This window comes from Glaciecola sp. HTCC2999 (genome assembly GCF_000155775.1).
Classification (GTDB): domain Bacteria; phylum Pseudomonadota; class Gammaproteobacteria; order Enterobacterales; family Alteromonadaceae; genus Opacimonas.
This window is the reverse complement of the sequence record NZ_DS989814.1, coordinates 97,936-190,359: the sequence shown is the minus strand read 5'-3', so window position 1 is coordinate 190,359 and position 92,424 is coordinate 97,936. Positions and strand designations below refer to the sequence as shown.

Below are 92,424 nucleotides of genomic sequence, written 5' to 3'. Positions count from 1 at the left end.
ATGGTGCGACGAATCGATAGTCACACGATCATCTTTTTTCGCTTTACGCTTGCCTTCTTTCCAATCAGCATGTTGTTTTTGTAACGTGACCATCATTTCTTTTAGGTCTTTGTCTTTAATTTCAACAACAGGTGTTTCAACTGATAATTGATCTAACTCTTTTAGTTCAACTTCTGGATATACTTCGAAAACGGCAGTGAATTCTAGATCTTCACCAGCAACATCTTTCGTTAAATCGAATGATGGCATGCCAGCAGGTGTAATTTTTTCTTGGATAATGGCTTCATAGAAATGACGCTGCATTAAATCACCGGCTACTTCTTGACGAACGGATGCGCCAAAACGTTTTTGTAATACTTTCACTGGCACTTTACCAGGACGGAAACCGTTGATACGTTGTGTTTTTGCTAATTGTTGTAAACGTGCTTTAACTGCATCATCTACAGAAGCTGCAGGAACGGCTACCGTAACACGGCGCTCTAAACCTTGAGTCGTTTCGACTGAAACTTGCATTATTCTACCTCAACTGTGCGCATCATGCGCGGTTAAATCGAGCTGTTCTGTATATAAATATTTATATACCAGAGCCCAGACCCATTATAAAAGACGGCGTATTATACAGTTATGTAAAGATTTAGTACAGAGGTAATATTAGATGAATTTAAGATGGTCGGTGAGATAGGATTCGAACCTACGACCCCTTGGACCCAAACCAAGTGCGCTACCAAGCTGCGCCACTCACCGATCTTAAAGTTTTATTAGATAGGACTCTAATAAATGGTGCGGAAGGAGAGACTTGAACTCTCACGCCGTGAAGCACTGGAACCTAAATCCAGCGTGTCTACCAATTCCACCACTCCCGCATTGCCCGAGAGAAAAGTTTCTCTGGTTAACTTGACCAACAGCGAAATGGGGTGGACGATGGGGTTCGAACCCACGACCGCCGGAATCACAATCCGGAGCTCTACCAACTGAGCTACGCCCACCATTGTTATTCGCCGTTGAAAGCGGTGCGCATATTAAGTTGATAGGCATCAAGTGTCAAGATTTAATTATCAAAATTCTAGATAAAATTAAGAATTAATCGTCATGTATTTATCTATTCGCTATGCGCTGTAATCCATGGGCATTAATTTGATAGTGGTGTTCGGCATTTTTTATTGTTTCTTGACGATGAGCAATCTGGATTTGTGTCATACCTAAGTGTTTAATTTGACTGATAATCGCTTGTTCAGTTTCTTTATCCAAAGCACTTTTCGCTTCATCTAAATATAGAATATGAGGGCGCTGATAAAGTGCTCGAGCGAGTAAGATACGTTGAATTTGTCCACCAGATAATTGCGCCCCGAGTTCGCCTATAAGAGTATTTATTCCCATAGGTAATCGATTAACCATGTCAAGTAATTGGCATTGTTCTAATATCCTCAGTAACTCTTTATGCTTAGGTTCTTCATCAAACAAGGTGATATTTTCTTCAATGGTCCCTGCTAGCAATAAATCATCTTGCATCACTGTAGCGATTTGGCTTCGATAAGCCACTAGACCAAGTTGAGTAATATCGACACCGTTGTATCTAACACATCCACTTGTTGGTGCAATTAGACCTAACATTATCTTTAACAAGGTGGTCTTCCCACCACCAGAAGGGCCTGAAATCACGACTTTTTCACCGGCATTAATAGTCAGGTTAATCTGATTCAATATAAGATCCTCAGAGCCTGGATAATGAAATGAGACGTTATCCAACACCAACTCGCCTGAGGTATCTGCTCTCGAGTCATTATTATCTTTAGCAAGGAAAGTCTGATTTAATCGGTGATAAGGCAAAGCCCTTTGGGCCGTTAAATTAGGTTGAATCGGCGTATCAATAATGTCACCTAATCGTTCTAAATGCATTCGCAGCATTTTAAAGGCAATACCTTGCTCGACTAAATTAGCGATACGTTGGGTAAACATTGTTTTGTAGGCAATAAAAGCAATCATCATCCCGATAGAAAGGCTTTGATCCATCACCATGATTGTTGCCACCATAATAACCATGATGTTTTCAAAACCAAAAATGAGTTTGTTGATTGTTTCAAATCCGATATTCCAACGGCTTAATTCAATACCTGCATTGACGGCATTCACATAATCATTTGCCCATAACTGTTTTCGTCTAGCGGTTTGATTAAACAAGGTGATCGTTTGGTGTGCACGTAAACTTTCAAAAAAAAGCGTATCCGCTTTGGCATTGTATTCAAGTTGACATAAAGTGGCTTGACGAAGTGGTTGAAAAAACACCCATCGCAGGATCCCATATAACAACATAAAACCAACAACAATCAACGTTAACGTCCAACCATAAAGTAACATTACACCAACAACACTGAGCACCATGATCCCGTCCACTATTGTTTCGGTAATACCAGCACTGATGCGCTCATTAATAGCATTAACAGAGCCAAATCGAGACGCAATATCACCTAAATGCCTATTTACAAAGTACTCATGTGGCAGTTTTAACAAATGACTCATCACATTATCACTCAAGCTCACGGCTAAAAATGATGTAAATCGCGTAATAATCCAGCTTCTAAGGACATTGACCATTGTGGTAAATATCAATACCCCACTAAAACCAAATGCCAATGTGAACAGCATACTTTTATCAAAAGTCAGTAACACTTCATCCATGATCCATTGTAGGTAATACGGTGTTGATAATGACAACAATTGCAGGGTGATACTTAGCATACCTATTTGCCATAAAGCAGAACTAAAGCCATTAGACCCAGCCCACAAATCCCTTAAGTGAATATCTGTATCCGTTTTATTCGGGGTAAATGATAGCGTTGGCTCGATGCTTAACGCGACCCCTGTGAAATGCTTAGAAAGTTGAGCTAATGAGAACACCTTTGAACCGGAGGCGGGATCATGAATATGAAATGTCTGTTTTTTAATTTTTGTTAAGACGACGAAATGCTGAAGATCCCAGTGTAAAATACAAGGTAGTGTTAGTGATTCTAACTCATCAATTTCGCATTGAAATGCACGCGCAGTTAGCTCATTCAACTCAGCCAATTGGCTCAGCTGAAGCAAATTCATACCCTGCAAACTATAGTTATTTTGCACACATTGTTGACGTATTTTCGACATACTTAGCATATTGCCATAATGACCACTAATCATAGCGATGCATGCAGGACCACATTCTGATGTTTGTTGCTGTAGGATCAGTGGTGTCGATGATGGCCAATTAAATGACAGTTGACTGAACATACTTTACCCCCTATCAGCGAAAGTACGATTCAATTTAAGCCACATTTTTTGCCATAACGGGTACTGCTCAATGACAATCAATGCGGTGAATTCCATACCGCTCGTTAAGATAATTTCTTGAGCACTTTTGTTAGTCTGCCACACTTCAGGGATCGCTACTTGAGCATGTATTCCATTCGGCTGTGTTTGGAATGATGGTTTATCAATACTTGTTATGGTGCTTTGCAATTGCCCGTAAATTCTATGAGGGTAGGACTTCATTTGTAAGTGAACTAACTGATGTATATTGATATCAGCCGTTGCAACACTCGGGATCACTAGGCGCCCCACTAACTCTCCGTGTTCGGGCACTATTACTGCTAACTTTTGTTGATTAAATATGGTCGCGCCTTCGTTCAACACAAGTTGTGTGATAACGCCGTCTTTAGGTGCCGTAATCATAGTTGAAGTTTGAAATTTTAAGGCTTGAAGTTTTGTACTGTTTTCAACTAAATGCCCTTCTATATTAGCGAGTTTTTCGTCCCTTTTACTCACTAAATCGACTAATTGTTGTTTGAATAGTGCTAGTTGAGAGCCTCGCTCTATGAGCGATTGCTCAATCTGTAATATTCGGCTTTTAATCCCTCTGAATTCTACTTGGTGCTGTTCCACCTGGTGATGACTAACAATGCCTTTATTCAATAACAATATCATGCGCTGACCTTGCGCCTGTTGAGCGAGATGATCAGCATTCAGTAACACCAGCTGCTCGTTTAAGTTATTAATCACACGTCGAGTATTGTCGGCTGATTGTTTAAGGTATTTTTTCTCTGCAATAAAAGTCACATCAATATTTTTTTGTTTGTTTAACAAATGTGTTTGAATCGTATTGTATTGAGTCTGTTGTAACTGAATATCTGCGGGAGTAAAACCTGACGTAGGCTGCATATTGACAGTAAATAATGCCTGTCCTTTCACTACTGTTTGATTAGAAGTGACATGAATATCAGTTATTATACCTTGGTATGGACTCACTATCGAAAACTCACCTTGCGTATAGTGTGTAACACCTTGTATTGCTTTTGTCTGTTCATATTGACGCGTTAATACCCATGTCGTTAACAGTACAAACACCCCACAAGATAACCATACTAAGCAAGTTAAATGACGACTTGGTGGAATCAAATGGTTACCAATCACGACACGTTTGCGTGCATCGACTGCTGCCTGTCTAAATAATCCCATAATGATACGCCTCAAATTAAACTGAATTACGATGAGGTATATCTGTATATTAGGTATTTAGCGAGTAAACCTAGTCGATAGGCAAGGTTAAACAGTTCTTCATCCTGCCGAAAAAGCATATAATTAATCGAAATTCGTTCACTAAATTAAATCTAGGTCTGAAAATAAATGGCGAGGACGGCAGGATTACCTCGGGCTTCCTGCCCTCGTCCCTTTGGGATGTGCTACACACAGTTCAACATGCTCCAGGCATGTTGTCGACCTGCTTCGCAGATTCTTCATCCTGCCGAAAAAGCATATAATTAATCGAAATTCGTTCACTGAATTAAATCTAGGTGTGAAAATAAATGGCGAGGACGGCAGGATTACCTCGGGCTTCCTGCCCTCGTCCCTTTGGGATGTGCTACACACAGTTCAACATGCTCCAGGCATGTTGTCGACCTGCTTCGCAGATTCTTCATCCTGCCGAAAAAGCATATAATTAATCGAAATTCGTTCACTGAATTAAATCTAGGTGTGAAAATAAATGGCGAGGACGGCAGGATTCGAACCTGCGACCGTCTGCTTAGAAGGCAGATGCTCTATCCAGCTGAGCTACGCCCTCGCAATGGGCATATAATGGATATGCTGGGAAATAATGGTCGGTGAGATAGGATTCGAACCTACGACCCCTTGGACCCAAACCAAGTGCGCTACCAAGCTGCGCCACTCACCGACTAAGGTGGCGCATATTACCGATTTGACTGTTTGAGGTCAATTTATTTTTTGGCAATTTTTCTCACATGTGAAACAATGTACCATATTCATCTTTTATTCAATCAAGGTTTTTCATGCAAGCTCACCTCATTGATGGCAAGGTCATCGCAAAGAATGTTCGTCAAGATGTCGCTGAATACGTCACTGGCGCAGTCGCCGCTAAAAAACGCGCACCAGGATTAGCGGTAGTATTAGTTGGCTGCGATCCTGCTTCTCAAGTTTATGTGAATAACAAACGTAAAGCGTGTGATGAAGTGGGTTTTGTATCAAAAAGCTACGATTTACCTGCTACAACTGAACAAGATGAACTTTTATCACTCATCGATACCTTAAACGCTGATGAGACTATTGACGGGATTTTAGTTCAGTTACCCTTACCTGCTGGGTTAAATGCTGAATTGATTTTAGAGCGTATTGATCCACACAAAGATGTCGATGGATTCCATCCATATAATATTGGGCGTCTTGCTCAGCGTATTCCTGCTATCCGTCCATGTACGCCAAAAGGTATCATGACGATGATTGAGTCGACCAAACGCAATATTAAAGGACTTGATGCAGTGATAGTTGGCGCATCTAACATTGTCGGCCGACCGATGGGACTCGAATTATTACTTGCTGGGTGCACTGTCACTACCTGTCACAAATTTACTCAAGATTTGAAAAGCCATGTTCAGCGTGCTGACTTACTCGTCGTCGCGGTGGGTAAGGCAAACTTTATCCCTGGTGAATGGATTAAGAAAAATGCGATTGTAATTGATGTTGGCATTAACCGTTTAGAAGATGGCTCGTTAGTTGGTGATGTTGAATTTGATAAGGCCGCTGAAAATGCAGGTTGGATTACGCCAGTGCCTGGCGGTGTAGGGCCAATGACAGTGGCGAGTTTAATCGAGAACACTTTGGAAGCTTACGTCAAGGCTCATTCTTAAGTGGCAGATCCTCAGGTAAAGTTGCAAATTATCGAGTCAATCAAACATTGGCTCGAAGCGATTGTGATTGGACAGCAATTTTGTCCTTTCGCGCAAAAGCCCTTCATCCAAGAAACCATTGCTTATCATGTCAATGACTCTAAAGACTGGGCACAGATTCAAAAGGACTTTACCGCACAACTACATCACCTTAATGACAATCAAGATATCGAAACCACATTATTTATTTTAGATTGGCAAGCGCTTGATTTTTATGATTATCTCGATGGCTTGATGTTATTGCAACAGACCTTAGAGAATGAAGGATTTGAAGGTGTATTTCAAATTGCGAGCTTTCATCCTGACTATCAATTTGAAGGAGAAAAAGCCTCCTCTCCCAGTCATTTTACGAATCGTGCACCCTTGCCTATTTACCATATTTTACGTGAAGACAGTCTGACACAAATTCTAGATAATATGCCTAATGCGCATACTATACCTGAAGATAATATTGCCCGTACACACGAACTGGGCACTCAGTACTTCACCGATATACTCAAACAGGCACACGCTAAGTTACCTCGGTAACTTCTTCCTATGAGTAATCAATCAGCTGCCAACCAATTATCCATTGAATGTCATCCCATTGGTGAGATGATAACTCCTTTTACACAAAAGTTTGGGATCCCCAGACAGTCATCAGGTTTAACAGCTATTCCAGGTTATATTAAGATGTTTCCTCCGTATGATGATATTAATGGTTTTAGGGGAATTGATGACTTCTCACACTTGTGGATTATGTTTCAATTTAATCAGAGTATTGGCACGACACACACCTATTCTCCACTCGTTCGTCCTCCACGTTTAGGTGGAAATGAAAAAATCGGTGTATTTGCGTCACGCAGTAGCTTTCGACCGAATAACATAGGTCTATCCAAAGTCAAATATTCACACATTGAGCGGGTTGATGGCGAAACTCGCTTACATATTTTAGGTGTAGATTGCTTAAGTGGCACTCCGATCTTAGATATCAAGCCTTATGTAACTTATGCTGATAATGAGCCTGATGCACAAAGTGGGTTTGCAGATAACGCACCCGTTCCCACATTAATAGTCATATTCGCTGAAGATGTGTTAACTCAGTTAGACACCTGTAACCTGCCTGAGACGCACACCAAGTCCTCATTATTGGCACTCATTGAACAAGTCATCGCCTTTGATCCTCGCCCTGCTTATCATCAAAAACCTGATTACCAAGCACAAAATCCAAATAAAACCTATCACATCCGGCTCTTTTACCTAGATATTGAGTTCATTATCGAAAATAATAAACAAGCTCATATTATCAACATTCAGGCATAAAAACCGGAAGCATAGGGCTTTAGTCCTGATGATCTTGTGCTAGAATACGCCCACAAATTTTGAGGAAATCATTGCCATGCGCACAAGCCAATATTTATTATCTACGCAAAAAGAAACCCCAGCAGACGCAGAAGTCGTCTCACATCAATTGATGTTACGCTCTGGAATGGTCAGAAAAGTCGCATCAGGCTTGTATAATTATTTACCAACAGGCTTACGCGTACTAAATAAGGTAGCGAACATTGTGCGCGAGGAGATGAATAAAGCAGGTGCAATTGAAATCCAAATGCCTGTAGTACAACCGGCTGATCTTTGGGAAGAATCAGGACGCTGGGAAGAATATGGTCCTGAATTATTGCGTATAAAAGACCGTCATCAACGTGACTTTGTGCTCGGCCCAACACACGAAGAAGTGGTTACAGCACTAGTTCGTAATGAAGTATCTAGCTATAAACAGCTCCCATTGAATTTATACCAGATTCAAACTAAATTTCGTGATGAAGTGCGTCCTCGTTTTGGGATCATGCGTGGTCGTGAATTTTTGATGAAAGATGCTTATTCATTTCATTTGAGCCAAGATTGCTTACAAACCACGTACGATAAAATGTTCCAAGCATACTGTAATGTGTTTGAACGTATTGGCTTAGAGTATCGTCCGGTCATTGCTGATAATGGCTCAATTGGTGGCAGTGGTTCACATGAATTTCATGTATTAGCAGATTCAGGTGAAGATGATATTGCCTTTTCAAATGGCTCTGATTACGCTGCAAATGTAGAAATGGCAGAGGCACTTGCTCCAGAGTCTCAAGGAAATGGCTCACAAGACTTAACCAAAGTCGCTACTCCAAACGCCAAAACAATTTCTGAAGTCAGTGCATTATTAGGCTTACCCGAAGACACTTCTGTCAAAACGTTGATCGTTTTAGGCACGCCAGCAGAGGATGGTTCTCAAGGTTTAGTCGCATTAGTATTACGAGGTGACCACGACCTCAATGAATTGAAAGCTGAAAAACATCCTCTGATCGCAAGTCCTTTTGCCATGGCCGATGAAGAGGCAATTAAAGCGGCTATTGGTTGTGGTGTTGGTTCAATTGGTCCTGTAGGTCTTGAATTACCAATTATTGTTGATCGCAGTGCTGCAGCATTAGCTGATTTTGTCTGTGGCGCAAATACTGATGATGTGCACTATACCGGCGCTAACTGGTCGCGTGATGTACCTGAATACGAAGTATTCGATTTACGTAATATCCAAGCTGGCGACCCTTCACCATGTGGCCAAGGCACTATTGAAATTAAACGTGGGATTGAAGTTGGTCATATTTTCCAATTGGGCAACAAGTATTCTCAAGCCATGAACTGTGGTGTCTTAACTGAAACGGGTAAGCATGAAACATTGACCATGGGTTGTTATGGTATCGGAGTGTCTCGTATTATGGCAGCTGCAATTGAGCAAAATCATGATAAATACGGGATCAAGTGGCCTGATGCGATTGCACCATTTACTATCGCGATCATTCCGATGAATATGCACAAATCCCACCGCATCAAAGAAGTAGCTGAAAAGCTCTATGAAGAGTGTCTTGCACTGGGTGTAGAAGTCCTGTTTGATGACCGTAAAGAACGTCCAGGTGTGATGTTTAATGATATGGAATTGATTGGTGTGCCACATAGCATTGTTATCGGTGAACGTAACCTAGATAACCAAGAAGTGGAATATAAAAACCGTCGAACGGGTGAAAAGAAAATGCTTAATATCGCCGATTTAAGTGAGTTTATTGGTAATTTATAAACTACACTTGTGCAGTATTCAACACATTACATTGATTAATCAAGGATGGTCACATGTTAATAAGTACGAATGTTAATACTGCACCCTTACTACCTCGAATAAGTGTAGGGAGTGTGATATTTGTTGCATTGACATTTTGTTCGATGTTGCACGCATCTGACAGCGAAACCAAAGAAGAAAAAGCCCCTAGCACGCTTTCCCTCGAAGCGCGTATACTGAAAGCTCAGCAAACACTTGATGAGCTCAATCAAGCGCTAAAAGAGAATCAACAAAGAAAAGAATCAAAATCTATTCTTGATAAACGGATCATCGCAGATCAACAAATCAATGCCAATCCGTATAGTCTTGCTCAGCATCACGTGAATTATTTGCTCCCCTTTTCCTATGCATCTAATCCAAATCCAATTGCTCAACCTGATTTAAATACAGAGAATGTGGATAATATAGAAGCTGTATTTCAAATTAGTACCAAGATCCCTATTTATGTTGACACCGATGATGCTTTACAAACGTTATCGGGTTTATATTTTGGGTTTACCGCACGCTCTTTTTGGCAAGTATTTAATGACAAGGTATCGAAACCTTTTCGTGAAACAAACTATGAACCTGAAATATTCTATCGTTGGCAAGCCGACTTAAGCTTTTTTGATACGCGATTTAACGCGCTACAAATGGGGTTAAATCATCAATCCAATGGAGAAAGTGGATTACGCTCACGTAGCTGGAACAGAGTGATATTCAGTGCTTTATTCAGTGATGTAAATTCTGCTTATTACATTCGTACTTGGTGGCGTATACCAGAAGATGAAAAGTTAACCATTAATGATCCCACCGGCGATGATAACCCGGATATCAATGACTATATTGGCCGTGTAGAATTAGGTTATGCCTTTCAAATCGGAGAAATAGAAGTCTTTACCCGCTTACGCAACAATCTAAAAAGCACGGATAACCGAGGAAGTGTCCAGTTCAATATGACCTATCCACTGAGCCAACGTTATGATGTGTTATTACAGTATTTTAATGGCTACGGTGATTCACTCATTGATTATAATAATCACCAATCTCGAGTGAGTTTAGGTGTGCAGTTACGATTTTTGTAGGCAACACCACATAAATTATCGGCATAAAAAAACGCTATTATCGAAATTCAATAATAGCGTTTTTACTTATTTAATCACTATTCCCACTCAATCGTTGCAGGTGGTTTACCTGATATATCGTATACCACTCGGCTAATACCATCGATTTCGTTGATAATTCGATTTGATACTTTACCTAAGAAATCATACGGTAAATGCGCCCAGTGTGCCGTCATGAAATCAATCGTTTCAACAGCACGAAGCGACACCACCCAATCGTATTTACGCGCATCACCCATGACGCCTACAGAGCGTACTGGTAAGAATACCGTAAAGGCCTGAGAGACTTTATGATACAAATCGGCTGCATGTAATTCTTCGATAAAGATCGCATCTGCTCGGCGCAATAAATCACAATATTCTTTTTTGATTTCACCTAAAACACGTACTCCTAAACCTGGTCCAGGGAAAGGGTGACGGTATAGCATGTCATACGGTAAACCTAGCTCAAGACCGATCTTGCGCACTTCATCTTTAAATAGCTCACGTAATGGCTCAACTAGGCCCATTTCCATGTCTTCTGGCAAGCCACCAACATTATGGTGAGATTTAATCACGTGTGCTTTACCCGTTGCTGAACCTGCCGATTCAATTACATCAGGATAAATAGTGCCTTGGGCAAGCCATTTTGCATTTTCTAATTTACGAGATTCTTCATCAAACACATTTACAAATTCATGTCCGATGATTTTACGCTTCGCTTCAGGATCAGACTCATCTGCTAACGCGGCTAGGAAGCGATCTTCTGCGTCTACTTTAATAATATTTAAACCAAAGTGATCACCAAACATGTCCATGACTTGTTGGCCTTCGTTTAAACGTAACAAACCATTATCTACAAACACACACGTCAATTTTGGACCAATGGCGCGGTGAATCAACATTGCTACAACAGATGAATCAACACCACCTGACAATCCAAGAATGACCTCATCATCACCGACTTTTTCTTTGATACGGGCAATGGCATCTTCGATAATCGCATCCGGTGTCCATAGCTTCTCTAAGCCACAAATATTCAATGCAAAATGAGATAATAAACGCTCACCTTGACGAGTGTGGGTTACTTCTGGATGGAACTGCACCCCATAAAAACGTTTTTCTTCATTCGCCATTGCTGCAAACGGACAACTCTCGGTTTGTGCCACTTTCACAAAACCAGGCGGGATTGCAGAGACTTTATCACCATGGCTCATCCACACATCGAGCAAGGCATTGCCTGAATCACTAATATGATCTTCGATGTTAGCAAGTAATGGGTTAGCTTCAACGACTTCAACCTGAGCATAACCAAATTCACGTAAATCAGAACCTTGAACCGCACCGCCTAATTGCTGTGCCATGGTTTGCATACCATAACAGATACCTAATACCGGCACACCAGCATTAAATACATATTGTGGTGCTCGCGGAGAACCGGCTTCAGTCACCGACTCAGGACCTCCAGATAAGATAATACCATCAGGACAGAAATCACGGATTTGTTGTTCTGTGACATCCCAAGCCCATAGTTCACAATAGACACCGATTTCACGGATACGACGAGCAATTAACTGCGTGTATTGTGAACCAAAATCTAAAATTAGGATTTTTTGAGAATGAATGTTTGCTGTCATGGCATGGTCTCTTTGTAAAAACACAACAGGCTAGCGTTATAGGCTAGCCTGATAAATTAAGAATAAAACGTAGTTTAGCCTAAACGGTAGTTTGGCGCTTCCTTCGTGATGCTAACATCATGGACATGGGATTCGCCCATACCAGCGGCTGTCACCTTCACAAATTGTGGTTTAGTGTTGAGCTCATTGATGGTCTCACAGCCTGTAAGTCCCATCGCAGAACGTAAACCGCCCATTTGTTGGTGAATGATGTTATTGATAGGTCCTTTGTACGCCACACGTCCTTCAATACCTTCTGGAACGAGTTTTTCTGCGTTTTTGCTATCTTGGAAATAACGATCCGATGAACCGTTACTTTGATCCATGGCACCTAATGATCCCATACCACGATAAGACTTATAGTAGCGACCTTGATATAATTCGACTTCACCAGGTGCTTCTTCAGTACCGGCTAGCATAGAACCTACCATGACGCAGCTTGCGCCTGCTACTAATGCTTTAACAATATCACCAGAGAAGCGAATGCCACCATCAGCAATGACTGGAATATCAGTCCCCGCTAAAGCATCTACAGCATCAGAAATAGCGGTAATTTGCGGCACACCACAACCCGTCACAATCCGAGTAGTACAAATAGAACCAGGGCCTATACCTACTTTTACGGCATCAACACCTGCATCAGCAAGTGCTTTAGCACCCGCACCAGTAGCGACATTACCAGCAATAAGTTGGACATCAGGATAATCAGCACGGACTTTAGCGACACGATCAATGACACCTTGAGAGTGACCATGCGACGTATCGATTAGCAATACATCAACACCTGCGTCGATTAAACCAGCGATACGTTCATCTGTACCAGGACCGACACTGACTGCAGCACCGACGCGTAGGCGACCTAACTCATCTTTACATGCGTTAGGCTTATTTTCCGCTTTTTGGAAATCTTTAACCGTGATCAAACCATGTAATTTAAAGTCATTATCGACAACTAGAATTTTTTCAATGCGATGTTCATGCATTAATTCTAGCACCACCTCAGAAGACTCACCTGATTTAACCGTCACTAGACGATCTTTAGGTGTCATGACCGTTTCAATAGAGGCATTAAGATGCGTTTCAAAACGTAAATCACGCCCAGTGACGATGCCAATAAGATTATTTTCTTCATCGGTCACAGGGAAACCCGAATAGCCTAGGCGCTGGCTTAACTCGTTTACTTGACCTATAGTGGCATTAGAACGAACAGTTACCGGGTCAGAAACGACACCGGATTCGTACTTTTTCACTTGGCGTACGTGTTCTGCTTGCTGCTCTGGAGACATGTTTTTATGAATAAAACCAATGCCGCCTTCTTGAGCGAGCGCGATGGCTAAACGTGCTTCTGATACCGTATCCATAGCGGCAGAAATAAGTGGAATGTTCAAATTCACTTTGCGCGTTAGACGCGTATTTAGCTTTGCAGTATGAGGGAGCACTTGTGAGTGTCCAGGAACGATGAGAACATCGTCAAATGTGAGTGCTTCTTGAGCAATTCTTAGCATGCAAATAACCTTCTGTATCAGGGTGTTAACTGCGGTATAATTATAATGATCTTTAGGTTTAAGGTAAACATATTTTACGTAAAAGGGCTTTTTCTTTCATGTACACATCTACTTCCACACAACGTAACATCCTAAGTGTTGCAAAATTGAACAAAATGGTCGGCTCTTTGCTCAAAACTCACGTTGGCCAAGTGTGGATCAGCGCGGAAATATCTAATTTTGTCGCCGCAGCTTCAGGCCATTGGTATTTCACTCTCAAAGATCGCGATGCCCAAGTGAAAGCCGCTATGTTCAAAGGCGCAAATGGCCGGATCGCACAACGCCCTAAAGAAGGTGATAGCGTTCTGGTTAGAGCGAATGTTGGTTTATATGAACCGCGAGGGGATTATCAAATCATTGTTGAACACTTAGAGTTTGATGGTGCCGGATTACTCAAACAACAATACGAACAGCTTAAAAATGCACTCCAAGCTGAAGGCTTATTTGCGACTCAAACAAAACAAGCTATCCCTCAAGATATTAAGACCGTTGGGATTATTACTTCTGCCACCGGCGCCGCCTTACATGACATTACGACAGTATTGAAACGTCGTAATCCAATGATCAATGTCATTGTATATCCCACTCAGGTTCAAGGTGCTGCAGCTGCTGCTCAAATCGTCAATGCTATTTTTATTGCCAATCGTCGTCGTGAAGTGGATGTACTCATAGTGGGTCGCGGTGGTGGTTCGCTCGAGGATTTATGGTGTTTTAATGAAGAAACGGTCGCTCGTGCAATATTTGGATCACATTTACCTATCGTTAGTGCTGTAGGTCACGAAGTGGATGTGACGATCGCTGATTTTGTCGCCGATTTGCGCGCTGCAACACCATCACAGGCTGCAGAGCTGGTCTCTTCTGATTTAGGCGATGTAATTTATACCATCGAACAATGGCGTCAGCGACTGACTCAAGCAATCTCAACGAAACTTAATGAATGTGATTACCAACAGCAATTACTCGGCAGTCGTTTACAACAAAACCACCCGCAACAACGACTTCAGCAGCAGGCCCAAGCAATAGATCACTTCACTATGCAATTGCAACATAACATGCAACGTCGTTTACAGGTGGCTCAACAACGTCAACAACACTTAGAAAATCGTCTACAGCACCTGTCACCTATTCATCTAGTCTCACAATCTCAACAGCACACACACACCCTTACTGAGCGTTTACGCCAAGCCATGGCGAATAGATTGACTCACCAACAACAGCGTTTTGCTAAAGTGACAGGGATTTTACATTCGGTCAGTCCACTGGCTACACTGTCTCGAGGTTATAGTATTAGTTTTGTGGATAATCACGTTGTGAATACGACAAGCACTATTAAAGAAGGTGATACGCTCACCACCCGCTTAACGGATGGTGAAGTGACGAGTAAAGTAGAACGTATTAGCGCCGTTAAATAACGGCGGCTAATTCAGCGCCTTGACGAATAGCTCGCTTCGCATCAAGTTCTGCAGCTACATCAGCTCCACCAATGACATGCACAGTTAACCCCGCATCCAGCAGCGCACCTTCTAATTCGCGTAATGGCTCTTGACCAGCACAGACGATCACATGATCAACCTCTAATACTTTATATTCATCCCCGACCATAATATGTAAACCATCATCATCAATTTTTTCATAGCTTACACCATTCATCATGTTGACTTTGTGATGTACCAGTGACGTTCGATGGATCCAACCTGTCGTTTTTCCTAAGCCCTTTCCGACTTTAGTCGTTTTACGTTGGAGTAAATATACCTCTCGTTCGACTGCTACTGGTGCTTTTTCTACTATAGCCCCAGCGGTGGCAAACGTTTTATCAATGCCCCAATGACTTAACCATTTATCGATATCCGTTGTTAGACTTTCTTGTTCCACTAAGTATTCGGAGACATCAAAACCAATACCACCAGCACCTATGACGGCAACTTTTTGTCCGACAGGCTCATGGTCACGTAAAACCTGTAAATAGCTTTTCACTTTGGGGTGGTCGGCTCCTGGTATGTTCAAAACACGCGGCTTAATTCCTGTTGCCATGATCACTTCGCTAAATTCTTGACCAGCCAATGATGCCGCAGTGACTTGCGTGTTAAGATGTAAATGCACGCCCGTGAGTTCGATTTGTTTTGCATAATAGCGTAACGTTTCGTAAAACTCTTCTTTACCAGGTACTTGTTTAGCGTAATTAAATTGACCTCCAATTTCACTTGCCTGGTCAAATAAATGCACCTCATGACCTCGCCCTGCCGCATATGTCGCAAACGCCAACCCTGCAGGTCCAGCACCCACAACAGCCAACTTTTTAGCCTTGCCAACTGTTTTGAAAATAAGTTCAGTTTCATAACATGCTTGCGGATTGACTAAACAACTCGCGCGCTTTTGTTCAAATGCATGATCTAAACAAGCTTGATTACAGGCGATACAGGTATTGATTTGATCTGATGCATTGCGCATCGCTTTCGCTACAAAATCAGGATCAGCTAAGAAAGGTCGCGCCATAGAGACCATATCTGCATGACCTTGCGCTAATACCGATTCAGCTACTTCTGGCGTATTGATTCGATTGGTGGTGATCAATGGTACATTTACATGTTCTTTCATACGCTGAGTAATCCACGTAAACGCCGCACGTGGTACTGATGTTGCAATCGTGGGCACACGGGCCTCATGCCAGCCTATTCCAGTGTTAATTAACGTCGCCCCTGCCGCTTCAATGGCTTTAGCTAAATATACAACTTCTTCCCAAGGGGCACCGCCTTCAACTAAATCCAACATCGATAATCGATAAATAATAATGAAATCAGAGCCTACCGCTAATCGGGTCTGTTTCACTGTTTCGACAGCCAGACGCGCTCGATTCTCTAGTGAGCCACCAAATTCATCATCTCGAAAATTTGTACGTTCACAAAAGAATTGGTTAATTAAATATCCTTCAGAGCCCATGATTTCAACACCATCATAACCTGCGCTTTGGGCATATTGGGCACATTTAGCATAATCATTAATCGTGTTATAGACCTTACGAGTTGATAACGCTTTAGGCTTAAATGGTGTAATAGGAGACTTCACGGCAGACGCTGATACTGCAAGTGGATGATAGCCGTAGCGACCAGAGTGTAAAATTTGCATACAAATCTTACCCCCTTCAGCATGGACTGCATCGGTGATGACACGATGTTTTTTTGCATGCCTAGAACTGCTCATACGCCCAGCAAAGGGTGCAACCCAACCAGCAATATTTGGACTGATGCCGCCGGTGACAATCAGACCTACCCCTCCTCGAGCGCGCGCGGCATAAAATGCCGCCAACTTATCAAAACCACCTTTCTCTTCTTCAAGCCCAACATGCATTGAGCCCATAAGGACACGGTTTTTAAGTGTGGTAAAACCTAAATCTAATTCGGCTAACATATGTGGGTAGGGAGATATTTGTGCTGTAGGTGTATTCATGAAAAATCCATTCAGTTTTTAATAGAGTGTAGATAAACACCATCACTATGCGAAGTTTATTTCGTCAATAATCGCTTAACATTTGTATGAATACTTAAATATATAAATTTAAAAACAAGCTCAGTCTTTTATATTTTACTTAATATGATTTATATACTAAATTAGAATTGTACTATCAAATATTTAAAGGAATCATTTTGAAACTAACAATAAAATCATTATATTACATTGCATTACCCGCTTTCTTAATTTTAACTGGCTGCTCTGCAACAACTACTTCTAAGGTTATTGATACACCGAAGGTTAATAGTTATAACACAGTATATTCGGGCAATAAAAGTAAATTAGCTGTCGGAAAATTTGTTAATCGCTCGAGCTTTCAAAATGGCATTTTCTCATCTGGTAACGATCGTTTAGGCAATCAAGCTAAAACCTCTTTAATGAGCCACTTACAACAAACAAATCGTTTTACTGTGCTTGATAGAGACAATTTAGAAATTCTCCAATCCGAAGCTAACTTTTCAGGTTCAAAACAAAAATTTTCTGGAGCTCGATTTGTCATTACCGGGGATGTTACTGAGTTTGGACGCAAAAATATTGGCGACAAACAACTATTTGGTTTATTGGGCAAAGGTAAATCACAAATTGCCTATGCAAAAGTGACTATAAATGTCGTTGATGTGACTAACTCCGAATTAGTATTTTCTTCACAAGGTGCAGGTGAATATAGCTTATCCGAACGTGAAGTAGTCGGTTTTGGTAGTACGGCTGGTTATGATTCTACATTAAACGGTAAAGTACTTGATCTAGCATTACGCGAGGCAGTTAATAATTTAGTCAACGGCATTGAAAGTGGCGCTTGGAAACTTTAAGGAATATTTATGAAAATATTAGTTAGTCTATTAACGACCATCTTTATACTGTCAGGTTGTGGTGCTACTCAGAATCCTCCCTTATATTATTATGGCGCTTATCCATCATCTGTATATCAATTTCTAAAGGCCGATGAACTTAGCACTGCAGAACAGATTGAACAAATGAAACTTGTCATCGCTACCACTCAAGAAAATGGTCAAGCAGTCGCTCCTGGCGTTCATGCGCACTTAGCAATGTTATATTTTGAAAATGGTAATCCACTTGATGGAGAAGTCCATTTTACCAAAGAGAAAACATTATTCCCTGAGTCTGCTAATTTTATAGACTTCTTATTAAGCCAACATAAAGGATAATTATGAAATATTTCAATAATGTATTTATCAGTGTACTTTGCTTAATCCTGGTAGGTTGTGGTAGTACACCAGTCCTTTATGATTATACTGAATTCAGAAAATCTGATCCTTCTTCTATTTTGGTATTACCTCCTATAAATAACACAACGGAAGTAGTAGCTACTTACGGTGTCATGTCGCGTGTCATTGCTCCTATTTCTGAGGCAGGTTACTACCCATTACCAGTTGCTTTAGTTGAACAAACATTTAGGAACAATGGGTTAACGGTTCCTGAGGATATTCACGCATTACCAAAAGAGAAACTACAAGAGATATTTGGTGCTGATACCGCGCTCTATCTTAATATCCAAGAATACGGTACAAGTTATGTGATAATTTCTAGTGATACCGTAGTGACAATCTCAGCTCAGCTTATCGACCTTTCTACAGGGAATTTACTATGGGAAAAAACGGCTACAGCATCTAGTGCAGAAACGAGAAGTAACAGTAATAGTGGTGGTTTAATTGGCATGTTGGTAGTGGCAGCGATGAATCAAATTATTGAAACCGTGTCAGACCAAGGGTTCAAAATTGCAGGTATTACTGCGAGTCGATTGTTGTCTAAAAATAGTGTTAATGGACTACTACCGGGACCAAGATCTAGAGAGTATAAGCAACCAATTGTCGAAGGTCAGTAGTAAATATAAAGCATATAGCCTAACTAATATTAACATTAGTCAGGCTTTATGATTTGTTCAGATACTATTTTTTCTGATGAAATGACATCAAACGTTTGCGTTTGCGTTGCTGAGATATCGTCAACGAGTTCTTTTTACCTTCAAACGGATTAGCGCCTTCACGGAATTCAATCCTTATTGGTGTCCCCATCACTTTCAATGACTTACGATAATAATTCATTAAGTAACGCTTATAAGAATCAGGCAAATCATCCACTTGATTACCATGGATCACCACAACAGGCGGGTTATACCCACCGGCATGGGCATATTTCATTTTCACTCGACGCGAACGTACCAGTGGTGGATTATGGTCTTCTTGAGCCATCTCCATAATACGTGTCAGCATTGAAGTATTAATACGACGTGTCGCTGATTCATAAGCCTCTTGTACCGACTCAAATAAATGTCCAACGCCAGTGCCGTGTAATGCAGAAATAAAATGTAATCGAGCAAAATCGACAAAACCAAGACGGCGATCGAGTTCGCGTTTTATCTCATCTTTCACATGGGCTTGTAAACCATCCCATTTATTCACCGCTAGGACTAATGAACGACCAGCATTCAAAATAAAACCTAATAAGCTTAAATCTTGATCTGAAATCCCTTCTCGTGCATCAATGACTAATAGAACGACATTCGCCTCTTCAATGGCTTGCAAGGTTTTTACAATCGAAAACTTTTCAACTGCTTCATTAATTTTGCGGCGCTTACGTACGCCTGCAGTATCAATTAATATATATTCACGCTCATCCCGCTCCATTGGAATGAATATGCTATCACGGGTTGTACCGGGTTGGTCATAAACCACGACTCGTTCTTCACCTAAGATACGGTTAGTCAGAGTCGATTTACCAACATTAGGTTTACCAACGACGGCCAATTTAATAGGAAGATTCTGCAATCGTTCAAGTTGTTTTTCAGCATCCTCATCATCATCGTTGCGCTCTGGCTCAACGGCAATCATATCAGGGAAGTTTTCTGCTAAAGGAGATAAGGTCAAATCTAATAACTGCGCTACGCCACGGCCATGCGCGGCAGCAATTTGTTGGACGTTACCCATACCCAACGCATAAAAGTCTGCACTTTCACTATCACCATCAATGCCATCGACTTTATTTGCCACGACATAGACTGTTTTTTCTTGCTTACGAAGGTACTCAGCAATACCTTGGTCAGCTGCAGTCAGACCTGCTCGGGCATCAACCAAGAACAGAACGACATCAGCCTCATCAATCGCCAATAAGGATTGTTCGGCCATTGCTGCGTCAATGCCTGCTTCATCACCGGTGATCCCACCAGTATCAATGACAATGAATTGACGGTCTTCAACCTTAGCTTGACCATATTTACGATCACGAGTTAATCCAGGAAAATCTGCAACAAGTGCATCTCGGGTATTGGTTAAACGATTAAAAAGTGTCGATTTACCGACATTGGGACGGCCGACTAAAGCCAGAACGGGAAGCATGAGATTACCTTAAAATGTTACTTGCGTCAGATTACTCTGAACCTAACGCAAATAAAGTACCTTTTGCATTTTGCATATACAAAATATTATTTGCAACGACGCCTGGCGCAAAAAAGCGTTCATCCTTGTCGTTACCTAATGTTTTTCTTGAAACTAATGAACCATCGATGGGGTCAACTAAATGTACCACACCAAAGTTATCGCCAAAGGCTATGTATTTACCAAACATTACGCCAGAGGTTAAGTCTCGTCCTTTGAATGTTGATTGCGACCACATTTCCACACCGTTGCGCACATCTAACGCAAAAATATTGCCATTAATATCAGATACAACAAGACGATTTCCAGCCACGGTTAAATTACGATAACTAGCATACTCACGTTTCCACACCACTCTACCTGAACGCAATTCAACAGCTGTCAAAGCACCATTAAAAGAGACAATGTAAACATTAGCACCAACAATTAATGGTTGTGAATCCACATCAATAATACGCTCTAGCTCAGTCGCACCGGAAGGTGTTGTTACCGTCGCCTCCCATGCAACCAATCCAGAATCAGAGATATTAACTTGGAGTTTTCCCGCCGCAGTGCCGACCAAGACACCACCATTAGCGACTAGCGGTGATGATGTACCACGAAGCGATAATGGCGGCACATCAGATTCGTGCATCCAAACTTCTTCACCCGTTTCTATGCTGTAAGCAAATAGGCGTCCAGCCGTTGTGTTAACCACGACTAAACCATCACCTACTGATGGAGCTGCGATAATTTCTCCTGCTACGGTAATATCTTTTTCTATTGCACCAGAAGTTTGATTCAATCCAAGTAAGCGACCATCCTCAGTGCCTATCCAGATATGCTCTGCGCTGACAGTGATCCCGCCAGCTAATTTAGCCGAAACACCCGAAGAGAAAAAACTGCCTGCTTCATTAATGCGAGTTTGCCATAATTTTTCACCTGCACTGTCAAAAGCGACGACTAGCCCTTGGCGGTCGGCGGCAAACACATTGCCATTGGCCACTTGAGGTTGAAGACGAGAGAAATAATCACCCACGCCGTTTCCCACATCGTGTTGCCATTGCACTTGCATATCCACAACATTTTCAATAGGCGTTAAATTACGGATCTCAAGTACTTCTTCATCTTCAAACCAATCTATCACGGGTTGAGTAACACTCGCACATCCACCCAGTAAAGTGATTGACAATAATCCAGCTAATAACGATACGCGTGAGGTCAACTTCATAAATTAGTTTCCAGTTGCATCAGCGGCAGCATCAATCATCGCGCCGATATTATCTAAACGAATTTGTACCGAACGATCATCATTTGCAGCTAATGAAGCAGTATAAGCCGATTGAGCTTGGGCAAAGTCACCTTGAGCTACTAATATATCACCGCGCAACGCTTCTTTATCGGCAATAAATGCCTCATTAGTCACATTATTGAGACTGGTTAACGCTGCCGTATAATCTACAGTAGCAAATTGAACTCTGGCTAAGCGTAAGTTAGCTACGTTTAACAAAACAGCATCATTGGTTAATGTGGTTATATTTTGTAACTGACTAATAGCCGCTGGAAAATCTGCTTTTTCAACCGCTGCTTGTGCTGCGATGAAACCGGCAAGTGGGGCATAACCCGTCTCACCTTGCGCAGTGATAAAAGCAGTTGCTTCATCTAACGCAGCATCTTCTGATAATGAAGTGACCAATGTTTGATACTCTGTCGATGCTGTTTCCTTGGTCATTATTTGGGTATCAGTATAATAACGCCATCCCCATAACGCTCCAAGACCAAGCACTGCGCCAATAATAATTGCGCTGCCGTTGTCTTTCCAAAACTTTTTAATCGCTTCTACTTGTTGTTCTTCTGTTGCGAACTGTTCCATGGATTTTCCTACTTCAATACTCGTATCAATGGATACTTGATTTATGGGTTAAAAAAAGCATTAAGCGTTGAGCTTAATTGCGCTAATGCGACAGTCGTTTGGTCAGCATCACCGCCTAAATATTTGATTGTAACTTGCTGATCGGAAGCTTCAGTACCACCAATCAATAATGCAACTCGAGCTTGCGCACTATCGGCACGTTTTAGCTGTTTCTTCATATTGCCACCACCACAGTGCATTTGCACTCTTAAATCAGTAGTGTCTCGCAACATCTCTGCTGTGGTTTGCGCATATAATACCGCATCTTCACCTAAAGCGGTAACATAGACATCGACAGCAGCAGGGACATCATCGGTCAACCCTAACTCAGTCAACATCAACACTAAGCGCTCTAAACCTAACGCGAATCCGACTGCTGGGGCTGCTTTGCCCCCTAACTGCTCGACTAGACCGTCATATCGACCGCCAGCACAAATAGTCCCTTGGGCACCTAAGGTATCAGTGACCCATTCAAATACAGTCGCATTATAATAATCTAAACCGCGTACCAATTTAGGATTAACACGGTATGAGATACCTAATTGTGCTAATCGTTCACACAATTGTGAAAAATGCGCAGCACTTGCTTCATCTAGATGGTCTTGGAGCTTTGGCGCATCACTTAAGATCGCTTGCACTTCTGGATTTTTAGAATCTAATACCCGTAATGGATTAGTGTACATTCGACGTTGAGAGTCTTCATCTAGCTGTGCTTTATGCGCTTCTAAAAACTCAACTAACAACGTTTTATACTCCGCTCTTGCAGCATTTGAGCCTAAAGAATTAATCTCTAGGGTCACCTTATCTGCAATCCCTAATTTACGCCATAAACGTGCACTTAGGCTAATGACTTCGGCATCAATATCAGGGCCAGCTAAACCATAGGTTTCCACGCCAAATTGATGGAATTGACGGTATCGCCCTTTTTGCGGACGCTCATGACGGAACATCGGTCCCATATACCATAGGCGTTGTTGCTGGTTATAAATTAAGCCATGTTGGTTACCTGCACGCACCGCACTAGCCGTTCCTTCAGGGCGAAGGGTAAGCGAATCCCCATTGCGATCATCGAAGGTATACATCTCTTTTTCAACGATATCAGTCACTTCACCAATAGAGCGTTTAAATAACTCTGTGCTCTCGACAATCGGCATTCTAATTTCTTGATAACCATACTGAGCAACTGTAGAACGGAGTATGTTCTCAACGTACTGCCAAATACCAGATTGCTCTGGTAGACAATCATTCATGCCGCGTATTGCTTGGATCGTTTTTGCCACGTAAAAATGCTCGCTCGGTTATAATTAAAAATGAGATAAAATAAAGCCCCATATTATAGGGGCTTTATTCGCTTAGGTATAGTCTAGATAATCTTATGAATCGACTTCTTGTACTTTTATGCGTTGTTTTGGATCTAGTTGCGCTGCTTTAGCGCGAATTTTCTTTTCTAATTGGTCAACTAAATCATCATTTGCAAGACGCTCACGTTGACGCTCACCATCTAGATAAAAGCCGCTCATATTACGCGCGCCTGTTAAACCAATATCTGATACTTCGGCTTCACCCGGACCGTTGACGACACAGCCAATAATAGATACATCCATTGGTGTTAAAATATCTTCAACTCGCTGCTCTAGCGCATTCACTGTGCCAATCACATCAAATTCTTGACGAGAACAACTCGGACAAGCAATAAAATTAATCCCACGAGAACGAATTCGCAACGATTTTAAAATGTCAAAACCTACTTTAATTTCTTCAACGGGATCCGCTGCCAACGACACGCGTAATGTGTCACCAATCCCTTCAGCCAATAACATCCCCAAACCAACCGCACTTTTGACAGAACCTGAACGCATTCCGCCAGCTTCAGTGATGCCTAGATGCAATGGTTGGATGATTTGTTTGGCTAATTCACGATATGCCCCAACGGCTAAAAAAACATCAGATGCTTTAACCGAGATTTTGAATTGATCAAAGTTTAATTTGTCGAGAATATCAACATGACGCATAGCTGACTCTACCAGTGCGGCAGGCGTCGGCTCCCCATATTTTTCCTGAAGGTCTTTTTCTAATGAACCGCCATTCACCCCAATCCTAATTGGAATATTTTTATCTTTGGCACAATCCACCACTGAACGGACACGATCCATATTGCCAATATTACCAGGATTAATACGTAAGCAATCCACCCCATATTCGGCTACTTTTAAGGCAATACGATAATCGAAATGAATATCTGCGACTAAAGGGACAGACACTTGTTGTTTAATTAATTTAAACGCTTCAGCCGCTTCCATCGTCGGCACAGATACTCGAACAATATCGCCACCTACTGCTACGATACGATTAATTTGATCAACAGTTGCGGCGACATCGGTCGTCGGTGTATTGGTCATCGATTGCACCGCGATTGGCGCACCATCCCCAATAGGGACATTACCAACATTGATCCGTAGAGACTTACGACGAGTGATGGGGGATTCTGCAAACATAATCGTTATTCCTGTAACGGTAACACAAAACGACCGGTACGGTCTGATGGTAAAAATGAGATATCCACTGGCTCACCAGCATAGTTAACTTTTACAGAGGCAGGAGCGCCAAGAATGACTGAAAAAGGAGGCTGCCCACTCACTGGCATAACGCGTCCTTGTTTTTTCACGCCATAAGCAATGTCATTGCCGGTTGCGTCGGTAATTTTTATCCAACAATCATTACTAAAAGTAAACATTAATTCGACAATCTCCACATCATTTGATGCTGACATATCATCATCAAATAAACGTAATTCAGATTCCACGTCAGGAGCATCATTTTCAAGTAAGTCGAGTACTTGTGCAATATTCCCTTGGACCTTGTCTGGGACAAAATCAGGGATCGTTTCTTGTTCAACCTGATTTAAATCATTAGATTCTAGAGAATTATTCTGTTCAGTTAACATTGCAACCGATGGTTCTTCGAGTGAGGATGTCTCCGTCGGAAGTGTCTCCGTCAGAAGTGACTCGGTCAGAATTGACTCCTCTGGAAGGTTGCCAGCTAAATCACCATTAGAAGAGATGGAATCAACAGAGTCTAGAGAATTTGTTGTTTGCTTCTCATTTAAATTAGACGGTATTGTACTGGTATTTTGAAGCTGCTCAGTTGTCGATGCGACAGGAAGGTCGGCCTCACTGCTATTCAACGCAGGAACAGAACTAGGTGATGCAAAGAAGTTTTCAGAATTTTGTTGGCTCCACCAAATGACAATCAAAATCAGTACAACTGCAATTAAACTATAAGTGACCAACATCCAACGAGAATCGTTATTTTCTTTGGCAACTTTACGGGAAAAGCTTTGCATTTTTTTAGGAGCTATTAGTGTTTCACTCGCGTGAAAATCATTAAATAATGTAATGATATGTACTTCATCTAAGCCTAATAATTTCGCATATGAGCGTGTATACCCTTTAATGAACGTTAACGAAATACTGGGAAGTAATTCATCTTTTTCTAACGCTTCAATGATATTCACTTTTAAGCACAATCGTTTTGCAACGTCATCAGTAGATAACTGTTTAGCTCGACGAGCTTCAGCCAGTAATAAGCCAGGTGAATCTAATGGTGTTTCCATTTGGCTGGATTCTGTCATGAGGATTGATATTTCCTTTCAATAATAACGACGCTATAAAGTTGAGTTAATTGTAACCAACAATGAGTTTTATACCAATGGATAAAGTATCTGTTTGTTTAATATTATTCCATGACATGATATCAGACACAGATACATTATAAACACGTGATAAACGATAGAGTGTTTCACCTTTCGCTAAGGTATGAATACTGGGAGTAGCATTTGTTTCTTGATGATTCAAACTTGCATTATCAAGATCATCTGGAACTATGCTAGAAACCGCTGATGACCTCTGTTTTACCATGTGCTTAACGAATGCTGCTAGTTGTTGTTTGGCTAAAATAGTATTGGGATGTTCAGGATATCCAGACGCCAAAGTATCAAGGATTTGTTGGGCTTTTCGTTGATCACCTTGTGATAGCTCTATTTCAAAACTTAAAAACATGGAATCGGGGTTAGGCCCTAAGATACGCTCATAAGTAGTAATCGTCGCCAGGGCCTTTTCATGCTGATTTTTCGATGCATATAATTCCGCCAATAAATATAAACTTGTTTGACGAGTAGGTTCAAAGTTTAACGCTCTATTTAAGTAATCAATCGCAGCCGTAATATCACCTTGAGACTGACTACAAATCGCTAAATTTTCATAGCTTTGAGAAGTCGATAAATAACTTGGGTTATTAATCGCTAAATTGAAATACGCTTGCGCCTCAGAGTAACGTGTTTGTGTACACAAAAAGGCACCGTATGAGTTCGCTATCTCTGCATTGTTAGGGTCTAAATTTATCGCCACTAGGTAGCTTTCATCAGCCAGTTTATTTTCATCTACTTTTTGATAGTAATAGGCCAGACCATAATGGGCCTCTGCATATCGAGGAGCAAAATCCAACGCTTTATCAATGTTAAATTTTGCTTGTTGGAAATTGTTGGACCGTAAATAGGTCAAACCTAATGTTAAGCGATTTTTCGCAGCAGCTAAAGGATCAGGTACCGTGTTGGAGTTTCCTGTTTGAATGCTCATACAACCACATAAGATGCTCATTAGCACAATAACGTTGACAGCTTTCCACATACTTTGTTCTACCTTAAACAAAATGCCTTCAATGGCTTATTCTTTTTCTACTTTAACTGAAATTGGTTGACCTTTTAACTGTTTTTTAAGCATACGTTTTGTGCGGTCAACAACATCACCGACTAACTGTCCGCACGCTGCATCAATATCATCACCACGAGTTTTACGGACCATAACGGTATATCCTGCCGCCATCAATACTTTAGAAAAACGGTCAATACGAGAGTTACTCGAACATGTATAGGGTGATCCTGGGTATGGATTAAATGGAATTAAATTAATCTTACACGGGGTGCCTGATAGCACTTTTGCTAACTCATGGGCTTGATCCGTACTGTCATTAATGTGCGATAGCATGACATATTCGACTGTGACCTTACCTTGATTCGCTTTGGATTTGTCTAAATATCGACGAACACCGGCTAAAAAAGTTTCAATATTGTACTTTTTATTCACCGGTACGATTTCATCACGCAATGTGTCATTCGGTGCGTGCAGTGATATAGCAAGTGCCACATCAATTTGGTCACCTAGCATATCTAATGCTGGCACTACACCCGATGTTGATAAAGTGACTCGGCGTTTAGATAAACCAAAGCCATAATCATCCATCATTAATTCCATCGCGGGTACGACATTTTTAAGATTCAATAACGGCTCGCCCATTCCCATCATGACTACGTTGGTAATGGGTCGTTTTGCTGTATCTTTTGATAAGCCGATTGTCGTTGCGACACGCCAGACTTGACCAATAATTTCACTTACCGATAAGTTACGGTTGAAACCTTGCTGTGCAGTAGAACAAAATGTGCACTCTAAGGCACAACCGACTTGCGATGAAACACATAAAGTGGCTCGGTCTGTCTCAGGGATCCATACCGCTTCAACTTCTTGGCCACCGTTTAAAGTTAACGCAAATTTGATCGTGCCATCCGTCGCATTTTGTTGGTAAGCAATCTCAGGTGCGACAATTTCTGCATGAGTGTTCAGTTTAGCTTTAAGCTGTTTGTTAATATTCGACATTTCATCAACAGAGCTTACGCCATGGTGATAAATCCATTGCATAATTTGGTCCGCACGAAACGGCTTCTCTCCAATTGATGATAAAAATTCACGCATACCAGAGCGAGTCAAATCCAACAAGTTGGTTTTCTTGGTAGGTGCTTGCGAAGCATTATTATCGGGAGTAACGGTAACCGTAGTCATATGGTTGGCCTAATTAAGTAAACAATAAAATAGTCACAATGTAACAAACGAAAAAGGGAGCATTAAGCTCCCTTTACAACAATTTTTGAGCGCTTAGCGAGTGCGTGGGCAAACTTCTTCGTCAGAGAAGAAATATGCAATTTCGCGAGCTGCAGACTCAGGTGCATCTGAACCGTGAACGGCATTTTCGTCAATTGACTCAGCGTAGTCAGCACGGAGTGTGCCTGCTGCCGCTTCTGCTGGGTTAGTTGCACCCATAATCTCACGGTTCTTAACCACTGCATTTTCACCTTCAAGTACTTGAACCATGACAGGACCAGAAGTCATGAAAGAGACTAATGCACCAAAGAAAGGACGCTCTTTATGCTCTGCATAAAAACCTTCCGCTTGCTCTTTGCTCAAATGTACCATTTTAGAAGCAACAATACGAAGACCTGCTGATTCAAAACGGTTGTAGATAGCGCCGATTACGTTTTTAGCAACTGCGTCAGGTTTAATAATAGAAAAAGTTCTTTCCAATGCCATGATGGGCTCCAATTAAATAGTTTGTGTCGTTTGACTCTAAATTTTGCGTGATTATATGCAAAACTACATAAAAACACTAATGATTTATTATTTTTACGCTAGTGATCTTCACTAGCATGATTGAGTGTGTACTTCGGAATTTCCACAACCAGATCTTGATCATTGACGAATGCCTGACAGCCTAAACGAGATTCAGGCTCTAGACCCCACGCTTTATCTAATAAATCATCTTCTAACTCATCACTTTCCGCAAGTGAATCAAATCCTTCACGTACAATAATATGACAAGTCGTGCACGCACATGATTTTTCACAGGCATGTTCTATACCGATACCGTTTTTTAACGCTACATCTAATACAGAATCACCCTTGTTCGCTTCTAGTACTGCACCATCTGGACATAATTCTTCATGAGGTAAAAATATTATCTGAGTCATAAGGTCTTCTCTGCCTATTTAAATATCATTAACCGACTGACCGGCTAATGCTTGTTGAATTGATTGATCCATACGGCGAGCCGCAAAATCCTGAGATGCTTGATCGACTTTTGCTATCGCATCTTTTATCGCTTGAGTATCATCACCTTTAGCAATGTTTGCAAGTGCCAACATTGTGTTTTCTAAGTGAGTTAACTCATCAGTGCTGAGTAATTGTTTCGCATCCGGTGTTAAAGCCGCAATCAGTGCCTCAAGTACACGATCAGCTTCCACTTGTTGCTCTCTCAACATGCGCGCTTGCATATCCTCTTTGGCGTGACTCATAGAAGCACTTAACATTTCTGTGATTTGATTTTCGGCTAAACCAAACGATGGTTTCACTTGGATTTCTGCTTGTACTCCAGTAGATTTTTCCATTGCTGTAACGTTCAGCAACCCATCTGCATCGACTTGGAAAGTCACTCGGATGTGAGCAGCTCCGGCGGTCATTGGCGGAATACCGGTTAAGTTGAAACGAGCTAAAGAGCGACAATCATCGACTAATTCGCGTTCACCTTGCAATACGTGGATCATCATGGCCGTTTGACCATCTTTAAATGTCGTAAACTCTTGGGCTTTTGCTACTGGGATCGTCGTATTACGTGGGATCACTTTTTCCACTAATCCACCCATGGTTTCTAACCCTAGCGATAAAGGCAATACGTCTAATAACAACATATCTGAATCAGGTTTATTACCCGCTAAGATATCTGCTTGCGTTGCTGCACCAATCGCGACGACTTGGTCAGGATCAATTGAAGTCAGAGGAGTGCGGCCAAAAAATTCACCGACTTGTTCGCGTACTAAAGGCACTCGAGTAGAGCCGCCTACCATCACCACTTCAACGATATCATCTTTTTCAACGTCAGCATCTTTTAAGCTGCGACGACACGCTTTAATAGTTTGTTTAACTAACCCAGAAACACATGCTTCAAATATATCTTTAGACAGGGATGCATCGAATATTTGACCGTCTAAATCAAATGTTTGTGTGATATTTGCAGTATCTGACAATGCTTGTTTAGTTGCTTTCGCTAATGTAATTAGCCTGCGGTAAGCTAACGTTTTTTGGTCATCATTTAATGACCATTGAGTGATCCAGTAATTGGCAATAGCATGGTCAAAATCATCGCCTCCTAAAGCCGCATCTCCCCCCGTTGCTAGCACTTCAAATATGCCTTTATGCAAACGTAGTATTGAGATATCAAAGGTACCACCGCCTAAGTCATAGACCGCAATCACACCCTCTTGCCCGGTATCTAAGCCGTAAGCAATCGCCGCCGCTGTAGGTTCGTTTAATAAACGTAACACGTTCAATCCAGCGAGTTGAGCGGCATCTTTGGTACCTTGACGTTGAGCATCATCAAAATAAGCGGGTACAGTCACCACGGCACCGGTTAACTGATCACCTAAAGAAGCTTCAGCTCTGTTTTTAAGGGTGCGCAGTATATCAGCAGAAACACCAATAGGGTTACGAGCTTGGCCACCGGCCATGATCGCGACTTGTTGATTTTCTTGAGGAGCAAATTGGTAAGGAAGATGTTGCCATTTCGCGGTCACATCACAAAGGGCTTGTCCCATGAAACGTTTAACCGAAACAATGGTGTTACTAGGATCCTTGTCGGCAAGCGCTTGCGCAGTGTAGCCAACAGTAACCTTATCTTGATCATAATGTACAACAGAAGGCAATAAAGCTCGACCTTGTTCATCGGGTAATGTTTGTGCCTGGCCACTGCGGACAGAAGCCACTAATGAATTAGTGGTGCCTAAATCAATACCAATGGCCAATCTTCGTTGATGAGGTGCTGCAGCTTGTCCAGGCTCTGCAATTTGTAATAATGCCATTGCTTACTCTTCTAATAATTCTAGGTGATGTTCCACTTGAGATTGGAACTTATAAATAAAGGTGAGTTTTCTAATTTCGTGTGCAATTTCTTCGTTCTGTTTTGATGTCTCAGGAGCGTCAAATAATGCTTCTAATTGGCCTATTTTTTGTTTTATCTCGAGGGATAATTCATCTGAAAATTTTAACAGCGCATCTTCATTATCACGAGCATCTTCCAGCGCTTCACGTAACTCCATCTGTTGCATTAGAAAAGCAGTATCTTGCATCGTCTGTTGCTCACCATTAATTTCCATTCCACGCAATGCTAGCATATGCTGAGCTCTAGATAAGGGATGTTTTAAGGTCGTGTAAGCGTCATTGATTTGGGCATTTTTTTGTAGCGCGATACGCTTTTCTTGATCGGAACCAGACGCAAATTTATCTGGATGGGTGAGTTGTTGTAACGCTTGATAAGCACGACTAAGTTGCGCTTTATCTAGGTTAAGTGATACAGGTAAATTAAACAACTGAAAATAGTTCATCGCTTTGCCCATTCACTTCAATAAAAAAGATAAAAATGTATAAAATTAAACGTTAAAACTTTCACCGCAACCACATTCACCATTGGCGTTTGGATTGACGAACTGAAACCCTTCGTTGAGACCTTCTTTGGCAAAATCAAGTTGAGTGCCGTCTAGATAAACTAAGCTTTTGCCATCAATAATGATTTTCACGCCATTATCTTCAAAAACAGTGTCATCTTCATTCAGCTCATCAACAAACTCCAAGACATATGCTAATCCGGAACACCCTGTAGTTTTCACACCTAAGCGCAGACCAATTCCCGAGCCTCGATTGACTAAAAAGTCACGAGCACGTTTAGCGGCGGCATCTGATACTGAAATTCCCACAAGGTCTCCTTAATTATTTTACTAGCGGTTATGCGTTTTTGGCTTTGTAATCAGCAACAGCTGCTTTGATTGCATCTTCTGCCAAAATTGAACAATGTATTTTCACTGGCGGTAATGCTAATTCTTCAGCAATATCCGTATTTTTGATTGTCGTTGCTTCGTCTAATGTTTTGCCTTTGACCCATTCGGTGACAAGTGAACTAGACGCAATTGCTGAACCACAGCCATAGGTCTTAAACTTAGCATCTTCAATCACACCGTTTTCACCTACTTTTAATTGTAGCTTCATCACGTCACCACATGCAGGTGCGCCAACCATACCCGTTGCAATATTTTTGTCGTCTTTATCAAACCCACCTACATTACGAGGGTTTTCATAGTGATCAATTACTTTTTCGCTGTAAGCCATTGTTGTTACCTCTATATTTGTGGCGGGGTATTGTACCTAACGCACACATTGTTTCAATAATACTTAGTGGTGAACCCATTCAACACTAGCTAAATCAACACCATCTTTGTACATATCCCAAAGCGGCGACATCTCTCGCAGTTTACCGATGGCATTGTTTATAACACCGATAACATAATCGATTTCGGCTTCTGTGGTAAAGCGTCCGAAACTAAAGCGAATAGAGCTATGCGCTAATTCGTCATTTAGCCCTAAAGCACGCAATACGTAACTTGGCTCAAGAGATGCCGAAGTACATGCAGAACCTGAGGACACTGCCATATCTTTTAATGCCATAATGAGTGACTCACCCTCTACGTATGCAAATGATACATTTAAGTTATGCACAACACGCTGGTCTAAGTCGCCATTAAGGTATACGGCTTCCATATCTTTAATACCATTCCATAAACGATCACGTAACAACCGAATACGTTCATTCTCAGATGCCATTTCTTGTTTGGCTAGCGCGAAGGCTTCGCCCATACCAACGATTTGGTGCGTCGCTAGAGTACCAGAACGCATGCCTCGCTCATGACCACCGCCATGAATTTGTGCTTCAATGCGCACACGCGGTTTACGACGAACATATAATGCGCCAATTCCCTTTGGACCATAAGTTTTATGGCCAGAAAAAGACATCAAGTCGACTTTTAATTTTTGTAAGTCAATTTCGATTTTGCCTGTAGATTGAGCCGCATCGACATGAAATAAAATTTTACGAGCACGACACATTTCACCAATGGCTTCGATATCTTGGATAACACCGATCTCATTATTTACATGCATGATTGACACTAACACAGTATCTTCTCGCATCGCCGCTTCAAGCTTACCTAAGTCAACTAAACCACTTGGTTCTGGTTGTAGATAAGTTAATTCATAGCCTTCACGCTCTAACTGGCGGCAAGTATCTAATACAGCTTTATGTTCGGTTTTTAAAGTGATGACATGCTTACCACGCTTATGATAAAAATTCGCAGCACCTTTGATAGCCAAGTTGTTTGACTCAGTAGCACCAGAGGTAAACACGATCTCTCGAGGATCAGCATTGACTAAATCGGCAATTTGATTACGGGCAATATCAACAGCCTCTTCTGCTACCCAACCAAAACGGTGAGAGCGTGACGCCGGATTACCGAAGTTACCTTCCATCTCAAGGCACTCTGTCATTTTTTTGGCTACACGCGGGTCGACAGGTGTAGTAGATGAATAGTCTAAATAAATTGGTAAGTGCAAATCGCTCATTCGTGCGCTCCGGTTACATTTGAAAACTAACGTTAATTTTATCAATGGCAGCATCTATTTGCTGTCCATCCTGACGAGATGAAATGGCTTTTATATCTTGTTTAGCCATCAATTCACCCAGCGTAATATTGTCTAAAAATTTACTAATACGGTCTGATAAGTCTTGCCACAGGTTATGCGTTAAGCATTTTTCACCACCTTGACAATCAGCCTTACCATTACATTTTGTGGCATCAATCGATTCATTCACTGCTGCAATAACTTCGCCTACCGCAATCTCATTAGCAGGTTTCCCTAAGCGATAACCGCCACCAGGACCACGAATACTTTCAACCAGGTGTTGTTTACGTAACTTTGAGAATAATTGTTCAAGATACGATAACGAAATTTCTTGGCGCATCGAAATATCATAAAGGGATACTGGACCTTGCTGAGAATGCAAAGCCACATCGAGCATAGCAGTGACTGCGTATCGACCTTTAGATGTTAATTTCATAATCCTGACTCATTTCTTTTGTTGCTGGGTATTTTACTTACCCGACTAAATTAGTCAAGTATTTAACCGACTAATTTAGTCAAGTATTGTAAACGATACGTAAACAACTTCATTGTTTAATTGCTAGAATCGTCATCGTCGCCTGATACGTTTTTTTGTGGGTCAAGACCCGTCGCTGCAAACTCTTCCATATCCATTTTAGGCAATGAGTCCGTGCACACGTCGCCTCCCATTGATTGGATTACATTACACATTTCTTGGATTTTATTATCCATCAAGTGCACATGCTCTAGTAACATGCCCATTGCATTGGCGACTGGATCGGGGTTATCAACCGCAACAGCATAGGCATCAAAACCATATTTTTTAGCAATTTTTGCACGTTTGCCATTTTGGGTGTCTAGAGACTCAGCTGTTGATAGGATAATGCGACCGGGAATACCCACGACAGTAGCATTTTCAGGAACGTCTTTAACTACGACTGAATTACTGCCCACTTTAGCACCTTTTCCCATGGTAATAGGTCCAAGCACTTTTGCTCCAGCACCGACAACAACACCATCATCTAGAGTGGGATGACGTTTACCCGCCTTCCAACTGGTTCCACCTAATGTGACCCCATGATATAAGGTCACATCATTACCTATGATAGCTGTTTCACCAATGACGACGCCCATACCATGGTCAATAAATACCCGGCGACCTAACTTGGCGCCAGGATGAATTTCAATGCCAGTAAGAAAGCGTGTTACTGTCGATAAGGAACGTGCTAACCATTTTAAGCCCCAATGCCAAAGTCGATGACTTATACGATGCACCCAAATGGCATGCAATCCTGGATAGTTGGTTAACACTTCTAATGTCGTTCGAGCTGCTGGGTCGCGGTGAAAAACGCTCTTTATATCTTCTTGTAAATATTTAAACATGAGTACCCTTTAACGATATACGCTATTGTTTATTCTTTTTATCTATCGCTGATAATATACCGCGTAGGATATTCAGTTCTTGAGATTCAGGTCTGGCACGATTCACAAGACGTCGTAACTTTGTCATCACTACCCCTGGATGGTTTTTAACAATAAATCCGGTTTCCGTTAGCGTGTTTTCTAAATGCACATAAAACCTTTCCAAATCTTCACTTAACGGATAATCAGACTCCATGTCTGGATAACTGTCTAAATTTAAATAGCCCATGCGAATTTCATAACAAAGTGTTTGTACTGCCGCGGCTAAATTCAATGAACTATATTCTGGATTAGCTGGAATACAAACGTGAAAATGACATAATTGTAATTCTTCGTTAGATAAGCCATTGTTTTCACGACCAAATACCAATGCTACGGGGCCTTTTTGCCCTTCTTGGACCATTTTTACACCACATTCTCGAGGTGTTAACATTGGCCAAGGTAAAGTGCGTGAACGCGCTGATGTCCCCACAATCAATGAACAATCTTTCACTGCTTCTGATAAGTCAGACACGATCGTAGCATTCGCTAATACATCTCCAGCTCCGGCAGCGAGTGCACTTGACTTGCCATCAGGTGCAGACACAGGATCAACCAAATATAGATCACTTAATCCCATAGTTTTCATTGCCCGAGCTGTAGAGCCTATATTGCCCGTGTGGGATGTATTTACTAATACGATGCGGATATTGTCTAACATAATTGATAATGCCTGATAAATTTTTGCATATTATACGCATTGCATCGGTGATTTAACAGAAGCGATATGCCGCAAATTTTTCTTCTTTTAATATACGTTAGGATATACAGAATAGATTTGCTATACTATCACCCTGAATTTTCAGGTGATGGTGTTTAAATCGAATTAAATTCGACATCACTTGCGAAAAATGTTCTTTGACAATTTAAGTAGTGAGACTTTGATATGCATCCTATGCTAAATATTGCCATTCGTGCTGCCCGCAGTGCTGGTTCTGTAATTACACGCGGTTTTGAAAACCGTGACGACCTTGTGGTGACTGCGAAACGCGACCATGATTATGTGACAAAAATAGACAAGGATGCTGAACAAGCTATTATCGAAAAAATCAAGCAATCCTACCCTGAACATACGTTCATTGGTGAAGAAGGCGGTGTTGTACAAGGCGATGATACATTTAAGTGGGTAATCGATCCGCTTGATGGCACTACTAATTTTATCAAAGGCATCCCTCATTTCTGTGTATCCATTGCGCTAATGTATAAAGGTCGCCTTGACCAAGCTGTTATTTTTGATCCTATCCGTGGTGATTTATTTACTGCATCTCGTGGTGCAGGTGCTCAACTGAATGGTTACCGTATTCGTGTTGGCAAACAAAAAGACCTAAATAATGGTGTTTTTGCCACCGCATTCCCATTTAAAGATAAAACTCAATTAACTGAATTTATGCCGAAATTTACACGTATATTTGCCCAATCTGGTGATGTGCGTCGTACTGGCTCTGCAGCCTTAGATTTAGCCTATGTTGCTTCTGGTAAATTAGATGGTTATTTTGAAAGTGGTTTAAAACCATGGGATATGGCTGCAGGTGAACTGATTGTTCGAGAAGCAGGAGGTCTAGTCACTGATTTTGCTGGTGGTAATGATCCGATGCAAAAAGGGGAAATCGTTGCCGGTAACCCAAGAGTCGTCCAACAAATTGTTAAACAATTAAAATAACACTCATGATCCAGATATAGGCTGATTAACGGGTATATACTCACAGCTCATAAACATAAAAACCTAGGTGGAATTAACACCTAGGTTTTTTTATGGGTATCAATATAAGATTGATGATTTAAACTACCGGAAAACTTAAATCATCGGATCTAAATCTTCACCTTCTTTCTCAATCACTTCAGGAATTAAGTCTTCTTTACTTATACCTAGTAGTAACGCCACTGAGCTAGATATATAAATAGAAGAGTATGTTCCGATCACGACACCAAACAATAATGCAGTAGAGAAACCATGAATTAACGCTCCGCCCACAAAGAATAGTGCAAGCAATACCAATATTGTCGTCACAGAGGTAATGATAGTTCGATTCAATGTCTGGGTAAGTGAAATATTAATGATTTCTTCAGATTCAGCTTTACGGATTTTACGAAAGTTTTCACGGATACGGTCCGATACAACAATCGTATCATTCAACGAATAACCAATAACGGCTAGTACTGCCGCTAAAATAGTTAAATCAAATTCTAACTGTAAAAATGAAAATAAACCAAGCGTGATTATCACATCATGGGCGAGAGCTGATACTGATCCTAAAGCAAAACGCCATTCAAAACGCATTGCTACATAAATCAAAATACAAATAAGGGCGGTCAGCATCGCTAAACCGCCCTGCTCCGTCAATTCTTCACCCACATTAGGACCGACAAACTCAATACGGCGCATGTCTACATTTTTCCCCGTCGCACGCAACGCAAGCATCACTTGGTCACCCACTTCGGCTGACTTCACACCTTCGCGCGGTGCAAGACGGATCAACACATCTTGGCTCGAGCCAAAGTTTTGTACAATTGCATCACCAAATGAAGCGGCATCCAATTCACGTCGTATTTCATCTAAGTTAGCCGCATCAGGATAACCTACTTCAATTAGGGTTCCACCGGTAAAGTCCAAGCCCCAATTCAACTGATTCACAGCTAAAGAACCCAACGAGGCAATAATCAGAATCGTTGAAAACACTAGCGCAGGGACCCGCAAACGCATGAATTTTACGGTACTATTAATTTTTAATAAACGCATATTCAAATCTCCTTAAATCGATAACGATTCAAGGCGACGACCGCCCCAAATTAAGTTAACTAACACGCGCGTTAATACAATCGCGGTAAACATTGAGGTGGCGATACCTATCATCAACGTAATCGAAAACCCTTTGATTGGACCGGTACCTACTGCAAACAAAATTAGACCCGCAAGAAACGTAGTGATGTTCGCATCTAAGATGGTTGAAAAAGCGCTATCGTAACCATGATGAATGGCTTGTTGAGGTGAGCGTCCATCGCGGAGCTCTTCACGGATCCGCTCAAATATTAGCACATTCGCGTCCACTGCCATACCTACAGTCAGGACTATCCCTGCCATACCAGGCAAGGTTAACGTCGCACCGGGGATCATCGACATCACACCCACTATCATAACCAAATTGGCAATCAATGCGATATTCGCCACCATACCAAAGGCTTTGTAATAGATAAGCATGAAGATAAGCACTAAGATCAAACCACCTTGTATTGCTTTCATCCCTAATTCAATATTTTCCGCACCCAAGCTAGGCCCTACCGTACGTTCTTCAACAATAGTAATCGGCGCAATTAACGCGCCGGCTCTAAGTAGTAATGCTAAATCACGCGCTTCTTTAGGCGAATCTAATCCAGTGATCCTGAAGTTACTACCAAGACGAGCTTGAATCGTTGCAATTGAAATAACTTCTTCTTTTTTCTCAAAAATGAGTTTGTCATTACTATCACGTTCACCTGTGGCTTTATATTCAATAAACACAGTCGCCATCGGGTTACCGATATTATCTTTCGTGCCTTGTGACATCTTAGTGCCACCTTTGGAATCAAGCGAAATATTGACTTGAGGGATCCCATACTCATCGGCACCACTGTTAGCATCGATAATATGATTACCTGTAAGCATGACACGCTTTTTCAATAATTGAGGGATACCACTACGATCATTAACTAAGATAGAGGATGGTGGAATACGACCATTTACGGCGTCACGGACGTCGTTATCTTGATCAACCATTCTAAATTCAAGCGTCGCAGTCGCATTTAATATTTCTTTGGCTTTTGCAGTATCTTGAATACCTGGTAATTGCACAACGATGCGTTCCGCACCTTGCTTTTGAACCAAAGGTTCGGCCACACCTAACTGATTAACACGATTGCGGATAATGGTAATATTTTGTTTCACCGCATAATCGCGAATTTGCACTAAGCGATTTTCAGAAAACGTGGCACGGATAATCAGACCATCACGCTCGGTAAACACTAAATCAGGATTACGGTTACGCAAGAAAAAACGAGCAGAATCAAGGGTGTCTTGGTCACGGAATTGGATATTCACCGCGTCACCCACTTGTTTAACTGAGCGATAACGAATATTTTCTTCTCGTAAGGCGGTTCTGAAATCGCCGACCATATCTTCAGTCGCTTTACCGATCGCAGAATTCATATCCACTTCCATTAGAAAGTGTACACCACCGCGTAAATCCAATCCTAACTTCATTGGACTACCACCTAATGCAGCAAGCCATTGAGGCGTGTCAGGCGCAAGATTCATGGCCACAAAGTATTCATCACCGAGTTGTTTTTCTAACACTTCACGTGCTACTAACTGGGTATCTGAATCATTCACACGGACCAAAATTTTATCATCTGCAAATTCAATACGTTTTGTCTCAATCTCATTATTAGTCAATAATGATTGAATACTCGGTATCATATTTTCTGTGACTTGGGCGTTTCGACCTGCGGAAATTTGGATCGCATGATCTTCGCCATAAATATTAGGAAGTGCATATAACGCCGAGGCGCCAATCACTAACAATACTAAGAAATATTTCCAAATCGGAGTTTGATTTAACACAACTCATTCCTACTTTGAATACAAAAAAATGGCCCGCCTAGCGAGCCATATTGGGTAGTTATACCGCTTTCATTGTGCCTTTTGGCAACACTGCTGTGACAGATGCTTTCTGTACGATAATATCGTTGGTTTCATTTAACGCAATTTCAATAAAATCTTTTTCGTCTGTTACTTTCGTAATTTTACCTACTAAACCACCTTGCGTCAGTACTTCGTCACCTTTTGATAAAGAAGCAACAAGATTTTTATGCTCTTTAACACGTTTCGCTTGCGGGCGATAAAGTAAGAAATAAAATATTAAACCGAAAACGGCTAACATAATTAGCATCTCGATGCCGCCACCTTGGGCGCTGCCACCGGCTGTTTGGGCGTGTGCTGTTGAAATAAATAAGCTCATAAGTTTTCCTTAATGGTAAGTTAATTTTAATTTTCTACCGCTTCTAATGGCGGTACTGACATATCTTTTTGGGTATAAAATTCGGTGACAAATTCATCAAGTGTCCCCGCTTCAATGGCATCTCTTAAGCCCTGCATTACACGCTGGTAATAGCGTAAGTTATGAATGGTATTAAGCCGCGCACCGAGGATCTCATTACACTTGTCTAAATGATGTAGATATGACCGAGAATAATTTTTACAAGTGTAACAGTCACATTTTTCGTCTAAGGGACCTGTATCCGTTTTATGCTTGGCATTACGAATTTTAACCACACCCTCGGTGGTGAACAAGTGACCATTACGCGCATTTCGAGTTGGCATCACACAATCAAACATATCAATACCACGACGTACCGCTTCAACAATATCTTCAGGCTTGCCCACCCCCATTAAATAGCGAGGTTTATTTTCTGGGCATTTATGTGCGGTATTATCTAAAATGCGGATCATATCTTCTTTAGGCTCACCAACCGATAGACCGCCAATGGCATACCCATCAAAGCCGATTTTCTCTAGCGCTGCTAGTGAAATATCACGTAAAGCAGGGTACATGCCCCCTTGGACAATGCCAAATAGTGCTGATTCGCTATCACCGTGTTCGTCTTTACTGCGCTGAGCCCAACGTAATGATAACTCCATTGAAATACGCGCTTCTTGTTCTGTCGCTGGATATGGGGTGCATTCATCGAAAATCATGACAATATCAGAGCCCAATTCACGCTGAACTTCAATTGATTTTTCAGGCGTAAGTAAGATTTTTTCGCCGTTAATGGGAGAACGGAACGTGACACCATTTTCATTGATTTTACGCATCGCACCGAGGCTGAATACTTGGAAGCCACCAGAGTCAGTTAAAATTGGTTTATCCCAATGCATAAAATCATGTAAATCACCATGCTGCTGAATAATGCCTGTACCAGGACGCAGCATGAGGTGAAAGGTATTACCTAAACAAATATGAGCACCAGTATCGGTTAATTCTTCAGGTGTCATGCCTTTGACAGTTCCGTAAGTTCCCACTGGCATAAACGCCGGAGTCTCTACGATACCGCGAGGAAATATGAGTTGGCCACGACGGGCTTTGCCCTGAGTAGCAAGGAGTTTAAATTCCACGTAAATACCATCTACTTATCAATAATGGCGCGCATTATAGCAAACTAAAAACGGTTGCACACCCTATGATTTTTCGATGAACATTGAGTCACCATAGCTAAAAAATCGGTATTCGTGAGCGATGGCTTCAGCATATGCCTGCATGACATTTTCTTTACCCGCAAGCGCACTGATTAACATCATCAATGTCGACTCTGGTAAATGAAAATTGGTGAACATGGCGTCTACCACCTTAAATTCAAACCCTGGATAGATGAAGATTTCGGTGTCTTCATAAAATGGCACTATCAATTCATTCGTGGCGTCAGCTTTTTTCGCCGCCGATTCTAATGAACGCATAGAGGTGGTGCCAACAGCAATGACCCGTTTACCTGCTGCTTTTGTCGCTTTTATCGCCGCTACCACCGCATCTGGCACTTCCGCGTATTCAGCATGCATCACATGCTCTTCTACATTATCAACTTTGACTGGTTGAAACGTCCCCGCTCCCACATGCAAGGTCACAAACTCAATTTGCACGCCTTTGTCTTTGATTTGTGCCAAAATTTCATCATCAAAATGTAAGCCAGCAGTCGGTGCTGCGACCGCGCCAGGCTTTTCATTATACACCGTTTGATAACGCTCTTTATCACCGTCTTCATCAGGACGGTCAATATAAGGTGGCAATGGCATATGACCATGTGCCTCAAGTAAATCCAATACACTTTCATTACCGCTAAACTCAAGCTCAAATAATGCCCCATGACGACCTAACATTGTCGCTTCAATCACCTCTTCCAATATGAGTTGAGCACCCGGTTTAGGTGATTTACTTGATTTAACATGCGCTAACACTCGATGATCATCAAGCATTCTTTCAACCAATACTTCTATTTTCCCTCCGGTGGATTTTTGACCAAGTAACCGAGCAGGAATGACACGGGTATTATTGAATATCAACAAATCACCAGCTTCAACAAACTGCAGCATATTCTTAAATTGATGATGAGCGATGGCTCCAGTCTTACCATCTAAATGCAATAAACGGGATGCTGAGCGTTGTTGTGTTGGATATTTCGCAATCAAATGCTCAGGTAAAGTGAAGCCAAAATCAGAAGTTTTCATAAATATGGTATGTGTAAATAGCGTTGATGTGAACATTGTACATAATTGCTAAATAGCGTGACAAATTTTACACACTATTTTGTTTCAAAATATTAAATCCCTTGATTTTCTATCTCTATTATCCCTTAATAATCACAATAATACTCTATAGGATCCTGAATGTTGACTTGGCAAAAGCTGAAAAAAAAGCTACTTCATTATTTTTCAGACACCCATTGGTACACAATAGTCGTTCTGTTATTTCTCTATGGAATATCGTCATGGGGCTTACTACTTGCTACAGGGGAAACTGCCCTGACCCATCCAATCGACTTTGTTTATTGGTTGATTGTCACCGGATCGACTGTCGGATATGGCGATTATTCACCATCGACATTTGCTGGTAAATTAGTGGTCGCACTGTATATCATACCTGTAGGGCTGAGTATTTTTGCCCTCATTGTAGGTCGTATTGCGACGTGGATATCATTTAAATGGCACAAAAATAATAAAGGGTTAAATAATCACATGACTGAACAACACATATTGATTATGGGCTGGAATGGTGAGCGTACCTTGCAGTTACTTAATCTTTTAATCAAAGAAAACGACCAAAATTCGGTCAAGTCCGAAATCATGTTGTGTGTCAGAAAAGACATTACCAACCCACTTCCAGGACAAATTGAATTTGTTAAAGTCAGCTCATTTAATCGTGACGAAGATATGGATCGGGCAAATGTCGCTGAGGCTAAGACGATTTTGATTGATAACCCGGATGACGACATTACGATGACGAGTGCGTTGTATTGTGCCAAGCGTAATCCAGATGCACACATAGTGGCGTATTTTAACGATGAAAGTTTAGTGGGGTTACTCAAAGACCATTGTCCAAATGTGGAATGCACCCCTAGTGTAGCAGTAGAATTACTGGTGAAATCGGCATTTGATCCAGGTTCTAGCTTATTGCACCATGATTTACTCAGCGTTGATGCCGGCCAGGAACAATACTCTGTTTTAGTACCTGACACGGCCTCGACCATGTCGGTTGAGCATTTATTCTTAGGATTAAAAAGACACCATAATGCCATATTCGTTGGTTTTGCAACGGATCATGATGATCATAATATTCATGTGAATCCGGATTTTAATGAACAAGTGAACCCGGGTGATCGTATTTTTTATATCGCAGCACGACGAATCAATGAATTTAATTGGTCATCATTTCAATAAGGAACCTTAATAATGGACACACTTGTCACTTCTTTATCAGGCCTAGGCGGTTTTATTTTATATTTTGCAGCAGCCATCGCATTACTCTTTGTTTTTAAAGTCATTTATAGCAAAGTCACGCCCCATGATGAGTGGGTTCTGATTAAGGAAAAGCAATCGACTGCAGCGGCCATTGCCTTTGGTGGCGCACTGATAGGCTTTGCATTGGCATTATCTGGTGCTGCAGCAAACGCAGTCTCATTTACTGACTTTATTATTTGGGCCGTTGTTGCTTTACTCGCACAGTGTTTGGCGTTTTTACTATTACGCTTCACTTTTATGCCTAAAATTGCTGAACGTATCGAACAAAATGAAGTGTCGGCTGGCATCATGCTGGCAGCCTTATCTATTGCAGTGGGTTTACTCAACGCAGCTTGTATGACCTATTAAGTAGAGGGAGTCCATGATGAATGAATCAAAACGTACTGCTTCAATTGCCTTACCTCAAATGCGCAAGTGGTTCGCCGTAAAACCGCTCGCTGTCGGTATCAGTGCTATTTTTCTAAGTGGCTGTGGTGAAGAACCCGAGCTTGCTTCGATTTACACCAGTATTGATGAATGTGCCAGTGATAATCCAAATTACATGGAAGAATGCACCAGTGCTTATAAAGAGGCAAAAGATGAAGCACTGCGCACGGGGCCTAAGTTTTTGAGCGAAGGCGACTGTGAATTTGAGTTTGGTCAGGATAATTGTGAATACGTGTCAAACCAAGGCAGTAGTTTCTTTATGCCTTTCATGGCCGGTTATTTGATGAGTGAAGTCATTGATGAAGTCGGTGATGCGCTGGGTAAAAAGAAGAAAAAACGCCGCTACTATATGCAACCCATGTTCACTTCATACTCGCGCCGGTCATCTTTACGTGGTCGTTGGTTTAATGCTAGTGGTAAAGACTTTGGTAGTTTGGGACGTCGTGATGTAAAAGTCTATCAATCTGATTTTAAAAAGAAACCCACGGTCAACCGCACCGTGAAACGCGGTGGCTTTGGTAAAAGTGTAGCACGCTCTTCCAGCTCCAGAAGTTTCGGTGGATAGGTTATGTTAAGGCGAGATATTGCTCCCCGTCAGCATTGGCAAGCACTCGCCCAAGAGTACGGCTTTAATTTTCATACCATTAACGGCGAGCCTTATTGGGATGAAAGTGCATATTATCAGTTCACGCTTGAACAAGTGGAACGTGACATAGAAGATCCTACCCAAGAGCTTCACGAGATGTGCTTACATGTCGTCGATGAAGTCGTGCAATCACCAGCGTTATTGACTGATTTTTGTATCCCTGAAGCCTTTCATGAAGCGGTTCATGACGCCTGGTTACAACGCCACCCCTCATTATATTCACGCCTTGATTTAGTGTATGACGGAAAAGGACCCGCTAAGTTACTTGAAAATAATGCAGATACGCCGACAAGCCTTTATGAATCTGGTTTTTGGCAATGGCTTTGGTTAGAACAGTGTGTAGATGGTGGCACATTACCGCAATCTGCCGACCAATTTAATTCACTCCAAGAAAAACTCATTATGCGTTTTCGTGATATCGCAAATATCCATCAGCAAAAAGTCATGCACTTTAGTTGTGCTCAAGATTCTGCTGAAGATAGAGGCACTGTTCAATATTTACAAGACTGCGCAGCACAAGCTGGACTAGAGACACCATTTATTTTCATTGATGATATAGGTGTCACTGAGACCCATCGATTTCTCGATCTGGATGATTTACCCATTCACAGTGCATTCAAACTCTACCCTTGGGAATTTATGTTGAGCGAAGAGTTTGGTGAAATTGCTGCCTACTCATCGACTAAATGGGTTGAGCCTTTATGGAAAAGTGTGCTGTCGAATAAAGCGCTGATGCCATTATTATGGTCTCGTTTCACCGGACATCCTAACTTGTTGCCCAGTTTTTTGCACAAAGATTTAGACAAGGTAGATAAATCTGGGAAATGGGTCAAAAAGCCTATTTTTTCAAGAGAAGGAGCTAACATCATGATTATTGATAATAATGAGGTGGTAGCCCAAACCGGTGGTCAATATGGCGATGAAGGCGTTATATTTCAGCAATTTCATGCGTTACCAAAATTTGGCGATAACTATACATTAATAGGCTCTTGGCTCGTCAATGATATGCCAGCAGGTATGTCCATCCGTGAAGATAACAGCCTGATCACCCAAGACAGTTCTCGGTTTGTTCCCCATATTATTTTAGGGTAAACTCCTCGCCATTATCCAACAGGAAATTAATCTCGTGCCCAATTCAACTCCTCATACCAAACCACAACAACAGAATATGCTAGCGAATCTTGCATTTAACATCATCATTCCCGTTGTGATCATGACCTATGCGAGTAAACCAGAGTATTTAGGCCCATTATGGAGTATAGCGGTAGCATTAGCTTTTCCTGTTGGCTATGGTTTGTATGAGTTGCTACAAACCAAAAAAGTCAATTTTTTCTCTGTCCTAGGAATTGTGAGTGTTTTATTAACTGGTGGGATTAGCTTATTAAAATTACCTGCAGAATATATCGCTATAAAAGAAGCAGCTATCCCAGCGCTAATCGGTATCGCTGTATTAGTGACCCGCTATATGAAAAAGCCATTGATCAAAGTATTAGTACTTAATGAAGCCATAATTAATTGGCCAAAACTAAACGAACGTTTAGTCAGCATCAACAAAGTAGCTGAATTTGAAAAGAAAATTGATATCAGTAACTATATTGTCGCCGCGTCGTTCTTTCTTTCTGCGACACTGAACTATGCATTAGCTAAATGGATTTTAGTATCGGAGCCCGGCACAACAGCTTACACCGAAGAGCTGGGCCGCATGACCGCACTGAGTTATCCTGTTATTGTCATCCCCAGCATGATCATGCTCATCACTGCAATCATGTATATTTTTATGCAAATGAAAAAATTGACCGGTGAAGAAATTGATACTTTCTTGAATCAATAACTAATCCAACAATTCAAATATAGACTTCGCGATATCCGTATTATCTTGATGGCCTGCAAATTTACTCGCACCAGGTCCTATGGCAAATACTTGTACGTCGACAGCGGTGTGACCCCATGTCGTCCATCCCGTATTCGTTTTACGGTCAATGAATGCTTTAATGACAGCCTCTAGTGGTCGATTTTCAGCACTCATATCCATTGCAAATACAGCTTGGATTTCTTCCTCGGTCAGGTCAAATTGTAACGCTGACTGGATGTAAGCAAGACGTTGTTGTGGTGTTAAAGCGGATGCTTTGATAAATTCAATCATGCTCGGCACTGACTGAACAATATTATGGAGTATTTCTGGCTCCCAACGATAATCACCATTCGCCCCTAAAGTCAGCCCTCCAGTACTATGATCAGCCGTCATCACCACTAAAGTGTCAGGGTGCTTTTGTTGATATTCACTTAACCATTCGAGCATCACATGTAAATCATGCATCTCTGCCATCGCAGAATTGATATCACGGCCATGCCCTGCCCAATCAACTTGACTGGCTTCTAGTAATAAGAAATATCCTTGTTCATTTTCCAGAAGACGTACTGCTGTCTGTGCCATATCTTTTAAACGCGTAGGATTGGTATCATCCAGTGCCCAAGGTAAACCTGAAGGGGCAAATAAGCCCAATGCTCCGCCTTTTGTATTTAAACGAGGAAGTTGTCCATAATCATCTATGTACTGATAGCCTTGTGCAACAAACTCAGCAGTTAAATCACGGTCTTCACGGATAAAATAATCAGTCCCGCCGCCTAGCATCACATCAACTTTGATACTGCCATGTAAGCGATCATCGAAAAAGCTATCAGCAATTTCATTGTAGTTGCGACGACTTTCATTATGCGCGACATAAGCGGCCGGTGTGGCGTGAACAATTTGTGAAGTCACCGCGAGACCTGTTTTCATTCCTTTTGATTTGGCGCGATGCAAGACAGTGTTCACCGGTTGTTTATTCGCGTCTAGACCAATCGCTCCATTATAACTCTTTATACCAGAAGATAAGGCTGTCGCACTAGCGGCAGAATCAGTAACTAAGCCCGAGACTTCCGCAGGATAAGTAGATGCGTTTCCAATATGCCATTGATCGAAAATGGTATTATCGAGCTGTGTTGTCGCAGGATCATCGGCGTAATAGCGATATGCCGTAGTATAAGCTGGCCCCATACCATCGGACACAATCATAATAATATTTTTCGGACGTTCACTTGTCACTATTACATCGTCTTTGTTAACGACGATATCAGGCGTCACAATGACACATGCAGACAATAACAGTGAGCTCATACTAAGGGATAACATAGGCAAAAATTTCATCAGCATACATCCTGAAAAAAAGAAAAATAATAGATTCTATTGTAACGGCTAAATCAAAGGGTTCAAATCTTTAAATAAGAAGCTTTTATGACATGGCTCTCTAGTCACATTGTTAAACACACGTTAACGACACAAATAACTATGAATGAAAACCATCCTCAGCATTCATAGCATGAATTAATTAATTGAAAAAATACAACTTTGGGATGAACGACCATAGCCTTATATACAATGTAAATCCCAAGTGAAACCCCAACATAAAAGCGTTTAATAGCCTAAATTCGTTAAATACTAAACATATCAACAGTTCATTCATGAGAGAAATAAAGGTAATCGTAATTATTTATTTTATTTATTATTCTTTGCGTCCTAATATGAATTTGTCTGCAGTGAACGTTGACATTGTCATCATTCACGCCACCCTACACACAACATAAAGGATAAAGACTATGTCTCAATATCAACAAGACCAAGCGGCATTCGCTGCGTTAATTAAAGAACAAGGTAGTGCTTGGAACGCGATCAGCCCAGAGTATGCAGCTCGCATGAAGGCGCAGAATCGTTTTAAAACAGGTTTAGACATTGCTAAATATACTGCAGGTATTATGCGTAAAGACATGGCTGATTATGATGCCGATTCAGCACAATACACACAGTCTTTAGGTTGCTGGCATGGATTTGTTGGCCAACAAAAAATGCTTGCAGTGAAAAAGCATCAAGGTACTACTGACAAGTCTTATTTATACCTTTCAGGTTGGATGGTAGCAGCACTTCGCTCTGAGTTTGGTCCACTTCCTGACCAATCAATGCATGAAAAAACTTCAGTGCCGGCACTTATCGAAGAGCTATATACATTCCTTCGCCAGGCAGATTCACGTGAACTAGGTAACTTATTTAACGAGTTAGATAAAGCAAAAGCTAACGGCGGTGATGTTGCTGCAGTACAAGCAAAAATTGATAATTTTGAAACTCATGTTGTACCTATTATTGCTGATATCGATGCGGGATTTGGTAACGAAGAAGCGACGTACTTATTAGCTAAGAAAATGATTGAAGCCGGTGCATGTTGTATTCAAATTGAAAACCAAGTATCAGACGCTAAGCAATGCGGTCACCAAGACGGTAAAGTAACTGTACCGCATGAAGATTTCTTAGCAAAAATAAATGCTGTTCGTTATGCATTTCTTGAATTAGGTGTTGATGATGGTGTGATCGTAGCACGCACCGATTCACTAGGTGCTGGTCTGACACAAAAAATCCCAGTATCAAATACCGAAGGTGATTTGGCTGAACAATACAATGCATTCTTAGAAGTTTCACCCGTAGAAGATTTAAATGCACTTGCGAATGGCGATACTGTCATGAAACTTAATAACGAAATTGTTAAACCTGTACGTTTACCTAATGGTTTATATAAGTTTAAAGACAATACAGGTTTTGATCGTGTTGTATTAGATTGTGTTACTTCTTTACAAAACGGTGCTGATCTATTGTGGATTGAGACAGAAAAGCCTCACGTAGGTCAAATCGCAGAAATGGTTAACGCAATTCGCGAAACAGTGCCTAATGCCAAACTGGTATATAACAACTCTCCATCATTTAACTGGACATTAAACTTCCGTCAACAAATCTTTGATTTATGGACAGAAGCAGGTAAAGACGTATCTGCATATGACCGAGCAAACTTGATGTCTGTAGAATATGACGATACAGAGCTAGCAGCGGAAGCTGATGAGAAAGTTAGAACTTTCCAAGCAGATGCAGCACGTGAAGCAGGTATTTTCCATCACTTAATTACATTACCGACATACCACACAGCGGCGTTATCAACAGATAACTTAGCGAAAGGGTACTTCGGTGACCAAGGTATGCTTGCTTATGTGAAAGGCGTTCAACGTCAAGAATTACGTCAAGGTTTAGCGTGTGTTAAACACCAAGCTATGGCGGGTTCTGATTTAGGTGATACTCATAAAGAATACTTCTCTGGCGACCAAGCATTAAAAGCATCTGGTGAAGATAATACAATGAATCAATTCGACTAATATCAAACGCATCAATTCATCTCAAAACCCAGCTTCGGCTGGGTTTTTTATTGGTCGATGATGTCACACATGAGACACAAATAGTTAAGATAAAATAATATAAAACCACATTCATTAGACTAATATCGTAATGAATTATAATCAAATAAATTTATAATGGTGTTTCTACGACGTATAGGCGACTTAACCATGAATATTGCAAAAATTGACTTAAACTTATTGGTATACCTCGATGTGTTGTTACGCGAGGGCAGTGTAACTAAAGCCGCTAACCAACTAAGTATTACCCAACCTGCAATGAGTAATGGACTAAAACGTTTGCGTGATTTATTTAAGGATCCATTATTAGTCAGAACCAGTGATGGCATGACCCCAACTAAACGTGCGCTAGAATTACAGCCAACGATTCGCGATGTATTGAGTAAGTTAGAGTCATCCATTCAACCTGAGACTGAATTTAATCCAGAAACATCTACGCGCACTTTCAGAATTATGGCTTCTGATTATGCCGAATCAACGTTACTGTTAGAACTGATTGAAGAGCTTAGCTATAAGGCTCCGAATATTACTTTGGACTTAATTACGCCATCAGACGTTACATTTCACGATGTCGAACAAGGTAAAGTCGACATGGCAATCAACCGCTTTGATGAGTTACCCCTCTCCTTCCATCAAAAAGTCATCTGGTATGATCAATTTGCCTGTGTCCTTAACAAAAACAATCCGCGCTGTGAGAATTTCAACCTAGACAATTACCTATCAGGCCAGCATATATGGGTCAGTAAAACAGGATTTGGTATTGGTGTAGGTATTGACCCGAATGAAGTTCAAAAGCTAGGCTGGGTTGATGCAGAACTAACAAAAATTGGTAAGCAACGCCAAATTAGAGTATTTACTCGACATTATCATGCTGCATTGCAGCTAGCAAAAACCCAAAATTTAATTGCAACGTTACCCAGTCGCGCAGCCAAAATTTTTAAAGATGATCCTGATATTGTGGTGCTCCCACCCCCTTTTGATATACCGCCCATCGCCCTAAAAATGGCATGGAGTGCATTATTACAACATGATGCAGGGCATATTTGGTTACGCCGATTAATTGCTGATGTTTCAGAGCGGATGAATGGATCTTAATGCCAATAAAACGGCAAATATCATTCACCTCATGAATGGCTAGAATAGTTAGTATAATCTAAACATTATCAAATTTTCTCAATATACTAACCTTAGTTTAACTCATTGATAGGATATTGAAGATGCCATATTTAACGCAGAGTCGATTACATATTGACACCACACTGGCTCAATTTATTAACACATCCGTTTTACCAAACACAGGGATTGACGCTGATGCATTTTGGCATGGATTTGAGGCCATACTGGCCGATTTCACCCCTAGAAACATTGCGTTATTAGATACTCGTGACAAACTTCAAGCTAAAATTGATGCGTATCATCAAGACCACAAAACGGATTCCTTTGCCGAATATAAAGCGTTTCTTCAAACTATCGGTTATCTTGTTCCCGAACCAGATGATTTTAGGATCACAACAGCGAATGTTGATCCTGAATTAGCGACGATGGCAGGACCACAGCTAGTCGTGCCTATCAATAATGCTCGATATGCCTTAAATGCTGCTAATGCTCGATGGGGCAGTTTATATGATGCACTCTACGGCACCGATGTATTAAGTGATGAGAATGGTGCCGAAAAAACAGCGACATATAACCCCGTTCGAGGACAAGCTGTCATCAAACAAGCTCGCATCTATCTTAACGATATTGCACCGCTAGCTACTGGCTCTCATTTAGATGCAATCGCATATACCTTATCACCTACTGGCTTGTCTATTACACTCGCTGATGGCGATACGACTGAGTTGCGAGCACCTGAACAATGCATAGGCTACCAAGGTGACATTAGCTCACCATCCGCTATTTTAATTCAGCACAACGGTTTACATATTGAATTACAAATTGATGCAAACCACCCGATTGGATCGGTTGATCCAGCTAATATTAAAGATATATTAGTAGAATCGGCACTGAGTACCATCATGGATTGTGAAGACTCAGTAGCAGCCGTAGATGCAGAAGATAAAACTCTCGTTTATCAAAATTGGTTAGGCTTGATGCAAGGGTCATTGCATTTAACAATGACTAAAAATGGTCAAACCATTACCCGTAAGATGAATGCAGACCGACAATACACAGGGATTAATGGCGATGAAATCACCCTAAAAGGGCGTAGCTTAATGTTTGTTCGTAATGTGGGTCATTTGATGACGAATGATGCGATCTTGTTTGATGAGCAGCCCATCTTTGAAGGGATCATGGATGGCGTGATCACATCACTCATTGCATTACATGATTTACAGCGTAACAGTCAATTTACGAACTCTCAAACAGGTAGCATTTATATCGTAAAACCCAAAATGCATGGACCTGATGAAGTTAAATTCAGTGATGACCTATTCAATGCGATTGAAGATTTACTTCATCTTAACCGCCATACCATTAAAATTGGGATCATGGATGAAGAACGTCGGACATCGATTAATCTCAAAGCTTGTATCGAACAGGCTCAGCATCGTGTGGTCTTTATTAATACTGGATTCTTAGATCGCACTGGAGATGAAATTCATACTTCGATGTATAAAGGCGTATTTGCTCCCAAAGCAGAATTAAAACAACGCCCATGGATCGCGGCATATGAAACAGCGAATGTCGTCACGGGTTTAAGGGCTGGTATGTCAGGCAAAGCTCAGATAGGGAAAGGCATGTGGCCCATTCCCGATCAAATGGCGAATATGATGGAAGCTAAGATTGGTCATCCTCAATCAGGTGCGAATACCGCTTGGGTTCCATCACCTACTGCTGCGACTCTACACGCCCTGCATTATCATCAAGTTGATGTGTATGGTGTACAAGCAAGCCTGGACAATAGTGAATTTGATGGCATCGATACCATTTTAGATATACCGCTATTAGAGCCTACTCGAGTCTTAAGTCCAGAGTCTATACAATGGGAACTCGATAATAATATACAAGGTATATTAGGTTATGTAGTACGTTGGGTGCATCAAGGTGTTGGCTGTTCAAAAGTTCCTGATATTAATAATGTGGGTTTGATGGAAGACCGTGCGACGTTACGCATTTCAGCTCAACATATTGCTAACTGGCTAACACATGATGTCGTCACGCTTACACAAATTGATGAAACATTGGCTCGTATGGCGAAATTAGTCGATGAGCAAAATATCGATGATAATGAATACATTCCTATGTATCCCAATTACCATGATGCGGTAGGCTTTCAAGCGGCAAGAGATTTAATCGTACTTGGTACCATACAACCTAGCGGATATACCGAACCACTTTTACACGAACGTCGCCGTGAAATGAAGGCCCGATTAAGATAATTCAGTGTAATTGTTTTATTTAAAAACTGGCATCATTAACTCATATTTGATGCCAGTTGTTGTAGTAATGAGAAAACTCGTTGCAGTCAACGACTTACTGACCTTTACCAAATAATACCACTTCAATAGTTCTAATAAGGACTAGAATATCGAGTAAAAAGCTTTGATGTTTGACATAATATAAATCATATTTTAACTTTCCTTCAGCATCTTCAATACTCGCACCGTAAGGGTAATTTAACTGTGCCCACCCAGCTAATCCTGGTTTAACATTATGACGTTTGGAGTAAAAAGGGATTGCCTGTTCTAATTGTTCAACAAACTCAGGTCTCTCTGGGCGAGGCCCGACAAAAGACATATCGCCTTTAAATACATTATACAATTGAGGCAACTCATCTAATCGGTATTTACGTATAAAACCACCTACACGTGTCACTCGTACATCGTTTTTATCCGCCCATTGAGCACCATTTTTTTCAGCATCAATACCCATACTACGAAACTTATAGATGGAAAACGGTTCACCATTTTTACCGACGCGAACTTGTTTATAAAATACTGACGCCCCTGTTTTACGACCATCATCAACATAGATAATTAATGCGGTAAGTAACATAAAAGGCCACACAAATAACAATACCAGTGTAGCTAAAAATACATTAAAGCTATAATTTCTGATTTGTCTAAGATAGCTTTGTGATTCAAATCCTTTAGAATAAATCAACCAACTCGGGTACATTAGATTGACCATGATCTGACCTGTTTCACGTTCCATAAAGTCTAATAAATCAGAGATTTGTACTCCGTGCATACGACAGTCAAATAAGACTTCAATCGGTAATGTGCCACGGCGTTGATCCGCTGCTATCACCACTTCATTAATTTCATTTTCAACCACAAATGCCTTAAGTGAATTCTCAATATCAATGTCGAGAACAGGTTCTTTTTTAATCCCATTCTCCATATCATCTCCTGCAACAGGGATAAAACCGACAACGTCAAAACTTCGACGATCTGAAGCACGACGCATTTTTTGCTCAATCGTTGACGCGCGTTCCCCGGCACCTAAAATGACAATGCGACTCTTCGCTAACCCCAATGAACCATAGCGGACCATAAAGAATCTAAATACAGAAACGCTAGTAATCGAGAGCCCTATACTCACCACAAAATAGTAAGGATGTATCAAAATCTCACGGAAAAAGATAATCGTGATGACATACATTGCAAAGAAAGCAAGACCGTTAGCCACGAAAATACGTCGGACAATACCACGAATAGACTCACGCAATTTAGGTTCATATAAACCAAGAGACAGTGAGCTCATCAAAATAAAAAAAGTAAATGTGACAATAAATGGTATATATGAAGTATCCAAATCTGGAGCAGCAGGATCTAAAAACTTAACCACATAAAATGTAATGTATAAAATATAAGAGATTAATAACGCTTCAGATATGATTAACGAACTAAATCTTCTATTTTTAAAATTCTGATGCTGGCCCATATACTTCCTAGAATAATTTGATAATTTTAGGTCAACTGATTATTGACTTCTAAAAGGTTATCGACCAAATTAAAAATTACTGAAGTTTATTGATAGCCCATTGCTTTTTTTGCGAACCATTTTTTGATGGGAGGGATAGCATGTAGTAAATTCAACGCTTTATTTCGGCCTACCACTAGCCCAGGGATAGCATTTGAGAAAACCGTCACGAGCAAACTCGTCATATTGATCACTATTTGTCGATCAGTTTCTCGTAACGCTGCAAATCGATCTTGGTGAGAGTGAGCACCTAGCATCTCAATACTCGATAATTCTTTAATCGATGCAATAAAACTGATGACATCGCGGATACCTAGGTTAAACCCTTGCCCCGCAATAGGGTGCAACGCTTGTGCAGCATTACCTAAGGTGAATACTCGTTGGGCACGACCAGAGTGACAAGTTAACTTTAATGGAAAATGTTGGCGGGTAGATACGTAGCTAAATAGCCCGGCACGATCACCAAATGCCTGTTGCAATGCATTCAGAAAACGATTGTCATCAAGTGCACAAAGTGTTGTTATATCTTGCTCAGTACCACACCAAACTAATGAATAATATTGAGTACAATGAGTATCGTGTAACGCATCGCGATGCATAGGTAGTAATGCCAATGGCCCGTTTTCAGTAAAGCGCTCAAACGCGGTTAATTCAGTCTGGTAACGTGCAGGACCTGAACGACTGACTCCAACAATAGACACTAGGGCATGTTGCTGATAATCAATCATATTTGGCACTATGCCTAATGAAGTTTTTAAATCCGTTCCCTGACCATCCGCAAAGACTATCGTTTTAGCATGGATAACCTGTCCCGTTGCTAACCTTGCAGTCACCCCTTCGTCGGATAACTCAACAACACGGCATTGAGTGTTTTCGAATAACGCGATATCGTCTGCACTTTGCTTGCTTAACTGTTGAGTAATGACCGTTTCTAAAGCACTTAGCTGAGTCACATACCCTAACGCCGATACCCCTTGTTCTTGCGCACGTAACCGTGTTTGTCCTAAATGCCCACGATCACTAATATGAATTTGTTGAATTTGTGCATGACACTCGGGTAAAGGGATCCCCATTGCAGCCAAGTGGCACTCAGTGCTATGAGCCAGTGCAATAGCCCTAACATCATCGGCATACACATTAGATTGATGAATACTACCTGATGATACTAAGGTAACGTGGAGACCTAATTTATCATGCAATAATCCTTGGCAAAGCGCTAAACCCACAACTCCCCCTCCAACAACTAGGATGTCGGTGGTATGAATATTCTCTTGTTGTGCTGTCACATTCTGCACTTAAGCACCTGTACTCATTAATTGTTCAATATCCGCTATCGTTTTTGGAACATCACTGGTTAAAACGTGATTCCCTGATTCAGTGATCACAATATCATCCTCAATTCTCACGCCGATACCGTGAAACTGTTCAGGGCAATCACTTCCTGGGGCGATATAAATTCCTGGTTCAACAGTGATTACCATTCCTGGAGATAACGGACGCGGTTCACCATGATGTGTGTATTCACCGACATCATGTACATCAAGCCCCAAATAGTGCCCCAACCCATGCATAAAGTATTGGCGATACGTTAACCGCTCAATATTATCGTGTAAATTACCCGTCAAAATACCTAAATCGAGTAACCCTTGAGTAATGATTTCCACGACAACCTGAGTCACTTCTGGTATGAGCGCATCGGGTTTAAGTAACTCAAGTGCGGCTAACTGAGCATCTAGAACAATGTTATAAACACTGGCCTGTACAGTTGTGAAGTACCCACTAACTGGAAATGTTCTTGTAATATCCGCAGCATACCCTTCTAATTCACCACCGGCATCAATTAAGACTAAATCGCCATTTTGTAACGGTTGGTTATTTTGGGTGTAATGCAAAATACAAGCGTTATCCCCTCCTCCAACGATACTCGTATAGGCGGGATGACGTGCTCCATTGCGAGCAAATACATATTGGATTTCAGCTTCTAAATGATATTCATTTAAACCCGGTTTACATATCTGCATCGCCTGACAGTGGGCTTGGGCTGAAATATCTGCCACTGATTGCATCAGCGCTATTTCGGCAGGTGATTTAATTAACCTTGCCTCGTCTAACCAACTCTGCACATCGATATGGCTCGATGGGGCTAATACGCCTTTTTTCGGGATCTGTTTCAACGCTAATATTGTTTTATCAACAGCTCGTTTAACGTGGGATTGAATAAATAAACTGTAAACTGTCGTCTTTCCTGAGAACATATCAATCAGTTGTGCTGTCAACTGGGTGTTATCAAATGCACTATCTACCGCCAAGCTGTTGATAGCAGCGTCTGCACCTAATCGTCTACCATGCCAAATTTCAGCTTGCTCGTCTTTGGGTTGCACCGAAATACCAACATGCGTTTGGCCAGCGCTGTCTTTGATTAATATTAGGGTTGCATCAGGCTCATTAAAGCCGGTTAAATACCAAAAGTAGCTGTCTTGACGAAAATTATATTCAGTATCATTACTGCGCGTTTGGGCAGATGCGGCACCGATAACACAAATACTATTGGTTGCCATTAGGCTGAGTAATTTAGCACGACGGGCTTGATGTTCAGATAACGCAATCTTTTTCATAACTCATATCCCAATAATTAATGCACGGTAGGATCAGTCTCAATCGGCATAGGCTTATGAGCAGGTTGACACTCATTAAAACAACTCATCGCAATCACTCGCACATGTTCAATTAAGATAAGCAGTTGTGCCTGGGTTTCGTCATTTTCGTCTTGATCATCGACACTTTCCATACGCGAAATTTCAGAGAAGTCTTGAATCCCCTCTTTAACTTCATCAGAGCGTTGATCTAACGAAGGCTGATGCAAACCAAATCCGAGCATAAACCCTTGCACCCATAGAATGATCCCTTGTGCCTGCTCACTTAAAGGTGCATCAGTATCGGGTAAACATAACACCAAACCAAATTCAGCATCAGTAAGTTGATTGACGGTTTGTCCGTAAAGATGTTGCAAATGAGTCACTAAAGGTAGGGCAAATGGTTGAGAGTTATTTGCTACATCCGTTAACACAGACACCCAGTCTTGATTATCTAATGTCATACCACCGCATAACATACCACAGATAATCCCATGCACCTCGGCGCCATCGATTAATACATCATGTTTAGCTAACAGTTCGGTGGTATTTATAAAGTTTGCAATGGTACTCATAAAGGCATCTCTTATCAGGCAACAAAATAGATTGAAAACGAGGTCTAGGCCTCAAATGAATGTAATAGCATATCAAATTAATTCAATAAATACTTAGCCGAACCAATTTGATTGTTCACATAATATGCTGCGCCAATATATTTCATATAATCTCATATACAAGTTCTTTCATATTCTGTATTCTAATTACAGTCTCCTGGGATGTTGGCATGTTCATACATGTCCCTGGCCGATGCTTAAAACCTAGGAAGTTGATTCCACTACTTTTGCGCAAGCTCAACCCGTATTGAGACGCCTGCGGTAGTGATGATACCTCCGCCCTGAACATTTCGGCGTTCGGGCGAATTATGACCTGCGGCATCTTGGGCGACATTATCTTCATTCTCTTATATAATTCTGCTATTCAATTAAACAAATAACTCGCGGTAAATTATCCTATGGCAGTGATTAACTTTGGTTCAATTAATATCGACCACGTATACCAAGTAGACCATTTTGTTCAACCCGGTGAAACGTTAGCGTCCAATGACTATCAAGTATTACTTGGGGGGAAAGGCGCTAATCAATCTATTGCACTAGCCAATGCCGGTGCTGAAGTCTCTCATGTTGGGTGCATCAATCATAATGATGTCCACTTTAAACAAGCCATGATCAAACATGGTATCAATGGCCGTTTTATTCGATGTACCGATACCGCATCTGGGCATGCCATCATTCAAGTTACACCCAGTGGTGAAAATGCGATATTTTTATTTGGTGGCGCTAATCAAGAAATATCCACACAAGATATACAAGCAGCTCTAGCTGATACACAGTCGGGTGACTGGGTATTACTACAAAATGAAACCTCTGGCACTGCGGATGTGCTTGCTGCAGCCAAAGCAAAGGGACTGAAAGTCGCATTTAATCCTGCGCCAATGACCAATGACATTAAATCATTAAATTTCACACATATTGATTTATTAATTGTCAATGAAGTTGAAGCAGCTGAGCTGTCTGATTGTTCTCAAATGGATGATATTGAAGCGTTTTTCCATACACATTTTGCCCATGCAGAAGTCATTATTACCTTGGGAAAACAAGGCGCGAAATTTATCCATGCTCGACACACTGATAAAGGTGACATTGTTATCCCAGCATTTGTCGTTGAGGCTACTGATACTACGGCAGCAGGCGATACATTTATCGGTTTCTTTATGGCTCATTACCAACAACACAAAATACCCCAACAAGCGTTGAAATTTGCTTGTGCAGCGTCTGCATTGGCGGTAACAAAATCTGGGGCAGCGCAATCTATACCTCATGCTGATGATGTTGAAATGTTCTTAGCACAACACAACCAAGCCAAATAACAAGGAATGCAGATGGTTAATAATAACGAAACCCGCCATAAAATTATTCTTGATACAGATCCAGGTATCGATGACGCTATGGCTATATTTTTTGCATTCCAAGCCCCACAAATTGATGTGCTTGGATTAACGACTGTCTTTGGTAATGTACCTGTGGCTATGTCTGCACAAAATGCTATCCGCCTTTGCGATATTGCTCAACAACATGATGTTCCCGTCACACAAGGTGTCGGTATGCCATGGGTAGGTCCTGAATCTTCGTATGCCCATTTTGTGCATGGTGATAATGGTTTTGGTGATATCCCGGTCAATCCACCATCACGAGAATGCGATCCACGTTCATCTGCACAATTTATTGTCGATACCGTTAAAGCCCACCCAGGTGAAGTGACCATAGTCGCTGTCGGACCTTTGGGTAATCTTGCCTTAGCATTACGTTTATGTCCGGAGTTACCTCAATTAGTCAAGCAAGTGGCCATTATGGGCGGTGCAGCTTATGTAAAAGGCAATGTCACGCCAGTAGCTGAGGCGAATATTTGGAATGATGCTCATGCAGCCCAAATTGTATTTGCTGCAGGGTGGCCACTTGTAATGTTTGGCTTAGACGTTACTTATGATATTCCGTTTGCACCGGACTTCGTCGATATTTTAGCGCAGCAACATCCGATATTAGGTGGATTTGTCAGAGACTCTTCACAATTTTATATGGACTTTTATTCTCAAGGTTTAGACCAACGAGTGTGTTATTTCCATGATGCTTTCCCGCTAGCTTATTTGATTCAGCCTGATTTATTTGAGCTGACTGAAGGTCATATGCGAATCGGTACCTCCGAATTAGATCGAGGTCAGACGATGTTCGCTGCACTAGGTGATACCATGAGTCCTTTATGGACACAAGCAAGCACTGTAAAAGTAGCGACTAAGGTTAATCATAGTGAATTAACGACGCTCTTTATCGAGACCTATGGGAAGTAATTTGTGAACACAGACCCGCTTATTATGTCTGCTCGCCAAGCATTGCGCGCCGAGTTACGTGCTAAACGGCGTGCTTTATCTGAGCAGGAACAATGCCATGCACAACAACAGTTACTCACTCAGGCGTCTGATTTCATTCACAATGCTGATATCATTGCCGCTTATTTACCCAACGATGGGGAAATATCACCACAGACATTAATTGATTACGCTTGGGCACATAATAAAACGGTGGCATTACCCGTCCTTCATCCGTTCCACCCACAAACGTTGTTATTTGTTCGCTACACATCACAAAGTAATATGACAAAGAATAAGTTCGGGATCCCTGAACCGCAACTGACTACTCAAGACATCATTCCAATACATACTATTAATAGGATATTCGTCCCGTTAGTCGGTTTTGATGACCAAGGTAACCGTATGGGGATGGGGGGTGGATTCTATGATCGCACGTTAGCACCGATTACCGAGTCTCATCAGGTAGGATATGTATCGTTCAAAATTTCGACACCGCCAACTCTAATAGGCCTTGCCCATGATGTTCAAATGCTCGATTCTATACCATGTGCACAATGGGATATACCGATGTCGCATATCCTCACCCCACAAAAATGCATCACAATGACAGATTGTTAGCTCACTCTTATACGATTTAAGCTACACTAACTGATAGTTATTTTATTAATTTTTGACCTTAAGAGATCAGACTCATGACCCAAGATGACAAAAAACGTGCAGCAGCTCAAGCGGCTCTTGCTTATGTAAAACCTGACGATATTGTTGGTGTTGGTACAGGCTCTACGGTGAATTATTTTATCGAAGCGTTAGCTGCCAAAAAAGATCTCATCGAAGGTGCCGTCTCTAGTTCTGATGCTTCCACTCAACAACTTAAAGCTCTTGGTATTGAAGTATTTGATTTAAACAGTGTGGACCAATTTGATATTTACATCGATGGGGCCGATGAAATCACTGAACACAAACACATGATCAAAGGTGGTGGTGCCGCATTAACTCGAGAGAAAATCGTATCTGCCGTTGCTAAAACCTTTGTGTGTATTATTGATGACACAAAACAAGTCGGCATGTTAGGTGATTTTCCATTACCAGTTGAAGTCATTCCTATGGCACGCAGTTATGTGGCTAGAGAATTAGTCAAACTTGGTGGTGACCCTGTCTACCGCCAGGGTGTCATCACCGATAATGGCAATGTTATTTTAGATGTCCATAATTTAACCATTCTTGATCCTCGCGCACTAGAAACAAAAATCAATCAAATTGTAGGTGTGGTCACGAATGGATTATTTGCCCATCGAGGCGCCGATATATTAATCGTCGGAGGGGAAGACGGAGTTAAAACTTTATAACAACATTATCCGTCTAAGACTAAAAAAAACTATTCAGCAAGGTCGCAATTTGATAAATTAAGCATTTAGACGTCTAGATGTCTTTTTATTTTTTTTCTACAGGTTTACATTCCATGAGCAAGGTTTCACTTCCAAAAGACAAGATTAAAATATTATTACTTGAAGGCGTTCACGAAAGTGCGTTAGAAACATTAAAAAATAATGGTTACAGTAATATAGAGTATCTCAAGACCTCATTACCCGAGGATGAGTTAGTAGAAAAAGTGAAAGATGTCCACTTTATTGGATTACGTTCACGCACGCAAATTACTGAACGTGTGGTTGAAAGCGCAAAAAAACTTGTTGCTATAGGTTGCTTTTGTATTGGCACTAACCAAGTTGATCTTACCGCCACCCAAATCCGTGGTATTCCGGTTTTTAATGCACCGTTTTCTAATACGCGTTCTGTTGCAGAATTAGTACTTGGTACTTTGATCCTATTACTACGCGGTATCCCAGCAAAAAATGCAAAAGCCCATCGCGGTGAATGGGATAAAAGCGCCAATGGCTCTTATGAAGCTCGTGGTAAAACACTCGGTATCATTGGTTATGGTCATATCGGTACTCAATTAAGTATCCTCGCTGAACATTTAGGTATGCGCGTCCAGTTCTTTGACATCGAAGATAAACTTGTTCTTGGTAATGCTACTCAAATTAAAACGATGAAACAGCTCCTTAACACCTCTGATGTGGTGAGTCTGCATGTTCCAGAAACCGCTGAGACTCAGAATATGATTGGCGCTGAAGAAATTGCTCAGATGAAAGACGGCTCCATCTTAATTAATGCGGCTCGCGGTACTGTGATTGATATCCCAGCATTAGAAACCGCCTTAGAATCAGGTAAGTTAAATGGTGCTGCAATTGACGTATTCCCAGTTGAACCTAAATCTAATCATGAAGAATTTGAATCGCCTTTACGTCGTTTTGATAATGTGATCCTGACACCTCATGTTGGTGGCAGTACTCAGGAAGCACAAGAAAATATCGGCATAGAAGTCGCAGGTAAAATGGCGAAATATTCGGATAATGGCTCCACTCTTTCGGCAGTCAACTTCCCTGAAGTGTCATTACCAGGTCATAATAAACACTCTCGTTTATTGCACATCCATAAAAATGCACCCGGTGTACTCACGCAAATCAACCAAGCGTTTGCATCACAAAACATTAATATCGCCGCACAGTACCTACAAACCAACGAAAATATTGGTTATGTAGTTATCGATGTTGAAACCGATAGAGCCGATGATGCGTTTGCACAATTGACTCAAATTGATGGCACAATTAAGACTCGTATACTACATTAAAGATTAAAGTACAGCTTAGTACTAATAAGATACCAAAAAGGCTTAGACGCGATTTGAAGTGGATATTAATATAACACTTCAATGCAACTAAGCCTTTTTTATGAATGGGATAAATGATTTAGAAAAAGGTATAGACGAGTGTCACAGCGGTCTCAGTATCTAACTTCTTACTGTCACCCTCGACATCCGTGTTATGATCCAGTTTTAAAGATACTTTCATCGATAACGCATTTTTTAATGTCGCTGAAACGGCTGTTACAGAGCGTGATTTCGTATTATCTCCACCAAATTCCGAAGATAATGATTGGGTGATTTTTGCCGAGTCAGATAGTCTTAATGAATATTGCAACGCCGCACGAACAATTATACTGTCTAAATTCTTACCATCTTGGCTTTCTGAAAAACTATAACCCGGACCTACTGAATAACTGAACTTAGATTTTTCATTGGAAAATACTTCCTGGTTCCAACCTAATGCCACAGTCGATTGATATTTAAAATCAGAGAAACGATCATCTTCATAGGAACCAAATACGAATAAACGTTGATTTTCTTGGGTTAGCTTGTAGTTAGCTTGTCCTGATAAAAAATATTTTTGAGCTGTCGTCTCAGTCACTTCATTACCAGCACGATTGACTTTATCTTGCTTGTATAAAGCATCAAACTTATATTCATTACTCCAATCTGTTAACTCTTGAGTCCCTGCTAAACCGGCACTTAACGATGTCGCTTCGGTATTACCAGTGGTAATAATTAAACCGAACTCTCCATCCATAGAGATGGATTTATCTTTTTGAGCAACACTCGGCGCGGCTGCGAATAATGCGCATAAAACAAGGGCGACTGGCACCTTAGTCATCGACATAATTTTCCTTATTGATATTAGCTTGATATAGCAAATTTAGAATTTTTATAGCGTTAAAAACAGCGTATATTCTAACGTTATTTTGCTTCAGTCTCTATTAAAATAGATCTTTTTGAGGTCCTGTTGTAGGTGTTACAGGTAAAGGCTCTTTGATTTTTAAAGTCTGTGTTTGTTGTCTTCGTAAATAAGCTTGTTTACGACGCATGCATGCATCATTGATGATCTTCTTTGTATTATCGTCAACTTTGAGCCAATTAAGTCGCTCATCACGTGAGCGATAACAGCCACGACAATAGCCTTTTGGACCAGATTGGCAAATACCAATACATGGACTAGGCACTTCAAACAATTCAATCTGACGCATATAGCACTTTAACAATTATTAATCATGTCATGATACCAAAAAAAATCCCTAAACTGTTGCCAGTAATAGGGATTGTTTATCTGTTTTACCAATGTTTACGAAAATCTTACTTTTTCTTTTTCGCTTTTGGATTCGGTAAATCAGTAATGCTGCCTTCATAAATCTCAGCAGCAAGGCCAATAGATTCATTCAGTGTTGGATGAGCATGGATTGTCAATGCAATATCTTCTGCATCTGCACCCATCTCAATCGCTAAACCAATTTCACCCAGCATTTCACCTGCATTGGTACCTACCATTGCACCACCGATAATACGGTCAGTATCTTTGTCAAAGATTAACTTAGTGAGACCATCTGTGGCATCAGAAGCGATAGCGCGACCAGAAGCTGCCCATGGGAATGATGCGGCTTCGTAATTGATACCTTGCTCTTTGGCTTCTTTCTCAGTTAAACCAACCCATGCTAACTCTGGCTCAGTATAAGCAACAGAAGGAATACACTTAGGATCGAAGTAATGTTTCTTACCTGCAACCACTTCTGCAGCGACATGACCTTCATGAACCGCTTTATGTGCAAGCATTGGTTGACCGACTAAGTCACCAATTGCGAAGATATGTGGCACGTTAGTACGCATTTGTTTATCGACATTGATAAACCCACGCTCATCAACTGTTACGCCGGCAACGTCTGCACCTACCAATTTACCATTCGGCTTACGACCAACAGCAACAAGGACTTTGTCATAACGCACTGGCTTAGCTGGCGCTTTTTTACCTTCAAAGCTGACATATAAACCGTCTTTTTTCGCTTCAACGCCTGTCACTTTAGTTTCTAGCATGACGTTAAAGGTGTCTTTGATCGTTTTGTTATACACCTTAACAATGTCTTTATCGGCAGCTGGAATTAACTGATCTAAGAACTCAACCACATCAATCTGTGAGCCTAGTGCATTATATACAGTACCCATTTCTAGACCAATAATACCACCACCTAATACAAGCATTTTGCCAGGGATATCTTTCATCTCTAACGCGCCAGTAGAGTCAATGACACGATCATCTTCAGGAATGAACGGTAAAGAAACTGGCTCAGAGCCGGCAGCAATAATCGCGTTGTCAAAAGAAATAGTTGTCGTACCTTTATCGCCAGTCACTTCAAGTGTGTTACTGCCGGTAAATTTACCTAAACCTTGCACAAATTCTACTTTGCGCATTTTTGACATACCACTTAACCCCTTGGTTAACTGGCTTACTACGCTATCTTTCCAGTCGCGTACTTTATCTAAATCAATCTTTGGTTCGCCAAATGACACACCATGGCTAGATAAATGCTTCGCTTCTTTGATAACTTTCGCTACGTGCAGTAATGCTTTTGATGGAATACAACCCACGTTAAGACATACACCACCTAAGTTAGCGCGGGCATCAACTAGTACAGTATCAATCCCTAAATCGGCAGCACGGAACGCGGCAGAGTAACCGCCAGGACCGGCTCCTAAAACAACTAGTTGCGTTTTAATTTCGCTCATTTTGACCTCAAAATCTTTAAATTTAGTTAAGGTTTATTTAACGTTAAGTATTTTACAGAATAATCTGACGTAAATCACCCAACACATTCTTAATATGTACTGCAAAGCGTGCGGCTAGCGCCCCATCAATCACACGATGGTCGTATGATAATGATAATGGCAACATTAACCTTGGTTCAAGTCTTTACCATTCCACTTTGGTTTTATCTCGGATTTAGACACACCCAAAATAGCAACATCCGGAGCATTCACTATTGGTGTAAATGCTGTACCACCAATGCCACCTAAACTAGAGATAGTAAAACAACTACCCTGCATATCAGCCGCTTTTAACTTACCATCACGTGCTTTAACGCTAATATCCATTAACTCTTTTGATAGCTCATGAACGCCTTTTTGATCGACATCGCGAACCACCGGCACAACTAACCCGTTCGGTGTATCAACTGCAATTCCGATATGGAAATATTTTTTCAATATCAAACTCTCACCATCAGCAGATAATGAAGAGTTAAATGTAGGGTAAGCTTGAAGCGCATCAGCAACTGCTTTCATCATAAATACAAGCGGGGTAATTTTGAAACCAAGCTTACGTTTTTCACACACGACATTTTGTTCTTTTCGGAACGATTCCATATCAGTGATATCGGCTTCTTCAAACTGTGTGACGTGTGGAATTGTCACCCAATTGCGATGTAAATTTGGACCAGAAATTTTCTGAATACGCGTTAACGGCTTTTCTTCAATCTCACCAAATTTACTAAAGTCTACCTTCGGAGCGGCTAGTACTTGTAAGCCCCCTTCACCCGAAGCCGTTGCAGTAGCTGCAGTAAGCTTAGGACGAGATAACTCATATTTCACATAGGATTGGACGTCTTCTTTAATAATTCGACCTTTATTTCCCGACCCATTAACTTGGGTTAAATCAACACCAAACTCACGTGCTAAACGACGTACTGACGGAGAAGCATGTACTTTACCCGTAGGTTTAATCGCTGCAGCGGATGGGTGATGTGGTACTGGTGGTGCTTTAGGTGAAGGCGCTGGCGCAGCTGGGGCTGGTGCCGCAGCAGGTGCAGGGGCAGACACAGGCGTCGCTTCGACTGGCGCATTACCGGCCACTTCCAAATGCACAACCAAGCTACCTTGGGATACTTTATCGCCCACATTAATGTGAACTGACTTAATCGTACCAGCCTGTGGCGATGGCACATCCATTGATGCTTTATCGGTTTCTAAGGTAATAAGTCCATCTTCAGCTTCAACCGTATCACCGGCAGCGACTAATACATCGATAACATCGACATTTTCATCACCACCAATATCAGGCACCGTCACTTCAATTATAGAAGCAGTTGCTGGCGCTGCAGCAGGTGCTGGTGTTTCTGTTACTGGCGCTTCTGCAGTTGGTGCTTCAGCAGAGGCTGTAGCTAATGTCACGACTAGCGAACCTTCGGATACTTTATCACCTACATTCAAGTGCATGGCAGTGATCGTACCTGCCTGTGGGCTAGGTACATCCATAGAAGCCTTATCCGTTTCTAACGTCACTAAACCATCTTCTACTTCTACGCTGTCTCCAACCGCCACTAAAATTTCAATCACATCGACATTTTCATCACCACCAATATCTGGCACAGTGACTTCTATAGTAGTGGATGCTGCAGCTGCTGGTGCTGGCGCGGTTTCAACCGCTGCAGGTGCAGGTGTGGCAGTAGGTGCAGACGATACAGTTTCCTCAACGGCTGGTGCTGCTTCAGCAGCACTTGCAGTTTTCATTTTAGCTAATAATGCCCCTTCTGAAATCTTGTCACCCACAGCAACACAAATTTCTGCGATATCACCCGCAAAAGGGGCCGGGATATCCATAGAGGCTTTGTCACTTTCAACCGTAATAATAGAATCTTCTGCATCTAATGAATCACCAACCGATACACAAATTTCAATAACTTCAACAGAATCTTCACCCAAATCAGGGACTAATACTTCTTTAATATCAGACATGTCCAGCTTCCTTATGCGTAAAGTGGGTTAATTTTATCAGCATCAATGCCAAGATCATCAATCGCTTTTGCCAATGCTTTCTTATCAAATTGACCTTGCTTGGATAATTCATATAGCGCAGCGAAAGTAATGTAGTTTGCATCCACTTCAAAGTGACGACGTAAATTTTCACGGCTGTCTGAGCGACCAAATCCGTCAGTACCTAATACACGGTATTGACCAGGGACAAATGCACGAACCTGATCGGCATAGGCTTTAATATAATCCGTCGTAGCAATTGTTGGGCCTTCATGACCTGTTTCAGATAGTATCTTAGTGATATAAGGCACTTTCTGCTCACCATCAGGGTGAAGCATATTGAAACGGTCTGCATCAATACCATCACGACCTAACTCGTTAAACGAGGTCGCAGAGAACACTAATGATTCAACGTCATATTTCTCAGCCAAAATCTTCGCTGCTTCACGTACTTGAACCAAAATAGTACCAGAACCTAAAAGATTTACTTTCGCTTTAGATTTACCCACTGTATCTAATTGATAGATACCACGGATAATGCCTTCTTCAGAACCTTCTGGCATAGCTGGTTGCACGTAGTTTTCGTTCATGACTGTCAGGTAATAGAAGACGTTTTCTTGTTCTTCTAGCATGCGACGAGTACCGTCACGCGTGATCACAGCGACTTCATAACCGTAGGTCGGGTCATATGACACACAGTTTGGAATCAAGCCAGCTTGGACGTGTGAATGACCATCCTGATGCTGAAGACCTTCACCATTAAGCGTTGTACGACCAGCAGTACCACCGATTAAGAAACCACGACATTGGCTATCACCTGCCGCCCATGCCATATCACCAACACGTTGGAAACCAAACATCGAGTAATAGATGTATACTGGTAGCATCGGTAAATCATTGGTTGAGTAAGACGTACCAGCGGCCACGAATGACGCCATTGCACCTAGCTCATTGATACCTTCTTGCAATACCTGACCTTTCTTATCTTCACGATAGAATGCGACTTGATCAGCATCTTGAGGCACATATTTTTGACCTTGGTTAGCATAAATGCCCACTTGACGGAATAAACCTTCCATACCAAAGGTACGCGCTTCATCAGGGATAATAGGAACAACATTCTTACCCATTTGCTTATCTTTCAACAACACGGTTAAGACTCGAACAAACGCCATCGTCGTTGAAATTTCCCGTTCACCAGAGCCTTTAGTTACCGCTTCAAATGCTTTTAAAGGTGGTGCTGGTAAATCATGGGTACTTTGTGCCAAACGAACTGGCATATAACCATGTAATGCTTCACGCTTGGCACGCAAATATTGCATTTCAGGGCTATCTTCTTCAAATTTGTAATATGGTAAATCACCAATCTCTTCATCCGATACCGGAATATTGAAACGATCACGGTAATGTTTAACAGATTCGATATCCATCTTCTTCACATTGTGCGCGATGTTCTTTCCTTCACCGGCTTCACCCATACCATAACCTTTAACCGTTTTAGCTAAGATGACTTGAGGGCGACCTTTTGTTTCTGTTGCTTTCTTATAAGCAGCATAAACTTTAACAGGGTCATGTCCGCCACGGTTTAAACGCCAAATGTCATCGTCAGACATATTGGAAACCATTTCTTTCAATTCTGGATATTTACCAAAGAAGTTTTCACGCGTGTATTTACCGCCGTTAGCTTTAAAGTTTTGATACTCACCATCTACGGTCTCGTTCATTAACTCGAGTAATTTACCGGTCGTATCACGCGCGATCAGAGGATCCCAATAACGTCCCCAGATAACTTTAAAGACTTCCCAACCAGCGCCACGGAATGTTCCTTCAAGCTCTTGGATAATTTTACCATTACCACGTACTGGACCATCCAGTCGCTGTAAATTACAGTTGATAACGAATGTTAAGTTATCAAGGCCTTCACGTGAAGCAAGACCAATGGCACCTAATGATTCCGGCTCATCGACTTCGCCATCACCCATAAAACACCATACACGTTGATCTGAACAATCTTTCAAACCACGGTTAGTCAAATATTTTAAGAAACGCGCTAAATAGATAGCTTGCATCGGACCTAAGCCCATAGATACTGTCGGGAACTGCCAAAAATCAGGCATTAATTTTGGATGGGGATAAGACGAAATACCTTCGCCATCAACTTCCTGACGGAAATTATCTAATTGTCCAGCAGATAAACGCCCTTCAATAAATGCACGAGAATAAATACCTGGAGAAACGTGACCTTGAACAAATAAATAATCACCACCATCTTTTTCATTTGGTGCACGGAAAAAATGGTTAAAGCCGACATCGTATAGCATTGCTGATGATGCAAATGATGAAATATGGCCACCAAGTTCTAAATCTTTTTTCGAACCACGCAGTACCATCATCATTGCATTCCAACGAATGGCATGACGGATCTTAGTTTCAAGCGTTTGATCACCAGGCATGGTTGGCTCTTGACCAGCAGGGATAGTGTTTAAATATGCTGTCGTTGCATCATAAGGTAAGTGGGCACCATTACGGCGCGCTTTTTCAATCATACTCTCTAATAAATAGTGAGCACGTTCTACCCCTTCCGCTTCTAGTACTGATTCTAAAGAATCAAGCCATTCCTGCGTTTCTGTAGGGTCGAGATCAACATGCTTTTGGTCAGTCATGCATTATTCCTTATTATTTGCTAATGCCAAGCCTTAGCTCGGGTTGGTTTCAATTCTTCGTAAAACGCGTTGAACACGTGAATCACGTTGATTTATATTCAATAATGTTTCTTCTATAAAAGCGAGATGTATATTACTTGCTCGCCTTGCTTGTTGTGGGTTCTGCTGTACTATCGCAGCTACAATACTTGCTCGTTGTAATGCTATTTCATTACATGCTTCTGGGTTTACTGCCAACATCTGCAGGTTACGCTGAATATTTTCAATTAGCATTCCCTTCATACTGCGCATCACATGTTGCAATACAATATTATGAGAAGCTTGAGCCATAATGAGATAAAACTCTCCTAACACTTGTGCTTCTTCAGCTTTATCCGCTGTCGGCACCATGGCGTCTAGTCCAGACAATGCTGCTTGTAATTGTTTATAATCTTCGGGTTGTCCACGTAACGCAGAGTAAAACGCAGCCATGCCTTCTAACGCATGACGAAACTCCAATAAATCAAATTGAGTCTCTGGTCGTTGGGCAATTAATGCAAGTAAGGGCTCTGTCATGTTAGCGTTAAGTTTAGCGCTAACAAATGTGCCACCACCTTGCTTACGCTCAACTAAACCTTTGGCTTGTAAGTTCTGTATCGCTTCACGTAAAGATGGACGGGATACATTAAACTGAGTTGCTAAGACTCGCTCTGCAGGTAATTTAACTCCAGCCACAAAACTACCGTCTAAAATCATAGCCTCAAGTCTGTCAGTGATGACGTCTGATAGTTTTTGTTGTTTGATACTACTCATATGTATACGCTGTCATTATGATGGCACATGTTAATTAAAATTAACGTTTAATCTTAATTGGTAATACCATTTTACCATTGTAATTTGGCAAGTTTACTTGAAGATAAAACTAAGAACAAGTTTATCGAACAATTTTTAATCAAAATTATGTGTAAAAAACAACGCAACATGTCATCAACTTGATTACATGTTTCTCAAGGCCAATAAAAATCGACTCTAATCTATACCGTGAGTCATACAGAAGTGTTAATAAAAAGTTATGTGATAACGCCTGATAAGGTTAAAACAGCAACAATCGCGACAATAAATAATACATTGCGCTTTGCTAATTGAACTAAAGTCGTTGGTTCAGTGGTAATATCGCCATCTTGAGATGTAACGTCTTCTGCAGCGACTGCCACTTCCGCAAGTACAAGTTTCGCATGAGTAGAAGTATCAAATAAAAAGCCAACCCATTTTGGTAAAGCATTAGAAAAATGGCCAACTAATAAAAACCCAAATGCCGTAATTCGAATTGGCAACCAATCTAAGACATGCAACACCTTAGCTAATGATGATTGAGCATGAATGTTATTTGCTTGGCTATAACCATGCAACGTGCGTAAACACCCATAAGCAACCACTCCAAATAACCCAAAGACGACAAACATGATCATCGGTGCAGCGTAACGCTGGTAATTCAGCCAAATAAGATGCTGACCAAATGTTCTTGGCTCTAACTGCCCCAAACCGAGTTGCTGAGTATAGATATTACAGGTATCGATATCGCCTTGGTTAGCGGCTTGCAGATAACATTTATATGTATTTCTTAGCTCTGGACAACCAATTGCCATATACAGTACAAATAATGTTACCGCAAAATCAATAATACTCACATTAACAAGCGTTAATGCTGCGACTAATAGTAAGCCGGGTAATAACCACATTAAGGATAGCACTGATGAAGAGACAGATTGTGTTAAGTAAGATTTTTTGTTAAGCCAATCAATATATTTATCAATATAAAAATTACTATGACAATGATCGGGTTTACTGAGCATACGCTCTGCAAATAAGGCTAATAACAAGTAAATTAGTGTCATGTTTTGCTCAACTTTATAATTAAAAAATCATCTTAGTACAAATAGATATATTCTATTAAGCCAACGCAGATAAGTATCGAGGCCAATCAAATGCATCACCTGGATCGGTTTTTCGTCCAGGAGCGATAGTATTATGCCCGACAATTCGATCGCTTGTCATCATCGGAAATTGTGAAAATAAATAACATGTCACGTCTTGAAGCGATGCATATTGAGCGTCGGTATAAGCATGATTGTCAGTCCCTTCTAGTTCGATCCCAACAGAGTAATCATTACACCCTGCCACGCCCTCAAACACAGAAACCCCTGCATGCCAAGCACGTTGTGCAAAATCGACATATTGTAAAATCTTTCCATCTCGTCTTATACAAACGTGAGCGGACACTTTTAATCCATTTAACTCATCAAAACTTTCATGCGCTTCACAATCTAATGTCCCTGCGAACAGCTCACTAATATAGTTACCACCAAAAAAACCCGCAGGCAGGGAAATATTATGGATCACCAACAATGAAACGACCCCTTTAGGTCCATTTGGGCGTGCATTATAATGCGGACAAGGCATCTTTATGGCGTTTGGATAGTAGAGTTTCAAGTAGTTATCCTATGGTATAGTACATTACATCACATTAAATCAAGGATTTAAAAATGGCAACAGAAGATAATCATCAACCGCATCGCTATGCCAAGTGGATGGTATTTGCAGCATGGTTATGTGTTCTATGGTTATTAGTAACTGTTTTTAATCATTTGTTGGACGATCAATATAACCCAAACCAACATATTAATTATGATGTTACTCGCGCTGGCACCGTCATTACTTTGGAACAGAATCAACAAGGTCATTACTTACTGAACGGTCAAATTAACCAACAGTCTGTACTGTTTTTACTAGATACCGGTGCAACAACCGTGTCAATACCTGAACATATCGCCGAGCGTTTACATTTACCTAAAGGCCAACGTTATCCTGTTCAAACCGCTAATGGTTCGGTATTTGTCACTGATACACAACTCAACTCATTATCTATAGGTCCTATTGAATTACAAAACATACGCGCTAACATCAATCCGGGTATGCAATCAGACAAAATTTTATTAGGCATGAATGTCTTAAAAGATTTAGAATTAACCCAATTGAATAACCAACTCACTATAAAAGTGCCTACATTATGAGTAATATTGATCCAAGTAGCCCATTAGCGATGTCTATTTATCCTCAACACCTCACTTCTGATCGGCTTATTTCACGTTCTATCATCCAACAAGATGTCGATACCGCGTTAGCCGAAGACCTTGGCATCATGAGCTTAAATAACGACAGTATTGGCTCACAAGATCTCACTGCTCAGTTAATTGCCCATGATACCTTGGTCACCGCACAGATCATCTGCCGAGATGATGCTGTGATTGCCGGTATTGCTTGGGCCTCCTATGCCTTTGAACGCTGTCATAACGAGTTGACCGTTCAATGGCATGTTAAAGATGGCCAAACTGTGCCACCTGATACGCGTCTTGCCACAATAACGGGAAACGGGCGTGCAATATTAACCGCAGAACGTGTAGCACTTAATTTTTTACAAACTCTCAGCGCTACAGCGACCGTGACTAAGTCCTATGTCCGTAAGCTAGAAGGCTCGGGAATCACGCTATTGGATACACGCAAAACTCTACCTAAAATGAGGTTCGCTCAAAAATACGCAGTGCAATGTGGACAGGGCCAGAACCACCGTATTGGGTTATTCGACGCTTTTTTAATTAAAGAAAATCATATTTTTGCTTGTGGTGGGATAGATAAAGCGATTACACAAGCCAAAATCATTTCACCTAATACACTGATAGAAGTTGAGGTAGAAAATATAGACGAATTGCAACAAGCCATTCAAGGTGGTGCTGATGTGATTATGTTGGATAACTTTTCTACTAAACAGATCCATGAGGCAGTAGCTATCAATGCTGGAAAAAGTAAACTAGAAGTATCTGGAAACATTACTGATGCAAGAATTGCAGAGTTGAAAGATACCGGAGTTGATTTTATTTCTAGTGGCGCACTAACTAAAAATATACACGCGGTCGATTTATCGTTAAGAATAATTGATTAAACGTTATCACCTATGTCTAAACAATATTTCACTAGTCATAGGTGATTATCCAGTATCTCTGATAACATCGCTTTTCTCCAAGCACTGATTCGCATGTAATGACGACCATAGCCAGTCAACCGATTTAACATAGCTTATGTTATTTCAACAATGCATTCACTACGGAGAAATAATTTGGAACACTCTAAACCGAATAACCACCAAGGCTTTACTTTAATTGAACTGATGATCGTTGTTGCAATTATCGGCATCTTAGCCGCAACATCATTACCGGCATATCAAAACTATACCCAGAAAGCGAAATTTACCGAAATAACAAATGCATCCGCGGCTGCTAAATCAGCCGTCGAAGTATGTGCTCAAGTCACCGGTGGATTAGAAACCTGTGATGGGGGATCAGCAGGGATCCCCATGAACATCGAAGCTGCAGATGGGATTGTAGGATTAAACACTACTAATGGCATCATTACTACGTCAAAGGCGAGTGACAGCTCAATCACAGGTTCTGGCACATTTACGTTAACCCCAGACCCTGCGTTAACTGGCGGTAAGATATCTTGGACCGCCACATGTGTACCTGCAACATTGTGTTAATACACTTCTTATGTTGAGCCAACATAGATTAATACACCAGCCCAATGCTCTGGGCTGATTATTGTTCTAAATATCCATAATCGTTTGTAATCTTAAAGGTGTTTTATGACTCACTCCATGAGTAAATTCTCTTGGCAGGGAACCAATCGCCAAGGACAAACCGTTAAAGGTGAAATGACAGCAAAGAACATCAGTGAAATAAAATATCGATTACGACGTCAAGGGTGCTCGATCCACAAGATTAAAAAAGCCCCCACCTCTTTGTTTAATTTTAAACAAGACAAAATATCACCAACAGATATAGCCATCATTACTCGGCAAATTGCGACTATGCTTTGTGCTGGTGTGAATATTCTAAAAACTTTCGAAATGATCGCAGCTGGGCAAACTAAACCTTCAGTCAAAAAAATGCTCAGCGAGATTGCAGATGATGTTAGGGCTGGTAACCCTATTGCTCAGTCGCTCAGAAAATATCCCTCTCAATTTGATACCCTATACTGTGATTTAGTGGATACCGGGGAACAATCAGGAAGACTAGACACTATCTTTGAGCAACTATCAATATACAAAGAAAAAGCAGAAGCGTTGAAATCTAAAATTAAAAAAGCGATGTTTTATCCATTGGCAGTCGTTATCGTTGCACTGATGGTGACCGTCACCTTATTGGTATTTGTAGTCCCTCAATTTCAAATGATTTTCAACAGTTTTGGTGCTGAATTACCCGTCTTGACACAAATGATTTTAAATCTATCTGAAGTGATACAAGATTATGCTATGTTGATAAGCGTCGGGACGGCTACTGCAATGGGTTTATATATTCATGCATATAAACGCTCTATAGCAATTCGTCACCATTTGGATAGACAATTATTAAAAGTGCCTATTCTCGGTCTGATTTTACACAAAGCAGCTATCGCTCGATTTACTCGTACACTGGCAACGACAATGACGGCGGGCGTTCCCTTAATTACCGCGCTTGACTCAGCAGCAAATGCCTCTGGAAACGCCGTTTATCGAGATGCTATTGGTTCCATGCGAAAAGAGGTTAGCTCAGGCATACCTATGTTTGTCGCTATGGGTGCAACCAACGTATTCCCTGATATGGTGGTACAGATGATCGCAATTGGAGAAGAGTCTGGTGCAATCGATGACATGTTATTGAAAGTAACAACAATTTATGAAGCCCAAGTTGATGACATGATCGATGGCCTCACCAGTTTACTTGAACCGCTTATTATGACGGTGTTAGGGCTAGTGATTGGTGGGCTTATCACAGCAATGTATCTACCTATTTTTCAAATGGGGAATGTAGTGTGATAAGATTCTCATGTTATTTTTTATAGGGCGTTTTTAGTGTCGAATATATTTAGTGGGTTACAGCAAATAATTGATTTATTTACCCAATTCCCAATAGCCTTTTATATCAGTGTGTTTATATTTTGTGTACTGGTAGGGAGTTTTTTAAATGTCGTGATTTATCGTTTACCCATCATGATGCAACGTGATTGGCAGCAGCAAACCATTGATTTTTTTAAACAAGAATTACCGCCATCTTTTATCAAAAAATACACACCTCGCGGTACATTTAATCTCGTTAAACCAGATTCTACTTGTCCACAGTGTCAGCACCACATCAGAGCGTGGGAAAATATACCAGTATTAAGTTATCTCTTTCTAAAGGGTAAATGTAGTCAATGTCGGACTGCCATTAGCATACGTTACCCATTAATTGAGCTTGCGACTGGATTTGTTGGCCTATGGACTGCTTCGCACTTTGGTGTGAGTATCCAAACGTTGGTACTTATCGTTGTCAGTTTTTTTCTCATTAGTATGATAATGATTGATTGTAAACATCTGCTACTTCCTGATGATTTGACTTTAGGCTTATTATGGCTTGGATTATTAGTGGCTATTTGGGATGTCTTTATTCCACTGCCTGATGCCATCATAGGCGCTATGCTAGGATATTTAATATTATGGTCAATTTACTGGGGCTTTAAGTTAGTGACCGGCAAAGACGGAATGGGCTATGGTGATTTTAAACTGCTGGCGGCCCTAGGTGCTTTTGTCGGTTGGTACCATTTAATTATTGTTATTTTGTTGGCTTCCATCGTTGGCTTAGTGTTGGGATTGCTAATTCCTCAAATCACCCGAAAACTGCCCTCAAATAATGGCTCAATTAACCAAGCTGTACCTTTTGGTCCATTTTTAGGGATAGCTGGATGGTTAACTATATTTTATGGTGACACTATTCAACGAATTTATTTGCAATGGCTATTAGGATCATGAGTACACCATTTGTGGTTGGCTTAACCGGTGGAATTGGTTGTGGCAAGACAACCATTAGTAATGAATTTAAACGACTTGGGATCACCATTGTTGATGCCGATGAAATAGCCCGAGAGATTGTAGCTCCTGGCAGTGAATGCTTAGGTGCTATTGAAAATAAATTTGGTAACGATATCCTTCAATCTGATGGTCATTTGAATAGAGCAAAGTTACGTCGTATCGTCTTTGCAGATCCTAAATATACAGAATGGCTTAATGCTCTGTTACATCCTAAAATAAGGGCCAAAATGTTAGCTGATATCGCGGACTCACCATCCTCATACACTATCTTATCAATACCACTGCTCTTTGAAAATAAGCTACAACATTTATGCAACCGTGTCATTGTCGTTGACATTCTACCTGAACAACAAATTCAACGTGTCCAAGCACGAGATCAGAGTGACAGACAAACCATTGAAAGCATTATCGCGGCACAAATTGACAGACATGAGCGACTCGCTTTAGCCGACGATATTATTGATAATTCAGGGCCTCAAAAAAATAGCGTTAACAAAGTACTTAAATTACATGAAATTTACACAAAATTGACAAAATGTGTCTGAAAATTAAAAATTACCTTGAAAATCATGCTGTTTTATAGTTTATTGCATATAGCAAATAGGAGTGTGACATGACGCAAGTAATATATGAATTTCCACTTAATGAAAAAGTGCGAAATTACCTGCGCGTTGAACACCTCTTAACCTTGCTGAGCCATCCAGATAAAACATGTGACCAACACAATGAAATCCAGTTTTTTCGTGATTTTTTTACGTTACTTGATTTGATTGAGCGCATCGATTTACGCACTGAACTTTTACGCGATTTAAGTAGTTACTCAACCACCCTTAACTCTTGGTTATCCTACCCTAACATAGATGTTAAGCGCATTGAGTTGATAATCGCGATGGTCTTATCCGTATCAGAAAAATTAAAAGCATCAAAACGTATTGGACATGAATTTAAATCTGATCGCTTTCTGACTGCTATTAGGCAACGTTTTTCTATCCCAGGAGCAACATGTAGTTTTGACCTGCCTAAATTACATTATTGGTTATCCTTGGATAAAAACACCAAACAACAACACCTGAATCAATGGCTCGCACCCATGATGGTGTTAAAAGACGCTGTTGGTACTGCCTTACAGTTTATTAGAAATCGTGATGAACTAACTGAGGTATCAGCAAAAAACGGATTTTATCAAGGTATAGCTGATAGTAAGGTTGAACTTATCCGAGTACAGTCAACTAATTCAACCCCGTATTATCCAACGTTAAGTGGTAATAAATATCGTTATGCTGTGCGTTTTATGGCGTTTTCTGAAAAAAACAATGAAAGTGTTGCTGTTGATGATACCATTTCTTTCTTGATGGCGAGTTGTTAATGAACGTTAATTGTCCTACATGTAAAAAACCAGTAAATTGGGTGAGCACTAATATATTTCGTCCTTTTTGTTGTAAAAAATGTCAACTCATTGATCTTGGTGAATGGGCTGATGAAGAAAAAGCGATCCCATGTGGCAGTAGTCATAATACACAACCAGCTGAATTACCCGATATTGAAGATATCGAAGCATTACTTTCCCAACAATCTGATTCATTCTTTAAATAATACAGGCCCACTATGTCTACAATTAAATCTATCGCAATCGTCGGTGGAACACATGGCAATGAACTCACCGGAATAAATATAGTTAAAGCGTTAGATAAGGGTCTCACCAATCAATTTGATGATGTATTTAAATTTGAATACATCATTGCAAACCCCTCAGCAGTTGCTGCTAATGTACGTTTTATTGATGTTGATTTAAATCGCCAGTTTGGCATCCACAATTTATCGTGTAGTAATAGCCGATTATACGAATTGAATATCGCGAAAGTACTAGACCAAAAACTGGGTCCTAAACATTCACCTAGAACCGATCTTGTCATTGATATACACAACACCACTTCTGCTATGGGTGCTACCCTTATTCTTTTAGAGGATTCGCCCTTTTACCGGAACATGGCTGGTTATCTCAAAGCTCGTATGCCTGATGTGAATATTCTTTTGGAAGACGAAATATCATATCTTGAACATCCATATTTATGTACGACAGGCAAACGCGGAATTATGCTTGAACTAGGTTGTCAGCCTCATGGCGTATCCAGAATGGATATATTCTTGCAATGTGAGACTATGTTACAAAGCGTCTTTGAGTATTGTGATTTATATAATCGTGACGCGATGCCTGAGCAGCCAACATTTGATGCTTATCGTTTAATTGAAAATGTTCAGTTTCCGTTAAATGAGGAAGAGGAGGTAACAGGGCTTGTGCATGAAACATTACTTGATAGAGATTTTTGTGCAGTAGAGGTTGGAGATCCTATTTTTCGGTTATTTGATGGTACCGAGATTTTCTTGACGGGAACACACACTGTATATCCACATTTTATTAACGAAGCCGCATATCGTAATAGCAAAGTTGCGTTCGCAACTGCAACTAAGTTTAAGTGGTAACTGAACAAATACCTAGCCCAATATAGTTAGGCTAGGTAACGATGTTCAAGTGCAGAAATGATGGCGTTATTCGCGTCAGGAAAATCTAATGTACGAAGTGTGTTGATTGGATACCACTGTCCTATTTGCCCTTCTTGACCAAAGGGTTCATTCTCAAAACCTAACACTAAATGAATATCCAGCCAAACATGTTTATCAACATAGTCATGTTTCACGTCCATTAAATGTTCGCTGGCTGTGACAACAATACCGACTTCTTCAGACAGCTCTCTGATCAATGCCGACTCTGCTGATTCACTCTCCTCGACTTTACCACCAGGAAATTCCCATTTCCCTCCTTGGTGAACATTAGCAGCACGTCGTGTTAAATACACTTTTGGGATTACATCATCATCCACACAGCGGAGAATTACCCCCACCGCAACATGTACTATTTTATCGGACATCAGAGCTATAGCTTGCCATGACATTGCTTATATTTTTTACCTGAACCACAAGGACAAGGGTCATTTCGTCCCACCTTAGGTCCTTGGCGATGTCCAATTTGCACAGATGACTCTTGATCTTGTTGATTTGTTTGAGTAGGCTGAGCAGCCGTTTCTTGACGTTGACGCTCCACTTCTTCTACATCAGACTCTGCTTTAACTTGTACCTTACTTAATAAGCTAATGACTTCTATTTTTAAGTTTTCAAGCATTTCAGAAAATAGCTCAAAAGACTCTCGTTTATATTCTTGTTTTGGATTTTTCTGCGCATAGCCTCGTAAATGGATCCCTTGACGTAGATAATCCATTGCCGCTAGGTGCTCTTTCCAATGTGAATCAAGAGACTGTAACATCACTGCTTTTTCAAATTGACGAATAACACTCTCGCCAACTACATCTATTTTTGCTTGATAAGCGGCATTTATCGCATCATGAATTTTATCACGTAGCTTTTCTTCAAATAATTTATCGTCTTCATCTAACCATTGCTGGATAGGTAATTCCACATGGAAGTCGCCCTTCAAGCGCTCCTCTAGTCCAGGTACATCCCACATTTCTTCAAGTGATTGCGGGGGTATATATTGACTAATAACTTCATCTATTACATCGGAGCGAATAGCCGTTATTGTTTCACCAATATCACCTTCATCCAGTAACTCATTTCTTTGTTCATAAATAACTTTACGTTGATCATTTGCCACATCATCATATTCTAGTAATTGTTTACGAATATCAAAGTTGCGCCCTTCTACTTTACGCTGAGCATTCTCTATAGCTCGCGATACCCAAGGATGCTCAATGGCTTCGCCTTTTTCCATACCCAGGCGTTTCATCATATTACCCATTTTTTCTGAGGCAAAAATGCGCATTAACGCATCATCTAGTGACAGATAAAAACGTGAAGAACCGGCATCTCCTTGACGACCTGCTCGCCCGCGCAATTGATTATCGATACGTCGAGATTCGTGACGTTCGGTACCAATGATGTGTAAACCACCAGAAGCAATCACTGCATCGTGACGGGTTTGCCATGCAGCAGTAATAGTTTGAATTTTAGCTTCATCTTCAACACCAGCGAGTTCAACTTGAAGGTTCCCCCCTAAGACGATGTCAGTCCCACGTCCAGCCATATTTGTTGCAATCGTAACTGCACTAGGAAGGCCTGCTTGAGCAATGATTTCCGCTTCTTGTTCATGGAATTTCGCATTAAGTACTTTATGCTTAATCTTTTGTTTCTTTAAAACATTAGATAATAGTTCAGAGTTTTCAATCGAAACTGTCCCTACCAATACTGGCTGACCGCGTTCTACGCAGCCGAGTATATCTTGAATGATCGCGTCGTATTTTTCTTCGACAGTCATATAAATCAAATCAGGCATATCTTTTCTAACCATACCTCGGTTAGTAGGTATTACTACCGTTTCCAGACCATATATATGCTGAAATTCAAATGCTTCGGTATCTGCAGTACCAGTCATTCCGCCTAATTTTTCATATAATCGAAAGTAGTTTTGGAAAGTAATCGATGCCAGCGTCTGATTTTCATTCTGAATTTTAACACCTTCTTTGGCTTCCACTGCTTGATGCAGCCCTTCTGACCAACGACGTCCTTCCATTGTTCGTCCAGTATGCTCATCAACGATAACTATTTCACCGTCTTTAACAATATAATCGACATCTTTGGTAAATAATTTATGGGCTTTTAATGCTGAATTGACATGTTGTAATAGCGCAATGTTGGCAGATGAAAATAACGATTGCTCAGGTGCTAATATCCCTGCTTGGATCAGTAATTCTTCAACAAATATTTGGCCTTTTTCAGTTAAGTAAACCTGCTTGCCTTTTTCATCAATAGTAAAGTGCCCATCGCCTTCAACACCTTCTTCATCTTCTTTATCTTGTTGTGCTAATTTCGGCACCAGAGCATTAATCTGTTTATAAAGTGCCGAGCTGTCATCAGCAGCACCAGAGATGATTAATGGTGTACGAGCTTCGTCAATTAAGATGGAATCAACTTCATCAATAACAGCATAATGTAATTCGCGCTGCACTCGGTCTTCAGGGCTAAACGCCATATTGTCGCGCAAATAATCGAAGCCAAATTCATTATTAGTACCATAAGTAATATCACAAGCATATGCCGCACGTTTTTCCTCATGACTTAAACCTGGAATGTTGCAGCCTACCGTTAATCCTAAGAATGAAAATAGTTCTCGGCTCCAATCAGCATCTCGTTTTGCTAGGTAATCATTCACTGTAATGACATGTACTCCACGCCCGGTTATTGCGTTGAGATAGGTAGCGAGTGTCGATGTTAATGTTTTACCCTCACCCGTCCTCATCTCTGCAATTTTACCTTGGTGAAGTACCGTGGCACCTGTTAATTGCACGTCAAAAGGTCGCATACCATAAACACGCACACTCGCTTCTCTTACTACAGCAAATGCTTCTGACAGCAATGAATCAAGGGTACTGCCAGTCGCTAATTTATTCTTAAGCTCTGCAGTTTTAGCCTGTATCTCGGCATCTGATAATGCCTGTAATTCAGTTTCAAGCGCATTGATATGTTTATTGGCTTTATTAATTTTTTTTAGGATACGATCGTTGCGACTTCCGAAAACTTTACGAGCTAAAGATGTGAACATGGGTGTGTTGATTCCGTTAATTATTGACGATAGACAAATGGCAACGGGTCTATCTGAGTACCGTTCTTAATGATTTCATAATGTACGTGCGGTCCGGTTGAACGACCAGTATTCCCAACTTGGGCAATTTGCTGACCTTTTGTAACGACTTCACCTACATTGACTAATAATAATTGATTATGACCATAGCGAGTAACTAACCCATTTCCATGATCGATTTCTACAAGATTCCCATAACCAAAACGCTCACCTGACCAGGTGATTACTCCCGCGGCCGTTGCGATAACTTTATCGCCTTCAGCAGCAGCAAAGTCAATACCTTTATGCATGGCAACTTTGTCGGTGAAGGGATCATCTCGCATACCATAATAAGATGATAGCCAGCCTGACGTAATGGGACGGCCAGAAATATGCTGCTCATTATCTATATGGGTGTTCTGATATATTTTTTCAAGCGCTTCAAGTTGTTTTACTTGATGAGCAATTTTGTGTTCTATTTCACCCAGCTTATCTTCAATGGAAATAGCGATATTAATATTTTGCTTTTGTTTAACTGTTGCGTATGACGAATTATCCGTAAACACAAGTTTATCACTGTTATTTAGGGCTAATTGCTGTTGTTGTGACGCTAGCTGAGAGAGCTTATATTCTAATTGCGCAACTTGATCTATGATGGCAGACGCGTCTATTTTACTTTTCTCTTGCAATGCAAAGATGATTTCTTGTTGTGCCAGCAGACCTTGTTTGACAAGCTGTACGCGTTGAATATTATCATCAACGGAATGGGTAGAACGGCTGGAGATCAAAAACAATAATGAAGTAAGTACTAACAAACTTAATAGCTTTCTCACACTCACTGAACGTTCAATCAAACGTGTATTATGTGAAAAAGTGATTGTTAACTTCATTATCTTAATTTACTTATGGTTATGGCGTTAGATAATAAACTATTTCTACCTATTAAAAAACGAAAAAGCCCTTTTCGATAATTATCGTAAAGGGCCATATACTTATATGTGCTTCTAACTCATTGCCATCACGGGGCTAATATATTGAATGGGCGCCGTTTTATCATCATCAAAGGTGACATATTCCCACGCATCAGTATTTTCTAAAACAGCATTGAGTAATTTATTATTCAAGCCATGCCCTGTCTTATAAGCTTTTAATAAACCAATAATACTATGGCCACCGAGATATAAATCACCGACAGCATCAAGCACTTTATGTTTTAAAAATTCGTCTTCATAACGTAAGCCTTCAGGGTTCAAGACACGATATTCATCTAATGCAACAGCATTATTCATACTACCGCCAAGGGCTAAATCCATGGAATTCATCATCTCTAAATCACGCATAAAACCAAACGTACGCGCTCTAGAAACATGATCAATATATGAATCAGAGCTAAAATCTAATTGCATACTTTGACGTGTCTGACTGATAACAGGGTGATCAAAATCAATTTCAAAATCAACCTTAAAACCATTAAATGGGCTAAGTTCTGCCCATTTATCACCCTCTTCGACCCGGACTGTCTGGATGAGTTTTAAGAATTGTTTTGGCGCATTGAGTTCTTCAATACCTGCAGACTGTAGTAAGAATATAAACGGACTAGCACTACCATCCATAATAGGCAGCTCATGGCTGTTGACTTCAACAATAATGTTATCAATACCGAGACCTGCTAGCGCAGATGCTAAATGCTCAACAGTATGAACACTTACTCCATCATCGTTACTGACACATGTACACAAAACAGTATCCTTCACCGCATTCGCACGCGATGGGATGTCAACATGTGGATTTAAATCGACACGTCTAAATACGATACCTGTATTCGCTGGAGCTGGACGAAGTGTCATCGTCACTTTCTCGCCTTTATGCAAGCCAATACCGGTTTCTTGTACTGAATGTTTAATTGTACGCTGTCTAATCATGGTAACACCTTGAAAACTGGGCGCACATTATATGGTCGTACCAGTTAAAAGTCAATTCCTGTCTTCTTAATCAGCTTGTTTGCGTAAAAATGTTGGTATATCGATATACTCCAACCCACTTTCTTCTTCATCTACTTTGGTTGCGGCCATCGCAGCACCAGAACTCATTCCGCCACTAGCGCCAACCGAAGCACGATTCGACTGAGTTTGACTTACAGCAGATGTAGTATGAGCGGTATCGCCTTTGACTAAAGAAATATCTGGCTTATCAGTGCCAATACCAGTTGCTACAACAGTCACTCGCAACTCATCTTGCATTTCCATGTCAATAACAGTACCGACAACCACGGTTGCGTTCTCAGAAGAGAAAGCACGTACAGCGTTACCAACTGTTTCATACTCATCAATTGCAAAATCAGGGCCTGCTGTAATATTCACTAGAATACCTCGAGCACCAGATAAATCGATGTCTTCTAATAATGGGCAAGCAATGGCTTGTTCTGCTGCTTCTTCAGCACGATCTTCACCAGAGGCTACGCCGGTTCCCATCATCGCTGTTCCCATTTCTGACATAACGGTTTTCACATCGGCGAAATCTACGTTGATCAGACCAGGGTTAGTAATTAGCTCAGCAATGCCTCTAACGGAACCAAGTAATACATCGTTAGCCGATTCAAATGCTTTTAGTAACGGCGTACCTTTACCAAGCACTTTTAATAATTTGTCATTGGGGATCGTGATTAATGAATCAACATGTTTCGCTAACTCATCGATACCTTGACTTGCATATGAGAGTCGTTTTTTACCTTCAAAACCAAAGGGTCTGGTCACAACAGCAACACTTAAAATTCCCATTTCACGCGCAATTTTTGCGACTTCAGGTGCTGCCCCAGTGCCTGTGCCACCACCCATTCCGGCAGTGATAAAGATCATATCAGCACCATCAATACTCTGACGGATCGTTTCACGGTCCTCATGAGCAGCTTCACGACCAACATTAGGATCTGCACCTGCACCTAAACCTTTAGTCACATTATTGCCGATCTGTAAAATAGTATCGGCTTGTGACTTCTTTAAGACCTGCGCGTCCGTGTTGATAGTAATAAACTCAACACCTTCAATTTTGTTAACGACCATGTGCTCAATCGCGTTACCACCACCACCGCCAACGCCGACGACTTTGATGACTGCTTCTGCACTGTTATCATCCATTAATTCAAACATATTTGTTCTCCGGTTATGTTTGTTATTATACAGGTTAATATATTAAAATTCGCCTTTAAACCACGATTTTATGCGATTAAATATACTTTCTGTCGGTAATTTTTGTGACACTTGTTCTTCTATTGATTGTCGTCCATATTGTAATAACCCAATCGCTACCGCGAAACTTGGGTCATTGACATAATCCGTTAGTCCTTTGATATTATTTGGTGTACCTATTCGTACAGGCATTTGAAAAATTTCCTCGGCAAACTCTACCGCGCCTTCCATTTTAACCGTCCCGCCAGTGAGGACTATCCCTGCGGCAATCTGCTCTTCTAAACCGCTTGCTTTAATTTCTTCATGAATTAACTCAAAGAGTTCTTGATATCTTGGTTCTATCACTTCAGCTAACGTGTGTCGTGACATCGTTCGCGCTGGACGCCCACCTACACTAGGAACGTTAATTGTATCTTCAATACTGACCATATCTTTTAAAGCACAAGCATGACGGACCTTCAATGCTTCAGCATTATTCACAGGTGTTCTAAATATTTTAGCTATATCACCAGTAATTTGATTGCCTGCTACCGGTATGACCGCTGAGTGACGAATGGCACCATTAGAATATATCACTAGGTCCATCGTGCCTGCACCAATATCAACGACACACACGCCTAATTCACGTTCATCATCTGTCAATACGGAATAACTCGCCGCCAATGCGGAAAACACCATAGTATCCACGACTAATTCAGCACGATCAGTACATTTAATATAATTTTTTGCCATATCTTCAGCACAAGTAATGATATGGATATTCGCATTCATTCGGACACCTGACATGCCGATCGGGTTTTTAACCCCTTCTTGCACATCAACTGTGTATTCTTGAGGAAGTACATGTAGCATTCTACGTTCAGCTGGAATCGGAACAGAACGGGCGGTATGGATTACATTATCAATATCTTCTTGATCCACTTCGGCATTATTTATCGCTACCATACCAGTCTCATTTTGACACTGTACGTGTCTGCCTGTTATCGCCATAAGGACCGAAGATGCTTTACAATCTGCCATCAATTCCATTTCATTAACAGCACGTTGAATTGACTGGGTAACGAGATTCAAATCATTAACACCGCCTTTATCCATCCCTTTTGCAGGATAGGTACCAACACCTACTATACTGACAAAATGATTATCCAACATCTCACCGATGACGGCTTTAATATTACTTGTCCCTATATCTAATCCAACTACCAAATTAGACTCGTCTATTTTAGACATGGTTTGTTCCTATAAATTGGGTATTATTCATCATTATTTATGCCTGCCAACCTACTGCCATACCTGTATCATAGCGTAGATCCACGTAATTAATATCGCGCTCATCCTGTTGCAGTAATGGGTATAAATTAATAAAACGTTGTAATCGATTAATAAACTCTTGTCGTCCTAAATTTAATTTAATCCCATTATTTAATTGTACCTGCCAAGCAAAACGTTCACTCAACACTAAATTCTTTACCGTCAGTGTTCCTGTAGATAAGATCATTTGCATAGCTTGATAGCCTGATAATGCTGTTTTTTCAGCGCCATTAGGACCGAAAAGCAATGGGAGCTGAGCTCCAGCAACACTTCCAACAAATGGAATACCTTCTGCATTCAACAACAAATCGCCATTCCAAATTGCCACAGGCGTTTGTTCAACTAAATAGACTTGTATGGTATTTGGCCATTTCTTTCGAACCGATGCTTGATAGACCCAAGGGTGTTTAAGTACCGCACTATGGATATCATTAATATCTGCTGAAAAAAAGCTACCCTCTATGTCATTAGCAATCAGTCTTGAAATATCACGGTCTTTTATATACGTATAATGACCAGATATTTGAACACTTGAGATAGGTACTTGTTGTTCATCTACCATCCAATTTGTTAATACCGTTCCGCCGATAATTAAACTAGTAAACACCACAATAAGAAAGCCCATCCCCCAGGCTTTTTCTTTGCGCATCTTTAATTGATGGTGTTCTAATTCATTCATTGCAAAGGCACCTGTGTATCTGCCTGTATCGCTGGTAAAATAACAGTCCCAAAAGCAGAAACTAAAATTTGTTTAACTAATTCATTGAAATCATAACCAGCCTGTTTTGCTGCTTTAGGTACTAAGCTTTTTGCTGTCATCCCTGGTACCGTATTAACTTCTAATAATATGAACTCGTCAGTTTTCTGATCTCGCATTAAATCTACACGACCCCAGCCATTGCATGATACCGCTTTAAAAGCATCTAAACTCAATTGACCTATGACACGTTCATCTATGTCATTTAAATCGCTCGGACAGTGATATTGTGTCGTGTTCGTCTGATATTTTGCTTCATAATCATAAAATATATTTGGTGTGACCATTGATATACTTGGTAAAGCGTTTTCACCAAGTATACTGACAGTATATTCTGTACCGACAATATACTGCTCTATTAACACTCGCTCATCATATGTTAATGCGGTATTGACTGCGGAGATAAGTTCTTCTGCAGTGCCTGTTTTTGACATACCTATACTAGATCCTTCGTGGCTGGGTTTAACCATCAAATCAGGACCTATATTCAGCATAATAGTTTGCGCCTCATCTACCGATATCGGAGCTTTAATCTCAGTATATTTAGCCGTTGGTAATCCGCATGCTTGCCAAACATGCTTAGTATGGAGTTTGTCCATTGCAATGGCAGAACCTAGCACACCTGATCCTGTGTAAGGAATATTTAACCATTCTAAAGCACCTTGGATCGTACCATCTTCACCACCACGACCATGTAACATGATCATCGCGTGAGTGACTTGTTCATCTATCAGTTTTGTTAAAGGGTGTTGTTTTGGATCAAAAGCAATGCACTCTATTCCCAATGCTTGAACAGCTTTAAATACCGCCTCCCCTGATGCAAGAGATACTTCCCGTTCAGCTGAATGACCGCCAAGTAAAATAGCCAATTTGATTTTATTCATCTAATAGACCTTTTATTATGAAGCACACTTGCTCGGTCGCGTCTGATTTACTCAGTTGCCTAGCAAGCTTTGCTGCCTGAAACCGGGCTTTTGAATTGGTTAAGTAAGGCATAATATACTGTGCTAGTTCGGCTAAGTTAGCTTGCGGACACAAGCGTCCTGCATCCGCTTTCGTTAAATATTCAGCGTTAGCGGTTTGGTGATCATCTACCGCACTAGGCAGGGGGACAAAACAAGCGACTCTTCCCGCAGCAGCAATTTCAGCAACACTCGATGCGCCAGCTCGACAAATAATCATATCAGCTTGGGCATATTCAGCTGCAATATCATCAATAAACTCGGTTACCTGTAATGTCACATCCGCTTTGAAATTATATTGTGAATACGCATTTTGTACTGATGCTAGATTCCCTTTACCCACTTGATGGGTAATATTGAGACCCGGTATGCTCTGACTTAAACCATGTAATATTTTGGGAAGTGTTTGGTTAAATATACGTGCCCCTAGACTACCGCCAAAGACTAATAACTTAAGCGATGCTGTTTGTGGCTTTTCTTGCATATCAGGAATTGCTGCAATAGCGGCTCTTACGGGATTACCCACATAGGTTACTTTATCTTGATGTACCCCAAAGTCAGTGTGAGGAAATCCACTACATACATGACTCGCGATTTTTGCCAAATAACGATTTGTCATCCCGGCAATCGCATTTTGTTCGTGTACAATTAATGGTACTGATGAGAATTTAGCTGCGATGCCTCCAGGCCCACTGGCATATCCTCCCATACCTAAGACGATATCAGGTTTTATACGTTTAATTAATCGATAGGCATCAAATACCGCGCGGCATAACATCACTGGCATGACTATTTTTCTGAGTAGCCCGTTGCCTCTTATCCCCTTGACTTTAATCGTATGAAAAGGGATATCTTGTTCAGGGACAATGCGCGCTTCCATTTTGTCTGCTGTTCCTAACCAATTAATATCCCAATTATCTTGTTTTAGTCGATGAGCCACCGCTAATCCAGGATAAATGTGACCACCTGTGCCACCAGCCATAATAAGTATGTTAGGCATCGACTCCTCCTGGATTTGAAGAGTCAAATACAGCATCAGATTCTGCTAATGCATTGGTCTTTTTTGATTGCTTAGTTTTTTTCGCTTTCGTTGTATTGTTATGGAGGTGAATTTCTGCACATCGTAATTCAAAATCTATACGAATCAACAATGCAACTGCGACTGCCATGATGATCATACTAGAACCACCATAACTTACGAGAGGAAGAGTCAGCCCTTTGGTAGGTAACATACCTGCGCTACCACCTATATTCACAAATGTTTGAAATGCAAACCAAATGCCAATGCCATAAGCAATGTAACCTGCAAATGGCATTTGCTGATCTAAGGCTTTTTTACCAAGTAATAAGGCTTTTATGACTAATGTTAGGAGTAATGCCAACAATACGATAATACCAATATGACCTAGTTCTTCAGCAATAATAGCAACGATAAAATCGGTATGAGCTTCAGGTAAAAATTGTAATTTTTGAATACTATTACCCAGACCTTGTCCAAACCAGTCCCCACGCCCATAAGCCATGAGTGATTGAGTCAGTTGATAACCGGTACCAAAAGGATCTGCCCACGGATCAAGAAATGCAGTTATCCGCCGCATACGATATTCTTCTAGAAAGATCATAGTAATAAATAACACGACACCTGTTAACAATAGACCAATAAATTGCCATAGTTTAGCCCCCGCTAAAAATAGCAATCCAATCGTCGTGATAAACATCACTATAGTGGTACCTAAATCAGGTTGTGACCACAAACATAATCCTAGAACGAAAAACACAAGCAAAGGCTTGATGAAGCCTTTGATATTTTCGGTTACTTCGGTATGTCGACGCTCCAAGTATCCGGCTAAGAAACAAAAGAAAAATAGTTTTGTCGGTTCTGCAGCTTGAATATTAATCGGTCCAAGGGTTAACCAGCGCTGAGCGCCATTAACAGAACGCCCTACCAGTAATACTGCAACTAATAATCCAAAAGCCAAAAATAATAAATATGGATTATATTTTTGCCACATACTAATTGGGATCATGAGTACAAATAAAGCCACGATGAAAGAAAGGCAACTAAAAATAACATGTCGAATAATGAAAAAATATTGATTGTTATATTTCGCAATACCTTCTGGCATGGAGGCTGATGCCACCATAATAATACCAATTGATACTAACGCTAATGCCACCATCACTAAACCTAAATCATACATAGCAATAGGTGCTTTTGCATCACCATGACGTGCAGCAAACATCGCTTGTAGATTTGAAGAGGTGGCTGAGAAGTTCATTATGCTACCTTAACTTTAGGGTGGCTAAGCCGACCAAAACTAAGATTAATGATATGATCCAAAAGCGAACGATAACCTTTGGTTCAGGCCAACCTTTTAATTCAAAATGATGGTGAATAGGGGCCATTCTAAACACGCGCTTACCACGTAGTTTAAATGAGCCAACTTGTATGATGACGGATAATGTTTCAATAACAAATATACCGCCCATAATAACTAGAACTATTTCTTGACGTACCAGAACGGCGATAATCCCCAAAACACCACCTAACGCTAGAGAGCCAACATCGCCCATAAAAACTTCAGCAGGATAAGCGTTAAACCATAAGAATCCTAATCCAGCACCAATAATAGCTCCGCATATTATGACTAACTCACTCGTTTGCGGGATAAATGGAATGTGCAGATATATTGCAAAGTTTATATTACCCGTTACATATGCAAATATAGCCAACGCACCAGCCACTAAAATAGTGGGTACAATTGCTAAGCCATCCAAGCCATCCGTAAGGTTGACCGCGTTACTGCTGCCTACCACGGTAAAATACACAAATGCGATATACATTAATCCGAGCTGCGGTACTACATCTTTAAAAAATGGCACGACTAATTGGGTTTCTTCAGCTTGAGTT

At 40.9% G+C, this 92,424-nt stretch carries 83 protein-coding genes, 5 tRNA genes, 1 other RNA gene and 3 pseudogenes (1 of these 92 only partly in view); 33 read left to right on the top strand and 59 right to left on the bottom strand.

Annotation, left to right across the window (positions count from 1 at the left end; genetic code table 11):
- The 8 genes from G2999_RS10355 to G2999_RS10320 all read right to left on the bottom strand — a co-directional run.
- Window positions 1-513 (bottom strand): trigger factor (locus tag G2999_RS10355; RefSeq protein WP_010181367.1); only part of this gene is annotated, 513 nt, incomplete at its 3' end.
- Window positions 514-667: 154 nt separating this feature from the next.
- Window positions 668-744: transfer RNA gene (locus G2999_RS10350), tRNA-Pro, on the bottom strand.
- Window positions 745-778: 34 nt separating this feature from the next.
- A tRNA-Leu gene (locus G2999_RS10345) sits at window positions 779-863 on the bottom strand.
- 47 nt (window positions 864-910) lie between these two features.
- Window positions 911-986 (bottom strand) — tRNA-His (locus G2999_RS10340).
- Between the two features lie 109 nt (window positions 987-1,095).
- Window positions 1,096-3,261 (bottom strand): peptidase domain-containing ABC transporter, encoded by a 2,166-nt coding sequence (locus G2999_RS12360; RefSeq protein WP_010181365.1) that lies wholly within the window; start codon window positions 3,259-3,261, stop codon window positions 1,096-1,098.
- Between the two features lie 3 nt (window positions 3,262-3,264).
- On the bottom strand, window positions 3,265-4,485 hold the full coding sequence (locus tag G2999_RS10330; protein ID WP_010181363.1) for an HlyD family efflux transporter periplasmic adaptor subunit: 1,221 nt from the start codon (window positions 4,483-4,485) through the stop codon (window positions 3,265-3,267).
- A 527-nt stretch (window positions 4,486-5,012) separates the two neighbouring features.
- Window positions 5,013-5,089, bottom strand: a tRNA-Arg gene (locus G2999_RS10325).
- Between the two features lie 34 nt (window positions 5,090-5,123).
- Window positions 5,124-5,200, bottom strand: a tRNA-Pro gene (locus G2999_RS10320).
- Between the two features lie 115 nt (window positions 5,201-5,315).
- Here G2999_RS10320 and folD point away from each other — a divergent pair.
- The 5 genes from folD to G2999_RS10295 all read left to right on the top strand — a co-directional run bounded on the left by folD (window position 5,316) and on the right by G2999_RS10295 (window position 10,403).
- On the top strand, window positions 5,316-6,170 hold the full coding sequence (gene folD, locus G2999_RS10315) for a bifunctional methylenetetrahydrofolate dehydrogenase/methenyltetrahydrofolate cyclohydrolase FolD (RefSeq protein ID WP_010181338.1): 855 nt from the start codon (window positions 5,316-5,318) through the stop codon (window positions 6,168-6,170).
- Window positions 6,171-6,737 carry a DUF1415 family protein gene (locus G2999_RS10310; RefSeq protein ID WP_010181337.1) on the top strand — a complete coding sequence of 189 codons (567 nt, stop codon included), beginning with the start codon at window positions 6,171-6,173 and terminating at the stop codon, window positions 6,735-6,737.
- A gap of 9 nt (window positions 6,738-6,746) precedes the next feature.
- The gene (gene tsaA / locus G2999_RS10305; RefSeq protein WP_010181335.1) at window positions 6,747-7,511 is read left to right on the top strand and encodes a tRNA (N6-threonylcarbamoyladenosine(37)-N6)-methyltransferase TrmO; all 765 of its coding nucleotides are present in this window, start codon (window positions 6,747-6,749) and stop codon (window positions 7,509-7,511) included.
- Window positions 7,512-7,587: 76 nt separating this feature from the next.
- Entirely contained in the window at window positions 7,588-9,300 is a 1,713-nt protein-coding gene (locus G2999_RS10300; RefSeq protein ID WP_010181333.1) for a proline--tRNA ligase, read from the top strand.
- Window positions 9,301-9,353: 53 nt separating this feature from the next.
- Complete coding sequence (locus G2999_RS10295) at window positions 9,354-10,403, top strand: phospholipase A (protein ID WP_010181331.1); 1,050 nt, start codon at window positions 9,354-9,356, stop codon at window positions 10,401-10,403.
- Between the two features lie 77 nt (window positions 10,404-10,480).
- Here G2999_RS10295 and guaA read toward each other — a convergent pair whose 3' ends face one another.
- Together guaA and guaB are read right to left on the bottom strand one after the other, a co-directional pair.
- Window positions 10,481-12,058, bottom strand: a complete 1,578-nt coding sequence (guaA, locus tag G2999_RS10290) for a glutamine-hydrolyzing GMP synthase (protein WP_010181326.1) — start codon at window positions 12,056-12,058, stop codon at window positions 10,481-10,483.
- 74 nt (window positions 12,059-12,132) lie between these two features.
- Window positions 12,133-13,602, bottom strand: a complete 1,470-nt coding sequence (guaB, locus tag G2999_RS10285) for an IMP dehydrogenase (RefSeq protein WP_010181325.1) — start codon at window positions 13,600-13,602, stop codon at window positions 12,133-12,135.
- Between the two features lie 98 nt (window positions 13,603-13,700).
- On the opposite strand from guaB, the gene xseA reads away from it, so the two are divergent.
- On the top strand, window positions 13,701-15,053 hold the full coding sequence (xseA, locus tag G2999_RS10280; protein WP_010181324.1) for an exodeoxyribonuclease VII large subunit: 1,353 nt from the start codon (window positions 13,701-13,703) through the stop codon (window positions 15,051-15,053).
- Here xseA and G2999_RS10275 read toward each other — a convergent pair.
- On the bottom strand, window positions 15,046-17,085 hold the full coding sequence (locus G2999_RS10275) for an NADPH-dependent 2,4-dienoyl-CoA reductase (RefSeq protein ID WP_010181323.1): 2,040 nt from the start codon (window positions 17,083-17,085) through the stop codon (window positions 15,046-15,048). The genes xseA and G2999_RS10275 overlap by 8 nt on opposite strands.
- Window positions 17,086-17,282: 197 nt before the next feature.
- Here G2999_RS10275 and G2999_RS10270 point away from each other — a divergent pair, with 197 nt between their 5' ends.
- The 3 genes from G2999_RS10270 to G2999_RS10260 are packed head-to-tail and all read left to right on the top strand — an operon-like array spanning window position 17,283 to window position 18,991.
- Complete coding sequence (locus G2999_RS10270; RefSeq protein ID WP_010181322.1) at window positions 17,283-17,957, top strand: CsgG/HfaB family protein; 675 nt, start codon at window positions 17,283-17,285, stop codon at window positions 17,955-17,957.
- A 9-nt stretch (window positions 17,958-17,966) separates the two neighbouring features.
- Window positions 17,967-18,314, top strand: coding sequence for a DUF4810 domain-containing protein (locus G2999_RS10265; protein WP_010181319.1), 348 nt, complete (start codon window positions 17,967-17,969; stop codon window positions 18,312-18,314).
- 2 nt (window positions 18,315-18,316) lie between these two features.
- Window positions 18,317-18,991, top strand: coding sequence for a DUF799 domain-containing protein (locus G2999_RS10260; protein WP_010181317.1), 675 nt, complete (start codon window positions 18,317-18,319; stop codon window positions 18,989-18,991).
- A 64-nt stretch (window positions 18,992-19,055) separates the two neighbouring features.
- On the opposite strand, the gene der is transcribed toward G2999_RS10260, so the two are convergent.
- From der to trmJ, 18 genes are all read right to left on the bottom strand, one after another.
- Window positions 19,056-20,501, bottom strand: a complete 1,446-nt coding sequence (der, locus tag G2999_RS10255; protein ID WP_010181315.1) for a ribosome biogenesis GTPase Der — start codon at window positions 20,499-20,501, stop codon at window positions 19,056-19,058.
- 31 nt (window positions 20,502-20,532) lie between these two features.
- Window positions 20,533-21,750: an outer membrane protein assembly factor BamB gene (gene bamB, locus G2999_RS10250; RefSeq protein ID WP_010181313.1), complete on the bottom strand. Its 1,218-nt coding sequence runs from the start codon at window positions 21,748-21,750 to the stop codon at window positions 20,533-20,535.
- A gap of 3 nt (window positions 21,751-21,753) precedes the next feature.
- Window positions 21,754-22,392: a tetratricopeptide repeat protein gene (locus tag G2999_RS10245; protein WP_010181312.1), complete on the bottom strand. Its 639-nt coding sequence runs from the start codon at window positions 22,390-22,392 to the stop codon at window positions 21,754-21,756.
- A 41-nt stretch (window positions 22,393-22,433) separates the two neighbouring features.
- Complete coding sequence (hisS, locus tag G2999_RS10240; RefSeq protein WP_010181309.1) at window positions 22,434-23,711, bottom strand: histidine--tRNA ligase; 1,278 nt, start codon at window positions 23,709-23,711, stop codon at window positions 22,434-22,436.
- Between the two features lie 93 nt (window positions 23,712-23,804).
- Entirely contained in the window at window positions 23,805-24,926 is a 1,122-nt protein-coding gene (ispG, locus tag G2999_RS10235) for a flavodoxin-dependent (E)-4-hydroxy-3-methylbut-2-enyl-diphosphate synthase (protein WP_010181307.1), read from the bottom strand.
- A gap of 5 nt (window positions 24,927-24,931) precedes the next feature.
- Window positions 24,932-26,062, bottom strand: a complete 1,131-nt coding sequence (locus G2999_RS10230) for a RodZ domain-containing protein (RefSeq protein WP_010181305.1) — start codon at window positions 26,060-26,062, stop codon at window positions 24,932-24,934.
- A gap of 46 nt (window positions 26,063-26,108) precedes the next feature.
- The gene (gene pilW / locus G2999_RS10225) at window positions 26,109-27,116 is read right to left on the bottom strand and encodes a type IV pilus biogenesis/stability protein PilW (protein ID WP_010181302.1); all 1,008 of its coding nucleotides are present in this window, start codon (window positions 27,114-27,116) and stop codon (window positions 26,109-26,111) included.
- Between the two features lie 36 nt (window positions 27,117-27,152).
- Window positions 27,153-28,322 carry a bifunctional tRNA (adenosine(37)-C2)-methyltransferase TrmG/ribosomal RNA large subunit methyltransferase RlmN gene (locus G2999_RS10220; RefSeq protein ID WP_010181300.1) on the bottom strand — a complete coding sequence of 390 codons (1,170 nt, stop codon included), beginning with the start codon at window positions 28,320-28,322 and terminating at the stop codon, window positions 27,153-27,155.
- Between the two features lie 93 nt (window positions 28,323-28,415).
- The gene (gene ndk / locus G2999_RS10215) at window positions 28,416-28,847 is read right to left on the bottom strand and encodes a nucleoside-diphosphate kinase (protein WP_010181298.1); all 432 of its coding nucleotides are present in this window, start codon (window positions 28,845-28,847) and stop codon (window positions 28,416-28,418) included.
- A gap of 98 nt (window positions 28,848-28,945) precedes the next feature.
- Entirely contained in the window at window positions 28,946-29,284 is a 339-nt protein-coding gene (gene fdx, locus G2999_RS10210) for an ISC system 2Fe-2S type ferredoxin (protein ID WP_010181296.1), read from the bottom strand.
- Window positions 29,285-29,302: 18 nt separating this feature from the next.
- Entirely contained in the window at window positions 29,303-31,168 is a 1,866-nt protein-coding gene (gene hscA, locus G2999_RS10205) for a Fe-S protein assembly chaperone HscA (protein ID WP_010181294.1), read from the bottom strand.
- 3 nt (window positions 31,169-31,171) lie between these two features.
- The gene (gene hscB / locus G2999_RS10200; RefSeq protein ID WP_029257516.1) at window positions 31,172-31,690 is read right to left on the bottom strand and encodes a Fe-S protein assembly co-chaperone HscB; all 519 of its coding nucleotides are present in this window, start codon (window positions 31,688-31,690) and stop codon (window positions 31,172-31,174) included.
- Between the two features lie 45 nt (window positions 31,691-31,735).
- Complete coding sequence (gene iscA, locus G2999_RS10195) at window positions 31,736-32,059, bottom strand: iron-sulfur cluster assembly protein IscA (RefSeq protein WP_010181286.1); 324 nt, start codon at window positions 32,057-32,059, stop codon at window positions 31,736-31,738.
- 28 nt (window positions 32,060-32,087) lie between these two features.
- Window positions 32,088-32,468 (bottom strand): Fe-S cluster assembly scaffold IscU, encoded by a 381-nt coding sequence (iscU, locus tag G2999_RS10190; protein WP_010181284.1) that lies wholly within the window; start codon window positions 32,466-32,468, stop codon window positions 32,088-32,090.
- A gap of 63 nt (window positions 32,469-32,531) precedes the next feature.
- On the bottom strand, window positions 32,532-33,755 hold the full coding sequence (locus tag G2999_RS10185) for an IscS subfamily cysteine desulfurase (protein ID WP_010181282.1): 1,224 nt from the start codon (window positions 33,753-33,755) through the stop codon (window positions 32,532-32,534).
- 13 nt (window positions 33,756-33,768) lie between these two features.
- Window positions 33,769-34,251, bottom strand: coding sequence for a Fe-S cluster assembly transcriptional regulator IscR (gene iscR, locus G2999_RS10180; RefSeq protein WP_010181280.1), 483 nt, complete (start codon window positions 34,249-34,251; stop codon window positions 33,769-33,771).
- A gap of 116 nt (window positions 34,252-34,367) precedes the next feature.
- On the bottom strand, window positions 34,368-35,177 hold the full coding sequence (gene cysE, locus G2999_RS10175; protein ID WP_010181278.1) for a serine O-acetyltransferase: 810 nt from the start codon (window positions 35,175-35,177) through the stop codon (window positions 34,368-34,370).
- 22 nt (window positions 35,178-35,199) lie between these two features.
- Entirely contained in the window at window positions 35,200-35,916 is a 717-nt protein-coding gene (trmJ, locus tag G2999_RS10170; protein WP_010181276.1) for a tRNA (cytosine(32)/uridine(32)-2'-O)-methyltransferase TrmJ, read from the bottom strand.
- Between the two features lie 225 nt (window positions 35,917-36,141).
- Between trmJ and suhB the strand changes: the two genes are divergently transcribed.
- Window positions 36,142-36,915, top strand: a complete 774-nt coding sequence (suhB, locus tag G2999_RS10165; protein WP_010181274.1) for an inositol-1-monophosphatase — start codon at window positions 36,142-36,144, stop codon at window positions 36,913-36,915.
- A gap of 135 nt (window positions 36,916-37,050) precedes the next feature.
- Here suhB and secF read toward each other — a convergent pair whose 3' ends face one another.
- From secF to queA, 5 genes are all read right to left on the bottom strand, one after another.
- Window positions 37,051-37,992, bottom strand: a complete 942-nt coding sequence (gene secF / locus G2999_RS10160; protein WP_010181272.1) for a protein translocase subunit SecF — start codon at window positions 37,990-37,992, stop codon at window positions 37,051-37,053.
- A gap of 12 nt (window positions 37,993-38,004) precedes the next feature.
- Window positions 38,005-39,849 (bottom strand): protein translocase subunit SecD, encoded by a 1,845-nt coding sequence (secD, locus tag G2999_RS10155; RefSeq protein ID WP_010181270.1) that lies wholly within the window; start codon window positions 39,847-39,849, stop codon window positions 38,005-38,007.
- A gap of 58 nt (window positions 39,850-39,907) precedes the next feature.
- Window positions 39,908-40,246 (bottom strand): preprotein translocase subunit YajC, encoded by a 339-nt coding sequence (gene yajC, locus G2999_RS10150; RefSeq protein WP_010181269.1) that lies wholly within the window; start codon window positions 40,244-40,246, stop codon window positions 39,908-39,910.
- Between the two features lie 26 nt (window positions 40,247-40,272).
- Entirely contained in the window at window positions 40,273-41,400 is a 1,128-nt protein-coding gene (gene tgt / locus G2999_RS10145) for a tRNA guanosine(34) transglycosylase Tgt (protein WP_010181267.1), read from the bottom strand.
- A 63-nt stretch (window positions 41,401-41,463) separates the two neighbouring features.
- Window positions 41,464-42,504 (bottom strand): tRNA preQ1(34) S-adenosylmethionine ribosyltransferase-isomerase QueA, encoded by a 1,041-nt coding sequence (gene queA / locus G2999_RS10140; protein ID WP_010181265.1) that lies wholly within the window; start codon window positions 42,502-42,504, stop codon window positions 41,464-41,466.
- Window positions 42,505-42,663: 159 nt separating this feature from the next.
- Between queA and G2999_RS10135 the strand changes: the two genes are divergently transcribed.
- The 5 genes from G2999_RS10135 (at window position 42,664) to G2999_RS10115 (ending at window position 46,697) form a co-directional block, all read left to right on the top strand.
- On the top strand, window positions 42,664-43,713 hold the full coding sequence (locus tag G2999_RS10135) for a potassium channel family protein (RefSeq protein WP_010181263.1): 1,050 nt from the start codon (window positions 42,664-42,666) through the stop codon (window positions 43,711-43,713).
- A 12-nt stretch (window positions 43,714-43,725) separates the two neighbouring features.
- A complete protein-coding gene (locus G2999_RS10130; RefSeq protein ID WP_010181262.1) occupies window positions 43,726-44,142 on the top strand; it encodes a DUF350 domain-containing protein in 417 nt (138 codons plus the stop codon).
- A 16-nt stretch (window positions 44,143-44,158) separates the two neighbouring features.
- The gene (locus G2999_RS10125) at window positions 44,159-44,785 is read left to right on the top strand and encodes a DUF1190 domain-containing protein (RefSeq protein ID WP_010181260.1); all 627 of its coding nucleotides are present in this window, start codon (window positions 44,159-44,161) and stop codon (window positions 44,783-44,785) included.
- Between the two features lie 3 nt (window positions 44,786-44,788).
- Window positions 44,789-45,958: a glutathionylspermidine synthase family protein gene (locus G2999_RS10120; protein WP_010181258.1), complete on the top strand. Its 1,170-nt coding sequence runs from the start codon at window positions 44,789-44,791 to the stop codon at window positions 45,956-45,958.
- A gap of 76 nt (window positions 45,959-46,034) precedes the next feature.
- Complete coding sequence (locus G2999_RS10115; protein WP_034955895.1) at window positions 46,035-46,697, top strand: VC0807 family protein; 663 nt, start codon at window positions 46,035-46,037, stop codon at window positions 46,695-46,697.
- On the opposite strand, the gene G2999_RS10110 is transcribed toward G2999_RS10115, so the two are convergent.
- Window positions 46,698-48,023 carry an alkaline phosphatase gene (locus tag G2999_RS10110; protein ID WP_232222450.1) on the bottom strand — a complete coding sequence of 442 codons (1,326 nt, stop codon included), beginning with the start codon at window positions 48,021-48,023 and terminating at the stop codon, window positions 46,698-46,700. It abuts the gene before it with no gap.
- 479 nt (window positions 48,024-48,502) lie between these two features.
- Between G2999_RS10110 and G2999_RS10105 the strand changes: the two genes are divergently transcribed.
- The 3 genes from G2999_RS10105 (at window position 48,503) to G2999_RS10095 (ending at window position 53,517) form a co-directional block, all read left to right on the top strand.
- On the top strand, window positions 48,503-50,095 hold the full coding sequence (locus G2999_RS10105) for an isocitrate lyase (protein WP_010181252.1): 1,593 nt from the start codon (window positions 48,503-48,505) through the stop codon (window positions 50,093-50,095).
- A 189-nt stretch (window positions 50,096-50,284) separates the two neighbouring features.
- A complete protein-coding gene (locus tag G2999_RS10100) occupies window positions 50,285-51,229 on the top strand; it encodes a LysR family transcriptional regulator (protein ID WP_010181251.1) in 945 nt (314 codons plus the stop codon).
- A 122-nt stretch (window positions 51,230-51,351) separates the two neighbouring features.
- Window positions 51,352-53,517 carry a malate synthase G gene (locus G2999_RS10095; RefSeq protein ID WP_010181250.1) on the top strand — a complete coding sequence of 722 codons (2,166 nt, stop codon included), beginning with the start codon at window positions 51,352-51,354 and terminating at the stop codon, window positions 53,515-53,517.
- A 94-nt stretch (window positions 53,518-53,611) separates the two neighbouring features.
- Here the strand turns inward: G2999_RS10095 and G2999_RS10090 are convergent, their stop codons facing one another.
- The 4 genes from G2999_RS10090 to G2999_RS10075 all read right to left on the bottom strand — a co-directional run bounded on the left by G2999_RS10090 (window position 53,612) and on the right by G2999_RS10075 (window position 58,271).
- Window positions 53,612-55,024 (bottom strand): TIGR03013 family XrtA/PEP-CTERM system glycosyltransferase, encoded by a 1,413-nt coding sequence (locus tag G2999_RS10090; RefSeq protein ID WP_010181249.1) that lies wholly within the window; start codon window positions 55,022-55,024, stop codon window positions 53,612-53,614.
- Window positions 55,025-55,110: 86 nt separating this feature from the next.
- Window positions 55,111-56,358, bottom strand: a complete 1,248-nt coding sequence (locus G2999_RS10085; protein WP_010181248.1) for an FAD-dependent monooxygenase — start codon at window positions 56,356-56,358, stop codon at window positions 55,111-55,113.
- Window positions 56,359-57,678, bottom strand: coding sequence for a Xaa-Pro aminopeptidase (pepP, locus tag G2999_RS10080; RefSeq protein ID WP_010181247.1), 1,320 nt, complete (start codon window positions 57,676-57,678; stop codon window positions 56,359-56,361).
- A 17-nt stretch (window positions 57,679-57,695) separates the two neighbouring features.
- Complete coding sequence (locus G2999_RS10075; RefSeq protein ID WP_010181246.1) at window positions 57,696-58,271, bottom strand: UPF0149 family protein; 576 nt, start codon at window positions 58,269-58,271, stop codon at window positions 57,696-57,698.
- 190 nt (window positions 58,272-58,461) lie between these two features.
- Between G2999_RS10075 and ssrS the strand changes: the two genes are divergently transcribed.
- The 6 genes from ssrS (at window position 58,462) to serA (ending at window position 63,308) form a co-directional block, all read left to right on the top strand.
- Window positions 58,462-58,644: non-coding RNA, 6S RNA (ssrS, locus tag G2999_RS12845), on the top strand.
- Between the two features lie 64 nt (window positions 58,645-58,708).
- Entirely contained in the window at window positions 58,709-59,623 is a 915-nt protein-coding gene (locus G2999_RS10065) for a ribokinase (protein WP_010181235.1), read from the top strand.
- Window positions 59,624-59,635: 12 nt separating this feature from the next.
- Window positions 59,636-60,598, top strand: a complete 963-nt coding sequence (locus G2999_RS10060; RefSeq protein ID WP_010181233.1) for a nucleoside hydrolase — start codon at window positions 59,636-59,638, stop codon at window positions 60,596-60,598.
- 3 nt (window positions 60,599-60,601) lie between these two features.
- Entirely contained in the window at window positions 60,602-61,237 is a 636-nt protein-coding gene (locus G2999_RS10055; protein ID WP_010181232.1) for a 5-formyltetrahydrofolate cyclo-ligase, read from the top strand.
- A gap of 74 nt (window positions 61,238-61,311) precedes the next feature.
- Window positions 61,312-61,965 (top strand): ribose-5-phosphate isomerase RpiA, encoded by a 654-nt coding sequence (gene rpiA / locus G2999_RS10050; RefSeq protein WP_010181230.1) that lies wholly within the window; start codon window positions 61,312-61,314, stop codon window positions 61,963-61,965.
- Window positions 61,966-62,078: 113 nt separating this feature from the next.
- Complete coding sequence (gene serA / locus G2999_RS10045) at window positions 62,079-63,308, top strand: phosphoglycerate dehydrogenase (protein WP_010181228.1); 1,230 nt, start codon at window positions 62,079-62,081, stop codon at window positions 63,306-63,308.
- 118 nt (window positions 63,309-63,426) lie between these two features.
- On the opposite strand, the gene G2999_RS10040 is transcribed toward serA, so the two are convergent.
- The 8 genes and pseudogenes from G2999_RS10040 to ampD all read right to left on the bottom strand — a co-directional run bounded on the left by G2999_RS10040 (window position 63,427) and on the right by ampD (window position 73,189).
- The gene (locus G2999_RS10040; RefSeq protein ID WP_010181226.1) at window positions 63,427-64,167 is read right to left on the bottom strand and encodes a YdiY family protein; all 741 of its coding nucleotides are present in this window, start codon (window positions 64,165-64,167) and stop codon (window positions 63,427-63,429) included.
- A gap of 103 nt (window positions 64,168-64,270) precedes the next feature.
- Window positions 64,271-64,537 (bottom strand): DUF1289 domain-containing protein, encoded by a 267-nt coding sequence (locus G2999_RS10035; protein WP_010181224.1) that lies wholly within the window; start codon window positions 64,535-64,537, stop codon window positions 64,271-64,273.
- A 106-nt stretch (window positions 64,538-64,643) separates the two neighbouring features.
- Complete coding sequence (gene lpdA, locus G2999_RS10030) at window positions 64,644-66,065, bottom strand: dihydrolipoyl dehydrogenase (protein WP_010181222.1); 1,422 nt, start codon at window positions 66,063-66,065, stop codon at window positions 64,644-64,646.
- Between the two features lie 52 nt (window positions 66,066-66,117).
- Window positions 66,118-68,069 (bottom strand): annotated as a pseudogene (gene aceF, locus G2999_RS12355) (pyruvate dehydrogenase complex dihydrolipoyllysine-residue acetyltransferase).
- An 11-nt stretch (window positions 68,070-68,080) separates the two neighbouring features.
- Complete coding sequence (gene aceE / locus G2999_RS10020; RefSeq protein ID WP_010181215.1) at window positions 68,081-70,750, bottom strand: pyruvate dehydrogenase (acetyl-transferring), homodimeric type; 2,670 nt, start codon at window positions 70,748-70,750, stop codon at window positions 68,081-68,083.
- A 33-nt stretch (window positions 70,751-70,783) separates the two neighbouring features.
- Window positions 70,784-71,542 carry a GntR family transcriptional regulator gene (locus G2999_RS10015; protein ID WP_010181213.1) on the bottom strand — a complete coding sequence of 253 codons (759 nt, stop codon included), beginning with the start codon at window positions 71,540-71,542 and terminating at the stop codon, window positions 70,784-70,786.
- A 257-nt stretch (window positions 71,543-71,799) separates the two neighbouring features.
- Window positions 71,800-72,624 (bottom strand): beta-lactamase regulator AmpE, encoded by an 825-nt coding sequence (gene ampE / locus G2999_RS10010; protein ID WP_010181211.1) that lies wholly within the window; start codon window positions 72,622-72,624, stop codon window positions 71,800-71,802.
- A gap of 55 nt (window positions 72,625-72,679) precedes the next feature.
- A complete protein-coding gene (gene ampD, locus G2999_RS10005) occupies window positions 72,680-73,189 on the bottom strand; it encodes a 1,6-anhydro-N-acetylmuramyl-L-alanine amidase AmpD (RefSeq protein WP_010181209.1) in 510 nt (169 codons plus the stop codon).
- Window positions 73,190-73,272: 83 nt separating this feature from the next.
- On the opposite strand from ampD, the gene G2999_RS10000 reads away from it, so the two are divergent.
- From G2999_RS10000 to G2999_RS09960, 9 genes are all read left to right on the top strand, one after another.
- Entirely contained in the window at window positions 73,273-73,800 is a 528-nt protein-coding gene (locus G2999_RS10000; RefSeq protein ID WP_010181206.1) for a TIGR02281 family clan AA aspartic protease, read from the top strand.
- A gap of 29 nt (window positions 73,801-73,829) precedes the next feature.
- On the top strand, window positions 73,830-74,726 hold the full coding sequence (gene nadC, locus G2999_RS09995; protein ID WP_198006106.1) for a carboxylating nicotinate-nucleotide diphosphorylase: 897 nt from the start codon (window positions 73,830-73,832) through the stop codon (window positions 74,724-74,726).
- A 174-nt stretch (window positions 74,727-74,900) separates the two neighbouring features.
- Window positions 74,901-75,320 (top strand): prepilin-type N-terminal cleavage/methylation domain-containing protein, encoded by a 420-nt coding sequence (locus G2999_RS09990; RefSeq protein WP_010181202.1) that lies wholly within the window; start codon window positions 74,901-74,903, stop codon window positions 75,318-75,320.
- Window positions 75,321-75,425: 105 nt separating this feature from the next.
- Complete coding sequence (locus tag G2999_RS09985) at window positions 75,426-76,637, top strand: type II secretion system F family protein (protein ID WP_029257512.1); 1,212 nt, start codon at window positions 75,426-75,428, stop codon at window positions 76,635-76,637.
- Window positions 76,638-76,673: 36 nt separating this feature from the next.
- A complete protein-coding gene (locus G2999_RS09980; RefSeq protein WP_010181198.1) occupies window positions 76,674-77,609 on the top strand; it encodes an A24 family peptidase in 936 nt (311 codons plus the stop codon).
- Window positions 77,606-78,214, top strand: a complete 609-nt coding sequence (gene coaE, locus G2999_RS09975; protein WP_010181196.1) for a dephospho-CoA kinase — start codon at window positions 77,606-77,608, stop codon at window positions 78,212-78,214. Before G2999_RS09980 ends, coaE begins: the two co-directional genes overlap by 4 nt.
- A gap of 68 nt (window positions 78,215-78,282) precedes the next feature.
- Window positions 78,283-79,035, top strand: coding sequence for a cell division protein ZapD (gene zapD / locus G2999_RS09970; RefSeq protein ID WP_010181194.1), 753 nt, complete (start codon window positions 78,283-78,285; stop codon window positions 79,033-79,035).
- A complete protein-coding gene (gene yacG / locus G2999_RS09965) occupies window positions 79,035-79,262 on the top strand; it encodes a DNA gyrase inhibitor YacG (protein WP_010181192.1) in 228 nt (75 codons plus the stop codon). Before zapD ends, yacG begins: the two co-directional genes overlap by 1 nt.
- Before the next feature lie 12 nt (window positions 79,263-79,274).
- On the top strand, window positions 79,275-80,150 hold the full coding sequence (locus tag G2999_RS09960; RefSeq protein WP_010181190.1) for an aspartoacylase: 876 nt from the start codon (window positions 79,275-79,277) through the stop codon (window positions 80,148-80,150).
- Window positions 80,151-80,176: 26 nt separating this feature from the next.
- Here the strand turns inward: G2999_RS09960 and mutT are convergent, their stop codons facing one another.
- From mutT to mraY, 12 genes and pseudogenes are all read right to left on the bottom strand, one after another.
- Window positions 80,177-80,596 carry an 8-oxo-dGTP diphosphatase MutT gene (mutT, locus tag G2999_RS09955; RefSeq protein WP_034955894.1) on the bottom strand — a complete coding sequence of 140 codons (420 nt, stop codon included), beginning with the start codon at window positions 80,594-80,596 and terminating at the stop codon, window positions 80,177-80,179.
- A gap of 5 nt (window positions 80,597-80,601) precedes the next feature.
- A pseudogene (locus G2999_RS13830) lies at window positions 80,602-80,685 on the bottom strand (SEC-C metal-binding domain-containing protein); the annotation flags it as partial.
- A gap of 68 nt (window positions 80,686-80,753) precedes the next feature.
- A pseudogene (secA, locus tag G2999_RS09950) lies at window positions 80,754-83,280 on the bottom strand (preprotein translocase subunit SecA); the annotation flags it as partial.
- Between the two features lie 20 nt (window positions 83,281-83,300).
- Entirely contained in the window at window positions 83,301-84,188 is an 888-nt protein-coding gene (locus tag G2999_RS09945) for a M23 family metallopeptidase (protein WP_010181185.1), read from the bottom strand.
- 114 nt (window positions 84,189-84,302) lie between these two features.
- Entirely contained in the window at window positions 84,303-85,220 is a 918-nt protein-coding gene (gene lpxC / locus G2999_RS09940; protein WP_010181183.1) for a UDP-3-O-acyl-N-acetylglucosamine deacetylase, read from the bottom strand.
- Between the two features lie 66 nt (window positions 85,221-85,286).
- Entirely contained in the window at window positions 85,287-86,444 is a 1,158-nt protein-coding gene (ftsZ, locus tag G2999_RS09935; RefSeq protein WP_010181181.1) for a cell division protein FtsZ, read from the bottom strand.
- A gap of 42 nt (window positions 86,445-86,486) precedes the next feature.
- Window positions 86,487-87,713, bottom strand: a complete 1,227-nt coding sequence (ftsA, locus tag G2999_RS09930) for a cell division protein FtsA (protein WP_010181179.1) — start codon at window positions 87,711-87,713, stop codon at window positions 86,487-86,489.
- Between the two features lie 37 nt (window positions 87,714-87,750).
- Window positions 87,751-88,473: a cell division protein FtsQ/DivIB gene (locus tag G2999_RS09925; protein ID WP_010181177.1), complete on the bottom strand. Its 723-nt coding sequence runs from the start codon at window positions 88,471-88,473 to the stop codon at window positions 87,751-87,753.
- Window positions 88,470-89,435: a D-alanine--D-alanine ligase gene (locus G2999_RS09920; protein ID WP_010181174.1), complete on the bottom strand. Its 966-nt coding sequence runs from the start codon at window positions 89,433-89,435 to the stop codon at window positions 88,470-88,472. The genes G2999_RS09925 and G2999_RS09920 overlap by 4 nt, the downstream gene beginning before the upstream one ends.
- Window positions 89,428-90,513, bottom strand: a complete 1,086-nt coding sequence (murG, locus tag G2999_RS09915; protein ID WP_010181172.1) for an undecaprenyldiphospho-muramoylpentapeptide beta-N-acetylglucosaminyltransferase — start codon at window positions 90,511-90,513, stop codon at window positions 89,428-89,430. The genes G2999_RS09920 and murG overlap by 8 nt, the downstream gene beginning before the upstream one ends.
- Complete coding sequence (gene ftsW / locus G2999_RS12350; RefSeq protein ID WP_010181170.1) at window positions 90,506-91,792, bottom strand: putative lipid II flippase FtsW; 1,287 nt, start codon at window positions 91,790-91,792, stop codon at window positions 90,506-90,508. The genes murG and ftsW overlap by 8 nt, the downstream gene beginning before the upstream one ends.
- Before the next feature lie 4 nt (window positions 91,793-91,796).
- Window positions 91,797-92,424, bottom strand: the 3' portion of a protein-coding gene (mraY, locus tag G2999_RS09905; protein ID WP_010181169.1) for a phospho-N-acetylmuramoyl-pentapeptide-transferase. The gene runs 455 nt beyond the window's last position; 628 of the gene's 1,083 nt are visible here — the last part of the coding sequence; its start codon lies off the right edge, out of view; it ends in the stop codon at window positions 91,797-91,799.

Bases quoted from the DNA above. Each gene is read 5' to 3' on its own strand.
- G2999_RS12360 (WP_010181365.1), bottom strand. From the start codon at position 3,261: ATGTTCAGTCAACTGTCATTTAATTGGCCATCATCGACACCACTGATC.
- G2999_RS10330 (WP_010181363.1), bottom strand. From the start codon at position 4,485: ATGGGATTATTTAGACAGGCAGCAGTCGATGCACGCAAACGTGTCGTG.
- folD (WP_010181338.1), top strand. From the start codon at position 5,316: ATGCAAGCTCACCTCATTGATGGCAAGGTCATCGCAAAGAATGTTCGT.
- tsaA (WP_010181335.1), top strand. From the start codon at position 6,747: ATGAGTAATCAATCAGCTGCCAACCAATTATCCATTGAATGTCATCCC.
- G2999_RS10300 (WP_010181333.1), top strand. From the start codon at position 7,588: ATGCGCACAAGCCAATATTTATTATCTACGCAAAAAGAAACCCCAGCA.
- G2999_RS10295 (WP_010181331.1), top strand. From the start codon at position 9,354: ATGTTAATAAGTACGAATGTTAATACTGCACCCTTACTACCTCGAATA.
- guaA (WP_010181326.1), bottom strand. From the start codon at position 12,058: ATGACAGCAAACATTCATTCTCAAAAAATCCTAATTTTAGATTTTGGT.
- guaB (WP_010181325.1), bottom strand. From the start codon at position 13,602: ATGCTAAGAATTGCTCAAGAAGCACTCACATTTGACGATGTTCTCATC.
- xseA (WP_010181324.1), top strand. From the start codon at position 13,701: ATGTACACATCTACTTCCACACAACGTAACATCCTAAGTGTTGCAAAA.
- G2999_RS10275 (WP_010181323.1), bottom strand. From the start codon at position 17,085: ATGAATACACCTACAGCACAAATATCTCCCTACCCACATATGTTAGCC.
- G2999_RS10265 (WP_010181319.1), top strand. From the start codon at position 17,967: ATGAAAATATTAGTTAGTCTATTAACGACCATCTTTATACTGTCAGGT.
- G2999_RS10260 (WP_010181317.1), top strand. From the start codon at position 18,317: ATGAAATATTTCAATAATGTATTTATCAGTGTACTTTGCTTAATCCTG.
- der (WP_010181315.1), bottom strand. From the start codon at position 20,501: ATGCTTCCCGTTCTGGCTTTAGTCGGCCGTCCCAATGTCGGTAAATCG.
- bamB (WP_010181313.1), bottom strand. From the start codon at position 21,750: ATGAAGTTGACCTCACGCGTATCGTTATTAGCTGGATTATTGTCAATC.
- G2999_RS10245 (WP_010181312.1), bottom strand. From the start codon at position 22,392: ATGGAACAGTTCGCAACAGAAGAACAACAAGTAGAAGCGATTAAAAAG.
- ispG (WP_010181307.1), bottom strand. From the start codon at position 24,926: ATGTTTGCAGAATCCCCCATCACTCGTCGTAAGTCTCTACGGATCAAT.
- G2999_RS10230 (WP_010181305.1), bottom strand. From the start codon at position 26,062: ATGACAGAATCCAGCCAAATGGAAACACCATTAGATTCACCTGGCTTA.
- pilW (WP_010181302.1), bottom strand. From the start codon at position 27,116: ATGTGGAAAGCTGTCAACGTTATTGTGCTAATGAGCATCTTATGTGGT.
- G2999_RS10220 (WP_010181300.1), bottom strand. From the start codon at position 28,322: ATGACTACGGTTACCGTTACTCCCGATAATAATGCTTCGCAAGCACCT.
- ndk (WP_010181298.1), bottom strand. From the start codon at position 28,847: ATGGCATTGGAAAGAACTTTTTCTATTATTAAACCTGACGCAGTTGCT.
- fdx (WP_010181296.1), bottom strand. From the start codon at position 29,284: ATGACTCAGATAATATTTTTACCTCATGAAGAATTATGTCCAGATGGT.
- hscA (WP_010181294.1), bottom strand. From the start codon at position 31,168: ATGGCATTATTACAAATTGCAGAGCCTGGACAAGCTGCAGCACCTCAT.
- hscB (WP_029257516.1), bottom strand. From the start codon at position 31,690: ATGAACTATTTTCAGTTGTTTAATTTACCTGTATCACTTAACCTAGAT.
- iscU (WP_010181284.1), bottom strand. From the start codon at position 32,468: ATGGCTTACAGCGAAAAAGTAATTGATCACTATGAAAACCCTCGTAAT.
- G2999_RS10185 (WP_010181282.1), bottom strand. From the start codon at position 33,755: ATGAGCGATTTGCACTTACCAATTTATTTAGACTATTCATCTACTACA.
- iscR (WP_010181280.1), bottom strand. From the start codon at position 34,251: ATGAAATTAACATCTAAAGGTCGATACGCAGTCACTGCTATGCTCGAT.
- cysE (WP_010181278.1), bottom strand. From the start codon at position 35,177: ATGTTTAAATATTTACAAGAAGATATAAAGAGCGTTTTTCACCGCGAC.
- trmJ (WP_010181276.1), bottom strand. From the start codon at position 35,916: ATGTTAGACAATATCCGCATCGTATTAGTAAATACATCCCACACGGGC.
- suhB (WP_010181274.1), top strand. From the start codon at position 36,142: ATGCATCCTATGCTAAATATTGCCATTCGTGCTGCCCGCAGTGCTGGT.
- secF (WP_010181272.1), bottom strand. From the start codon at position 37,992: ATGCGTTTATTAAAAATTAATAGTACCGTAAAATTCATGCGTTTGCGG.
- yajC (WP_010181269.1), bottom strand. From the start codon at position 40,246: ATGAGCTTATTTATTTCAACAGCACACGCCCAAACAGCCGGTGGCAGC.
- queA (WP_010181265.1), bottom strand. From the start codon at position 42,504: ATGAAAACTTCTGATTTTGGCTTCACTTTACCTGAGCATTTGATTGCG.
- G2999_RS10135 (WP_010181263.1), top strand. From the start codon at position 42,664: ATGTTGACTTGGCAAAAGCTGAAAAAAAAGCTACTTCATTATTTTTCA.
- G2999_RS10130 (WP_010181262.1), top strand. From the start codon at position 43,726: ATGGACACACTTGTCACTTCTTTATCAGGCCTAGGCGGTTTTATTTTA.
- G2999_RS10125 (WP_010181260.1), top strand. From the start codon at position 44,159: ATGAATGAATCAAAACGTACTGCTTCAATTGCCTTACCTCAAATGCGC.
- G2999_RS10120 (WP_010181258.1), top strand. From the start codon at position 44,789: ATGTTAAGGCGAGATATTGCTCCCCGTCAGCATTGGCAAGCACTCGCC.
- G2999_RS10115 (WP_034955895.1), top strand. From the start codon at position 46,035: ATGCTAGCGAATCTTGCATTTAACATCATCATTCCCGTTGTGATCATG.
- G2999_RS10110 (WP_232222450.1), bottom strand. From the start codon at position 48,023: ATGAGCTCACTGTTATTGTCTGCATGTGTCATTGTGACGCCTGATATC.
- G2999_RS10105 (WP_010181252.1), top strand. From the start codon at position 48,503: ATGTCTCAATATCAACAAGACCAAGCGGCATTCGCTGCGTTAATTAAA.
- G2999_RS10100 (WP_010181251.1), top strand. From the start codon at position 50,285: ATGAATATTGCAAAAATTGACTTAAACTTATTGGTATACCTCGATGTG.
- G2999_RS10095 (WP_010181250.1), top strand. From the start codon at position 51,352: ATGCCATATTTAACGCAGAGTCGATTACATATTGACACCACACTGGCT.
- G2999_RS10090 (WP_010181249.1), bottom strand. From the start codon at position 55,024: ATGGGCCAGCATCAGAATTTTAAAAATAGAAGATTTAGTTCGTTAATC.
- pepP (WP_010181247.1), bottom strand. From the start codon at position 57,678: ATGAAAAAGATTGCGTTATCTGAACATCAAGCCCGTCGTGCTAAATTA.
- G2999_RS10075 (WP_010181246.1), bottom strand. From the start codon at position 58,271: ATGAGTACCATTGCAAACTTTATAAATACCACCGAACTGTTAGCTAAA.
- G2999_RS10065 (WP_010181235.1), top strand. From the start codon at position 58,709: ATGGCAGTGATTAACTTTGGTTCAATTAATATCGACCACGTATACCAA.
- G2999_RS10060 (WP_010181233.1), top strand. From the start codon at position 59,636: ATGGTTAATAATAACGAAACCCGCCATAAAATTATTCTTGATACAGAT.
- rpiA (WP_010181230.1), top strand. From the start codon at position 61,312: ATGACCCAAGATGACAAAAAACGTGCAGCAGCTCAAGCGGCTCTTGCT.
- serA (WP_010181228.1), top strand. From the start codon at position 62,079: ATGAGCAAGGTTTCACTTCCAAAAGACAAGATTAAAATATTATTACTT.
- G2999_RS10040 (WP_010181226.1), bottom strand. From the start codon at position 64,167: ATGACTAAGGTGCCAGTCGCCCTTGTTTTATGCGCATTATTCGCAGCC.
- G2999_RS10035 (WP_010181224.1), bottom strand. From the start codon at position 64,537: ATGCGTCAGATTGAATTGTTTGAAGTGCCTAGTCCATGTATTGGTATT.
- lpdA (WP_010181222.1), bottom strand. From the start codon at position 66,065: ATGAGCGAAATTAAAACGCAACTAGTTGTTTTAGGAGCCGGTCCTGGC.
- aceE (WP_010181215.1), bottom strand. From the start codon at position 70,750: ATGACTGACCAAAAGCATGTTGATCTCGACCCTACAGAAACGCAGGAA.
- G2999_RS10015 (WP_010181213.1), bottom strand. From the start codon at position 71,542: ATGAGTAGTATCAAACAACAAAAACTATCAGACGTCATCACTGACAGA.
- ampE (WP_010181211.1), bottom strand. From the start codon at position 72,624: ATGACACTAATTTACTTGTTATTAGCCTTATTTGCAGAGCGTATGCTC.
- ampD (WP_010181209.1), bottom strand. From the start codon at position 73,189: ATGCCTTGTCCGCATTATAATGCACGCCCAAATGGACCTAAAGGGGTC.
- G2999_RS10000 (WP_010181206.1), top strand. From the start codon at position 73,273: ATGGCAACAGAAGATAATCATCAACCGCATCGCTATGCCAAGTGGATG.
- nadC (WP_198006106.1), top strand. From the start codon at position 73,830: ATGTCTATTTATCCTCAACACCTCACTTCTGATCGGCTTATTTCACGT.
- G2999_RS09985 (WP_029257512.1), top strand. From the start codon at position 75,426: ATGACTCACTCCATGAGTAAATTCTCTTGGCAGGGAACCAATCGCCAA.
- coaE (WP_010181196.1), top strand. From the start codon at position 77,606: ATGAGTACACCATTTGTGGTTGGCTTAACCGGTGGAATTGGTTGTGGC.
- zapD (WP_010181194.1), top strand. From the start codon at position 78,283: ATGACGCAAGTAATATATGAATTTCCACTTAATGAAAAAGTGCGAAAT.
- yacG (WP_010181192.1), top strand. From the start codon at position 79,035: ATGAACGTTAATTGTCCTACATGTAAAAAACCAGTAAATTGGGTGAGC.
- G2999_RS09960 (WP_010181190.1), top strand. From the start codon at position 79,275: ATGTCTACAATTAAATCTATCGCAATCGTCGGTGGAACACATGGCAAT.
- mutT (WP_034955894.1), bottom strand. From the start codon at position 80,596: ATGTCCGATAAAATAGTACATGTTGCGGTGGGGGTAATTCTCCGCTGT.
- G2999_RS09945 (WP_010181185.1), bottom strand. From the start codon at position 84,188: ATGAAGTTAACAATCACTTTTTCACATAATACACGTTTGATTGAACGT.
- lpxC (WP_010181183.1), bottom strand. From the start codon at position 85,220: ATGATTAGACAGCGTACAATTAAACATTCAGTACAAGAAACCGGTATT.
- ftsZ (WP_010181181.1), bottom strand. From the start codon at position 86,444: ATGTTTGAATTAATGGATGATAACAGTGCAGAAGCAGTCATCAAAGTC.
- ftsA (WP_010181179.1), bottom strand. From the start codon at position 87,713: ATGTCTAAAATAGACGAGTCTAATTTGGTAGTTGGATTAGATATAGGG.
- G2999_RS09925 (WP_010181177.1), bottom strand. From the start codon at position 88,473: ATGAATGAATTAGAACACCATCAATTAAAGATGCGCAAAGAAAAAGCC.
- G2999_RS09920 (WP_010181174.1), bottom strand. From the start codon at position 89,435: ATGAATAAAATCAAATTGGCTATTTTACTTGGCGGTCATTCAGCTGAA.
- murG (WP_010181172.1), bottom strand. From the start codon at position 90,513: ATGCCTAACATACTTATTATGGCTGGTGGCACAGGTGGTCACATTTAT.
- ftsW (WP_010181170.1), bottom strand. From the start codon at position 91,792: ATGAACTTCTCAGCCACCTCTTCAAATCTACAAGCGATGTTTGCTGCA.